Below are 99,307 nucleotides of genomic sequence, written 5' to 3' on the forward strand. Positions count from 1 at the left end.
CGTCGGAACGCCGCCCGGAGCAAGCTCGCTCCCACAGGTTTTGTATCAACCTGACGATTAGAAGCCCCAGCGCAGCAACAACAGCACCAGCACGACCAGGAACACCGTCTCCCCGACCATCAGCAGAATCGGCTTGATCCCGACCGCCGCCAGCTCCTTGAGCCGGGTCTTCATGCCCAGAATGCGCGAAGTTGGAACACTATCCCTGTGGGAGCGAGCTTGCTCGCGATGGCGGTGTGTCAGCCGCCATGAGTGTTGAATGTGAAACCGCTATCGTCGGAACGCCGCCCGGAGCAAGCTCGCTCCCACAGGTTTTGTATCAACCTGACGATTAGAAGCCCCAGCGCAGCAACAACAGCACCAGCACGACCAGGAACACCGTCTCCCCGACCATCAGCAGAATCGGCTTGATCCCGACCGCCGCCAGCTCCTTGAGCCGGGTCTTCATGCCCAGGGCACTGATGGAAATCACCAGGCACCAACGCGACAGTTCGTTGACCGATCCCTGCACCGCAGGCGCTATCCAGCCGGTGCTGTTGATGCAGGCCAGAATCAGAAAGCCGACGGCGAACCACGGCAACAGCGGCGGGCGCTTGCCGGTCGGGTCAGCGCCCTGCATGCGGGTGATCATCGCGGCGGTGACGATCACCGGCAGCAGCATGGCAACGCGCATCAGCTTGACCACCGTGGCCGTGTCGCCGGTCTCGGTCGACATGCTGTAGCCGGCGCCAACCACTTGGGCCACGTCGTGGATCGTGGCGCCGAGGAATACGCCCGCGACTTGCGGCGACAACTCCAGCCAGTTGGCGATCATCGGGTAGACGATCATCGCCAGAGTCGACAGCGCCGACACGCCGATGACGGTGAACAGTGTCGCCCGCTCTTTCTGCGGATGGTTTGGCAGCGCCGCCGCCAGCGCCAGTGCCGCCGAGGCGCCGCAGATGGCCGTCGCGCCGCCGGTGAGCATGCCGAACAGGCGCTGGAAACCCAGGGCCTTGGCCGCAACCACCGAAACACTGATGGTCACCACCACCAGAATCACCACCAGGGCTATCGGCTTCCAGCCCAGCGCCGCCATTTGCTCCAGGGTGATGCGCATGCCCAGCAGCGCCACGCCAATGCGCAACACCGTGCGCGCGGTGAACTCGATGCCGGCCTTGCACGGGCCGTCATCGGCGAGAAAGTTCAGGGCCATGCCCAGCAGCAAGGCAAACAGCATGACCGGCGCACCGTAGTGCTCGGACAGGAACGACGCGGCGGCCGCCACGATCAGACTGACGATAAACCCTGGTGCCAGTTCGCGCGTGCGACTGTGGATACGGGTGAGAGCAATGGCGCTCATGACGCGGACTCCTCGGATGCGATGACGATAAACGCCTGGCCGTCGATGCTCTCGACCGGGTAGTTGGTGACTTTGACCTGGGTGGAATTGAGCATGTAGCCGCTGCGCAAATCGAAGCGCAGGCCATGGGCGCAGCATTGAATCACCCGGCCCTCAAGGCGCCCGCCACACAGCGAGGCGCCCTGATGCGGGCAGCTGTCGTCGATGGCAAACAGCTGCCCGTCGACGTTGAATAACGCCAGGCTTTTGTCTTCGAATTCGAACAGCGCCCGGCCACCGGCCTGTGGGTGTTTGCCGGCTGGTACGGGAATGCGCCGGGTCATGTCGGTTGCCGCTCGCGATCACTTTCTTTCAGTGCCTGGCTCATGGCTGCCAGCAATGTCTCGGCAGGCTGTGCGCCGACCACCGTCATGCGGCGGTCGAACTGAAAACCCGGTACGCCACTGCTCGCTCCGGAAAAGCCTTCAAATGGAGAGGCGTCGCCATTCAGGCAATCGGCCACGGCCCCCACTTCAATGCCGCAGGAGCGGGCAATGGCGAGCAAGATCTCACGGCAACCGAGATCTTCGCCCTTCTGGAAATATGCCGCGAACAGGCGCTCAAGCAAGACGTCACTCTGGACAGCATTGCCCAGCGCACCGACACGCTCGAACAAACGATGAGCGTCTGCGGTGTTGGGCATGGTCGCGATGCGGCTGAAATCGATAGCCAACCCGACTGCCGCCGCAGCCTGCCGGATCTGGGCCTGACGCATGGCCACTGCGTCCGCATCGCCCAGGCGCTTGCGATAGAAATCGGCGAAGGGTTCACCTTGTACCGGCAGCTGCGGCAGCAACTGCACCCCGTGCCACACCGTGGTGATCTGCACATCCGGGTGGCGACTGCGAAACTGCACCTGCGCATGCTCCAGTTGGCGTTTGCCGATCAGGCACCAGGGGCAGATAAAATCGAAAAACACATCAATACGTAAACGACGACTCACAACTTCACCTCTATCCCGGCTGCACTGAAGGGCTCAGGCACGCTCTGACCCTCAAGCCGGGCGATATCTTTTTGGTAATGACACTTGGCATAGAAGAACACCGCTGCCGCCGCGAGGCTGACCAGTGGCACTAATTGGAAAGCGGCATGCAGGCCGATGAGGTCGGACACACGGCCAGTCAGGAACGGCCCCGGTGCCAGCCCCAGCAGGTTATTGGCCAGGGTCAGCGTGGCGAACGCCGTACCGTGGACGGAGTAATGGGTCAGGTTGGCAACCATCGCACCGGCGGGGCCGGTGGTGCCGGTGGCAATCGCCATGCCCAGACAGATCAGCGCCAGTTGCACAGGCCCTGCCGACAATGCGAACGCTGCCGACAGCAGCAGGCAACTGCCCAGGCAAAAACCAATGGCCAGGCTGACCTTGCGCTCCGGCGAGTTCCGACACAGGCGGTCGCTAAGCATGCCGCACAGGATCATCCCCGCGCCGCTGCACAACACGATGATCGCCGCCATGCCACCGGCCTTGTCGGTGGGCATGTCGTAGTAGCGATTGAGGTAGCTGGGAATCCACACCATCACCGTACCGCCGACGAACAACTGCAAGCCGCTGGCGACGTAGGTCGCTACCACCGAACGGCTGGACCACAGCGTGCGCAGCGGACGCTTGACCGCGGCGGCCGTCTTGTTCGCAATCTGCGCGGCACGTTGTGGCGCAATGCGCGCCTCCTTGACGATGAGCGGGTAAAGCACCGCCAGAAACAGGCCAAACAGCGACATGCCGGCGAACGACCAGCGCCAGCCCAGCTTGGCGGCAATCGCACCGCCCAAAGCCATGCCCAACACCGAACCGAACATGCCGCCAGCCATGAAGGCGCTGGCCAGGGTGGCGCGCATGTGTTTGGGGAACACCGAGATCACCACGGCGATGCCCACGCTGCCGTAGGCGGCTTCGCCGACGCCGACCATGAATCGCGCAATGAACATCTGCTGGTAGTCCTGAGCCAACGCGCAACCCAGGGTCGCCACGCTCCACAGAAAAGCCATCAGCGCCAGGCTCTTGACCCGGCCGAAACGGTCCGCCATCAACGACAGGGGAAACGTCAGCAGGCCGACCATCAGGGCAACGATGCCACTGAGCAGACCGAGCTGACCGTCGCTCAACGCCCACTCAGTCTTGAGCAGCGGGAATACCGCGTTCAGCACCTGACGCGACATGTAATCGGAAATCAACAGGCCGAACGTCAAGGCAAAGACGATCCAGGCATATTGGCGCGCAACGCCGACTCCGCCGGAGTCGTCATCGTCAGCGGCGATTGGGTGAAAGGCCATGCAGCCTCCTCAAGAGCTTTGTTTTATTTTTGTTATCAAGCGTGTAACGGTCAGGCGGACGAGAGGTCACGGCCTCTCGTCCCGACCCTCGGTCAGCCGCGTTGCGGCACGCCTTTCTGCCCAGCCTTGCGGTTGGGGGCCATGCCGTTGGCCAACAGGGTTTCTTCGATGGTTTCGTACTGCACGCCGATGCGGTAGATCTCGCGGGCTTCTTTGCCGGTGGCGATTTCACGGCCCAGTTCATGGGCAATGCGCACGGTTTGCCGGATCTGTGCAACCGAGCCGAAACGATCGCCCTTGTGATCAATGATAGTGTCTTCATTGCCCACACGCGGGTGCATGCCCATGGCCATCGACATGGTGTTGAATGGCATGACGTTCTTGAGCAGCGATTCGGAGGTCACAGTAGAACCGTCCGGCGCGCGGTGGAGGAAGTTGAAGAAGTTGAACGGATTCGGACCATCGAAACCGCCGCCGATGCCGATCCAGGTCAGGTTCAACGGACCTTTGTAGACGCCCCTGCGCACCAGACGCTCGAGGGTTTCCAAGGCATGCATGCCGGTCAGCTGGAAGTGTGGCTGGATGCCGTTGTCCATCAGGCGCTTGAGGTGCTCGGCAACCCAGGCCGGGCCAGCCGGTACGGTCATCTCGCTGTAGGCCGCCTGGATCATCGGGTTGGCCAGGGAGGTGCCTTCCAGGTATTCCGGATACAGCAGCTCCATGATGTTCATCTGGGTGGTGTTGATCGCGACCGTGACCTGATCCGGTTTCGGCGTCAGCTCGGCCAGCATGTGGCGAGTGTCGTCGGACAGCCACTTGGCCGCTTCACCGTCGCTTTCCGGAGCGAAGGAAATCGAGCCACCGACCTGGATGATCATGTCTGGCACGGCTTCACGCACACCGGCGATCAACTCGTTGAACTTCGACAGACGCTTGGAACCCTTGCCGTCCAGTTCGCGCACATGCAGGTGCAGCACGGTGGCGCCGGCTTCATAGCAATCGACCGCTTTCTGGACTTGCTCATCCATGGTCAGCGGGATGTCTTCCGGGAAGTCTTCAGGCATCCATTCAGGGCCGTACGGGGCCACGGTGATGACTACCTTTTCCATGTTTTCCGGGTGCAGGGAATCGTCGAAGAATTGCATGGTCTACTCCAGTTCTTATGATTGTCCCGCCCACCCGGGGTCGTGCCGGGCAGACGTGTTTACGAGTGCGAATGCTTTGAGTGCGGATGCAAGTGGCGTTCGATCAGAACGTCTTGTCGCCGATGATCCCGGCGCGATCCATCTTGCGATGGCACGGCGGGTAATCCATGACGGCGTAATGCTGGGTACTGCGGTTGTCCCAGATGGCGATGCTGTTGGGCTTCCAGCGCCAGCGCACCTGATACTCGGGGATGTACGCCTGGCTGATCAGGTAGCGCAGCAACTCGCTTGCGCCGGGGTTGGCGTCCTGGCCGAAGCGCACCCGCTCAGGGGTGTGGTAGTTGCTGATGTGGGTGGTGAAGGCGTTGACGAACAGCACCTTCTCGCCGGTTTCCGGATGGGTGCGCACCACCGGGTGTTCGGCGTCCGGGTACATCGCTTTGAGCGCCAGACGCTTTTCGATCGGCATCGCCGCACCGAAACTCGCTTCGATGCTATGGCGAGCGCGCAGGTCGGCGATCTTGACCTTCACGTCTTCCGGCAAACGCGCGTAAGCCTCGACCATGTTGGCCCACATGGTGTCGCCGCCCACTGGCGGGCACTCCACGCAGCGCAGCACGCAGCCCATCGGCGGCGCCTCGCGCCAGGTGGCGTCGCTGTGCCAGGCGTTTTCGTAGCGGTCCGCCGGCTGGTCCGGTTTCTTGTAGATCTGTACCAGACCCGGATGCTCCGGATCGCTACCGGCCACCGGATGATCCTCCAGCTCGCCGAAGCGTCGGGCGAAGGCCACGTGCTCGGAGCGGGTGATGTCCTGATCGCGCAGGAACACCACGCGGTGCTTGAGTAACTGGGCACGGATCTCGGCAAACAGGCCGTCGTCATGGACTGCGTCGGCCAGGTTGACGCCGATCAGTTCGGCGCCGATGGAGCAGGTCAATTGTTCGACTTTCATGGCTGGCCGCTCCTTAAACGACGAAAATCGAAGAGCCGGTAGTCTTGCGCGATTCAAGGTCGCGATGAGCCTGCACGGCGTCCTGCAACGCGTAGTGCTGGTTGATCTCGATCTTGATCCGGCCGCTGCCGACATGGTCGAACAGTTCGCCAGCCAGGGCGGCTTTTTCCGCAGGGTCGCTGATGTAGTTGGCCAGGGCCGGACGGGTCAGGAACAGCGAGCCTTTCATCGCCAGCATCACCGGGTCGAACGCCGGGATCGGGCCGGACGCAGTACCCACGCAGACCATCAGGCCACGGGGTTTCAACGAATCCAGCGAACCCATGAAGGTGTTCTTGCCGACGCTGTCGAACACCACGTTGACGCCCACGCCGTCGGTCAATTCGCGAACGCGAGCGGCGACGTCTTCATGGCTGTAATTGATCGTATGGTCGCAACCGTGAGCCCGGGCGATTTCCGCCTTTTGCTCGGTCGACACCGTGCCGATCACGTTCAAGCCCAGCAATTTGGCCCACTGCGAAACGATCAGACCGACACCGCCAGCGGCGGCATGCAGCAGAATGCTGTCGCCCGGCTTGAAGTCGTAGATGCGGCGCATCAGATACGAAGACGTCAGGCCACGCATGGTCATCGCGGCGGCGGTCTCGAAGCTGATGGTTTCCGGCAGCTTGATCAGCGGCGCAGCCGGGATCAGGCGCTCGGTGCTGTAGGCACCGAGGGTGTTGAGGAAACCGGTGTAGGTGACGCGATCACCGACCTCGACATTGGTGACCCCTTCACCAACGGCCTGGACTACGCCAGAGGCCTCGACGCCCATGCCGTTGGGCAGTGGAATCGCATAGGTACCGTTACGGAAATAGGTGTCGGCATAGTTCAGGCCAACTGCCACATGACGAAGCCGAACCTGGCCGGGACCGGGTTCGCCGACTTCGACGTCCTCATAACGCAGGACTTCGGGACCACCGGTTTCGTAGAAGCGTACGGCTTTAGCCATTTTTCTTATTCTCCAATCTGCAATATGGGCGTGTTGCATCGAATTGCGTTGATTGGACTGTAGGACGAGGCCTGTCGGGACGCTTCTCATCAGACGACAATGGCTTTTCATTTGGTGACAGGCAGAAACGGGATCACCCTAGCCGGCCCCGCTGCCACCTGCGCTATCATCGCCCGCCACGTCCCAAGAGTCTCGAAGACGGATGTCCGACACGCTGCCACTGCCCGACGATCACCAAGCCCTGCCACCGGTCCTGGCCGGCCCGCTGTTGCGGCGCCTTGAGCCCACACGGCTGGCGCTGTGGCTGGTGGCTTCCCGGGCACTGGCGCTGACCTTGCGCTTACAGGGCGTCGGCGATATCCGTCTCGATGCCGGGCAATGCACGGTGATTGCAGTGGGGGCTCATGCCTATGTGCACTTGATCGATGTGCAACTCGATTGCGCCCTGCCCTGGGACGAGTCGATCGACTATGACCTGCTGATCGATGGCACAGAGAAAGGCATCGCCGACTGGGCGCCGCATTTGCTGTACGGCGATGCCCGATGCCCGAACTTCGTTCTGCGCGCACGGGTCGACCAGTTGCTGCACGGCTCTTGCCGCAAGCCTCATCACCCGGCCGTTGACGGTTTGCTCTGCGTCGACCGGTTGCTGGCGCAAAAGCACGACGCCAAGGATCGCCCGGCACTGCTGATGATGACGGGCGATCAGGTCTACGCCGACGATGTGGCGGGGCCGATGTTGCGGGCGATTCACGCCTTGATCGAGCGTCTGGGCCTGTTCGGGGAACAGCTCGAAGGCGCCGTGGTCAGCGACAGCGCCAGGCTCTACGAGCATCCGGCCAGTTACTACCACCGTGCCGATCTGCTGCCGGCGCTGCAAAGCAATGAAACCCTGCGCGAGCGTTTTTTCGGCGGTGCGCGCAAGCCGATTTTCACCAGCAGCAGTGCCGACAATCACTTGGTGACCTTCGCCGAAGTCATGGCCATGTATTTGCTGGTCTGGTCGCCAACGCCCTGGACCCTGATCACGCCCCAGACACCGACGCTCTCGCCGGAAAGGCTCAAGCGCTACGCCCTTGAACAGACGCGCATCGATGCCTTCAAGGCAGGCCTTGGCAACGTCGCACGGGCCATGGCGCATCTGCCGACGCTGATGATTTTCGATGACCACGACGTCACCGATGACTGGAACCTTAGCGCGCAATGGGAGGAAACGGCCTACGGCCATCCGTTCTCCCGGCGCATCATCGGCAACGCGCTGCTGGCGTACATGTTGTGCCAGGGCTGGGGCAACAATCCGGATGCGTTCGGTGCCCTGCTGGAAAAGGCCGGCGCGTTGAGCGCCAGCACACACGATCACCTCGACAGCACCGTTCAGGATGACTTGATCGATGATCTGCTGAAGTTTCAACACTGGCATTACGTGCTGCCCACCACCCCGGCCGTGGTGGTGATCGACACCCGCACCCGGCGCTGGCGCAGCGAAATGAACCTCAAGCAGCCTTCCGGTTTGCTCGACTGGGAAGCCCTGAGCGAACTGCAACAGGAACTGCTGGACCACCCGAGTGCGATCATCGTTTCGCCGGCGCCGATCTTCGGCGTCAAGCTGATTGAAACCGTGCAGCGGGTATTCAGCTGGTGCGGTTATCCACTGCTGGTGGACGCGGAAAACTGGATGGCCCATCGCGGTGCGGCGCAGGTGATCCTGAACATTTTCCGCCACTCGCGCACACCGGGTAACTACGTGGTGCTGTCGGGGGATGTGCACTATTCCTTCGTCTACGAAGTGCTGATCCGCCATCGCAAGGCCGGGCCGCGCATCTGGCAGATCACCAGCAGCGGCATCAAGAACGATTTCCCCGCCACCCTGCTCGAGTGGTTCGACCGCCTCAATCGTTGGCTGTACTCACCACGCTCACCGCTGAACTGGCTGACCAAGCGGCGACGCATGCGCATCGTGCCGCATGTTCCTGAGCATGCTGAAGCGGGTGAGCGGCTTTGGAACTCGGCGGGGATCGGGCAGGTGTTCTTTAATGACCTGGGGCAGCCGCAGACCATCTATCAGCACAACTCGAACGGCTCGCCGAAGACCCGGATGATTGCGCCGGAAGGAGATGATTGAGGTAAAGAAGACACCACAAAAAACTGTGGGAGCGACGGTGCGGCGAGCAGGCTCGCACACACTGGATTTCTGGCATGTACTCTTTCCAGATCCTGTGGGCCTGCTCGCGAAGAGGCCAGTTAAATATTGGGGGAATCCATCCTGTAACCCGCCCCCGGTGCACCTTCATGGAGTGCCACCTGAATTTTCGAATACAAGGCATTCGCCTCAGCAGTGGTGATTGATCGCGAACAATCACGCAGTACAACACGTAGTAGCACATTCTCCTGCCCCGGCAGCAATCCGAGGCGATCAATGGCCTGCAGAGGCAGTTCTGTGAACGTCCAGCGCCCTTTGATCTGCATTTCCTCGATCCAATCTGAACAATCGCCAGCTGCCTGCAACATCCTTTCAGTCAACACTTCCTCGCTCAGCCCCGGCGTTACCGCTAACGAAATATCACGAGTAATCGAAGGCAACCGAGAGACAGCGCTCCACGGATTCAGATCATGCATCTGTGCCTGTACTCGTACGTTCTGATCACGCAGCAAACGAATATCCGGAATGCCTTTGCGCAGCATGGTCAAGCGATCCAATCCCATTCCCAGCGCCAGTCCTCCATGACGCAAAGGATCGATCTTCAGTCGCTCCAATAATGATTTGGCAATTCGACCGCACTCCAGAACCTCTACAGGGACGCCGTCATTCAACAGATTTACTTCGATCCCGCCCTCAGTGTAGTGATGCGGACTATCACTGTAGATCCAAGGCATATCAGGCACGGCGGATTTGAGGATATCGCCGACCAGGCAAAGCAAATGCTCATGCGTCGACAATTCAGGATCACCGAGCACCCAGATATCCATCTGATGCGGCTGCGCACAATGCCAACGATCCCGGCTATCGCGACGAAAAGTGATACCAGGCGCGGCCAATAATATTGACTGCCCCGGTTGTCGTAGCTTGGCCGCTCGCTGAAGCGCAGAGGGAATTTGGCTAGTGGTTTGCGTCCGTAACAGAGACCACTCGTCAACCCATCGAGTGTGTGCACTTCCAAGCGTAATCTCAGATGGGTCATAACCAAGCAATCCGTAGTTTTCTTCAGCGGAAACAATTCTCGGCCCCGTCTGCACTTGCGCTTGTGGCCAGCCTTTATCCGTTAACCCTTGAAGGACCTCCTTGAGTAATAATCGAATGGCGTGATCGGGTGCAGCGGGCTCTGTTAGATCAGCCAGTAACAAGGCTTGGTGTACGGACGTATCTGTCAGATATTTCTTTGATTCCTGCACTACACAACCCCTTATTAACAATTGAATGTAGACCCCCCGTAAAAAGACCCCCATAGACCAACCTAACGATTTCAGATCGTCCACCACAACCAAATTCGGTGAAACACTAAATTTTCAGAAGAGGACTACAGCCACTGCTTACACAAATAACCAAGAGCTTCTTACAAGACACCTAACGAGCATCATTAATTCTGAAAAAAATTCACATCAACGGCGGTTGCAGGAACTTAGTGCAACACGGTTATTGAATTGCAGAAGGGCCTAGAGGCCTCAAGCTGACTGAGTTTGCTATTGGAGTAAACGACACAATCGCAAATAGCATTGACTACAAAATCAACTCTCAATTAAACGAAGGGATTAATGGCGTTCATATAGCAATTGGGGACGGTTCCTCTGGCTATCACATAGACTTCCTGAGCCCAGCAGTAAAGGTAAGCCCAACTCACAACTGAGCCAACCTGATCGCCCTCACCACAACCATCCACATCACAGCGATGTCTAAAAACTGACACTGTAAAAGGGCTTACAGAAAGGATGAGCAGTGAAGCACGGCAAGTTACCGATGAATCTCAAGGTGCGCAGGCCGGCGGATTCTGGTGTACCTGTAGGCTTGCCCGCGGTAAGACCAGCACATCCAACATCAATGCTGACTGAAGCACCGCTTTCGCGAGCAGGTTCGTACCCACAATTGATCGGAGTCGCTCATGGACCTCACCCGCACCCTGATCATCGGCAACTCCGGTTCCGGCAAGAGCTGGCTGGCGCAGCGGCTGGCCGAGCAACTGCATGTGCCCTGGACCGATCTCGACCGGATTCACTGGCTGTCCGACGAACACAGCATCGCCCGCCCCCGAACCGAAGCATTGGCCATGGCGCGGATTGCGGCCGAACAAGAGCGCTGGGTGATCGAAGGCGTGTATGGCTGGATCGCCAGCGAAATCCTGCCAAGGGCGACTGCGCTGATATGGCTGAGCGTCGGGGACGAGGATTGCGTGGCCAACATTCGACAACGCGAGGCCGGGCGCGATGAGCAGGACCTGTTGCTGATCGCCTTGCTGGAGTGGGCGGGCAGTTATCGCCTGCGGCTGGGGTCAAGTGGGTTTGCGGCGCATCAACGACTGTTCGAGGAGTTTTGCGGTGCGAAAATCCGTCTGCGGGATCGGAAGGAGATCGCGGCGATGGTTCATCACTCGTAAATTTTCGCAGCTGCGGTCGGACAATCCTGATGGATGGCGTGTAGCTCAGAATGGGATTACATCAGTCACGGAAACGTCCTGAGGAACATTCGGCGATACTCGATACAAGCGTGGATGCACTTTCCACGTAACAACCACTCGTAGGTATCGCCTTGCCAACATGTACTCATTTCTGTACGTTCTCTGCATCAAGCGAGGACAATCACATGGAAACCATCAACTACACCAACGCTAGGGCACACCTGGCGCAAACCATGGACCGGGTGAATGAAGATCGCGCCCCGCTACTGGTAACGCGTCAGAAAGGCGAGCCGGTGGTGATGATGTCATTGGCCGAATACAACGCTCTCGAAGAGACGGCCTACCTGCTGCGCTCCCCAGCCAATGCCGAACGCCTGATCAAGTCCATCGCCAACCTGCGAGCGGGCCAAACCAATACCAGGCAACTGATTGAAGAATGAATATCGAGTTCACTCCTGAAGCCTGGGACGATTATCTCTGGTTCCAGCAGAACGATAAGGCAGGGCTCAAACGTATCAATCTGTTGATCAAAGCTATTCAGCGTGAGCCTTTCGACGGTCTGGGAAAACCCGAACCGCTCAAGCATAACTTGAGCGGATTCTGGTCACGCCGGATTACGGCCGAACATCGTCTGGTCTACGCCGTTGAAGACGGCGAAATACGCGTCGTGATGTGCAGATACCATTACTGAGCAGAACTTCATCCCTCTTTCACCACGCCCCTCACCCCCCTGACAATCATCTCCACCTCCCGCTCATCAATGGTCAGCGGCGGTAGCAGGCGAATGGTTTTGCCCCGCGTGACGTTGATCAGCAAACCGTGATCCCGGGCGGCGATCAGGCTCAGGTCGCGGATCGGTTGCTTGAGTTCGATGCCGATCATCAGGCCCTGGCCGCGGATTTGCGAGACGTTCGGGTTGCCCGCCAGTTCTGTACGCAATCTTTCGATCAGGCGTTCCCCCTGAATCCGGGCGTTCTCCAGCAAGCCTTGTTCTTCGACGATATCCAGCACCGTGCATCCGACCCGGCAGGCCAGCGGATTACCGCCGAAGGTGCTGCCGTGGCTGCCCGGCGTGAAGAGTTCGGCCGCCTTGCCACGGGCCAGGCAGGCGCCGATGGGCACGCCGTTGCCCAGGCCTTTGGCCAGGGTCATGACGTCCGGGACGATGCCTTCGTGCTGGAATGCGAACCACCGGCCGGTGCGGCCGATGCCGGTCTGGATTTCATCGAGTATCAACAGCCATGAGCGCCGGTTGCACAGTTCGCGCACGGCCTTGAGATAGCCCGGTGGCGCCAGTTGCACGCCGCTTTCGCCCTGGATCGGCTCCATCAGGATCGCCACGATCCGCGAGCCAAAGGCCTGTTGCACCTTGTCCAGCGCGTCGAGGTCGCCGAACGGCACTTTGACGAAATCCCCCGGCAGCTTGTTGAAACCCAGGCGCACCGCCGGGCCATCGCTGGCCGACAAGGTGCCGAGGGTGCGGCCATGAAACGCGTTCTCCATGACCACCACCAGCGGCTGCTCGATACCCTTGTGCCAGCCATGCAGCCGGGCGATTTTCAGTGCGGTTTCGTTGGCTTCGGCCCCGGAGTTGTTGAAGAACGCGCGGTCCATGCCCGCCAGCCGCGTCAGTTTCTGCGCGAGCCGTTGCTGCCAGTCGATGCTGTAGAGGTTCGAGGTGTGCAGCAGTAACCCAGCCTGTTCAACGATGGCGGCAACGATTTTCGGGTGGGAGTGGCCGACGTTGGTCACCGCCACACCGGCGACCGCATCCAGGTATTCGCGACCGGCCTGATCCCACAGGCGAGTGCCAAGGCCCTTGTTGAAACTCAAGGCCAAGGGTTGGTAAGTGCTCATCAGGCAGGCGGCGGTCATGACATCAAGCTCCAGCAAGGGTCGGTGTTTTTGCAGTATGGTTAGCCACCAGAGCTGGATAAACACTGTAAAACTTCAATCATTTAAAAGCTGAGCTTGATAATGGATCTGTTCCAGGCAATGACCGTCTACGTCAAAGTGGTAGAGACCGGCAGCATGACCGCCGCCGCTTTGCAGTGCGAAATGTCCACGACCATGGTCGGCAATCACCTCAAGGCCCTGGAGCAACGGCTGGGTGTGCGCCTGCTCAACCGCACGACACGGCGCCAGCGGCTGACTGAGTTCGGTGCCGCGTATTACCAGCGCTGCCTGGAAGTGTTGGGACTGGTGGCCGATTCCGAGCGACTGGCCGAGCAGACGCTGGACGAACCGAGCGGCATCTTGCGCATCACCGCACCCTTGACCTTCGGTACCGAGCGTTTGGCGCCGGCACTGAGCGAGTTCAGCCGGCAAAACCCGCGGGTGAAACTCGACGTGGTGCTGACCAACCGGCGCCCGGATCTGCTGGAAAACGGTCTGGATGTGGCGTTTCGCCTCGGCGCGCTGGAACCCTCCAGCCTGATCGCCCGCCCGCTGATCGACTACACCCTGACCATGTGCGCGTCACCGGAATATCTGGCCCGTCGGGGCACTCCGCAAACGCCTGAAGACCTGCGACACCACGACTGCCTGTCCTTTGCCTATCCGGCCGGCGATGACTGGCAATCGGTGCAAAAGGAATGGCGCCTGGCCGGTCCCGATGGCGAAGTCAGCGTGGGGGTCAGCGGGCCGATGCTGATCAACAGTTCGGCCGGACTGCATCAAGCCGCGCGAACCGGCATGGGCATCGTGATGATGCCCGATGCCTTGGTCGAACAGGACCTCAAGGACGGAAAGCTGCTGGCCTTGATGCCCGACTACTGCCCGCCCAGTCGACCGATGCACCTGGTCTATGCCCAGGATCGCCACCGTTTGCCGAAACTGCGGCGTTTCGTCGAATTCGCCGTACAGAGGTGGGGCAAGCACTAGCCGGCCGAACAGGCCATACAGTCGCTGATCGCCATTTACATCCCCGCCTTCACCAGCACCGGCTGCTCCTGATAACGATTCGGGTACAGCTGCTTCAACTGCGCGACCTTCGGCAAATCGTTGATCACGATGTACGGATAGGTCGGATGCTCGGTCAGGAAATCCTGATGTTCTTCCTCCGCCGGGTAGAAACCGTTGAAGGTTTCAAGCTTGGTGACGATCGGCTTGTCGAAGGCATGGGCGGCGTCGAGCTGGGTGATGTAGGCCTGTGCGACCCGCTGCTGCTCAGTGCTTTTGGTAAAGATCGCCGAACGATACTGGGTGCCGCTGTCCGGTCCCTGGCGGTTGAGTTCGGTCGGGTTGTGGGCCACCGAAAAGTAGATCTGCAGCAAGGTGCCGTAGCTGACCTGAGCAGGATCGAACGTGACTTCGACCGACTCCGCATGGCCGGTATTGCCGTTGCTGACGCGCTCGTACTGCGCAGTATTGGCCGCCCCGCCTGCGTAGCCGGAGACGGCATTCTTCACACCTTTGACATGCTGGAACACCCCTTGAACACCCCAGAAACAACCACCGGCGAACACGGCGGTTTCACTATGGGCCTGGGTGGTTTCGTCGAGGGCCGGTGGTGGGATGATCACCGCCTCTTCGGCAGCGCCGAACGAGAAGGCCGAGCATTGGCTGATGATGCCGGCAGCCGCCAGCCCCAACAGGGTACGGCGCCAGGTAAAGAGGGTTTTCATGGGGCGAACTCCTGAAGCGTTGGAAAGTAATCAGCCGAAGGTGAAGGCGTAAGCCGACGCGCCCGGATCAAGAAACTCGATGCTGAAGGTCCGGTCGGTCACGCCGCCGCTCTGGCGCACCAGTTGATACAAGCGCTGGTCGGTCACGGTGCCGCTGCCATCGGGGGCCACGTCCATGCCGTGGTCGTCGCCCGGCGCCTTGCCGTCGATCAGCACCTTGAAGCGCACCGGTTTGCCATCGGCGCCAGGGCCGAGCACCAAATGCAAATCACGGGCGTGGAAGCGATAGACGATGCGGCTGGCCGGTGCGCTGGCGGTGGCCCGCTCCGGGCCGACATGCCACTGGCCGTCCAGGCTCCAGTCGTTGAGGCCCAGTTGCGTCGGCGGGTTGTAGGCCGCCAGCTTGTCCGGCACCAGAGCGGTTTCCGGCACGAAATGCTCGGCACGTTGATAGCCGACGTAGGTTTCCGGCGACTGCACTTCGCTGTTGTCCGGGGCCATTTGCACGCCGTCGGCCTTGGCGTTGATCAGCCCGTCCGACACCTTGGTCGAACCGGCCTCACGCAGCAATTGCTGAATGATCCGCTCCGACTCGTCGTACGCGCCTTCGCCAAAATGGTGATAACGGATGCGTCCCTGGGCGTCGGCAAAATAATGTGCCGGCCAGTATTCGTTGTTGAAAGCGCGCCAGATCTTGAACTCGTTATCGATGGCCACCGGGTAGTTGATGCCCAGGTCCTTCATGGCTTTGGTGACGTTGCTGACGTCGCGCTCGAAGGCAAACTCCGGCGCATGCACACCGATCACCAGCAGGCCCTGATCACGATATTTTTCGGCCCAGGCTTTCACATAGGGCAGCGAACGCAGGCAGTTGATGCAGGAGTAGGTCCAGAAATCCACCAACACGACCTTGCCTTTCAAGGCCTGGGCATCGAGGGGTGGCGAGTTGAGCCATTGCACGGCGCCCTCCAGTGGCGGCAGGTTGCCTTCGACCGGCAAGGTGCCTGGGGATTTCTCGGCCACTTGCACCGCGCCCTCAGAGGTCGTGTTCTGCGCTAGTAGCGCCCCGCTGTTACGCAGCGATTTGCCGGACAGTTTCTCCACCAACGCTTGTTCGATACCGCCGGTAGACGCTGTGGAAAACCGCGCCAGAACCCCCGTATCCAGGCCCAGGGCAATCGCCGCCACACCGGCCAGCATCGCCGCGCCAAGACCGCGACGCACCCATTCGCCCGCGCCAATCGAGCGCTTCATCGCGGTGAAGACTTTGCCGCCCAGAAACAAGGCCAGCGCGAGGGACGTAGCGGCACCGGCGGCATACGCCAGCAGCAAAAAGGTGGTTTGAATGCTGGCGCCTTGCAGCGCTGCACCGGTCAACAGCAAACCGAGGATCGGCCCGGCGCAGGGCGCCCACAACAGGCCGGTGGCCACGCCGATCAGGAGCGAAGCACCGGGACGTGGCCGCGCATCGGCACCCGCCGCCTCCGACAAACGACTGCCCGCCGCCACCAGCGGCCGGGTCAGGCGCTCAGCCAATTGCGGCAGCAACAACGTCAGACCGAACAACGCGACGAACACCAGCGCCAGCCAGCGTCCGTACTGGTTGAGCTGCACCACCCAGCCACCGCCCACCGCCGCCAATGTGGCGACCAGCGCGAACGTCAGCGCCATCCCCACCAGCAGCGGCAATCCACTTTTGACGAAGGGTTGCCCGGTGCGGGCGAAGACAAACGGCAACACCGGCAGAATGCATGGGCTGACAATCGTCAGCACACCACCGAGATAAGCGAGGACCAGCAGCCACATGGCGATTACCTGCAAAAAGTGAGTGGTAGGGAATCACACCGTCTTCGGCACGAATTTCATCGCCAGGCCGTTCATGCAGTAACGCAGGCCGGTGGGTTTCGGGCCGTCGTCGAAGACATGCCCCAGATGCCCGCCGCAACGCCGGCAGTGAACCTCTTCGCGGACCATGCCGAACGCACGGTCCTGGCGGGTCGCCACGGCCTTGTCCAGCGGCGCCCAGAAACTCGGCCAACCGGTGCGGCTGTCGAATTTGGTCGCTGAGGAAAACAGCAGCAACTCGCAACCGGCACAGACGAAAGTGCCATCGCGGTGCTCGTTGTTCAGCGGGCTGCTGTAGGCCCGTTCGGTACCCTCTTCGCGCAAGATGTCGTACTGCTCGTCACTGAGGATGGCGTGCCATTCTTTGTCACTGTGGGTCACTTCGAATGCCTCCGCTGCGCTGGCCTCGCTGATTAATGCGGTGCCTGTGGAAAACTTCGGCAACAAGCCGATCGCCAGGGTTGCCACCCCCAGTCCGCCGCTCACTAGAAGAAATTGCCGTCGTGAAAACATGCTCGTCTCCAAAAAATCCAGGGGTGTTTCATGGAACACAGCCTAGGCTTTGGGTGATCGCCAAATCCTCACGGGAAGTTAAACAATTCGTGATAACTCGGCCCCCGAAAAACCCGCACAATGCCTGTGCAAATGTAGGAGCGAGCCTGCTCGCGATGGAGGCCAACGATGACGCGGGATACCTGACGCCCCGCGGCGTCCTCAGGTTTTTCGCGAGCAAGCTCGCTCCTACAGTGGCATTACGCACAATGCGTCCATTGCGCTGAAGGATTGAGCTGTATGGAACAGACCAAACGCGTCCTGGTGGTCGAGGACGATATGCATATCGCCGACCTGATCTGCCTGCATCTTCGCGATGAGCAGTTCGAGGTGGTGCACAGCGCCGATGGCGATGAAGGCATGCGCCTGCTGCAGCAAGGCAACTGGGACGCACTGGTCCTCGACCTGATGCTGCCCGGTGTCGACGGCCTGGAAATCTGCCGCCGCGCCCGGGCCATGGCCCGCTACACGCCGATCATCATTACCAGCGCGCGCTCCAGCGAAGTACACCGGATTCTCGGCCTGGAACTGGGTGCCGACGACTATCTGGCTAAGCCCTTTTCCATGCTTGAGCTAGTGGCCCGGGTCAAGGCGCTGCTGCGCCGGGTCGATGCCATGGCGCGCAACCTGAAGATGGACGCCGGCAGCCTGCTCACCGACGGCCTGGCCATCGACCCGATCACCCGCGAAGTGTCCCTCGACGGACGGCGCCTGGACCTCACGCCCCGGGAGTTCGACTTGCTGTATTTCTTCGCCCGCCAGCCCGGCAAGGTGTTTTCGCGCATGGACCTGCTCAATGCCGTGTGGGGCTACAGCCACGAAGGCTACGAGCACACGGTCAACACCCACATCAACCGCCTGCGCGCCAAGATCGAGGCCGACCCGGCGCAACCGGTGCGCATCCTCACGGTCTGGGGTCGCGGCTACAAATTCGCCACCGGTGAGGAGCCGCAGCCATGAGGCTGACCCTGACGCAACGCCTGTCCCTGGTGTTCGCCGTGCTGCTGCTGGTGTGCTGCGGCACCTCGGCGTGGTTGCAGGTGCGCTCCAACCAGATGCATGAGCAGGAAGTGGTGCAAGGGCTGTCCCGGGACCTGGCGCAGCACATCGCCAGTGACACGGTGCTGATGGACACCCAGGGCCTGATGCCCAACGCCGTGCGCGACCTGTTCAGCAAACTGATGCAGGTCAACCCCAGCGTCGAGGTGTACCTGCTCGACTCCGCAGGCAAGATTGTCGGCAGCGCCGCGCCCGAAGGCCGGATCCGTCGCGAACAGGTCGACCTGGCGCCGATCCAGCGCTTGCTGCGGGGCGATGCCCTGCCCATCCTCGGCGACGATCCGCGCAGCGTCGATGCGCGCAAGGTGTTCAGCGCTGCACCGCTGAAGGTTGAAGGCAAGCCGGCCGGTTATCTCTACGTGGTGCTGCTCGGTGAAGATCACGACCGCCTGGCCGAGCGCGGTGCGACCAGCGCGGCGCTCAACACAGCGCTGTTGTCCATCGGACTGGTGGCGCTGCTGTGCCTGATCGCCGGTCTCACCGCGTTTGCCCTGATCACCCGGCCGTTGCGCCGCCTGACCGAAACCGTCAGCCAGTTCGACATCGATGGCGTGCCGGTCACACCGGCCCTGCCCGTCGCGGTGGAAAAAGCCGCCAGCCACGATGAAATCGCCGTGCTCGATGCCGCGTTCCGGCAGATGCAGGCACGCCTGGGCGAACAATGGCGCTCGTTGACCCGCCAGGATCAGGAGCGCCGCGAACTGGTGGCGAACATTTCCCACGACTTGCGCACACCGCTGGCCTCGCTGCACGGTTATCTGGAAACCCTGTCGCTCAAGGACACCACGCTGTCCCCTGCCGACCGCCGTCGCTATCTCGGCATCGCGCTGGATCAAAGCCGCAAGGTCGGTGGTCTGGCGCAGTCGCTGCTGGAACTGGTGCGCCTGGAGCATGGCTTCGTGCAGCCGGTGCTGGAGCGCTTCTCCCTGACCGACCTGGCCCAGGACATCTTCCAGAAATTCGAACTCACCGCCGAAGCGCGCAAAGTCGAACTCAAGGCCACGTTCGCGCCGAATGCCTCGGCGGCCTGTGCTGATCTCGGCTTGATCGAGCGGGTGCTGACCAACCTGTTCGACAATGCCCTGCGCCATACCCCGCCGGGGGGCGAGGTCGAACTGGGCCTGCGCCCGCAAGGCTCATTCATCGAAGTCACGGTCAGCGATACCGGCCCCGGCATCGCCCCGGAACTGCGCGAAGGGTTGTTCCTGCGGCCGTTCAATATCGGCGGCGCACGGCGTGATGGCGGGCTGGGGCTGCGGATCGTGCATCGCATCCTGCAATTGCACGGGCGCGAGATTCAGTTGATCGATATGCCGGGGCGCGGTGCGACGTTCCGGTTTTCGTTGCCGATCGATGAGGAAACGGCGACTGCCTTGGCGGTGCGGTCGATGAACCTGAATACACCGCGGCAGGCCTGACAGTCCGAGGCGCCTGCATCGCGAGCAAGCTCGCTCCCACAGGGGTTATGTGTCGATCACAAAATCAGCGACACATCGGATCAATTGTAGGAGCGAGCCTGCTCGCGATGGACGTTAACGATAACGCGTTCATTCTGGATGAACTCGGTGCCCTTGAGACCATCGCGAGCAGGCTCGCTCCTACAGGGGGAGCAAAAAGATGACCAGCCGCCTGTTGATCCGTGACAACGCCGCCCCGGTCCAATAGATTAGGCGACCTGAAAAAGCCCCCGGGCTTTCTCGCCCCTATTCAAGTTCAAAGAAGTAGTGAAATTTCAATGTCCGATTCCAATACCGCTGAATCCGTAGTCACCCTGTCGTCCAAAGCGGAATACGAAAACTCCATCAATCTTTCACAGCACATGCCCCAGGCCAAGACCATCAGCGAGATGGTGCTGGACGCTTTCCAGTCCACCCGCGAAAGCGACCAGATCCGCGAACTACGCGCCGCGATCCGCCAGGCCCACGACAGCTTCGACGATGACAAAGCCTACGAACTGATGGGCGAACTCAAGCAGCTCAAGGACGCCGAAGCCGCCGACATCGCCGCCCTCGAAGACCTGAGCAGCAAATTCCCGATCAGCCGCATCCTGTCCAGCTTCAAGGACGACCCGGCGTTTCAGGAAATCGTCTACGGCCTGGCCCTGAAGGTGCTGAACCAGACGCACCAGGCCATCAGCAACCCGAGCGGCGGCAAGAGCAAAGCCGCCAAGGCCAAGAAAGAAGTCGAAGTGTTCACCATCAGCAAGGACGGCATCAGCGTCACCTTGCCGTTGCGCACCCCGCGCTCGCGCCTGAACGTCGACCGTGAAGCCCTGGAATTCCTCGGTTTCACCTTCGTGGGCGAAGGCGAAGAGGCGGAGCTGGAAAGCGAGACGTTCCTGGACAACAGCGGTGCCGAACAGGCCGTCAACCGCAAGAACATCATCACCGCCCTGCAGCAGCAGACCGCGTTCGACGGCTATAGCATCGCTGCGCAGTAAGGCGACCTCGCCACAAGGTCTTCAGCGACTGACTCAAGAGCCCCGCCATCAGTGCGGGGCTTTTTATTGCCCGTGATTCGGGCAAATCCGCGATTACTCTTCCAGTATCGACGCCAGAACCACACTTCCCTTCACCCATGAGCACCACGGGTCCGCCTGCAGGGAGCGTCAACTCACTTTCCAGCCCAGACCTCGGTGGTGCAACTGCTGAGGTCATCATGAACACGACCCCCTTGTATCGCCAGTTGGCCAACCATTACCTGGACGCTATCCGCAGCGGCATCTTGAAAACCGGTGAACGCCTGCCCTCGATCCGGTTGATGATGGAAAAACACGCCGTAAGCCTGTCGACCGCCGTGCAGGTGTGCCGGGAACTGGAAGACTATGGCGTACTGGAAGCCCGGCCGCGCTCCGGCAACTACATTCGTCAGCCCGACACCGTGCCCAGGCGCGCCCCGATTGCCTTGGCGCCAACGCTGGATACCAGCATCTATGTCGGCATCCATGAACAGGTCTCAGCGGTGCTCAAGGCCAGTCAGCGCGCATCGATCAAGGTCAACTTCGCCAGCGCCTACTGCGCGCCCGAGCTGTATCCGCTGAAAACCTTGCAAGACAACATGATCAAATCACTGCGCTTGGCCCCCTACCTGCTCGGCACCGCGGGCGGCGCCTGCGGCAACAGCGCATTGCGCAACATCCTGGCCCGACGGGCTCTTGCCAGCAGGACCCACCTGGCCCCCGAGCGGATCGTGATCACCAACGGCGCCACCGAAGCGATCAATCTGGCCTTGCGCGCGGTCACCCGCCCCGGCGACACCGTGGCCGTGGAGTCGCCGACGTTCTACGGTCTGCTGCAAATTCTCGAAAGCCTGAACCTGCGGGTGCTGGAAGTCCCGGCCTCAGCCCACACCGGGCTCAATCTGGCGGCCCTGCAACGGCTGCTGCAAGGCCCCGAGCGGATCAAGGCATTGATTGTCATTCCCAACCTGCAAAACCCGCTGGGCAGCATCATGCCCGACGCCAACAAGGCACGGCTGGTGAAACTGTGCGCCGAGCACAACACCGTACTGATCGAAGACGACACCTACGGCGACCTGGTGGACACCGAGCAGCCGTTGTCCACGCTCAAACACTGGGACCGCACCGACAACGTGATCTATTGCGCCTCGCTGAACAAAACCCTCGCCCCGGGCATGCGCCTGGGCTGGATCAGCGCCGGCAAATGGCACGAGCGCGTGGAAATGCTCAAGCATACGCAGTCACGGGGGTGCGAGGCGTTATCACAACTGGCGGCCAGTGAATTCATGCGAACACCGTCTTACGAGCGTTACCTGCGGCGGTTGAGGAAAACCCTGACCCAACATCGTCAACAGATGAGCGAGGCGATTACTCGCTACTTCCCCCTCGGCACCCACGTGACCAATCCCCAGGGCGGCACGTTGTTATGGGTTGAACTGCCTCGCCGGTATTCGTCCATGGCGTTTTTTCATGATGCGTTGAACGTCGGCATCCAGATTTCGCCTGGGGATATCTTTTCCAATGCCAGGCGTTTCGATCACTTTGTGCGCATTGGCTGCGGCGCGCCGTATTCACCGCGGATTGATGAGGCCGTGCAGACCTTGGGCCGCTTGCTCCAACATCAGGGTTAACCGCAATCCTGTGGGAGCGAGCTTGCTCGCGATGGCGGTGTGTCAGACACATCAATGTTGAATGTGCTGCCGTCTTCGCGGGCAAGCCCGCTCCCACAGGTTTGGGGGGTGATCTTCAGAGCGGATTCTGGTGCAGGCAAATGATATGCGGGTCGTCATTCCAGTGCGGGAAACGCTCGGCGATCAACGGGTCGTGACCGGGGATGACGTGGTCTTCGCTGTCGGCCAGGCGATCGATCTCGGTGAAGGCTTCGAGGGTTTGCGCCAGGTCATCGAGAATCGGAAACGGACTGCGCTCACGAATGTTGACCCACAGGTGCGCAGCATCCGAGGCCAGCACAATCCAGCCGCGTCCGGTATTCACCCGCACCACCTGACTGCCCGGCGTATGCCCGCCCACCGGGTGCAGCGTTACGCCGGGCAGTACCTCGACAACACCGCTGTGCAAACGCATCCGCCCTTCGAACAGCGGCGGCAGCGCCGACATCACATCCTCGACCTCGTAGGTTTTGTTCACCGTGCGATGGGCCATTTTCGGCCCGGTGCAGAAACGCAGTTCCGCTTCCTGCAAATGCATGGTCGCCTTCGGGAACAGCCCGAGGTTGCCGGCATGATCCCAATGCAAATGGGTCAGGATCAGGTGTTCGACCTGCGCCGGATCAATGTCCAGTTGTCGCAGGGATTCTTCCGGCAGGCGATACATCTGGCGATTGCGCCGCTGCGCCGTGGCCGGTTGAAAACAGGTGTCGACCACGATCACCTGCTGCTCGTTGCGGATGACCCAGAAGTAGTAGTCCAGTGGCATTGGCACATTCGGATCACCGCAGCAGGCGTCATAGAGAAAGTTCTCTTTGGCGGTGCGCTGAGCATTGGCACCGACGCGGATGGCGAACACTTCGTACACAGGCATGGGCATAGACACCTCCGGATTCAGGCCGCTGCGGTGGTTTTGAGAGTCGGACGGAAGTCGAAATCGATCTGCTCGCTGATACCCAGGTCATGGGCCAATTTATGCAGGCCACTGTAGTCACGCATGATGTTCGCGTTCCTGTTGCTCTCGCGGGTGTCGGCAATGATCAGCGCTGCATCCTCGACCCCAAGCTGCGTCAGAATCGCCTCCCACATCGAGTAGTCCTGGGCGATAAAAGCACTCAGCGCCACCGACAGGTTGCGTGCGAAAAATTCCCGCTGGGCCGGCTGCATGTTCGCGTACATGACCTTCGCCACTTCGGCCAGCACCTTGCTGTGGGCGTACTCGTCACGGTTGTGCAGTTCGGCCACCCGGCGATTTTGCGGCTGGATGGTCTGGTCGTCCGCCAGCAAGTCGAGATAGGCGTTGACGCTGATCTCGGCCACCACCGCAAAAGTGATCGCCGCCAGATCCCGCTGCCATTGCTCGGGCAACTCTGCATGCAAGGCCTTCAGGCGCAGGTAAGTGACGGACGGCGGCAGATCCAGGTCCTGATCCAGCGCCCGCTCCAGTTTGGTCCGCTCGATGGCGCGCAGGTGCATCAGCGTGTGGTAGTGCTCGTCAATCAGGGTCTGTTGCATGGCCTCGCGAAAATGCCAGTCGTCCTTGCCAAGGTACTGATTGGCGATGACGCTCAGCGCCGGATTGACCACATGCTCCTCGGCAGTGACGGTGCGCAGGTTGTAGCCGATCCAGCCCCAGGTCACCACGCTGCTCTTGAGTTCGTCGCTCAAGGCCTGGAATTTCGGATGATGGAAAAACGGCACCATGCATTCCGGGTAATCCGGGCGCGCCGGGTCGAACACTTCTTCGACCTGGCCCCTGTCCGGCGAACACACCGTGGCGCGCTTGGTCCAGGCCTGGTTGAGCCGCACGATCAGTTGATGATCGACCTGGGCGATCTCGATTGCTGTTTGCATGACGCGATACCTGTAAGGCGCGTACCCGCCAAGGGGTACGCCGAAAAAATGAAGGGCGACGGAAAAATCAGGCCAGCCAATAGCGGGTCAGGTGGCGCGCCGGGTCAGTGTAACGACTGCGCGCATGGATCATTCGCCAGTTGTCCCAAATCAGCAGGCATCCGTCGGGAATCAGCACCGGAACGTTGTGCTCGACGAAGTACGCTTCGCCAAGCACGGCAAACCTGGCCAGCGGCGAAGTGCTGTTGGTCACCAGCGATTGCTGCAGGGCTTCCTTGGACGGGTTCACGTCGCCGTAGTGAAACTGGTTGTAGCTGAAGCGGAAAATATCCCCGTCTTCCGTAGGCGTGAGGATGTATTCCTTGACCCGCCGTTGTCCCGGCTCACCCGGTTTGGCGGTGGCGACAAATTCTACCGGTGTGTCATCCAGCCACTCACGCAGTTGCGGTTCGCCGTGTTCTAGGGCGCGGAGAAATTCATAGCCGTCCACCAATCCGGTGTGCCCACCACCGCACGTCGCCTGTTTATGGCAATGCAATGCCAGATAACGCGGTGGCGGCCCGTACACCGGCGCTTCAGTGTGCGGGCCGATGCCGTTCATGCTCTGGGAGTACGGCAAATCTTCGTAACCCGGCTTGCGGGTGATGGGAAAGGCCATCTGGCCGTTGAACTGCGGAATGATCGGACCGAATTCGCACAAGGTGCCTACGACATCATCGGCAAATTCGTCGGGGGTCAGCACTGTCCAGCCTGACGTCGACAGCTCTTCATGACGATGGCCGAGCGAAATGCAAGGTTGAGACGCAACAATCCCTTGGTCTGACATGGTGAGATTCCTGGCGGGTTATCCGGCGTTGACGGTTGATGTGTACGCGGCAATGAAGTCGCGGCAGGTGTCACCCGGTCGATAGCGCTGCGCGTCGATGCTCTGCACCGGGGTGATTTCGGCGGCGGTGCCAGTGAGAAAACATTCATCGAAGTCGCCAAGCTCCGTAGGCAAAATCGTGCGCTCGACGACCTGGTAGTCCAGCACTTTGGCCAATTCAATGACGGTCTGCCGGGTAATGCCATTGAGAAAGCAGTCCGGGGTCGGCGTGTGCAAAGTCCGGCCTTTGACGAAGAACACATTGGCACTGGTGGCTTCGGCAACGTGGCCGCGCCAGTCGAGCATCAGCGCATCGTGGTAACCCGTGTTCTCGGCGTCGTGCTTGCTCAGCGTGGCGATCTGGTAATGCCCGGAGGCCTTGGCCTCGAACGGGCTGCTGCTCGGCGGCGGGCGGCGCCAGCTCGCGGTTTTCAAGCGGATACCGGCCATGCGCGCCGCCGGGTCGAAATAGCTCGGCCACTGCCAGCACGCGATGGCCACGTGCACACGGTTGAAACGCGCCGAGGTGGAAATCATCTCGCTGCCACGCCAGGCCACCGGGCGCAGGTAACCATCGACGACGTTGTTGCGTTGCAGCAACTCATGGCTGGCCGCTTCCAGTTCAGCCAGCTCATAGGGGATGGCAAAGTCCATCCATTGCGCCGAGCGATACAAGCGCTCGCTGTGTTCGCGCAGCTTGAAGATCCTGCCGTTGTAGACTCGTTCGCCTTCATACACGGTGCTCGCGTAATGCAGGCCATGGGTCAACACATGCAACTGCGCCCGGGACCACTCGACGAACTCGCCGTCGAGCCAGATAACGCCCTCGCGCTGATCAAACGGGATACTGCTCATATCCATATCTCCCCATTGTTCATAAATTTTCCTACGCCGTTTCCAGCAACACGGGTATCAATTCCGGCACGGCGGCGAGCTCGGTCTGAAAGAAGAACGCACGCTCGCCGAAGGCCGGTTGCAAGTCGTCGAACCAGGTCACTTGCGGATCGAAGCGCGCGTAGAACGTGCGCAACACCCATTGCGGATTGCGTGCCTGGAGGAACTGCAAGACGAAGACTTTTTCCCCGGCGACGGTCTCGATGCCGTTGATCAACACCTTGCCGTAGAAGGTGCTCATGGACGGCCCGCGCACCGTGCGCGCAAGCCCCGATACCGTGCGGTACGCCGCCTGGAAGATCTCGAAGGCCCGGGCCAGTGGCATCGCGAAGTAGTGGCTGGGGCCGGTGTCACGCTCGACGAACATGTAATACGGCACGGCCCCGAGCCGCACACCTTCGGTCCACAGCGCCGCCCAGTCGGCGGGGTTTTCGTTAATGTGGCGGATCAGCGGCGCCTGCATGCGCACCGTCGCGCCCGTCGAGCGAATACGCTCGACGGCCTGGCGGGCGATGGTCTGGCGGATCTCCACCGGGTGGTTGTAGTGCCCCATGATCGACAGGTTTTTCCCCGCCGCGACGATGCGCTGGAACAGCTCCAGCAGCTCGGGTGCATCCTTGTCGCTGACAAAACGCTGCGGCCAGTACGCCACGGATTTGGTGCCGATGCGGATGTTCTTCAAGTGCGGCAAATCCAGCAGCGGCTCGATGTAACCGGCCAGGGAGCGGGTGTTCATGATCATCGGGTCGCCGCCGGTAATCAGCACGTCAGTCACTTCGGTGTGCACCCGCAGGTAGCTGACCAGCTCCTGGGACTCACGGGCATTGAACTTGAGTTCTTCTTCGCCAATGAACTGCGCCCAGCGGAAACAGAAGGTGCAGTACGCGTGACAGGTCTGACCGGCACCCGGGAAAAACAGCACGGTCTCGCGGTACTTGTGCTGGATGCCCGGCAGAACTTTTCCGTTGAGGGTGACACCGTTGTGGGTCAACTGCCCGGCCGGATGCGGGTTCATGCGCCGCCAGATCGCCTCGATCCGACGCTTGATCGCCGCGTTGTCATCCTGCTCGATCAGGTGTTTAAGCGAGGCATACTCCTCCGCCAGCAACATGTCCTTGTGGGGAAAGGTCATGCGAAAAACCGGATCGTCCGGAATGTTGTTCCAGTCGATCAGCGTGCCCAGCACGTATTCGTTGGTGCGAAACGGCATGACCCGCGCCACCACGGTCATGGCCTCCTGCAACGCCGGCGTCAACTTGTGCCAGTAAGGTGATTCGCGGATGGTGCGTGAGTTATAAGGTTTGTAGCGTTCGTGCTCCGACAGTCCTTGCATGGCCGCGCTCCTGGTGATTGCCCTGGGTGTTGTCAGGCGATGGCCGGCGCTTTGCGCTCTATGTCCATCCACGCCCGGACGCTGTCGCGATCCCACTGGCGCCGCACATACGCCGCGAGCCGCGCCGGCACCGGATCGCCGTTGGCAACCAGTCGGTTGAGCATGATTGCCAGGTCGGTGTCGGCAATGCTCCAGTCACCGAACAGATGCTCGGCGCCCTCTTCCAGCAAATGCTCGGCGACGAAGAACAAGCGCTCGACGGCGACACGGGCATCGGCGCTCAGGGGCAGATCTTTTTTACCGAAGTAGACCAGGTCAAACGGGCGCTCCTTGCGCACCACCAGCAAGTCACTGCGCAACCAGGCCTGCAATTGACGGGCACGGGCACGCTGCTGGATGTCCTGCGGATAGAGTTTTTTAAGCCCTGGGGAGAGCTCATCGAGGTATTCGGCAATCGCCGATGATTCCGACAAGGCAAAACCCTCGTAAACTAACGTTGGGATTTTGCAGGTCAGCGAAAGATCGCGATAACTCGACAGATAGTTTTCGCGTGTTCTTAGATCAACGGTAACAAGTTCAAATGAAAGTTGCTTTTCCTTGAGCGCCACAAAAGCCGACATCGCAAAAGCGCTGACATAATCGGCGCCAACATACAGTTTTAGCTTCCTGTTTTCCATATAACACTCCATTGACCAACTGCAGGAATTGACGTGCATTGGAAGTGATCGTAGTTAGTTGAGTGAATGTTGAATAGATACAGAATTTGTCCGTTTCAATCGATACAGAACGTTGTTTTTCACCGGCAGACACGCAGCCAGAATCCCGGCAAAACTGCTGCAAAAAGGGATCCTGGGGCAGGTCTGAAAAACAAAAAAGGGAGCCCACAAAAGTGGGCTCCCTGGGCAGATACGGCGGGGAATTACGGCTGGGTGGTGATCAGACCGTGGCTGTCGGCAAAATTCGAAAGCAGTGCCATTTGTGGCATGTTGCTCATGTTCAGCATCGCCAGAGGCTCGTGTTTACTGGTGTTGACGAAACCATGCCGGGTCCAGGCTGGCACCAGTAGCACGTCGCCGCTGCTGACGTTAACCCCGTCGGCATCGCCGAGGGTCATCACGCCGCTGCCGCACTGGATAACAAACAGATGCCACCAGGAATGGGCATGACCGTTGAGCGTCACACCGGGGTTCAGCCATTGCATGGCGATCGCCATTCCAGGCGTCACTTCACAGCCTTCAATGCTTTTGTCGTGAGCCAACGCGACAATATCTACGTCGCTGTCTTCAAGGGTTTGACGCATACCCGCCAGTTCAGTGCCCTTCCACACCTTGGGACTTGGCGTTCGATGGTGGAGGCTTTGACGAAAGTCCTTATATGAAAAAAACGCACCTTGAAAGTTATCCATTCGCACGTCCTTTCTTCTTATTTCCCATACTTTAGCGCCAAACCTTAAGTTAACGATTCAGCGCTGTAAAGCTGGGAAACATTTTACAAAACCGATGGGCGCAAGGCGGCAATCATGTCCACTTCTATCGCGGCATTCTTGGGTAACTGGTAAACACCTACGGTGGTGCGGGTATGTTTACCGGCATCGCCCAGCACATGGCTGAACACATCCGAGGCGCCGTTGGCCACTTCGCTCAAATCAACAAAATCCGCCGTGGACTTCACATAGACCGTTACCCGGATCAATGACTTGATCTTGTCCAGCGAACCAATGGCATCGACGATCAAGGCCAGCCCGCGCATCGCACTGATGCTGGCCGCCGCTTGCGCATCGGCCAAGCTGAGGTCCAGGCCGACGCGACCGGGGTAATGGATCTTGCCGTTCATGCGCGGCACCAGACCGCTGATGTACAGCTCATCGTGATGACGGATCAGCGGCGCATAATGCCCGCCTGCGGTGTTTTCGCCGTAGATGTCGTAGCCAAACTCTTTGGCCAGGGCGATGAAGCGTTCATCGCAGGTCATGTGCTGGATCATTGATCGAACCCTCTTAATCAGTAGTGCAAAAAACGGGTGCTTGCAGGCTCAACACACGGCGCGGGTAGCCGGTGCCAGGCAAGTCACCTCAATGCGTGACTCAATCGCCTCGGCCAGACGCAACAGGTCGTTGCTCAGTTGCCCGTAGTGTTCGTTGAACAACACGATGTGGCCGATGAATGAGAAGTTGTCTTTCACTAACGCGCTGACCGAGTCGCCGATTCGCTTGGCGTACTGGCCCTCCACCAGATCGATACGCAATGCGCGGGCCAGGGCCTCGATGTCGGGCGTCGCGCGCAAGATGCCGCCATCCGGCGCCCTGAGCAGGCGAATGCCGCAGAAGCCGCGAGCCACTGGCTCGTGCTGTTCGGTCTTGCCTTCCACCGCCCAGCGCACCCAGCGTTCCCACGGATCGAAATTGACGAAGGCGCGTTTGGCCAGATCCCAGATGTGCATGCCGCCGGGGCGCATGTTGGTTTCCACGGCGCAGGTCAGGTTGTCGCTGCGCAGGAACACTTCGTTGTGCCAGGCACCATTGTCCTGGGATACCAATGCCGACATATGCCGACCGGCTGCCATCAAACGCGCCTGTACCTCAGCCGAAAGCGGTGCGGGGACGACTTGCTGGATCTCTGCGCGGTAGGCGCCTTCGGTGGTGGTTTTTTCAGTCACCCAAGTGCTGCCGGCCACGTAGTCCCAGCTGTATTCGCGGGCGTTCTGCACCAGTGCTTCAAGGACGATGCCGCCTTCGCGGTAGGGCTTCAGTGCGAGCCAGGCGTCATCGCATTCCGAAGGGTGATGGATGACGCGACAGCCTCGGCTCGCGCCTTCGCAGGCCGGTTTGATGAAGGCCTTGCCGCCCAGTTCGACAACGCGTTGGCGCAGTTCCGGCAGGCTTTCGACCCGCGCGGAAAACACCGGTCGGTATTCTCGGGGAGAGGTGCTGGCCGCCGCTTCGAGCCGACGGAAGATCTGCTTGTCCAGGCCCGCCCGCGCTTCGCCTGGGGTAATGCCCGGCAGGCCGAAGTGAGTGGCCAGCGCGGCACCGAGCAGTACGCCGCGATCGGAAAACGGCAGCACGCCGATCAGTTTCCAGCTATCGGCATTCAGGCACCCCACCACCAGTTCAAGGGACGCCGCCACGTCTTTCTCGGCCAGCGAAGTGCTGCAAACGTGATCGGCCACCTGGTCGTCATGGAGCTGAATTTTCTCGACCAGCAGGATGAGCCTGGCGTCGTAGAGCGACTTGCACAGCTCGCGCAGTTTCTGGATGTCGTGAACCCGATTGCCGTTGTAACCGACCACTACTACGCATGAAGTCGTATTCATAATGCCCCCGACCTGCAAAGTGAAAACCGCAACGGCGATGACTCAGTCATGCAACGACGCATTGGATTTACGATTGAGCCAGTACCAGGCCAGGATCCCGCCGGCGCCGATGGCGGCCAGCACCAGCGCGTTGTACGGCGCCGGCACCACCCGCATGATCAACACGGTCAGCCCGGCCCCCACCCCCAGGGACACTTCCTTGACGAACATGTTGTTTTGCTTGACCGAGAAGTAATCGAGGTAGCTGAAGGCGCACTCGGCGATGGACAGCAGCGCCACCCAGACCAGCGCCCCGGCGAGGGTTTCGACGTGGAACGCGGCGGGCGAAGACAGCACGGCAAAGCCGCCGACGATGATCCCGATCACCGCCACGACCTTGAAGCGCCCGGTGCGCTCGATCAGCTTCATCACCGGCACCTGGGCGAACACCACCACGGCGCTGTTGAGGATCAGCATCAAGCCGTACCAGGCCGGCAGCTCGCCGGTCTTGAGCAGGATCGCCTGTGGCAGGATCGAGAACACCCCGAACAGCTTGATACCCATGATGATCCCGGCGATTACCCAGGGCAGTTTGTTGCTCCAGTTGCTGCCAACCTGACTGGCTGGGCGGGCTACCACCGGCTCGGAAGTAAAGGTTGCGCCGAGGGCGATCGGCAGGCACAGCAACACGAAGGCCGCCGCGCCGAGGAAAAACATCGTAGGCGTGAGAAGCGGCGACAGCAGGATCAAACCGGCCACCAGGCTGCCCATGTTCATGGCCACGCGGTTGTAGGCCGCGCCTTCCTTGGTCTGGGCCGCTTCGCTCTTGATCAGGTAACCGGCAATCGCAATGCCGTAGGCAAACAACGCGGCAGCAAACATCACCATGCCTTGATGGCTGGTCAGCGCCAGCAGCACCAGGCCAAGGCCGGCACACAGCAGCGTGACGCTCAGGGAACGTCGGCCAAGCACCAGTAAAGTCAGGGGCAACAGCAACAACAAGGCGCGATACCCAAGGGCCAGGATGCTGTTGGTGGCCGTGTCGAGCCAGACGTTGGCCTTGCCCAGCACCGCGAACAGCGAGACAGCGGTAATGATCCGGATCGTGAATAACCGCAGGTTAATGACCGGTTTAGCCACCGCGACCGTTGTTTCGACACTCATGCAGCACCTCAGGAACCGGGTGAACGCCCGCCGACAAAGGCCGACATTCAGAAAAGTCTGTAAGGGCATGGTAGAGAGAGAGGCTTGTCCTGATCAGGGCAAGTTCGTATAGAATCCAACGAACTTTACTGCCGGAGAGACCAGTAAAATGCAGGTTCAACGTGCAGTCATTGCCGCCATAGAATTCCAGCCCGGCGTGCCGCTGGTGCAGCAGATCGTCGATCAACTGACCCAGGCGATCAGCACGGGTGGCCTGCCCCACGGCGCCAAGCTGCCGCCGATTCGCGAACTCTCCGACTTGATGAACGTGGGCAAATCCACGGTGGTCGATGCCCTGGACCGCATGCGGGCCAAGGGGCTGGTGGTGTCTCGCCAGGGCTCCGGGCATTACGTGCATCGCTCCGAAGCAGCACTGAAAAGTGGCACCGGTCCGGACCTGCAACCTCAGGACACCCTCAGTGTGGTACGCCGCGCACTGCTGCTGGATAACGGCGCGCTGCGCCCCGGCTGCGGTTTTCTGCCGACCTCGTGGCTGCCCGCCGAAGAGTTGCAGAAAGCCGTGCGCAGTACCCTGCGAGCGACGTCATTGCGCATGGGCGAGTACGGCGTGGCCGGCGGTTACCTGCCGTTGCGCCAGGCCTTGCGGGTCAAGCTGGCGACCTTCGGCATCGAAGCGCCGGTGGACCAGATCATCACTACCGCCAACACCATGCAGGCCATCGACCTGCTGATGCGCCTGCTGGTCAAACCCGGCGACACCGTGCTGCTCGACGACCCCTGCTACTTCAACATGCACGCCAACCTGGCGCTACACGGGGCCAAAGTCATTACCATCGCCCGGGATTGCGACGGCATGGACCTCGACGCCTTAGAGCAACTGCTGATCGCCCACAAACCCGTGCTGTACATGACCAACAGCACGCTGCATAACCCCACCGGCCACTCGTTCACCCCGGCCCAGGTTTACCGCTTGCTGGAACTGAGCCACCGCCATGGCTTCCACATCGTCGAAGACGATCTGTACTGCGACATCCAGCAACGCCGCACCCCGCGCCTGGCGGCCAGTGGGTTGGACAACGTGAGTTATGTGTCGGGTTTCTCCAAGACCCTGACCGCCAACAGCCGGGTCAGCTACACCGTACTGTCACCGCAATTGGCGGCACGCATGGTCGCGCTGAAAATGGCCTGCGGCGGGGTGACGTCGGAGCTGGCGGAGCAGATTACGTGCACCATGCTCAGCGATGGCAGCTATGCCAAACATGCGCGGCGCACGGTGGATCGGTTGTATGAATCGAACAGCCGAGTGGCGAGTTGGTTGGCGGAGGCTGGGTGCTCGCTTTCCTCGTTGCCCGGCGAAGGTGTGTTTATCTGGGCGCGGTTGCCGGAGGGCTTGCATGCCGAGAATCTGGCTCGCCAAGGGCTGGAGAACAATATGGTGTTGGCGCCGGGCACCTTGCTGAGCAAAGGGCCGGATGCCAGCCAGTTCCTGCGCTTCAATGTGGCTCACAGTGACAGTTTGCAGGTGCGCGAGCGGTTTTTCCGCTTGCTCGATACACAAAGTAAATAACCGACGCCCCCCAACCCTGTGGGAGCGAGCTTGCTCGCGATGAGGCCGTCACATTCAAAATTGATGCTGCCTGACACGCCGCCATCGCGAGCAAGCTCGCTCCCACAGGGGCCCGCGTCATGCTCGATATCAGCGATGACGCTAGTCCAATGTGGGAGCGGGCTTGCTCGCGAAGAGGCCGTCACATCCAGCATCAATATTGCCTGACCCACCGCCTTCGCGAGCAAGCCCGCTCCCACAGGGATTGCGGTGCCCAATGAGATCCCCGGCCACCAGATCGCTACGATTGCCGACCTCATCCTTGCCAGCTAACTTCGCCCGGTCGCTGCCAATTCAGCGACCGGGCCTGATAACCCGGGTAAGATGCCACGCAGCTGCGCCCCACGATGGTTGGCGTTTTTCTACGCCTGAGTATTCGTGTTATGGCGGCTGTGTGTGGGAGACCTTCGGGTCTGCCGGGTCCTGCATCTCCGGTTTATCAGCCTGCGCACAGCTGCCACCCATTCGCCTGATAACGAACGGGACAGCTTCACTTATGCAGGAGTTACAAATGAACACTATCGATCCGTCTGCTACACCAGTCATACCCTTCCACCTCCAGCCCAACAGGAGGTGAAGCCCAATGACCAATCCCCAAGACCTCAAAACCATCGGCCTCACCCCCTTCTCCTACCACGCCAACGAACCCCTGTTCCGCATCAATGCCGGCGTCCCGGTAACCGAAGCCCTCTACCACGCCTCCGACCTGCTCCACCTCGCGAAACTGCTCGCCTCAGACGCCGCCATGGTTCGCGACTCCGACCGACACGCCTGGGCATCACATTTTTTGCAGGACATGAGCAAGGCAATCATCGATGACGTGGTGAAGGTGCTCGATGCACCGTGTAACAACCGCGCGTAAATGAAAAAGCCCCACCGTTCTCTCGAAAGGAGGGGCTTTTGCGCTGCAAGCCGTTTCAACTTTTGGGCCAAACGATGCAGCCTATTCGCTGCAACCAAAGCTCAGGAAAACATGGCGCGCTGCTCAGCTTCGTAATGCCGGGTCTGAAAAGGCATGAGGGTTTGGGCTTTTAGGCCGAGGCCCTCACTCAACCCCCAAGAGACAGCAAGTTCATCACGGCGTCGACGCAGTGGCGTGACGGCTTGTAGCATCACGGCTTGCACGCAAGTCGAATGTGCAAAAAGCTCGAGGACATTGAGAGTTTCCGACACCCGGAGATCGGATAAGCAAGTAAATCGAGTGAATCGCTCGAGCAGATAGCCAGCACGCCGAACCTCCACTTCGTCAGAATGACGATTCAAAAAAACGCTTATCTCGCTTTCAAGATTTGAATCCGAGTACCAGACAGCTTTGGCGGCGCTCACCAAGGCAGCGTCATCCGCTTGATTCAAAGGTCTTTTTACCAGCGTGTCCAAGGCGGATGAGAGGACGTGGCCGCTATGGGGCTTCGTCATCTGTGCTCTCCAGATAATCATGCAAAATATTCGTGAGGACGGAGATTGGTGACTCCTTGTTGCCAACATATACATCAATCGCCTGCAATGCCAGTCGACGAAACTCGGTAGTCAGGATGAAACCAGCCCTGAGAAGTGCCTTGATATCACCAATGTCCTGATCGGTCGCTCTGCCCAGCTTGGAAATGGCAATGTCGACAGGTGCCGCGATATGAACGTACAGCGGGGACTCAACCGGGAACTCTGTAAAGGGAAGGCTCCGTTCCCAATAGTCCTCATGAATTGGGCCAAAACTGGTGTTGTATTGCAGGTCGTAGTTCAGCTCCATCAAGCGACCGGATCGCTCATCAACAAACTGTTCGGGTATCTCTGCGAGCATGGTTTGCAGGTGTAAACCTTCGGGAACATGAGCCTCATAAATCTCGGCATCGACGTCGGTGGAAACGCGATGATGGGTATAAAGGTGAACAGCGCAGCCACCGAACAGAATAATTTTGACCGCCCCTGGTCCTGCGTTCTCAAGCTCCAGTTCCGCTTCGACAGATTTGAACATCGAAATCAAAGCTTGCCCCAACGCTGTATTCGTATTAACACGCGGGGTGATTACCTCTGGCAGTTCCATCGTAGATCCTCTGGGATGCTTGTAATAACGGCATCCCGAGGCTAGATAGGCAACTTCCGACCCTCAACCTGAAAAACTCGTGGGAAAGCTCAGGCAAATCCGTAGGCATTTTTGCCGGTCAGGTCGCCCTATCGTAAGCGAGCTTGGTCGCGATGGCGGCAACGGACGAAACACAGGAGATGGAAACCCAATGACAAATCCCCCCAAGACCTCGGAACCATCCGCCTTACCCCATTTATTGGGTCTGACCGCGCATTTTTTCTTAAGTGGGCCAAGAAAATCTTAATAATTTGGGATTTTCTCAATTTTTTCTTAAGCGGACAGATATCGAATTCGCCTGTTAGTCCGCGTCGCGGCCATCGCGAGCAGGCTCACTCCTACAGAGATCGGTGTGCACTCAATCCAATGTAGGAGTGAGCCTGCTCGCGATGGCGGCAACACGGTCCACCAGAATCACCCCCAACAAAAAGCCCCGCTCTTCTCTCGAAGGCGGGGCTTTTCTTTAAAGCATGTCCGACGCTTACGGCGCGTACGTCAACAGCAACTCGCTCGGCACTTTGAAGTCCAGGGACATCATCACGCTCAACGCGGTAATGGTGAAGATCGAGAACACGAACAGCTTGCGTGCCCAGACCGTGTCATCCACTGCCTTGTAGCCGGTCCAGGCCATGTACAGCCAGTACATGCCCATGGCCGCGGCGACGGCGAGGTAGCTCATGCCGGCGTAGCCGCTGAAGGTCAGCATCAAGGTCGCCACGAGGAAGGCCAGGATGTAGAGCAGGATGTGCTTCTTGGCCACCTGGATGCCGCGCTTCACAGGCAGCACCGGAATCGATGCGGCCAGGTAATCGTTGAAGCGGAAGATCGCGATGGCGTAGGAATGCGGCATCTGCCACAGGCTGAACATCACCAGCAGGGTCAGCGCGGCCATGTCGAAGGTGTTGCTGACTGCGACGTAGCCAATCACCGGCGGCATGGCGCCCGACAGACTGCCCACCAGCGTGCCGTGAACCGACTTGCGCTTGAGGTACAGGCTGTAGAAGCCGACGTAGATGACGAAGCCGATGACTGCGAACAGCGCGGCCAACGGGTTGGCCACCTTGTACAACAGGGCAACGCCGGCGACACCCAGGACGGTCGCATAGATCAGGGCCAGTTTCAGGGAGATCAAGCCCTGGACCAGCACCCGGTTCTTGGTGCGTTCCATCTTCAGGTCGATGTCGCGGTCGATGCAGTTGTTGAACACGCAACCGGAGGCAACCACCAGAGACGTGCCGATCATGGCGGCCAGGAAAATGGCCAGATCGACATGCCCTTTGGAGGCCAGGAAAAATCCGCCTGCCACAGAAAGCACGTTACCGAAAATGATCCCCGGTTTGGTGATTTGGATAAAGTGCTTAAGGGACATGCGGATCTACCTCACTTCGCCATCATGAACGTGTGGATGCTGAACATGATCCACAGCGACAAGCCAACCAGCAGGACAATCACGATCGCGGCAAAGACAAACGCAATCACGTTGTTACGCTGCGCGGCCGAACGGTCCAGGTGCAGGAAGTACACCAGGTGCACCAGCACCTGGATGACTGCGAACGCGACGACGATCATCAGGGTGATCGACTTCGGCAGCGTCGGGTACATCACCAGACCGAACGGAATCAGGGTCAGGATCACCGACAGGATGAAACCGATGCCGTAGGACTTGACGCTGCCGTGACYGGCGTCGTGGCTGTCATGGCCATTTTGGGAATGAGCTGCGTTAGCCATTTACATAGTCCCCATCAGATAAACAACGGTGAATACGCAGATCCACACGACGTCCAGGAAGTGCCAGAACAGGCTCAGGCAGCTCAGACGGGTCTTGTTGGTCGCCGTCAGGCCGTTTTTCTGCACCTGATACATCATGATCGCCATCCAGATCAGACCGCTGGTCACGTGCAGACCGTGGGTGCCGACCAGGGTGAAGAACCCGGACAGGAAGCCGGAACGGCTAGGGCCGTAGCCCTCGGAGATCAGCATGTGGAACTCGTTGATCTCCATGCCGATGAAGCCGGCACCGAACACGAAGGTCATGGCCAGCCAGCCCAGGACCTGCTTCTTGTTACCCCGGAAGAACGCCAGCATGGCGAAGCCGTAGGTGATCGAACTGAACAGCAGCAGAGCGGTTTCGCCCAGTACGTATGGCAGTTCGAAGATGTCGTGGCCCGACGGGCCACCCGCTACGTTGTTAACCAGTACCGCGTACGCCGCGAAGATCGACGCAAACAGAATGCAGTCGGTCATCAGGTAGAGCCAGAAACCGAATACGGTCATCTCGCCCGAGTCGTGGTGATGGTCATCATGCCCATGTCCATCGACATGGGTGTGTCCAGCATTGGTCACTAAGTTCGACATGGTTTAAGCCTGTTCCAACGAGGTTTCAACACGGGTGGCGGTGGCCGGGATTTTCCCTGCCGCTACCAGACGCTTGTGCTGCTCGGCTTCGATGCGCTCGATCACGTCGACCGGCACCATATAGCCTTGATCATCACGGGCCGCGTGGATCACGAAGTAGATCACGGTGCCGGCCAGGCCAGCGATTGCCAGCCACCAGATGTGCCAGATCATCGCGAAACCGAACACGGTCAACAGAGCACCCATGACCACACCGGTCGCGGTGTTGTTTGGCATGTGGATCGGTTCGTACCTGGCCGGGGCCTTGTACGCGGTGCCGTTTTCCTTGGCTTCGGTGAACGGGTCGACAACGTCGGCTTTTGGCAGCACGGCGAAGTTGTAGAACGGAGGTGGCGACGAGGTCGACCATTCCAGGGTGTGTGCATTCCACGGATCGCCGTGTTCGCACATGTTTTCCGGTTTGTTGCGGTCACGCACGCTGACGTACAGCTGGATCAGCTGGCAAGCGATACCTACGGCGATCATCACCGCACCGAACATGGCAACGTACAGGTACGGCACCCACTCAGGGTTGGTGGTGGCGTTCAGACGACGGGTCATGCCCATGAAGCCCAGTGCATAGAGCGGCATGAACGCGACGAAGAAGCCGGAGATCCAGAACCAGAATGCTGCCTTGCCCCAACCTTCGTGCAGCTTGAAGCCGAACGCTTTAGGGAAGTAGAAACCGAAACCGGCGATGTAACCGAAGACCGCACCGCCGATGATCACGTTATGGAAGTGCGCGATCACGAACAGGCTGTTGTGCAGAACGAAGTCAGCACCCGGGATGGCCAGCAGTACGCCGGTCATGCCGCCGATGGCGAAGGTCACCATGAAGCCCAGGGTCCACAGCACCTGGCTGGTGAAACGCAGACGGCCCTGGTAGATGGTGAACAGCCAGTTGAACAGCTTCACACCCGTCGGGATGGAAATCAGCATCGTCGCCAGACCGAAGAAGGCGTTGACGCTGGCACCCGAACCCATGGTGAAGAAGTGGTGCAGCCAAACCATGAAGCCCAGGATCGAGATTGCGCCCGATGCGTAGACCATCGAGTGGTGGCCGAACAGTTTCTTGCCGGTGAAGGTCGAGATGACTTCGGAGAAGATACCGAACGCTGGCAGGATCAGGATGTACACCTCAGGGTGACCCCACGCCCAGAACAGGTTCACGTACATCATCGGATTGCCACCAAGTTCATTGGTGAAAATGTGGAAATCCATGTAACGGTCAAGCGTCAGCAGTGCCAGGGTAGCGGTCAGGATCGGGAACGAAGCCACGATCAGGACGTTGGCCCAGGTGCAGGTCCAGGTGAAGATCGGCATGTCCATCAGCTTCATGCCAGGGGTACGCATTTTCAGCACGGTGGCCAGGAAGTTGACCCCCGTCAGCGTTGTCCCCAGGCCCGATAGCTGTAGCGCCCAGATGTAGTAGTCCATCCCCACGCCAGGGCTGTATTGCAGGCCCGACAGCGGCGGATAGGCAACCCAGCCGGTCTTGGCGAATTCGCCGACGCCCAGGGACAGGTTGATCAGCACCACGCCGGAAACCAGCAGCCAGAAGCTCAGGGAGTTCAGGAACGGGTAGGCAACGTCACGCGCGCCGATCTGCAGCGGCACTGCAAGGTTCATCAGGCCGGTGAAGAATGGCATCGCCATGAAGATGATCATGATCACACCGTGAGCGGTGAAGATCTGGTCATAGTGTTCAGGTGGCAGGTAGCCAGGCGAACCCTCGGTGGCCATGGCCAGCTGGGTACGCATCATGATGGCGTCGGCAAAGCCGCGCAGCAGCATGACCATGGCGACGATGATGTACATCACGCCGATTTTCTTGTGGTCGACCGACGTCAGCCACTCGGTCCACAGGTAGGTCCACTTCTTGAAGTAGGTGATTGCAGCGAACAGCGCCAGACCACCGAGCGCGATCATGGAGATGGTAATCATCACGATCGGTTCGTGGAACGGGATCGCTTCCCAACTTAATTTACCAAACATCGTTTACTCCTCTGCCCCGGCAGCTGAATGCGAACTCATGTCCATCCCTTCCATTTGGGCCACTTCTTTCTCTGCTTTCTCGTGCTTGACCTTAGGACCCGGTTTCATGCCTTCGTACTTGTCGACGATGGCCTGGAACATGCCTGGGGTAACCGAGGAGTAGAGCTCGACTGGGTTGTTCTGGCTTGGCTTGGAAAGGGCTGCGTATTCAGCTTGTTCAAGCTGTTTAGGTGCCTTTTTGACTTCACTTACCCAGGCGTCGAAATCTTCCTGGGAAGTTGCGATCGCTTTGAATTTCATACCGGTGAAACCCGCGCCGCTGTAGTTGGCGGAGATACCGTCCATTTCAGCGTTCTCGTTGGCGATCAGGTGCAGCTTGGTCTGCATGCCCGCCATTGCGTAGATCTGGCCACCCAGAGCTGGGATGAAGAACGAGTTCATCACGGCGTCGGAAGTGATCTTGAAGTTGACTGGGGTGTGCGCCGGGAACACGATCTTGTTGACCGTGGCGATGCCTTGTTCCGGGTAGATGAACAGCCACTTCCAGTCCAGCGCGACCACTTCGATGGTCACAGGCTTGACGTCGGATTCCAGCGGCTTGTACGGATCCAGTGCGTGGGTCGACTTGTAGGTGACGTAACCCAGGGCAATGATGATCAGCACTGGAACAGCCCACACCGCAATCTCGATCTTGGTGGAGTGGTTCCATTTCGGGGTGTAGGTGGCGTTGGTGTTGGACGCGCGGTATTTCCAGGCGAACAGGAAGGTCATGACGATGACCGGCACCACGACCAACAGCATCAGCAGCGTTGCGGTGATGATCAGGTTTCGCTCGTCCAGACCAACCTGGCCCTTGGGATTGAGCAAGGTCATGTTGCAGCCTGACAGCAACAACGTGCCGATCAGCGGCAATAAGCCTAGTAGTCTGGGGTACCTGTTTTTACTCATCTCACGACCTCTAAAGCAGCTTGCGCAATGCAGTTGGGTTTTGATCGCCAACACTTCACCCTGCCAAGGGTTGGCATTTTTCTTGGATTGAATAAGGGCATGCCCGTCGTGCGTCAGACGCTGTACGACAAATCCCGGGCCTGCGGTGAGTTCTTATTCGAATTCGTGGTCAAAGGCCTTGTTACAGACCAATTCCATTTGGTGCGGGTAGTTGGAGGCTCCGACACCTGGGCATCGCATGAAGCCACCAGACCTCTCGACACCCTGTTTCTGCTCACGTCTGGTTAAGATTTGAGCAGTGCCGGGGATTCAGTGCGGGCGATTGTAGATATGTAACGTTGTATAAACCATGTCTCATCCCGAAATAATTTTTATCCGAACCGGCAACAATCATTAACCGTTTTCGCAAAAGTGGCGCATCTTATCGAAATTAATTCTCAACAAAAACACCACAATAAGTAGGTCTTCCACCCACAGTTCAGACAGTATCGGCCCCCTCTTCACTGCCCTTTACCTTGCCCGGAGCCCGATATGACGGGGGCTTCGGCCATTCGCCAGACCCTGTTAAAACTGCCTGCTCGCGTTCGCAATGGAAAAAACCGCAAGCCTGCAAAACAGCCCAATTTCGTTACGTTTCCATGTACCAATCCGGCCTCTTCGAACGCCCTGCGACACTGACTCTGTGACAACATGTCGCACATGTGTCGCACCCTTGGCTGTCGCACATCACGGTCTTTTTACCCGGCCTCTGAAATGCGCTGAGCAAGACAAAAAAGCCCCGGTCCTCTCTTCAAGGACCGGGGCTTTTTTGTCCGACAATTCCTGCCGACAGATGACCTCAGCGCAGCGCTTTGCGGTTACGCGACGTGAGCAAAGGCACCAGCACCACAATCAGCACGAAGGCGACCAACGCCCACTGTGCCAACGACAGACCGAGGATCGGCGGGTATGGCGTGGAGCAGAAACCATCGACCTGGAAACCCAGCGGAAAGATCTTCGCCAGCGGCAAGTCATCCACAATCGGTTGCAGCACATCGATGCCGCAACTGACCGCCGGATAGAACTGCGTATAGACGTGATGCCCGGCAACGCCGACGCCTGCCAGTGCGCAGATCACCACCAGGGTTTCGAACACCGTGATGCTGCGACGGGCGCGCATGGCGGCGCCGATGAAGGCGAAGATCGCGATCAGCAGCAACGCATAACGCTGCAGGATGCACAGCGGGCAAGGGGCCTCGCCCAGAACAATTTGCATGTACAGCGCGCCGCCGATCAGCGCCAGGCAAATGATGCCCAACAACACCAGGTAGCGCCGTTCACGCCCCAACCGCATGGATTCATCGCTCATCGCGTTTCCCTTGAAAATTTCGATTGCCCGCCAGTCTACACGCTGGCCTGATCTTTGAGAGCTGGCGCGTAGCAAGGGGGATGTCGCAGGGAATAGACGACAGGACGGTTAAGGAGGGATTAACTTTTAACCAGAAAGATCAAAAGATCGCAGCCTCCGGCAGCTCCTACATCGGAATGGATTGCATCCTGTAGGAGCTGCCGAAGGCTGCGATCTTTATTAGGGGTTACTCCAGTGCCGCAGCCGGCCCGAAGAACTCGTAACGGCTTTGCTTCTCCGGCACGCCCAGGGCTTTGAGGTGACGCTTGATGGACGCCATGAAACCTTTCGGCCCCAGGAAGTAAACATCCAGGTCACGCTGCTCCGGCAGCCATGCATGCAACTGCTGCTGGCTCAACAAACCGACCTTGTGCGCCGCCGGGCTCACGCCGTCATCTTCGGCGTAGCAGTAGAAGCGCTTGAGCTGCGGGTGACGCTCGGCCAGGCCATCGATCCAGTCGCGGAAGGCATGGACGCTGCCGTTGCGCGCGCAGTGGATGAAATGCACCGGCCGCTGAGTTTCCAGCGCAGCTTCGAGCATCGCCAGGGTCGGGGTAATGCCGACGCCGCCGCTGATCAGCACCAGAGGTTTGTCGCTGGCGGTCAGGGTGAACTCGCCCGATGGCGGGAACAACTGGATGCTGGCGCCGACATGCAACTGGTCATGCAAGTAGTTGGAAGCGCGGCCACCGGCTTCACGCTTGACGCTGATGCGGTACTGGCCTTTGTTCGCCAGCGCTGACAGCGAGTAGTTACGACGGATCTCTTCACCGTCGAGGATCAGTTTCATGCCGATGTACTGGCCGGGTTCTGCCTCCAGGATCGGGCCTTTGTCTGCAGGTTCAAAGTAGAACGAGGTGATCTCGGTGCTCTCCTCGACCTTGCCGGCCACGATGAATTCCCGCGCCCCGCGCCAGCCGCCCGGTGCCTGTTCCTTCTGGTCGTAGATGCTGGTTTCGGCACCGATCAGGATGTCCGCCAGTTGCCCGTAGGCCGCACCCCAGGCCGCGATCACTTCCGGGGTGGCGATCTCTTCGCCCAATACTTCGGCAATGGCCCGCAGCAGGCAGCTGCCGACAATCGGGTAGTGCTCCGGCAGAATCTGCAGGGCCACGTGCTTGTTGATGATCTTGGCCACCAGGTCGCCCAACTGGTCGAGTTGGTCGATATGGCGCGCATACATCAATACGCCGTTGGCCAGGGCTCGCGGCTGATCACCACTGGCCTGGTGGGCCTGGTTGAACAGTGGGCGGACTTCCGGGTATTCGGAGAGCATCATGCGGTAGAAGTGTGTGATCAGCGCTTCACCACCGCTTTCGAGCAGTGGCACGGTGGATTTGACGATGGCACGATCTTGAACGCTCAGCATAAAGTGACTCCTGGTCTTCTTGGATTGCTAACGGATTACCCTATGCCTATCAGTTTCCATGCCAACTACTTAGTCTTTATAAATCAATAAGTTAATAACTTAATAGTCATTTAGACACTGCCTGACTTATAGTCATACCGACTACACGGAGTCACTATGACTGCAAAACCCCTGCTCACCGCCCTGCTGCCCCTGGTCTCCGACCTGTCCCGCGAACTGCCCGAGGGCGAGCGTTATCGCCGCCTGCTGGAAGCCATGCGCGCCCTGCTGCCATGCGACGCCGCCGCTCTGCTGCGTCTCGACGGTGAATGGCTGGTGCCGCTGGCGGTCGACGGCTTGAGTACCGATACCCTCGGTCGGCGCTTCAAGGTCAGCGAGCACCCGCGTTTCCAAGCGCTGCTCAGCGGCCCAGGCCCGACCCGTTTCGCTGCCGACAGCGACTTGCCTGACCCCTATGACGGCCTGGTCGATGGCCTGGATGATCATCTGGAAGTTCATGACTGCATGGGTTGCCCGTTATTCATCGACGAGCGCCCATGGGGCCTGCTGACCCTCGACGCCCTCGATCCGGAGCGCTTCGAACCGATCGAGCTGGATGCCCTGCAAGCCTTCGCCAGCCTCGCGGCCGCCACAGTCAACGCCGCCGAGCGCATCGAGCGCTTGAACAACCGGGTCGAAGACGAGCATCAGCGCGCCGAGGTCTACCGCCAGGCCAGCGGCCAGCAGACTCGCGAGATGATCGGCCAAAGCAAGGCCCACAAGCGTCTGGCCGAAGAAATCAGTCTGGTGGGCGGCAGCGACCTGACCGTGTTGATCACCGGCGAAACCGGGGTCGGCAAGGAGTTGGTGGCCCAGGCCATCCATGCCGCCTCGCCCCGCTCCGACAAACCGATCATCAGCCTCAACTGCGCCGCGTTGCCCGACACACTGGTGGAAAGCGAATTGTTCGGCCATGTCCGCGGTGCTTTTACCGGTGCGCTGAACGACCGCCGTGGCAAGTTCGAACTGGCCAACGGCGGCACGCTGTTTCTCGATGAAGTCGGTGAGTTGTCGCTGACCGTGCAGGCCAAGTTGCTGCGCGTGTTGCAGAGCGGTCAACTGCAGCGACTGGGCTCGGACAAGGAGCATCAGGTCGACGTGCGCCTGATCGCGGCGACCAACCGCGACCTCGCCGAAGAAGTGCGCAGCGGCCGTTACCGCGCCGACTTCTACCATCGCCTCAGCGTTTATCCGCTGCTGGTGCCGGCCCTGCGCGATCGCGGACGCGATGTGCTGCTGCTCAGCGGTTACTTCCTGGAGCAGAACCGCTCGCGCATGGGCCTCAACAGTCTGCGCCTGAACAGCGACGCCCAGGCCGCGCTATTGGCCTACGACTGGCCCGGCAACGTGCGCGAGCTTGAACACTTGATCGGCCGCAGCGCCTTGAAAGCCTTGGGCAACTGCAAGGAACGGCCGAAGATTCTCAGCTTGAGCGCAGCCGACCTGGACTTGCCCAATGCCAGCGTTGAAACCGCTGCCGAGCAACCCGTCGCCGCCATCACGCAAGCGGTCACCGGCGACTTGCGCGAGGCCACCGAGCATTATCAGCGTCAATTGATCGGTGCCTGCCTGGAGCGGCATAACAACAACTGGGCAAGCGCGGCCCGTGAGTTAGGCCTGGATCGGGCGAACCTGGGGCGGATGGCTAAAAGGTTGGGGATGAAGTGATGGCCCCATCGTCGGAACGCCGCCCGGAGCAAGCTCGCTCCCACAGGATGTGTGAACGACGACGATCTAATGTGGGAGCGAGCTTGCTCGCGATGGCGTCCTACTGTTCACCGCAATTGTTAAAGCCTGCCCCAAACAAGTCGATAACCCGGCATCGAAGTCATTGGCGATCCCGGGATTGCCCGTCACCTTTTTCCAGAGAAGGTTCCTATGTCCTCCACCAAAGCCCGCGCAGACTCACTTTCGCTTCTGCTGTTTACCTTGCGCAGCGGCAAGCTGATGGCGATCAACCTGCTCAAGGTCAGTGAAATCATTCCCTGCCCGCCGCTGACCAAACTGCCGGAGTCGCACCCCCACGTCAAAGGCATCGCCAGCCTGCGCGGTGCCTCGCTGTCGGTGATCGACCTCAGCCGTGCCATTGGCGAACGTCCGCTGGAAGACCCGAACGGCGGCTGCCTGATCGTCACCGACGTCAGCCGCTCCAAGCAGGGCCTGCACGTGCAGGCCGTGAGCAAGATCGTCCATTGCCTGACCACCGACATCCGCCCGCCGCCCTTCGGCTCCGGTGGTTCGCGCGCCTACATCACCGGCGTGACGTCGGTCGATGGCACCCTGGTGCAAGTGCTGGACATCGAAAAAGTCATCCACGGCATCGCCCCGGCACAAATCGAAATGGCGCCGACCGAGCTGAGCATGGAAGACGCCGAACTGCTCGGCAACGCGCGCATCCTGGTGGTCGATGACAGCCAGGTGGCCTTGCAGCAATCGGTGCACACCCTGCGCAACCTCGGCCTGCAATGCCGTACGGCCCGCAGCGCCAAGGAAGCCATCGATTGCCTGCTGGACCTGCAAGGCACCGCACAACAGATCAACCTGATCGTCTCGGACATCGAAATGTCGGAGATGGACGGCTACGCCTTCACCCGTACCCTGCGGGAAACTCCGGATTTCGCGCATCTTTATGTACTGCTGCACACCTCGCTGGACAGTGCGATGAACGCCGAGAAAGCACGACTGGCGGGGGCGAACGCGGTACTGACCAAATTCTCTTCACCGGAATTGACCCAGTGCCTGATCACCGCGGCCAAGGCTGTCGCCGAACAGGGTTATTGAGTGTTGACCGAAGATTACTGCTGGCTGATGCGACGCGACCTCTCTGTCGTCGTGCCGCCCCCCGATTGGCCAGCCGGCCTGCAACTGGGCGAATACCGCCCCGAACTGGGCGCCGCCGTGCATCGGCTGATGGAGCTCGGTTATCTCGACGGCGCTGGGCGTGTAGCCGCGCTGGACATGTGGCAACGGCAGTTCGAAACCGATCCGGAATATGACCCGGCCCTGTGCTTCATTGCCCAGGATGCCGAAGGTGTGGTGGGTGTGTGTCAGTGCTGGACCAGTGCCTACATCAAGAACCTGGTGGTGCATCCGCGGTTTCAGGGCCGTGGATTGGGGCGTGCCTTGCTGTTGCAAGCGTTCAAGGTATTCCAGCAGCGGCGTGAAGGCTTCGTGGACCTGAAGGTTCTGGAAGACAACCTTCGGGCGCGGCGCTTGTATGAAAGCGTCGGGATGCGCGCAGTCCGCAGGGAGCCGGTTCCTCTCTGACATGCCGCCTTCGCTGGCAAGCCAGCTCCTACAGTGACCGAGCCGATCACAAAACATGTGTAGGGCGCGATTCCTGTAGGAGCGGGCTTGCTCCGGCCGGCGAGGCCAACTGAGTGGCGCATAATTTGCTTCGATAGCGGCTTTTGTGGCGGCATTCTGTCGCCGTTTCATGCCCTGTAATGCGAATGAACACTCAATGAATACAAGGTTTTCCTGCGTAGGCTGCGGCAAATGCTGCAACGGCCACCATGTGCCCCTGACCCTGAGCGAAGCCCGGATGTGGGCAGCCGACGGTGCTCAGGTGATCGTGCTGGTGGAAGCGTTTCTGGACAACGGCCTGGGCCTGCCAGTGCAACAACGGGAGCACACCGTACGCCGTTCGGCGGCGGTGCGCAGCGGCGAATCCGACGCGTACGTGGCCATCACCTTCGCCGCCTACAATGTCGGCCCCTGCCGGAATCTTGACGAAGACAACCGCTGCCGCATCTACGAACGCCGGCCGTTGGTGTGTCGCATCTATCCGATGGAAATCAATCCGCACATTCCCCTGAACCCCACCGCCAAGGAGTGCCCGCCAGAGTCCTGGGAAACAGGGCCAGAGCTGATTGTCGGTGGCAAACTGGTCGACCGGGAGTTATCGGAATTGATCCAGCGTTCCCGTCAGGCGGATCGCGACGAAATTCACACCAAGGATGCGATTTGCGCACAGCTGGGCATCCGCACGACGGCCCTGAAGGGCGACGGGTTTACCGCATATCTTCCGGATATGGCGGAGTTCGCCAGAATCATCGACGAACTGACCGGGCAAATGTTGCCGGAGTGGGGCAGCGAGTGGCTGTTTCATGTGTCGGGGGACGATATCGCCGGGCAGATTGTTGCGGCCGGGGCGAAAGTGGCGGCGGATGCGCCGACGAACTTTGCGTTCATTTCGTTGCGCACGGCTTGAGAGGTCAGGTGCGCAGCTTCGCGAGCTGCGCACGCGCCTTCAGACAGGTAAAGATTTAAAGCGTCGTGACCGCCAGACACTCCACTTCCACCCCTGCGTCCAGTACAAGCTTGCCAGCAAATGTCGTACGAGCGGGTAACCGATCCGCCGGAAAGTAGCTGCGATAAACAGCATTCATGGCAGCAAAGTCCTTCATGTCGGAAAGAATAACTGTGCATTTGGCCACCTGCGCCAGAGACGACCCATGATGCTGCAGTGCGTTGCGCAGATTGGCCATGGCCTGTTCCATTTGCGGCCCTATACCACCTTTCACCAACTCCCCTGCCTCCGTCATTCCGATTACGCCAGAGAGGTAAAGTGTCTGACCAACCTGAACCGCATTGGAAAATGGCATGCCTTCTTCGTTTGGAAAGTACCGAGGAAACTCGAGAGCCGGCGTCGGCAAGTAGCGCTGGGTAATTGCTTGCAGCTGACCATTTTGTTTCAACCGCTCAAGAGCAGCATTCAGGTTATTGCGCAGCAGGGTGTCGTTTTTGCGAACCGCCATGGCCACGCCGCTGCCCAGCATGGGATCGCTAATCGCCGGGCCGGCGAAGTCAAAACCTTGCCCCTGCGGTTTACTCAATAGCGCGTAGGTAATTTCGATCGAGTCTTGCAAAGTCGCATCCAGCTCTCCCGCCAGCAGGCTGGCGATCAATTGATCATTGAGGTTGAAGCTGCGTACTGTTACCCCCGCCTGCGCCCAACGCGCCTTGGCGAACGCCTCGCGACTGGTACCGGCCAGCACGCCGACACGCTTGCCCCGGAGCGATTGAGCATCGGGTTGCAGATTCGCCCCCTTGGGAGCCACCAGCCTGCTGCTCAGGGGATACAGGTTTTCGGTGAAATCGACACGCTCGCGACGCAACGATGTGGCTGTCATCGGCATGATTGCGTCGAAACGACCGCCTTCGAGCGCATCGATGTTGGTGGCGTAATCCTGGTCAACCCAGACACAGCGGGACTTGAGTTCGGCACACAGCGCATTGCCCAACTCGATATTGAGCCCTTCCAGTTCGCCATTCGCGTTACGGAATTCAAACGGCGGTACAAGCGGCTCGACACCGAAACGGATCTGTGGATCGACGACAGCTGTAGTACAACCCGCGGCCAGAGCCACTATCAGGGGTGCAGAAAAAAACTTAAGCAGACGCATGAGAAAACCTTCATCAAGATTCATGGAAATGAATCCTCGACGAATGGCCTTCGAGATTCCCAGAGGGCGAATCGCCAACCGGTGTAGGAACGCTCTGACTTACAGCAAGGAATACGGGCGACCTGAAAATGCCTGAACCTTAACGCTTACCCATCGATCGACGAGTTCCCGGCGGCGCCATGCCCGGTGTCTTGGTGTGGCCGTTCTTGGCGCCGTTCTTGTACCACGGCTGGTTGGAGCCCTTGGCGGCCGCCAGTTCGCCCGGTTTGAACGGGAACTTGAAGGCCGGGATTTCGGCTTTGGTTTCGCTGTCGGCGCTGGAGTCGACGCTGTCTGGCAGCTCTGCCTGCACGTCGCTCAGGGCGTCGGCGACCGGCGGTTGTTTCGGGGAAGTCATGAAAGCTCCGGGTGGTGCATGAAGTGTCGGGCCCGGTGAACGAGCCGCATGCCACAGTATAAGAAGTGCGGCAGTATAACTGGATGGAGCACCGCAAGCTGCAAGCTTGCATTGACCGCCTGACGACTCGCACAAATCCCGCGAAGAATGTTAGCGTGCTCATCATTCTTCACCGCCCGACGAGCCCGCCTCCCATGAAAAAGACTGTCCTGGCCTTCAGCCGCGTCACCCCGGAAATGGTCGAACGCCTGCAACAAGACTTCGATGTCATCGTGCCGAATCCGAAAAACGGCGACATCAACGCCCAATTCAACGAAGCCCTGCCCCACGCCCACGGCCTGATCGGCGTGGGTCGCAAACTCGGCCGCGCCCAGTTGGAAAACGCCGCCAGGCTGGAAGTGGTGTCCAGCGTCTCGGTGGGCTACGACAACTATGACCTGGCCTACTTCAACGAACGCGGGATCATGCTGACCAACACGCCGGATGTGCTCACCGAAAGCACCGCTGACCTGGCGTTTGCTCTGTTGATGAGCAGCGCGCGTCGCGTCGCCGAACTGGATGCCTGGACCAAGGCCGGGCAATGGCAGGCCACTGTCGGTGCGCAGCTGTTCGGTTGTGATGTGCATGGCAAGACGCTGGGCATCGTCGGCATGGGCAACATCGGTGCCGCCATCGCCCGGCGTGGCCGCCTGGGGTTCAACATGCCGGTCATCTACAGCGGTAACAGCCGCAAGACCGAACTGGAACAGGAACTCGGCGCGCAGTACCGCAGCCTCGATCAATTGCTGGCCGAAGCTGATTTCGTCTGCCTGGTGGTGCCGCTCAGCGAGAAAACCAAACACTTGATCAGCCATCGTGAACTGGCACTGATGAAGCCAAGTGCCATTCTGGTGAACATTTCCCGTGGTCCGGTGGTGGATGAACCGGCGCTGATCGAAGCGCTGCAAAACAACCGCATTCGGGGTGCAGGGCTGGACGTGTACGAAAAAGAACCACTGGCCGAGTCGCCACTGTTCCAGCTGAAAAATGCCGTGACCTTGCCGCACATCGGCTCGGCCACCCATGAGACCCGCGATGCCATGGCCAACCGTGCCCTGGCCAACTTGCGCAGTGCCCTGCTGGGCGAGCGACCGCAGGACCTGGTCAACCCGCAAGTCTGGAAGGGTTAACGCAAATCGGGCAGACGTTACAAGCGCCTGCCCGTTTGAAAAAAAGTCACTTTCAAGTTATTAAACAACTCTCTGAATACACACCCTGCAATTCAGTCAGCAGCCGAACAACAAAACCACGAGATAGACTCTCCTTGTTTACCCTGGCACTACGGGATCAGCAACGGAGATCACCCATTTGAACTCACTCACAACAAATCAAGTCATTCGACTCAGCAAAGCCAAACTGATGTTATTTACTAGCCTCTTTGGATTGCTGATGCTATACAACAATTTCACGGATTACTCGACCAACTATGAATACATCAGCCATATCCTGAGCATGGACACTACCAATGATCAAAGCAAATACAGACACAGGGCTATTACTTCCGCCATACTTCACCACCGCATTTACTGGCTGATCATTACACTTGAGGTGGTCTACACCCTATGTTGCCTGCTCGGAACCTATTGCCTTTACAAAAACATCAACGCCAGCCCCGAACAATTTCACGAAGCTAAAAAACCTGCAATCATCGGATTATTGATTGCCCTTTTTCTTTATTACGTCGGTTTTCAAACAGTCGGTACCGAATGGTTCAATATGGATGAGTCGAAAACCTGGAACTACAATTACAGGGCTGGACACATTGTTGATTTCATCTTTCCGTTACTGATATACATCGCGATAAAAATCGAGCACTGAGTCACTCAGCACTCGACGCCCCCTCAAGCCAGCTTGCCGTTGCCCAGCACTTGCGGCGTTTTGGGTTTGCGAAACACCAGTACGTTCCCCGACATCACCAACACCAGCCCCAACAGCGCCGGCACCGTCCATTGATAGCCCTCGGCGAACGCTGACACGTTGAGCGCCACCACCGGAAACAGCACCGTGCAGTACGCCGCCCGCTCAGGCCCCATGCGGCCGACCAGCGTCAGGTAGGCGGTGAAACCGATCACCGATCCCGGAATCACCAGGTACAGCAGTGACCCGATGTAACGCGTGCTCATTTCCATGTCGAAGGGAATGCCCTTGACCATACACCACACCGAGAGCATCGCCGCCCCGTAAGCCATGCCCCAGGCATTGGTGGTCAGCGGTTTGAGCCCGGCCTTCTGTTGCAGGCTCGAGAGCATGTTGCCCGCCGAGAAACACAAGGTGCCGCACAGGGCCAGACCGAGACCGAGCAGGGTTTCCGGGCTGGCGGTATGCCCGGCCAATTCAGGCCAGAACAACAGGCCCAGCCCAAGCAGGCCCAGCGCGCCACCCATCAGCACATTGCGGGCGATTTTCTGACCGAAGAACACCCGCGCGTTGAGGGCATTCCACAGGGTGGCGGTGGAAAACACCACAGCCACCAGACCGCTGGGGATCCACTGGCTCGCAGTGAGGAAGCACATGAAGTTGACGCAGAACAGGCACAAGCCCTGAGCCAGGCAAATCAAATGCCCGCGACGGTTCATCACTTGCAGGCGTCGGCTGAGCAGCAAGATCACGAACAGCACCAGCGCGGCGAGGCCGAAGCGATAGACGATCGACACAGGAATGGCCACCACACCCAGTTGCCATTTCAAGGCAATCCAGGTGGTGCCCCAGATCAGCACGGTCAACAGGTACAAAGAAAGGTTCATGGCAAAGGCTCCTCGATAGGCGCCCAGTGTCCGGCGCCACGCCTGGGCGCACTTGCATAAACTTGCGCTTTTGTCTGGCGACAGGCTGGCAGGCACGCGTCTACGGAGTAGGATGCAGGGCGTTGGATGCAGGTGTTAGAGAGCAACGATCATGGCTGTACTGGATACCCTACAAGTCTTTCAAGCCCTCAACCGCTCGCCGAATGCTCGCCTCGAGCACAGCGCCGAGCTCGGGGACGGCTTGTCTGCAGCTTTGTGGAGCAATCACCACGACGCCCAGGAATACGAAGCACCCAGCCACCATACGCTGTCCTGTTACATTGCTGGCGGCACCGGTACCTTCCGCCGCGATCAGCCCGCAACCAAGGGCGGCCCGGACAAACTGTGCATCCTGCCGGCCGGTCACCAGTCAGGCTGGGTGATCAACGGCGACATTCGTCTGGCGCACCTGTATTTCAGCCCCGAACAATTTGCCCTCGGCTGTGTCACCCTGCTCGATCGCGAGCCACGGGAAATGCAACTGCGCGAACAGACCTTTCTCGATGATCCGCAGCAGGCGCTGCGCTTTCGACAGTTGATCACCCTGAACTGGGACGAGCCGGGCGAGCGCCTGCTCACCAGCAGCCTGGCTCACGAACTGCTCAGCCATGCCCTGCTCAGCCAGGTCAATGCCCGGCAAGACCTGCGCCTTAAAGGTGGGTTGGCCGCGCATCAGCGTCGACATCTGGTGGAGTACATCGACAGCCATCTGGACGAGGCCATCAGTCTCGGCCAGTTGGCGGCGTTGTGCGCGTTGTCGGAATACCACTTCGCGCGGATGTTCCGCGAAAGCTTCGGCTTGCCACCCCACCAGTATGTGCTGGCACGACGCCTGAACCGGGCGCAGGAGTTGCTGCGCACGACCTTGCAGCCACTGGGGGAGATTGCGCTGGCCTGCGGATTTTCCAGTGCCAGCCATTTCACCAACCGGTTTCGCCAGGCCCTCGGTGGAACGCCCGGCGAATATCGCCAGGCGTTTTTGCGCTAGGCGCGGGATTTTCGACGTCCTTCAGGCCGCCATCGCGAGCAGGCCCGCTCCCACAGGGAGAAACAGTCGTCAGAACTCCAAGGTGCTCGACAACGTCACCTGCCGCGAGTCACCCATCGACACAAAGAACCGACTCGCCGCCGAGGTGTAGTAAGTACGGTCAAACAGGTTCTTCACGTTGAGCTGGAACTTGACCTTCTGCCCTTCGACCTTTGTGTCGTAGGTGGCGAACGCATCGGCCACGGTGTAGCTCGGCAGGTCGAAATCGTTCACCGCATTGCCCGCGCGCCCCCCCACATAACGCGCCCCGGCGCCGACCCGCAGTTGGTCGCCGCCGACGATGGTGCCGAAGTCATAGACGGCCGACAGCGAGCCGCTGTTCTTTGCCACGTTTTGCAGTTGATTGCCCTTGTAAACAGGGTCTTCGGTGACTTCGGCATCGGTGTAGGCGTAGCTGCCGATCATGCTCCAGCGATCCGTCAGCTGACCGCTCAAGTCCACTTCCAGGCCACGGGAACGCACTTCGCCGGCGGCACTGTAAATCGTGGTCGGGCCTTCGGCGTTGGCCACCAGCACGTTGCGTTTCTTGATGTCGAACAGCGCGATGTTGCCAGTGACGCGGCCCGGCAGATCGAGCTTGGCACCCAGCTCCCAGGACTTGGCTTCTTCCGGCGCGATGCCGCCGTCAAGCACGGTGCTGCTGCCGCTCAATGGCGCGATGGTCGAGTTGGGTTTGAACGACTCGGTGTAGCTGCCATAAAACGACAAGGCATCGGTGTATTTGTATACCAGGCCCGCGCGCGGCACCCATTTCTGCCCGTTACTGTCGGTGTTGGCGTGGAACGGTACGCCTTTGCCGGCGTATTGGTCGTACGCCTGGAAGCGCGCGCCGGCCACCAGAATCCATTGGTCGTTGAGGTGGATGGAATCCTGCAGGAACACCGAATCGCTACGCAGTTCATCGGTCTGCGCGCTGTCGGCCGCACTGACAGTGGTGCCCGGCACTTCCTGGCCATAGATCGGGTTCACGTAGCTGAACTGGGTGCGGCTTTTCTGGCGGATCAGGTCTTCGCGGAAAATCTTGCGGTACTCGTCATCGACGCCGAACAGCAGGTCATGCTGCATGCCGAACACATCCACGTTGCCTTCGAGGCTGGCGGTGGTGAAGCGGTCGGTGCTGATCGCATTCCGGGTGCCGTCCATGCTGCGGGTCAGGGTGCCCTTATTGGTGTCGATTGCAGTCACGCGCACCTGGCTGGCGTCGTAGGTTTCGCGGTTCCAGCTGTAGCCGAAATGGGCCTTCCAGTTGTCGTTGAGCTCGTGATCGGCCTCGAAGTGATAGAGGTCCGAACGCCCTTCCATGTTGTTGAACGGCTCGTCGAGACGCTCGTTGCGCGAGATGTCCAGCGGATGGTTGGTCCGTGGATCGATCAGCGTGCCTCGGTCAAACGGCGTGAGGAATTCGCGGTGCTCATAGGAGAACAGCAACTTGGTGCTTTCACCGTACCAGGCCAGCGACGGCGCGATCAGGCTCTCACGATGTACACCGAAGTTGCGCCAGTAATCTTCGTCTTCGTAGTCGAGCACCATGCGGTACGCCAGCCCAGAGTCGCCCAGGGCACCGGTGCTGTCGAGACCGCCGCCGCTGCCATTCTTGCCGTCGCCATAGCTCGAGCCGCGCACGGTCAAGCCGTTGTACTGCTCAAGCTCGGGCTTCTTGCTGACCATGTTGACCACGCCGCCCGGATCCTGGATGCCGTAGAGCAACGAGGCCGGGCCCTTGAGTACTTCGACCCGGTCGACGCTGGCGTTGAGACCACGACCCTGCACGATCGGCATGCCGTCTCGCATGATCGAGCCGTTACGGTTGTCGCCAAAGCCGCGGACCATCACCGAGTCCTGGGTGCTGCCAAGGGTGTTGGCCTGGGTGATGCCGCTGACATTGGCCAGGGCGTCATCGAGATTGCGCGGAGCCTGGTCGCGAATGACCTGGGCCGGGACGACATTGACGGTCTGCGGGATTTCCTGAATCGGGGCCGAGGAGCGCATCACCGAAGAGGTCGGTGGCGGCTGGTAACTCATGGACTCATCCATCACCGAGGTAATGGTGGTAGCGCCCAGGCTCAACGCACCTTCGGTCGGCCGTGGTTCCAGTGCAATGGTGTGCCCATCGGTGCGGCGGAACGTCAATCCCGAACCGGTGAGCAGACGTTGCAGGGCCTGTTCGGCACTCATCTGGCCATTGATGGCCGGCGCATTGAGGCCGTACGGCGCTTCATCGGTGTAGACGACACTGATGCCGGTCACCCGGCTGAAATCACTCAAGGCTTGGGGCAGCGGTTTGGCGGTCAGGGAAAAACTGAACTGCGCGAGTTGCTGGCTGTTGCCAGCCTCAGCGGCCAGCACCACGCTCAGCGGCAACAACGCCAATGCCGAAAAGCTCAACGCAGACACACCCAACCATTGTTTGACCGACCCCGATTTTGCCCTGGACTTCATGACTCATGACCTGTGTAGAACCGCAACGGATGCGAATGACTCGCAGTTTCAGTCACTACACGAATGGCAATCGGGTTTACCTCATCACAATTTGAAAATATTTTTACTTGAGTGATTGGGTGTCTGATCTGCCGCCATCGCGAGCAAGCTCGCTCCCACAGGGTTATGTGTTGCCCCAATATTGTGACCGACTCAATACCTGTGGGAGCGAGCTTGCTCGCGATGGGGCCGATCGATTCAACGCAAAATAATCAGATGCCCCAACACCTGATGCTGCTCAAACCCCAACACCCCCTGCAACGAACTCAACACCGCCTGCGGGTTCCTGCTCGGAAAGCTGCCACTGACCCGGCGCGCCGCCAGTTCATCGTTAAGCAACACGATCCGCCCAGGGTAATAGCGCGCCAAATCCTGCACCACATCGGCCAACGTCGCCTTGTAGTAATTGAGCCAGCCCTGGCGCCATGCCAACTGCGCTTCGCTGTCCACCGCGTGGAGTTTTTCCGCCGAGCCTTCGCCGTAGGCCACTTGCTGGCCAGCGGTAAGAATTTGCTGTTCGGCGTTCTGCTCCGCCGTCACGCCAACCCGCCCTGACAGCACCGTGACCTGCGCACCGTGGGGCTGCAAACGGACTTCGAACTGCGTGCCCAAGACCCGCGTCTGGCCTTTCTCGGCGTCCACCACAAACGGCTCGCCGGTGTGGGTGACACTGAAAAAACCGGCGCCGCGACGCAGTTGTACATGTCGCTCACCGCGACTGAAATCCACGGCGATGGCGCTGTCGGCATCCAGAGTCACCTGTGACTGATCGGCCAGGGTAACTGTGCGAATTTCCCCCGGTGCCGAGACGTAATCCGCCCCCAGGTCATCAATCCAGCGCATCGGCTGCCAGCCTGTGCCGAGACTGATCATCAACAGTAGACACGCGGCCATCGCCAGCGCACCCGACCAACGTCCGACCGTGCTGCGCCGCGAGCGTTTGATGGCATTGAGATAGCCTTGCATGGCAAAAGCGTCTTCATCGGCCAGCGTGCGCGCCGGCCCTTCGCTCAACTCCCACAAGACCTGCGCCTGGGCATACGCCTGCGCATGAGCGGTATCGGCTCGCAACCACTGGCTGAACGCCGCCTGATCACCACTGCCAGGCTGGTCATGCAACAGGCTCAGCCAGGCCAGCGCGGCCTGCTCCTGAGCGGGCGTCGGGGTGACGCGTTCGAAGTGGTTCACGGTGCTTTCCCTGGCGTTCGTGTTTCAGGCTCCCGAAGGCTGGCCTTGCAGGCTTCGAGGGCGCGCATCATATGTTTTTCCACGGCACTTTGGGACAAACCCATGGCCTTGGCGATCTCGGCGTATTTACGGCCGTGAATGCGATTGAGCAAAAAGATCTGCCGCGTGCGCTGCGGTAATGCGCGCAACGCCGCTTCGACGTGGCGCAAATCGTTGCCCGCCTCCAGCGCCGCTTGCGGTCCGCAGCCGTGGCTGTCCGGTGGTTCCACCATCAAGCCTTCACTGGCCCGGACCCGCGTGCCTTCACTGCGCAAATGGTCGATGGCGATATTGCCGGCGCAGCGCAGCAGATACGTGCCGAGCTCCTCGACCTGCACCAGCGGCCGCCGCCAGAAACGCAGGAACAAGTCCTGCACCAGGTCAGCCGCCGTCGCCCGGCAACCGACGCGCCGACTCACCAGTGCCTCCATTTGTGAACGCTGGGAGAGAAACACCTGGAGAAACTGCGCACGGTCGCCACGCTGTTCGTCGCGTTCGATATCGTGGGGGTCTGGGGGCAGAGTGATCATCGTTCATGTTCCGACCTGAAAACCGGGGAGGCCACGACAGCGTCAGGGGGCCGGCAAGGTTGCAATATTAATGATAAATATTCTCATATGCAAAAGGATCGGGTGCAGCCCTCTATTACGCCCATTGGCTGCACCGCAAACTCGGCCGTCCCGATAGCCCAGTCCAATGGCCATGGAATCCAAAAGCCACCCAAACGAAAACGGGCCTGCAATGCAGGCCCGTTCTAATGGGTAGGTAAAAAGTGAATCAGGTGTCAGCCGTTAAGCGCCGCCTGTTCGTTTTCCAGAAACTCTTCTTCCAGCAGCTGGTCGGCATGGGCGCCACTCTCGATGGGCACCACATTGGCTCGTTTGCCGCGTAATTTGCCGAACATATGCTCCAGCGCATGTTCAAGTTTGGTAGCTGCTCCGTCGATCGCCTGCTCCATGGTGGAGGCTTTATGGGTGACGGAAACCGGTTGATGGCCTTTTGGCCGCGCCTCCAGTTGGCAGCGCATGTCATGGGGACCCGGCTTGTCGCCGTTCTCGTCCCGCAGGTGAACCTCGACGCGTGTCAGGTCCTCTTCGTAGCGTTCGAGCGTGCTCTCAATGGTCGTACGTACCCACTCCTCCAGTCGTTTACTGCCTTGAATATGGTTATCGCTATTGACTTGGATTTGCATAGTTCATCCCTTATTTCAGCTAGCTCGCGAGAGGCCGGTCAGCTAAGCCCTTGGGCGTCATCACCGTGACCTCTTGCTTACACAATCGGTCTGTACGCTGAACAATTCAACCCCCTAAAAAAGATAAATTTTCAATCGCAAAAAAAGCCGGACAACCGGTAAAAGCGCTGTTAAGGTCGGGAGTTGGGTCGCCCTGCTCTTACGTAATAATTGCTCACATTTGCCGCTCCCCCAACGGGTGCAAACTGCGAAAAGCGCCCGCCTCCTCCACCAACCAATCGTGCACCGCGCGCACACCCGGATGGCTCAATGCCCCTGGTGCGTAAAGCAGCATGTAGCGCTTGTGATTGGGCACCGCCAGGCCGAACGGCACGATCAACGCCCCACGCTCCAGCTCATCGTTGAGCAGTGTCCGTCGGGCAATCGCCACCCCCATCCCGGCGATGGCCGCTTCGATCGTCAGGTGATTGCGATTGAACGTATGCCCGCGTCGCACATCCGCCCCCTCGAAACCGATGGCGTTGAGGTAAAACTCCCATTCCGCGTACTCATAGCTGCCGCGCCAGGCGGTGATGTCGTGCAGCAAGGGAAAGTGCATCAGGTCTGCCGGACCGTGCAGCGGCGGACGACCGCGCAACAGGCTCGGTGCACACACAGGAAAAATCTGCTCATCGAGCAAGGCTGTGGATAACAGGCCCGGGTAGCTGCCGTCGTTCAGGTCGATCGCCAGGTCGAAGTCGCCTTCATGCAACGGCACGCTGCTGTCCTCGGCCACCAGGCGCAACTGAATATCCGGAAAACGCTGCTGCAAACGCGGCAGACGCGGCGTCAGCCATTTGCTCAGGAACGACGGAATCGAACGTACCCGCAGAATCCCGCTGATCATGCCCGCATCCAGTCGCCGCAATTCCGCGTCGATGCTGCCAAATGCCTCGTTGACGGTAATGGCCAGACGCTGGCCCTCAGCGCTCAACTCCACTCCGCGGGCGCGGCGGTGAAACAGACGAAAACCCAGGCGTTCTTCCAGCTGACGAATCTGCTGGCTGACCGCCCCCGGTGTGATGTGCAGCTCTTCGGCGCAGCGGGTGAACGACAAGTGCCGCGCGGCACAGGCAAACACGTTCAACCAGACATATGTCTGGGCGTGCAATTGACGACTCATCGTTTAGTCCTGCTAAAGGATGTCTTAGGAATTTTCGTTGGTCACGCAGGATCGTGACAGGCAGTATCGCCCAAATTGCGCTTGTCCTACAGAAATGGCAGCGATTACCCTTCCATTGCATGTAAAGGCTTTAGCATGGCTATCAGTGTTTTCGATCTATTCAAAGTCGGCATCGGCCCGTCCAGCTCCCATACCGTCGGTCCGATGCGCGCTGCCGCAACCTTTGCCCAAGCGCTGGTCGATCACGGTTTTCTGGCTGACGTGCGACGCGTGGAAATTCGCCTCTATGGTTCTCTGTCAGCGACCGGCGTCGGCCACGCAACGGACCGCGCCTGCGTCATGGGCCTGATGGGCGAATGGCCCGACCGCATCGACCCCACCACCATCGACAGCCGCATTCACACCCTGCGCGAAACCGGCAAATTGTGCCTGGCAGGCGTTGCGGACATTGCCTTCGACTGGCAACGCGATCTCCTGCTGCTAAACGAGAGCCTGCCCTACCACCCCAACGCCATGTCCCTGGCAGCCTTCGGTGAAACCGGCGAACTGTTCGAGCAGACCTATTACTCGGTGGGCGGCGGTTTCATCATCGAAGCGGCCGAAGCCGAATCCGGGGTCGCACTGGCCGGCGATGTGGTGCTGCCTTACGATTTCTCCAGCGCCGCCGAACTGCTCAAGCTGTGCAACGAGCACGGCCTGCGGGTGAGCGAACTGATGATGGCCAACGAACGGGCGTGGCGTGGTGATGCCGAGATTCGCCAGGGCCTGTTGCATATCTGGTCGGTGATGCGCGAATGCGTCGAGCAGGGCTTGCGTCACGAAGGCATCTTGCCCGGCGGTCTGAATGTTCCACGTCGAGCGGCGAAACTGCATCGCAGCCTGCAGGAAATCGGCAAGCCGAATGTCATTACGTCCACTTTGTCGGCAATGGAATGGGTCAACCTGTATGCCCTTGCCGTGAACGAAGAAAACGCAGCCGGCGGGCGCATGGTCACGGCACCGACCAACGGCGCGGCGGGGATCATTCCCGCGGTGCTGCACTACTACATGAAATTCAATGCCGATGCGTCTGACGATGACGTGGTCGCGTTCTTCCTGGGCGCAGCGGCCGTCGGCATCCTGTGCAAGAAAAACGCTTCGATCTCCGGGGCCGAAGTCGGCTGCCAGGGTGAAGTCGGCTCCGCCTGCGCCATGGCCGCCGCCGGCCTGGCAGAGGTGCTTGGCGCCACCCCGGAGCAGCTGGAAAACGCCGCCGAAATCGGCCTGGAACACAACCTCGGCCTCACCTGCGACCCGGTTGGCGGACTGGTACAAGTGCCGTGCATCGAGCGCAATGCGATCGCCGCAGTGAAAGCCATCAACGCCACGCAAATGGCCCTGCGTGGCGACGGCCAGCACTTCATTTCCCTGGACCGGGTGATTCGCACCATGCGCGACACCGGCGCCGACATGCACGACAAGTACAAAGAGACGTCACGGGGCGGACTGGCAGTGAACTGGGTGGAATGTTGACCGTTTTGGTTGCACACCGAGGTTTATTGCCCTGAAACGTGCAGAAAACGCGGCCCCTGTAGGAGCGAGCTTGCTCGCGAAAAACCCTCAGGCGCCGCAAACCATCTGGTTTGACGCGTTATCGTTCACGACCATCGCGAGCAGGCTCGCTCCTACAGAACGTTTTTTTGTCCGACAATTTTGTCGGCATGCCCCTTGCTACATCCTGGTTGGAACAATGATGGCGAGATGGCCGGTGGTCAGGCATTGCGAACCAACCCGATCACGGCCGGTCAACAACTGCACGTTCAATCAGGCGGTGACACATCATGGACAACCCTTTCCAGCTCATTACCGATGCCTTTGCAGCGGATTACCAGATCAACCTGAGCATTCAGGGCCTGGATGGCAGCATCATGCTGACCCTGTCCAACAGTGGACGCGTAGTCGCAAAGCGCATGATCAGTGCCGAACAACGCAATGACCCCGAGCGCCTGAAACGACTGGTGCAAAGCATTCAGTTCGGCATTGCCATCGAGCAGGGCCACAGTGCCGTGGCCATCCTCGAATCCATGACCGATGGCGGCATGCACAGCCTGCCGCCACCAGCCAAAGGCCGGCCCCGACCCGCCATGGGGCTTTAAAGCTCGCCCTTTTCTACTTCGGAATGCTCACTGGAGCCCGCACCTGTTTTGCGGTGCGGGTTCTCAATCTTCACCGAAGGAAACTGCGACGAAGCATAACGCACCACCAGAATCGCAAACGCCAGCAGCAGAATCCCGCCGCACAGGTAGATGATCCCAAGGTCCGGCGGGTTGTGGTGCGAAACGTTGGAAATCAGCAGCCGCGTCAGCGCGGTGATCGCCACGTAGATCAGGAAGCGCACCGGCATGTGATTGGTCTTGAAGTAAATCCCGACCATCGCTCCCAGTTCCAGATAGATGAACAGCAGCAAGATGTCATCGATCTTGATGTGCCCCTCTTCGATCATCCCGAGGAATTCCATCACCGCCGCCCACGCGGTCACCGCACCAATGGCGAACAGCGCCAGGTAGTGGAAGGTTTCGACGAACAGATTGCCCAGGGACTCGGCCAGTCCATGCACGTTCTGCCGCAGTTTTTCGGCCCAGTTGATTTTCACGATGATGCTTCCTTAGGTCGGCTCGACCGGATGATGCGGGTTGGACGTGACGGTTTTTCTGCATGCAGAAAAAAGGCCAGCCCATGATGGCGAGCCGCTCTGGATCGCGCGCCGTGGCGTTTGGTCGCACCCGTACTGCGCCTCACCTGACAAATCTCGAATCCGGTCTACATTGAAAAGCCACTATCCAAAAGACAGGGTTTCGCTTATCCTTTAGCTGTATATAGATACAGTAGTCGAAATCGACAACCAATGTGAAGGCATGTGAGGTGGTGAATGGCCGTCGAAGTGGTATACCGCAGCAGCCGAGATCTGGAGCGCTTGTTCATGGATAAAGCCGAAGCTGACCGTCATGACAAAATGCTCGAACTGGCCGAATTGCTGGCTGAAGTGTTGCAAAAAGCCGTTCCGTCCCTGACCGAGCAGCAAGTGGAAGAAGCCGGGATCTACATGGCGAAGAATCGCGACGTGTTCGCCAAGGCGTTCAAGAGCCAGCCGGACGCCCTGTCCGAATTGCTCAGCGCACCGGTTGAAGTCGCAGAACCTGTCGCAGCGCTCGAGGTCGTTGAAGCCGCTGAGCCGATCGCCCCGGCCAAGCCTGCCAAGGCCCCCAAAGCCGCCAAGTAAGCAACGCGCAAATTGAACAGGCCCTGAGTCGAATGGCTCAGGGCCTTTTTCATGCCTGTGGAAAACTCATCCCTGACTCACCGGTACAACACTTTCTCCGCCAGTTCGTCCGCCACCCGGGCCGGTGAGCGTTTTTCCGCTTGGGCGTGGGCGAACACTTCAGTCAGGCGCGAACTGATTTTCGACAGGTGCGCGGTGATGGTTCCCAGTTCTTCGCCCCGATGTTTGAGCGAAACATAGATCAAACCGCCGGCATTGATCACGTAGTCCGGCGCATACAGGATGCCCCGCCGTTCCAACTGATCGGCGACGTCCAGATGGGTCAGTTGGTTGTTCGCCGAACCGGCCACTGCCGAGCAGCGCAGTTGCGTCACGCTGTGGCTGTTCAGCACTCCGCCCAAACCGCACGGCGCAAGAATATCGCAAGGCGTGCTGAGCAGTGCGTCGTTGGCGATGGGGTGAGCCCCGAGTTGCTCCATCGCCAGTTGCACCTTGCCGTGATCGATATCGCTGACCAGCAGTTCGGCCCCGGCGGCGTGCAACTGTTCTGCCAGGGCATAACCGACGTTGCCCAGGCCTTGAATGGCGACGCGCAGGCCTTCGAGGTTATCGCTGCCCAGTCGCGCCATTGCAGTGGCGCGAATACCGGTGAATACACCCATCGCCGCGTGCGGCGCGGGGTCGCCCGCCGAGGTGGTGCTGGTGACGTGTTGGGTCTGTTGGGCAATGCAATCCATGTCCGCCACTGAGGTGCCACTGTCGATGGCCGTGATGTAGCGCCCGTCGAGCTGATTGATACAGCGCCCGAAGGCTTCGAACAGCGCGGCGCGGTTGGCCACGTGAACGGGGCGGATGATCACCGCCACGCCGCCGCCCTGAGCCAGGCCGGCCAGTGCCGCCTTGTAACTCATGCCTTGGGCAAGGCGCACCGCATCCTCGACCGCAGACTCGTCGCTGGGATAGGCAAGGTAACGACAGCCGCCCAGGGCAGGCCCCAAGCGGCTGTTATGAATGGCAATGACCGCCTTCAACCCGGTGACCGAGTCAACGCTCAGATGCAGCGATTCAAGGCGGGTGCTTTGCATGAGAGCGAACATCGTAAGGCTCCCGAATCACTTCTTGTAGTCGCCAGTATAGGCTTGCGCCCAAAAATTGCAGAAGCGCACCGGAATAAGCACGGCCACGATGCAAGCTTTAGGAAATAACCTGCATTCGACCTTGTACGGCACTGGACGAACGCCGGAGAGGGGGCTAAAACGAGGCATTGCCCGGAGATTTTGATGACCCCGCGCCAATCGTTCTTCGCCTGCCTGCAACGTTCACCGCCCGCGCTGTTCGAGGCGGCACTGTGGATTGCGGTCGAGCACGACAGCGAAGTGGAGCCGCAAGCACTGCTGGCCGATTTCCAGGAGTTGCAGCAACGGGTCAGCGGCGGCTTGCCGATGCTGCCGGTCAGTGAACTGGCCCAGCCGCTGCTGCGGCGCCTGAATGACCTTGGCTTCGCCCAGGACGATTTCACGCCGTTGCGCCCGCAAGTGGCACTGCTGAACAAGGTACTGGAACGCCGAAGAGGGCAACCCTTGACGCTGGCGCTGATAGCACTGGAGTTGGCCAGGGGCCTGGAGATTCCCCTGGTCGGGGTCAACTTTCCCGGGCATTTCCTGCTGCGAGTGCCGGGCGCCGATCATTTGCTCGATCCCTGCGGCGGCCGTCGCCTTTATCCCAACGATTGTCGGGAGTTGTTGCACCGCCAGTACGGCCCGAACATCAAGCTCAGCGCCGAGCACCTGGAAACCGCCGAGCCGGTACAGATGCTGCAACGGCTGTCGCGCAACCTGCGCCAGTTGTACCTGTCCCACGACGATTTCATCAATGCCTTGATCGACGCCGAGCGTGTCCTGGAACTGGGCAACGCCAGCGCCGCCGACTATCTGGCCCGGGCCAGCTTGTACCAACGACTGGACTGCCCGAACGCCGAGCGTTTTGACCTGGAGCACGCACTGCTGCTCAGCGACGATCCGATCCAGCGGATTCGCCTGACGGAACGGTTAGGGCATTTGCCGCCGAACGCCATCGTTCATTAAAAGCAAAAGATCCTGCTTCTGACTTAAGGCGTATCTGGCTGATTCGCCGGATGCGCCTTGATGAACGCCGGGTGTGTCGCCGCCAATGCCGCCACTCGCCGGATTCGCGGGTAAGCTTCAAGAGAAACATTGAACCGCTCGGCCGCGTACAGTTGCGGGATCAAGTAGACATCCGCCAACCCGGGTTCGGTGCCGAAACAGTAACCCTCATCACCGATCAACTGCTCCACCGTCGCCAACCCTTGGCCGATCCAGTGGCCGATCCACTCCACCACCTGCGGTTCGTCGTGGCCCGACTGGCGCAGCCGATTGAGCACGCTGACGTTGTGCAGCGGGTGCACATCGCAGCCGATCACTGCCGCCACGCCGCGCTCGTGAGCACGGGCAGCCAGGTCTTTGGACAGCAGGGGCACCTGTGGATAACGCTCCTCCAGGTACTCGATGATCGCGGGAGACTGGATCAGCAATTCGCCTTCATCGGTGCGCAAGGCCGGCACACGGCCCTGCGGGTTGATGCCCAGATAAGGCGGCTGCCGATGCTCGCCACCCTGCGGTGCGATCAGGTTGACTGGCAAGGATTGATAATCCAGACCCTTGAGCGCCAACGCGATACGCACCCGGTACGACGAAGTCGAACGGTAGTAGGTATAGAGTTCCATGCCCTGCTCCTGTCAGCGCGCCGGCAGCACTTTGCCGCGGCATTCGCCGAAGCCAATGGACGCGAACCCGTCGCGGCGGCAACGTCCGCGCAGGATGATTTCGTCGCCGTCCTCGAGGAATTTACGCACCTCGCCCGAGGCCAGTTCGACCGGCTTTTTACCGCCCTCGGTAATTTCCAGCAGGCTGCCGAACTGACCGCTCTGCGGTCCCGACAACGTGCCCGAGCCGAACAAGTCCCCAGCCTGCAATTGGCAACCATTGACGCTGTGGTGCGCGACCATTTGTGCCACGGTCCAGTACATGTGCCCGGTGTTGCTCAGGGTCAGGCGATGGGCTGGCAGGTTCTGCTCGCGCATGGCCTCGGTGAGCAGCAACACTTCCAGTTCGATGTCGAACGCACCAGCGGCCTGATCGCGCTTGTCGAGCAGGTACGGCAGCGGCTGCGGATCGCCTTGCGGACGCGCAGGCTGGGCACGACGGAACGGCTCCAGTGCTTCGGCGGTGACCACCCACGGCGAGATGCTGGTGATGAAGCTTTTCGACAGGAACGGCCCCAGCGGCTGGTATTCCCAGGCCTGGATGTCCCGTGCCGACCAGTCATTGAGCAGGCAGAAACCGGCGATGTGATTGGCGGCGTCGCCAATGGCAATCGAGTCGCCCATGTCGTTGCCCTGGCCGATCCAGATGCCCAGCTCCAGTTCGTAGTCCAGGCGCGCACAAGGGCCAAACGTCGGTTCGCTCTGACCGGCCGGCAACGTCTGGCCTTTCGGGCGGCGGACGTCAGTACCGGATGGGCGAATGGTCGACGCACGACCGTGGTAGCCGATTGGCACGTACTTGTAGTTCGGCAGCAGCGGGTTGTCGGGACGGAACAGTTTGCCGACGTTCTGCGCGTGCTCGATGCCGACGTAGAAATCGGTGTAATCGTTGATTTTCGCCGGCAGGTGCATCTCGCAATCCACCGCCAGCGGCAGCAGTTTTGCGCCCTGGGCTTCGATCTTGCCGTGCAGGGTGCTGCCTTCGGCGAACAGTTCCAGCAAGCGTTCACGCAGGGCCACACGGGCCTCGCGGCCCAGTTCGAAGAACGCATTCAACTGGCCGCAACAAGTAGCCTCGACCGCAGCCTTCGCGGCGCCATCGAACAACCCGACTTCAAGGGCCGCTTGCAGATCAAAGATATGCTCGCCAATGGCCACGCCACTGCGCGGTGCCGAGCCATTGAGGCTGAACACGCCCAGCGGCAGGTTTTGCAGGGGGAAGTCCGCGTGGCCGTTGGCGGACGCAACCCAGCTGCGAGTGATGGAAGTCTGCGTCATGGGTTATCTCCGGGTCGGGTCGAAAGTGGCGGGCAGCGTAGCCCAGCAGGCGTCGTAGGTATTTTGCAGTTGTGGGCAATCGAGGGCGAAACGGCTTGGGCGCAACACTTGGCTGGTTTCGAACATGAACGCCATGGTGTTGTCGATTTTCGCCGGCTTGAGGTCAGCGTTGATCGCTTTGGTGCAAGTCTCACCGTCGGGACCGTGGGCGCTCATGCAGCTGTGCAACGAAGCACCGCCGGGTACAAAACCTTCAGCCTTGGCGTCGTATTCGCCCTGGATCAAACCCATGAATTCGTTCATCAGGTTGCGATGGAACCACGGCGGGCGGAAGGTTTTCTCGGCCACCATCCAGCGCGGCGGGAAGATCACGAAGTCGAGGTTGGCCAGGCCGTGGACGCTGGTTGGCGAGGTCAATACCGTGAAGATCGACGGATCAGGGTGATCGAAACTGACGGTGCCGATGGTGTTGAAACGGCGCAGGTCATATTTGTACGGCACGTTATTACCGTGCCAGGCAACCACGTTGAGCGGCGAATGATCAAGCTCGCACGCCCACAACTGGCCGAGGAATTTCTGCACCAGCGTGGTCGGTTGTTGCAGGTTTTCGTAGGCCGCCACCGGGGTCAGGAAGTCCCGCGGATTGGCCAGGCCATTGCTGCCAATCGGCCCCAGGTCCGGCAGACGCAGCGGCGCGCCATGGTTTTCGGCGACATAACCGCGGGCTTGCGGGTCAAGCAGTTCGATGCGGAATTTAAGGCCGCGTGGCAGTACGGCAATTTCCAGCGGTTCCAGTTCAAGCACGCCGAGTTCGGTGGCAATGCGCAGGCGCCCCAGTTCAGGCACCAGCAACATCTCGCCGTCGGCGTTGAAGAACACACGCTCCATGGAACGGTTGGCGCGGTAGTTGTAGATGCTGATCCCGGCCGGTTTTTCCGCGCCCGAGTTGGCCGCCATGCTCACCAGACCGTCGATGAAATCGGTCGGCTCGGCAGGAATCTCCAACGGGTTCCAGCGCAGGCGATTGGGGGTCACGTCACCCAGCGGACCGCCGGCCAGTTGCCGGTCAAGTTTGACGAATGCCGGGTGATTGGCCGACGGCTGGATGCGGTACATCCAGGTGCGCCGCGCCTCGCTGCGCGGCATGGTGAACGCCGTGCCGGAGAACAGTTCGGTGTAGAGGCCGTACGGGGCTTTTTGCGGGGAGTTCTGGCCGGCGGGCAGTGCGCCGGGCAACGCTTCGCTGCTGAATTCGTTGCCGAAGCCTGACAGGTAGGCCAGCGCTGGCGTCGTTGAATCGGGGTTCATGGAGCCTCCTGAACAGGGAGTCGGCAATGCCGGTCACCCTTTGGAAGAGTTACTGGCCAGCCTCGGTTATTTTTATCGTAATTAGATTACGCATAACGTAATTTGATTGGTATTGACCGTCAAGCTATAAAGACGCCCATTCGTTACAGGATCAAACCGCCACCATGGAAAAACCTACCAGCGACAGCAACGGCAAACAGAAAGTCCGCTCGGCTGAGGTTGGCACCGACATCCTCAAGGCTCTGGCCGAGTTGTCGCCCTCGACTTCGCTGTCGCGCCTGGCTGAACACGTGCAGATGCCGGCGAGCAAGGTTCACCGCTATTTGCAGGCCTTGATCGCCAGCGGTTTTGCCGAACAGAACGCCGCCACCAACCATTACGGCCTGGGCCGCGAAGCCTTGCGCGTAGGGTTGGCGGCACTCAACAGTATGGACGTGCTGAAAGTTGCCGCCCTGCCCTTGTCCGAGTTGCGTGACGACTTGAACGAAACCTGTTTTCTGGCGGTATGGGGTAACCAGGGCGCGACCGTGGTGCATATCGAACCGGCGGTGCGTGCGGTGACGGTGGTGACACAACTGGGCTCGGTGTTGCCATTGCTCAGTTCTTCGACGGGACTGGTATTTGGCGCCTACCTGCCCAGGCGTGAAACCGTGGACCTGCGCGATCAGGAGTTGCAGAGCAGCGCCACCCACAGCTTGGCGGATGATCAGGCGTACACGACGATGTGCGAACAGATCCGCCAACGGGGCCTGCATCATGTGCATGGATTGTTGATGCCCGGTGTGGATGCCTTGTCGGCGCCGGTATTCAACGCCATGGGCAAGATTGCGGCAGTACTGACCGTGGTCGGGCCGACCTCGCTGTTCCATGCCGATGAAAACGGTCCCGCGGCGCAGCGTTTGCTGTCTGCCACACGAGCAGTGAGTTGGCGCATGGGTTATCAGCCAGACGCATTGACAACCTGAACGCAACGGCGCTGATCAGACGGGCAGGATCAGCCCCAGCTTCTTGCCCATCGCCACGGCTTGCGTCCGACGCTCAACCCCCAATTTGCTGTGGATTCTCCGGGCGTGGGTTTTCACCGTATGCAAGGAGATGAACAGTCGCTCGGCAATTTGCTGATTGGAACTGCCTTGGGCAATGAGACCCAGCACCTCAATCTCCCGGGTACTCAGCGGGCTGACATCGGCGAGCATGGCCGTCACCGACTCTTCCCCGCGCAAACGGCTGAGCAAGTTCGGCTGGCGCAGCCCCAGTTCACGCAACGCCTGTTGCCCATTACAACGCTTCACCAGCGCCAGGCCCGCCTCCAAAGCCGCCCTGGCCAGACTGGGCTCCGCGGTCAGGTCCGCCACTTCGCTGATCGCCAAATGCAATTCCGTTTCCAGCGCCAGCATGGCATGCCGTTGCGCGTGATCGAGCAACTCCTGCAGCCGATCCAGCGGCTTTTGCGTCTGTTGCAAATGCATCTGCGCCAACACCAATTGGTACTCGATACGGGCAATCAGTTGAAGCGTGGCCGGTGGCGCCTGGCGTGCACGAGGCCCGCGATAGTGACGCAAGACACGGGTCAGCGCTTCACAGGCCAACTCCGGTCGCCCTTGCTGCAACCAGAAATGACTGCTGATTTGCAGCAGCACCCCGCGATACACCGTATCGGGAATCTGGCGCTGCTGCATCACGCGTTCGGCTTCGCGCAAACGATCAAACGCAAGGGCGTAATCGCGCTGATTGGCGGCCATCTGCGCTTGCCCGAGAAAGCCATACAGCGCGTGCTTGTCCTGGCTTTGCAGGCAGTCCTCCAGGCCGGACTGGAAGAAACCGGCGGCCAACTCATCTTGTCCCTGACAGAGGGCCAACCGCCCTCGCCGCAGGGCAATTCGCCCCAATAACGGCGTCGGTCGATCAGCCTGTCGGGACAACAGGTCAAAAACTTCAGCCAACAAGCTCTCGGCACGTCGGGGCGCACCGCGCATCTCCAGCAACTGCGCGTGATCGAGTTCAAGCAGCCCTTCGAACAATAGCGAGCCTTGGGCGCGCGCCAGACACAGCGCCTCACGATTGAACGTCTGCGCCGCATCGAGTTCGGCGTTGAGCAAGGCCTGCTGGGTCAGACCCGACAGGCACAACAATCGCACCGGCCAGGCATCGACGCTCAACTCGGCCAGCGCATCGAGAAAGTGCGCACGGGCCGCCTCCATGCGGCCTTGCAAATGCAGCAACCAGCCCTGTTGCGCCTGCCAGCGTGCCAGCAGTTGCCGTTGCAGTTTTTGCGTAGGCTGTGGGGCAAATCGAGCCAGTTGCTCAATGCACACGGCAGCATGATCGAAGCGCCCGGCAAACAACAACGCCGCAGTAACCAGTCCCACCAATTGCGGTGTAACAAGGGTCAGCTCAGCCTGTTGACGCTCGTGTAGATTCAACAACAGACAAGCATTTTCACGCCGGAACAAATGCTCGAAGCTGAAGTGCTGCAACAGGCTGACCGCCACTTCGAACTCCTGCGCCAACAGAGCCTGCTCGAACGCACCTTGCCAGTCTTCTTCGGTGCTGAACCATTGGCACGCGCGGCGATGCCAGGATCGCCCGGCCGGGGTCGGCTCTTCACGCATCGCCCGGGCCAATGGCTCGAAGATCCGCAACCACTCGACGGAGTCCTCCCTGGGTTCAATGAAGCAGCCCATTTCCTGCAACGCGTGCAGCCACTGTGCGCCCTCACCCGTACCGAAAAGATGCTCGCACAGGCTGGCGTTGAAGCGTGGCAGATGAACCAACACCTGCCAGACTTCAACCAACTCCGGCGGCAAGGTGTTGAACAACTCATGCTGCAGATAATCGAGCAGCGTCGCCGAACGCCCCTGTTCACCAGACCACGGACAACCATTGAGCAACGCGATCCGCACGCCAGCGCACCAGCCACCGCTGCGCTCAACTACCCTTTTGGCGGTTTGTGCCGCGAGGGTCGGCTCGACATGACCGAGCAACTGCCCGACCTCGGCCTCGGTAAACGCCAGCGTCCGGCCTTCGCACTCGTACAACTCATCATCCAGCAGCAGCCGCGGCCAATTGCAGGATGGTCGTCGACGGGAGCTCAGCCACCAGGTCAGCGCCGGGCTGGCGACGGCCAACAGGCGATCGAGCATCCGGTCGAGTTCCGGATTGGGTGCGCGGCAGTAATCATCCAGAAACAGCCAGGTCGGCGCCTGTAATCGGGCCAGATGCGCCAGCAGCCCGGGCTCATCCGCCGAGGGCAGACCCAGCGCTTGCGTCAGGCGCAACAGAAAATCGGCTGCACTCAACGACGCCCCCGCCAGCGGCAGCCAACAGACCCGAGAGTGCTCCGGCGCCCGCAGCAGGCATTCGGTGAGCAACGCGCTCTTGCCACTACCGGCCGGCGCGCAAAGTAACTTCACCCGCGCAGTCGAGACCAGCATGGGCTCGATCAGCCGCTCGCGGGACAGATGATGGGACGACAGTCGGGGCAGGAAACCGGGGCGGTCCAGACAGTGCGTCATTGCAGTCATAGTGATGCGCCTTTTTTATAATTCTGGCGCCACCCTAGTCCCCTCCCGAGCGCTTGTTGAAGAAGTATTCAACACACTGATCAACCCCTATAAAAAAGGTGACCGCGAAGTCACCCTTTTGTTTAAGAGTCTGTAGGAAACCTACCGAACCCCCGTACTACGCAAGGCTGCTGGCGTGTAGTCCCCCGCTTTTGCATCGATGTTGAATTCGAAGCTGCGCTTCTCTTCGTTCTTCATTCCCAGGGCGATATAGCGGCCGGCAATCAGGTCATACAGCGCTTCGACGGTGTAGGTCGGCACCTGGTGATCGTAGTAGAACTGGGCATGCCCTTCGGCGACGCGCCAAAGCTGGCCACGCCCGTCGTAGTGGTCGGCCAGCGCCACTTGCCAGCTGTCTTCATCGATGTACATGTGGCGTTTGGCGTACACGTGGCGCTCGCTCGGCTTGACCGTGGCGACGACTTCCCAGACCCGGTGCAACTCATAGCGAGTCAGGTCCTGATTGATGTGCCCGGCCTTGATCACATCGGTGTATTTGAGGTCTGGCGAGTCGAGCTTGTAGCTGTTGTAGGGGATGTACATCTCCTTCTTGCCGATCAGTTTCCAGTCGTAGCGATCCGGTGCGCCGGAAAACATATCGAAGTTATCGGTAGTGCGCAGGCCGTCGGATGAGGTGCCGACGCCGTCATAAGCGACCTGTGGCGCACGCCGTACCCGGCGCTGTCCAGCGTTGTAGATCCAGGCCTTGCGCGGCTCCTTGACCTGGTCGAGGGTCTCGTGGACCAGCAACACGTTGCCCGCCAGCCGCGCCGGTGCGGTCACTTCCTGCTTGAAGTAGTTGAGGACGTTATCGTCGCTGCCCGGTTTCAAATCACCGAGCAACGACGGCACGGCGACCTCGTCCTTGAAGCGGATCACGGTGAAATCGCCATTGGACTGCGGTGTCGCCTGGGTGATGGTGCGGCGCAGATTGCCGCCGTGGTAACGCGTGACGTGGTTCCAGATCACTTCCACGCCATTCTTCGGAATCGGGAACGCGTAGTAGCGATTACCGGTGAAGTTCGCCAGACCGTTACCGTCATTGATCGGTGTTACGTTCAGAGCGCTGCGTTTGGCCGACTCATAGATTTCCGCCGGTAACGCCACGGTGCGGTGGCTGGGATAGACCGGAATCTTGTAAGTCTCTGGATAGCGCTTGAACATCGCGATCTGGCCGTCGGAGAGCTTGTCCTTGTACTTGTCGACGGTCGCCGCGGTGATCACGAACAACGGCTTTTCGTTGGCGAACGGGTCAGCCAGGAAACCTTTGCTGTCCACCGCACCAGCGTTTTTCGGGATGCCGCCGGTCCAGGCCGGAATCGAGCCATCGGCATTACCGGCCTTCTCGGCACCGAGTGGGGTCAGGCTGGTGCCGAGCTTGTTGGCTTCTTCCGGCGACACCGCGGCCATCACGTTGGCAGCCAGCAGACTCAGGGCCAGAACGGTGCCCAATTGCAGAATCATCTTGCGCATTGAATTCATCCTTTTCAGCCAGATCAGAAGTTCACACCAAAGCTCAACGCCACGAAGTCACGGTCAGTGAGGACGTTGTAGTCCCCGCCGAAAAAGTCGGTGTAACTGAGGCTCGCGGTATAGGTGTTGCGATAGTCCGCGTCGACACCGAGGCTGATGGCCTTGGCGCCTTCGTTGAACAGACCGTTGGGGCCAAAGCCGGAAACGTCGTGGGACCACGAGAGGTTGGGTCTGAAATTGATCCCGGCGATCAGGTTGTTGTAATCGAGAATGGCCCGGGCGCGATAACCCCACGACGTCGAGGTCACGAAGCCGCCGGTATCACCGCCGAAACCATACTGACCAAACACCGAGTCGCGGCCGTAGCGCAGTTTGGTGCGCGGCTCCAGGCCGCCGACCCGAACCACCGCCGCCTCGCCCACCAGGGTCAGGCGATCCGCACCCGCGACCTGATCGATGAAATGCGTCAGGGTGCTCTGGACCTGCGTCACCTCCTTGCGGCGGTAGCCTTTGTTGTCGGCCCCCGGTGTAGTGGCGATGGGCGATGCCGCACCACCTGCAATCGGATTGAGCATGGCCAGGGTCAGGTCATTGGTGTTGACCTGCACCGGGAGGTTGGGGCGGTAGCTGATTTCGCCGCTCCACGCGGTGCCGGTGGATAACGTGGTGGAGAAGCTCGCGCCGTAGAGGCGGATGTCCTCCGGGTATTCGAGGTAATACTGGCCACGACCGAGCATCACACTTTGGGCCAGGCCCGAACCGCTGCCGGGCGCGATGCGGTTGGCGGCGGCAACGATCCCCGGAAGGCTTGCCAGCGTACCGGGGCCAGCGGTGGTGGTCCCGACATTCGGTGAGCGGCTGTGGTAGTTCATGAAGTACAGGCCGTACTCGGTGTCGTCCCCCAGCCAGCGCAATGCCGTCCCCCACTGTCCGGAGTCCCGGGCATCGCGGTCGCCACCACGGGGAACGATCACCCCCTCCTTGCTGACTTCGAAGCCCTGGCCAAAGGCAGCAGCAATCGGCTGCAGCGGTGCAATGGCCGGGTTGGCGACGGTGTAACCCTTGTTGCAACCATCGGCCACCACATCGACGCCGAAGAAGGTGCCGCAGTTATCGACAACCGTCTGGTCCCACTCCAGTTGATAGAAGCCTTCGACCGTCAATTTGTCCGTCAGCCCCTGGGAGGCAAACAGCATGTTGACCGGAATCAGGCCTTCCTTGATCTCTGCCCCCGGTCGACGGAACGCGGACACGTCGACCGGGTTGATGCTGTTGATCGAGTTGCCGATGAAAGTACTTTCGCCCCAACTGACCACCTGCTTGCCGGCGCGGACCGTGCCCGGCAAATCGGCGAGGGAGTAGTTGTGATAGACGAAAGCGTCGAGGATTTGTCCGCCTGAAGACTTGGCGCCCTCTTTGCGATTGTGATCGCTGATGTCCTTGAATGGCCGGCTCTCATCTTTCAGTTCGAAGTCGTACCAGTACTTGCCACGCACAAACGCACCGGTGTCGCCGTACTTCAGTTCGAGGTCGTGAATCCCCTTGAAGATTTTCGAGAAGGTTTCACCCTTCTTGAAATTCAATCGCCCGTCGTCGCCGGTCGAAGACTGGCCGGAACCGCCGTTGACGGTGCCCACCAGGGCGTTATCCGCATCACGCACGCCCCAACTCGCGCCGACCGACAGCGAGGAATCGAACGTCCCCTCGATTTCCCCAATGTTGAACGAAATGGCCTGTGCCTGGGCACAGCAGCCCAATGCAACCGCAGCCGCCAGCGCCTGTGGTGTGAAGATGGCGCGCATTGTTGTTTTTGTCATGCGTCTTCCCCGGTGAGTGACAGAAGGCCTCACCCTACTGCCGGGCACCGGGGTCGATAAGCGCACCAAGGAGGTATTCGTGGTGTACCTCTAAAGGATGACCGGCACAGGGTCATCACCCAGAGGACGAGCAGCCGAATCCTGACTGTTGCCGGGGTTGCAACAGTGCATGTCCGTAATTGGTATTTTTCCTACGACACCAAGGGCTTATTCTTGCCTGGCTGTCACGGTAAACCACCGCAGGCACGATGTACCCGCCTGTGCCGTGATGAAAGATTTCAGATGAATTGAGGATTCGGTTCATCGCCCCGCGTTCACTGACGTTGATTTGTAGCTCCTGATCCAACGTCTTACCTTGGCCGCTGCGTTTGCAGCGGCCTTTTTTATGGGCGATGTTTTTTGATGAGTAACGGCTGCCCGTCAGTCCCCCCTGAGCATCCAGAAAAAACTTAGCGCGCCTACATTTTTTTCAGAAAGCGCCTACAGCCAAAGGTAAACACCAAAAGCACTCGAGCCATTAAGTTGAACAACAAGTCGGCGCACGATTTTTATTTTCGTCCGGCTTCAAACTTACTTATTGCGAGTGCAACCATGAAATCCATCAACTACAACCAGTATCGCTCAATCCGAAGCTTCAACAGTCGAATACACTTTCTGATTCTTCACTACACGGCCGCTAACTTTTCAAGTTCTGTCAGTGCCCTGACCGGCCCGTATGTCAGCGCGCACTATCTGATTCCAGATATCACTGACCCCAGTTACCTGAGCGCCGGTCATACCGGGCAGGAAGTTTTCAACCTGGTGGATGAAAACCATCGCGCTTGGCACGCGGGCGTCAGTCAGTGGGGCAACCGCAGCAATTTGAATGACACGTCCATCGGCATTGAAGTCGTCAACCTGGCGACTGACAACAACGGCGAATTCACCTTTCCGCCGTATCACCCCGAGCAGATCGCTGCGATTGAACAACTGGCCCTGAACATCCTCAAGCGCTACCCGGATATCACGCCGACGAAGGTTTTGGGCCACTCCGATGTTTCGATCGGCCGCAAGAGTGACCCGGGGCCGATGTTTCCCTGGCAAGCGCTGTACTTGAAAGGCGTCGGAGCCTGGTTCGATGCAACCACTAGGGACGAGTATCTGCGCCAATACACCACATCGGGCGTACCAGCCCGAAGCGAATTGCTTGGGCTGTTCAAAACCTATGGATACGATGTTTCGGGCGCGTCAACGGAAGGCGGTTTTAAACAGTTGGTGCGGGCATTCCAGATGCATTTTCGCCCGGAAAACTTCGACGGAAAAATGGACGTGCAAACAGCCGCCAATCTGAAGGCACTGGTAGTCAAATACTTTCCCGGCTGATCGGTAACAAACGGCTCCCAGCCGACAAATGCAACAACCGGCAAGGTCAATCAATGTGACCTTGCCGGCAGTATCAGAGCGTATATCTCTGCAAATTCCCCATCATTTCCTTCAACGCTTCGATGTTGTCCTTCGGATGCGCCGCGCCTTCGAAGTCGCAAATCTGCTGCCAGTGCGCCGCCACGTCTTCCGGGGAGAAACCCGTCCGAGGATCGAACCCGGCACCGAGGCTGCGCTCCCAGCGGACCTTGCCCATCCAGCCGCCGCCGACTTCAAACAGTCCGGAGGTTTCCTGGCAGTCCTCGCTGGCCAGGTACACCACCAGCGGGCTGACCAGTTCCGGCTTGAGCTGTTCGAAGACTTGCGGCGGGATCAGGCCTTCGGTCATGCGCGTGCCGCCAGTGGGGGCGATGGCGTTGACCAGGATGTTGTTCTTGCGGCCTTCGATGGCCAGGGTGCGGGTCAGGCCATAGAGACCGAGCTTGGCCATGCCGTAGTTGGACTGGCCGAAGTTGCCATAGATGCCCGAGGTCGACGCGGTGAAAATCACCCGGCCGTAGTTCTGCTCGCGCATGTGCGGCCAGGCGGCGCGGGTGACTTTGTAGGCACCTTCGACGTGGACGCGGTAAACCAGGTCCCAGTCGGCGTCATCCATTTTGTGGAAGGTCTTGTCACGCAGGATCCCGGCATTGTTGACCACTACGTCGACTCGACCGAAGACGTCCAGAGCGTGCTGGACCAGTTTGTCACCGTCAGTGACCGAGTCGTGGTTGGCCTCGGCGATGCCACCAGCCTCGCGAATGTCCGCCACCACGCGGTCGGCGGCCGAGGCGTTGGCGCCCTCACCCTGGGCCGAGCCGCCAAGATCGTTGACCAGCACCCTGGCGCCCTGTTTGGCGAACAGCAGTGCATGCGCCCGTCCCAGGCCGCCACCGGCTCCGGTGATGATCACGACTTTATCTTCGAAGCGCACAGACTCATTCATGGGGGACTCCAGCAGGCCAGGGGACAATGAGTCCGAGTTTCAGGCACTGCGCAGCGGGTCACAATGAACAAGGGGGAGGCTGAATGGTGGGCGATAAGGCTGGGGGATGATGATCGCGTCGGACAGGATGACGCGCCCCCTGTGGCGAGGGAGCTTGCTCCCTCGCCACAGAAGCAGAACAGGTTCAACGCTACGAATCAGGAACACGCCACCTTGCGCGACGGCAAGAGCAGTTGATCGCGAAACGCCAGGTAGTGCTTGAGCACCTCGCAGGGCGCCTCGATCTGTGGGTAGTGGCCAATGTCGGGCAACACCACCGTGTCCGCCTTCGGGATCAGTTCCCGGTAACGCTCGACCATGTGCACGCCGGAGATCGGATCGACCCCGCCGTCGATCACTCGCAGCGGCACTTCACCGCGTTGCATCGCGCTCACCCAGCGGTTGCGCCAGACGCGTCGCTCCGGGATGTAGGCGATCAATTTGTGCATGATCCGTGGCCCGCGCTGGCTTTCGACCAGGCTCCAGAAGTCATCCATCTGGCTTTCACTGGGACGGGTTTGCGGACCGAAAATCTGCCGGAAGCTTCTCACCAGGCCATCACGGCTGAAGGCACGGCCAATGATCCAGCCCAAAGGGCTGAGCAAGAGTTTTTGCATCAATACCGGGCGATGGGTTTCCGGAAACAACCCGCCATTGAGAAACACGCAACTGGCCAGCTCCACCCGCGACTCGTAATGCCGGGCCAGCAGTTCCTGGGCCACGCTGTCGCCGTAATCGTGGGCAAACAGGTGCACCGGCTGTTCGACATTCAGGTGTTCAAGCAGTGCCTGTTGCAGATCCGCTTGCTCCAGCAGGCTGTATTCGTGATTCGCAGGTTTAGCTGAATCGCCGAAGCCCAGCATGTCGCAAGCGATCACGCGAAACCGCTGGGTCAAAGGCTGCCACAGGTAATGCCAGTCCCAACTGGCGGACGGAAAGCCGTGAATGAGCAACAGTGGCTCACCCTGCCCTGCTGTCCAGTAACGGATGCTCTGGTCACGAAAGATGAACGTCTGGCTGCGCTTGCGCCAGACACACAGAGGGATCTCGGCGAGTTCCATCAGAGTTTATAGCCCGGGTCCAGTTTATCGAGTTTGCGCAGCAGCGCCGGCCACGCCAGCGCTCCGCCCATGCCTTGAGCACTTCTGGTGACACCCGCGATCATGGCTTTGGCGCCGGCCAGAATCCGCGGTTCGATGGCGATCAGTTCAGCGGCACCGTTTTGCGCCATGACCTGAATGTCGCAGGCACGCTGAAAGGTGAACATCATCAGGAACGTATCGGCGATGGTGCTGCCGCAGGTCAGCAGACCGTGGTTATGCAGCATCAGGAAATTGTTTTCACCGAGGTCGGCCTGCAGCCGCACTTTCTCTTCATGGTTGAGCGCCACGCCTTCGTAGGCGTGGTAGGCCAGGCTGGAAAGCACGAACAACGACTGTTGGCTGATCGGCAAAACGCCCTGCTTCTGTGCCGACACCGCCACCCCTGAAGCGGTGTGGGTGTGGAGCACGCAGACGACATCGTGACGAACTTCATGCACGGCGCTGTGGATGGTGTATCCCGCCGGATTGATCTCGTAAGGACTGTCCATCAGCTTGTTGCCGGCCTGATCCACCTTGACCAGGCTCGACGCGGTAATTTCATGAAACATCAACCCGAACGGGTTGATCAGGAAATCTTCGGTGCCAGGCACCTTGGCGGAGATATGGGTGAAGATCAGGTCATCCCAGCCGTGTTGAGCGACCAGGCGATAACAAGCCGCCAGGTCGACGCGGGTCTGCCACTCGGCAGCACTGACCTGGTGTTTGACTCTGTGTGGCGATTGGACAGGAGCGACAGTCACGGCAAGGAACCTCGGTGTTTTTATGATGGAGTGTTTCCTATGTTTACCGAGTCTAGTCACCCCTTGAGGTTCGTGTACTTGCATTCGCAGCCAGCTTTGTGGCCCTGCGAGTCAGTCGCCCAGCCACCCTGGATCCATGTCAAACGACCGGCGCCAGCGATGGTCTGACAGGCAGTTTTTTACCGTACTGTCAGAACCCTGACTGGCAAGGATGCCGGGGCAACGATCAGGCGCGCAGTGCGTTGATCAGGTCCGCCAGCCAGGGCTCGGCGTCCGTCTCGGGGGTCACGCTCTCGCTGGCATCCAGCCGCAGCATTGGCAGTACTTCGCGAATGCCCAGCTCTCCGAACAATTCGCGCATCTGCTCGCCGCCGCCACAAAAAGTATCGCCATAACTCGCATCACCCAATCCGATCACCGCGCCCGGCAAACCGCGCCAGGCCGCTGGCAACTGGTCGCGAATGGTCGAATACAGCGGTTGCAGGTTGTCCGGCAGCTCACCCATGCCGGTGGTCGAGGTCACCGCCAGAAAGGCTTCGGGGCCGAACGCCTGGAGATCGGCGAGGGTCGCACGCGGGTTGTGAAAGGTTTCGAAACCGGCGGCTTTCAACAGGCTGGCGGCGTGGCGGGCAACTTCTTCGGCCGTGCCGTACACCGAGCCGGAAATGATGGCGACTTTCATCAATCTGATCCTGAATCCGAGTAAAAGACCCGGATATTAACAGCACGGTCGTGATTGTTCTTTTAGAATGCAATCGACAATCAATCAGGAAAGGATCCTCCGATGATTAATGCGCAACTGCTGCAAATGGCTATCAACACCTCCAACGACGGTATCGTGATTGCGGAAAAGGAAGGCGATCAGGACAAAATCCTCATTTACGTCAACCCCGCGTTCGAACGCCTGACGGGGTACTCCAGCGAAGAAATCCTCTATCAGGATTGCCGCTTCCTGCAGTCGGGAGACCGCGACCAGGAAGCCCTGCCGTTGATTCGCGACGCCTTGAACCGTGAAGGATCCTGCCGGGAAATACTGCGCAACTACCGCAAGGACGGCACACCGTTCTGGAACGAGCTGTCCCTTTCAACGGTGAAAAATCCAGCGGACGGGCAAACCTACTTTGTCGGCGTGCAGAAAGATGTCACCGCGCAGGTCAAGACACAACAGCGCGTGACACAGCTTGAAGCGCAGTTGGCTGAACTCCAGGCCGAACTGACGGCGCTCAAGGCGACGAACGGCAAAAACCAAATCAAGAATTAATGGTCAGTAACTACAATCACCGCTGACTTTGTAACTATATCTTTTGAGCTGGCCATGCAACGCGACGCACTCCTGACCCAGGATGAGCTGGATTTCATCCAGAGCATGCAACACAACCCGCAACTCAATGTGCGGGACGCGACGTCGAGCCTGCTCGTCAACGGGGGATCGCAAATTCGTGACCTGCTCACCCGCCTGGCGGCCCATGAGCAGGTGACCATTCAAGCCACCTTCGAAAACCAGCAAATGACCTTCCCCCTGCACCTGGTGGAAGACGAGTTCCATGCGCTACACCTGCGCCTCGGCGTGCCGAGCATCTATGAAGACGGACCGATGGTCCGGCCTTGGCGCCTGGTACTGGACGAACCGGTAGCACTGGAAAACGCCAAGGGTCAAACAGGCACCCTCTGGGTGCACGAAGTGTCGTGCAAAGGGGTTTTGCTGGAGGTTCGCAACAAGACCAAGCCGCCGAAGCATTTCGCCTTGTGGTTCAGCCCGTCAGGCTATGAGCGGATTGCCTTGCGTGGCACTTTCGAGAAAGAAAACGAACAGGGCTTCTATGCCTATCAACTGAGCCAGAGCGATACGGACGAAACCGAGCGCCTGCGCCAGTTCATCCTGCAACAACATCGGTTGACTCATCCCGCGCTGCACCTCTGAACCTCAAGTATCCAGACTACCCGCCAGGAACTGCTTCAGACGCTGGCTCATGACCTCCCCTTCATTGCCCAGGCATCCGATCGATGACCCGGCCAGGCTCTCCTGTACCAGATCGCAAGCATCACCGGCCAACAACAATCGGCACTCCAGACTCATGGCCAGGCGATTCAAGCGCCGCGGCAACTCGGGAGCCGGCACATGATTGGAAAACAACACCAGCGCCAAGGGCTTGACCCTTTCACACGTCAGCACCAGCTCATCGAACGGCTGACCAATGTTCAGCACGCGAACGGCCGCTGGCCCGGCACTCAGAAACAGGGCAGCGACCAACAGTTCCAGCTCGCGGCAATGGCCAACCAAGGCACAGATGACCACCCGAGGCGGCTGTTTGTCTCGCAGCAACAACAGACGCTGCACCACCCGGGAACGCAAAAATCCATCCAGGAACAGCCACTCGCTGGTCCCGCCGAACTGGTCCTGTCGTTGCAACAATTGCTTCCAGACAGGGATCAGAATGTCCTGAAACACCACCGGCAGGGCGTGACTGGAAAAGATTTGCCCGTAGACCTGCTCCAGCCGAATGTCGTCAAACCCGTTGACCGCAGCAAGAACCTGCTGCTGCCACTGTGCATAATCGGCTTCCACGAGGTTGTTGGGGATAATGTGCGACAACGCCTGGAGCGGCTGGGTTTTGGCCAGGATCCTGCCGATCTTGCTGACGACTACACCGCGCTCGACCCAGCCGAGGACGTCGCGAACCCGTTCGATATCGGTCAGCGAATACAGGCGATGCCCACTTTCGGTGCGCATTGGAACAATCAGGCCATAACGTCGCTCCCAGGCTCGAAGCGTGACCGGATTGACGCCTGTCAGGCGCGCCACCTCGCGAATCGGATAGAGCTGTTCCTGTTCAAGGGAGACAGCCCGCGGTACACCTGAAACTACGTCAGTGAGGACAGGCATCTAGGATTGTATGTCCATGTGCAGGTGGGATCCCATTTAACTCCTCTGCCCCACAACGATTCAAGTTCATAATCGAAAAAAATCGCTCAAAGACGAAACCGGCAGAATGAGGAATAATCCTTGCTTGTTTCAAGCCGCAGCCCACTACCCCGGCGCTGCGCCTGGCGAAGTTCCTATCCGGAGCGACGCAAATGTCTACGGAGATGCACAATGTCTACCCCTCCCGTCACGCTGATGGTTGCGCGCCGCGTTGCCAATGGACGTTATCAAGACCTGATCGCCTGGCTGCGCGAAGGCGAACAACTGGCCACCGACTTTCCTGGCTACCTTGGCTCCGGAGTACTCGCACCGCCGCCCGGTGATGACGAATGCCAGATTATCTTCCGCTTCGCCGACGAGCAGACCCTGCATGCCTGGGAGTATTCCGCTTCGCGCAGCGCCTGGCTCGGACGCGGCAGCGAGTTGTTCGCCCACCCGACAGAACATCGGGTCAGCGGCATCGAGGGCTGGTTCGGTGCCGTCGGTCAACGCCCGCCGCGCTGGAAACAGGCCGTGGCAATCTGGTTGGCGTTCTTTCCGGTTTCCCTGCTGTTCAACTTTGCGCTGGGGTCGCTGCTGAGTGAGATGGCGCTGCTGCTCCGCATGTTCATCAGCACCCTGTGCCTGACGCCGTTGATGGTGTATTTCTTCATTCCACTGTCGACCCGTTTGCTGGCCAATTGGCTGAACAGCACGCCCGTACGCCGCTTGCCCGCCGCCCCCTCCACCCAAAACCACTGATATTGCGCACAATAGGTAGAGCGCTCCCGTCGCTGGTATAGTTTTGTTCTCACCGCGACGCGAGCCGTTCATGACTTTTTCTGCAGCCCCCATCCTCATTACCGGAGCCGGCCAGCGTGTCGGCCTGCATTGCGCCCGGCGACTGCTGGAAGATGGCCAGCGCGTGATTTTCAGCTACCGCAGCGAACGACCCGGCGTACAAGCGCTGCGCGATCTGGGGGCCACGGCGGTGTTCGCGGACTTCGCCAGCGAGGCCGGGATCCTCGCCTTCATCAGCGAACTGAAAACCCACACCGACTGTTTACGGGCGATTGTCCACAACGCCTCCGAATGGCTGGCCGAAACGCCGGACACCGACGCTGCAGCGTTCACCCGCATGTTCAGCGTGCACATGCTGGCGCCCTACCTGATCAACCTGCATTGCGCCGACCTGCTGCAACGCTCAAGCCCCGCAGACATCGTGCACATCAGCGATGACGTGACCCGCAAGGGCAGTAGCAGGCACATCGGCTATTGCGCCAGCAAAGCCGGGCTCGACAGCCTGACCCTGTCCTTCGCCGCCAGGTACGCGCCGGCCATCAAGGTCAACGGGATCGCGCCAGCCCTGCTACTGTTCAACCCTGAGGACGACGCGGCCTACCGCGCCAAGGTGCTGGCCAAGTCCGCGCTGGGCATCGAACCCGGCTGTGAAGTGATCTACCAGAGCCTGCGCTATCTGCTCGACAACCCTTATGTCACCGGCACCACCCTGACCGTCAACGGCGGAAGGCACATCAAATAAGTGTCCCGCGAGGATTTTCCATGACGTTATCGCTGCCCCAGAATTATCGAGAGATCCTCATCGGTCTCGGTGAAAACCCCAACCGCGAAGGTTTGCTCGATACGCCGATGCGCGCGGCCAAAGCCATGCAGTACCTTTGCCATGGTTACGAGCAAAGTGTCGAAGAGATCGTCAATGGCGCGCTGTTCGCCTCCGACAACGATGAAATGGTCATCGTCGACAACATCGAGCTGTACTCGCTTTGCGAACACCACATGCTGCCCTTCATCGGCAAGGCGCATGTGGCTTATATTCCAACCGGCAAAGTGCTGGGCCTGTCGAAGATCGCACGGCTGGTGGACATGTTCGCCCGGCGCCTGCAAATCCAGGAAAACCTCACCCGGCAAATCGCCGACGCCGTGCAACAGGTGACCGGCGCGGCAGGCGTCGCGGTGGTCATCGAGGCACAGCACATGTGCATGATGATGCGCGGCGTCGAGAAACAGAATTCGACCATGAACACCTCGGTGATGCTCGGCGCCTTCCGCGAATCGAGCAACACCCGCCAGGAGTTCCTGCAATTGATTGGACGGAGCAAGTAGCAATGCCACAACTTCAGCCAGGCATGGCACGCATCCGGGTCAAAGACCTGTGCCTGCGTACCTTCATCGGCATCAACGAGGATGAAATCCTCAACAAGCAGGATGTGCTGATCAACCTCACCATCCTGTACGCAGCCCAGGAAGCGGTGCGGGACAACGACATCGATCACGCGCTGAACTACCGGACCATTACCAAGGCGATCATTGCCCATGTGGAAGGCAACCGCTTTGCGCTGCTCGAACGCCTGACCCAGGAAATTCTCGACCTGGTGATGGCTAACGCATCGGTGCTCTACGCCGAGGTCGAGGTCGACAAGCCCCACGCGCTGCGATTTGCCGAGTCGGTGTCGATTACGCTGGCAGCGAGCCGCTAGCTTCAAGCCACAAGCGCCAGGCTGTAAACTTGCAGCCACCGCCATCCAACTTGCAGCTTCAAGCGTGCCGCTTGAAGCTGTCTCGCAGAGACCGCCATGACCGATCAACAACGCCTGGAACTCGAAGCCGCCGCCTTTCGCCGGCTGGTGGCCCACCTCGACAGCCGTAAGGATGTGCAAAACATCGACCTGATGAACCTCTCGGGCTTCTGCCGCAACTGCCTGTCCAAGTGGTACAAGGCGGCGGCTGACGAACGCCAGATCGAGGTCAGCCTCGATGAAGCCCGCGAAGTGGTTTACGGCATGCCGTACGCCGAGTGGAAAGCCCAATTTCAGCAAGAAGCCAACGCCGAACAACAGGCGGCGTTCGCCAAAGGAAAACCCAATGAGTGATTTGAACACCCTGCGCGCCAGCCTCAACAGCGGCGAACACGCCTTCGCCGATACTCTGGCGTTCATTGCTGCCGGTTACGACTACCAGCCTCAGGCTTTCAACAATGGTGGCGTGGAAAACGCGGCCGGGCAGAACGAAGGCTCGTGCAAGACCCTGGGTCTGGCGTTGCTCGAAGGCTTGAGCGATGAAGAAGCCCTGCTGGCTTTCGGCGAGCATTACCGTTCGGTTGTTGCCACGCCGGAAGGCAGCGATCACGGCAACATCCGCGCGTTGATGGCCCATGGTCTGGCTGGCGTGAAATTCACCCAACAGCCACTGACCCGCCGCTGATTCAAATTGTAGGAGCGAGCCTGCTCGCGATGAACCTGAGAGCGCTGCGGGGCATCAGGCACCCAGTGTTATCGTTCACGACCATCGCGAGCAGGCTCGCTCCTACAGACGATCGACAGCACATCCCGACTTTTAAGATTGACCCGGCCACTTTATTTCGTTTGCCCCCTACCACCGCTCACGGCTTAGATAAAAAGAAGTCCTCCTTCTTCCGAGCCGGTCATTCATGCGCAGCGAAACCATCAGCCAGTCGATCAACATCGTTCACCCTGTCACGCTCAGCCACGGCAAAAACGCCGAGGTCTGGGACACCGATGGCAAACGCTACATCGACTTTGTCGGCGGCATCGGCGTGTTGAACCTCGGCCATTGCCATCCGCGTATCGTCGAAGCCATCCGCGAACAAGCCACCCGACTGACCCATTACGCGTTCAATGCAGCGCCCCATGCGCCTTACCTCGAACTGATGGATCGCCTCAGTGCGTTCATGCCGGTGGGTTACCCGGTCAGCGGCATGCTTACCAACAGCGGCGCGGAAGCGGCGGAAAACGCCCTGAAGATCGTCCGTGGCGCCACCGGCCGTAGCGCAGTCATCGCCTTCGACGGCGCGTTTCACGGCCGCACACTGGCCACCCTCAACCTCAATGGCAAAGTCGCGCCCTACAAACAGAAAGTCGGCGTGCTGCCGGGCCCGGTGTATCACCTGCCCTTCCCCAGCCAGGATAACGGCGTCAGCTGCAGCGAAGCCCTTAAAGCCATGGAGCGCCTGTTCAGCGTTGAGATCGATGTCGAAGACGTCGCCTGCTTTATCGTCGAACCGGTGCAGGGCGAAGCGGGCTTCCTGGCCATGGACGTCGAATTCGCCCAGGCGCTGCGCAAGTTCTGCGACGACAAGGGCATTGTGCTGATCGCCGATGAAATCCAGTCCGGCTTCGGTCGTACCGGCCAACGCTTTGCATTTTCGCGACTGGGTATCGAGCCTGACTTGATCCTGCTCGGCAAAAGCATCGCCGGCGGCGTGCCGCTGGGAGCGGTGGTCGGGCGCAAGTCGCTGCTGGACAACTTGCCCAAGGGCGGACTCGGTGGCACTTACTCCGGCAACCCCATAGCCTGCGCTGCGGCATTGGCAACCCTGGACGAAATGACCGATGCCAACCTGCATGCCTGGGGCACACAGCAGGAAGAAGCGATTGTCGGCCGCCATGCAACCTGGCGCGCGAACAACCTGACGCCGTACCTGGGACGCCTGACCGGCGTCGGCGCCATGCGTGGCATCGAGTTGATCAACGCCGATGGCTCGCCCGCACCGGCCCAATTGACCCAACTGCTGGCCCTGGCGCGGGACGCGGGCCTGCTGTTGATGCCCAGCGGCAAATCGCGGAACATCATTCGCTTGCTGGCCCCGTTGACCATCGAGGCAACGGTGCTGGAGGAAGGGCTCGACATCCTTGAGGCGTGCCTGGCCAAACTGGCCTAAGCATATCTCCCCTGTAGGAGCGCATTTGTGTTGCCCATAAAAAACCGGCCGAAGCCGGTTTTTTCATTTCAACGAAAGCAGAATCAAGCGTTCTGCAGATTGTCGAGGTAACGCTCGGCATCCAGTGCCGCCATGCAACCGGCGCCAGCGGAGGTGATGGCCTGACGGTACACGTGGTCAGCCACGTCACCGGCGGCGAAGATGCCTTCGAGGCTGGTGGCGGTGGCGTTGCCGTCACGGCCGCCCTGCACAACAAGGTAGCCGTCTTTCAGGGTCAACTGGCCTTCGAACAGCGAAGTGTTTGGCGTGTGGCCGATGGCGATGAACACGCCGTCGACTTTCACTTCGTCGAAGCTGCCGTCGTTGTTCTTCAGGCGCGCACCGGTCACACCCATGTTGTCGCCCAGCACTTCGTCCAGGGTCGCGTTCAGCTTCAGCTCGATCTTGCCTTCGGCAACACGGGCATTCAGCTTGTCGATCAGGATCTTCTCGGCGCGGAAAGTTTCGCGACGGTGGATCAGGGTCACCTTGCTGGCGATGTTGGCCAGGTACAGGGCCTCTTCAACAGCGGTGTTGCCGCCGCCGACCACAGCCACAGGTTTGTTGCGGTAGAAGAAACCGTCGCAGGTCGCGCAGGCCGAAACGCCCTTGCCCATGAACGTTTCTTCCGATGGCAGGCCCAGGTAACGAGCGCTGGCGCCGGTGGCGATGATCAGGGCGTCGCAGGTGTAAGTCGCGCTGTCGCCGGTCAGGGTGTACGGCTTGGCGGCGAAGTCCACGGCATTGATGTGATCGAAAACGATCTCGGTTTCGAAACGCTCGGCGTGCTCGCGCATCCGCTCCATCAGCGCCGGGCCGGTCAGGCCGTGGACGTCGCCCGGCCAGTTGTCGACTTCGGTGGTGGTGGTCAGTTGACCGCCAGCCTGCATGCCGGTGATCAGCAGTGGCTTGAGGTTGGCACGGGCGGCATAGACCGCGGCGCTGTAACCGGCAGGGCCGGAACCGAGAATAATCACTCGCGAATGACGGACTTCAGACATGACCTGCTCCTGTTGACCGGCCCGGAACACCTGGCGCGGAACGCCGGATTGCCGGCTGGAATAAAAAAGAACGGTTGAAAGCACTTGGGGAAGGCTTGAACCCGACCGTCCTGTAAAAAGATTGGGTGCAGCGTATCGAGGGGGCGAAGATTAAGGAAATACGGATTAACAATCCAGCTCATAGGTGGTCTCTATGCCATCTGACCGACGATATCGACGTCTTTGTTACAGTGAATGTCGATACCACTGCCGCGCTTTCGCACATGAAGCAAAGCCGGTAAGGTCGGCGCGTTTTCCCTTTGCTCGGAGCACATCATGCCTGCCCCCGTTCTGTCCGGCCCGCAATACCTGCGCGAAGGCCTCAAGCTGGTGCTGAGCCCCAGCCTGCGTTTGTTCGTGTTGTTGCCGCTGGCGATCAACCTGGTGCTGTTCGTCGGATTGATCTACCTGGCCGGCCATCAATTCAGCTTGTGGGTCGATACGCTGATGCCGTCCCTGCCCGACTGGCTGAGTTTTCTCAGCTACATCCTCTGGCCGCTGTTCGTGGTGCTCGTCGTGCTGATGGTGTTCTTCACCTTCACCATGCTCGCCAACGTCATTGCCGCGCCATTCAACGGCTTCCTGGCGGAGAAAGTCGAGGTGGTGGTGCGCGGCACCGACGACTTCCCGACCTTCAGCTGGGGCGAACTGATTGCGATGATCCCGCGCACCCTGGCCCGGGAAATGCGCAAGCTCGGCTACTTCCTGCCCCGGGCTATCGGGCTGTTCATCCTCTCGTTCATCCCGGTGGTGAACATCATCGCCGCGCCGCTGTGGTTGTTGTTCGGGGTGTGGATGATGGCGATCCAGTACATCGACTACCCGGCGGACAACCACAAACTGGGCTGGAACGAAATGCTCGCCTGGCTGCGACAGAAGCGCTGGCAAAGCATGAGCTTCGGCGGCATCGTCTACCTGGTGCTGCTGATCCCGGTGGTCAACATCCTGATGATGCCGGCCGCCGTGGCCGGGGCAACGCTGTTCTGGGTGCGTGAGCGCGGCGCGGAAAACCTGGTGGCGCAGCGCTGAGCCATCAGCTCCGGTACCGCAGTCACAAATCCATCATCCAGACGTCACACTGACGACATGCCCCCAGCCGACACTGGGGTCATGACGACAGCTCTGCATATCACCCTGATCACCGAAACCTTCCCTCCGGAAATCAACGGCGTGGCCAATACCCTGGGGCACTTGTGCGACGGTTTGCGCGCACGCGGGCATCAGGTGGAACTGGTGCGACCGCGTCAGGGCTGCGACCAACAGCTGGGCAGCGACGATGAACTGCTGCTATGCCGCGGCTGGCCGCTACCGGGTTATCCCGGCCTGCAATGGGGTCAGTCGTCGATGCACAAGCTGCTGCGGCGCTGGACGCGTCATCGCCCGGATGTGCTCTACATCGCCACCGAGGGCCCGCTGGGCCTCTCTGCATTGCGTGCGGCACGGCGACTGGGGATTTCCGTGGTCAGCGGTTTTCACACCAATTTCCAGCAATACTCCAACCAGTACGGGCTTGGTTTGCTCACGCGCCTGCTGACTCACTACCTGCGCTGGTTCCACAACCGCTCGACCATGACCCTGGTGCCCAGCGTCAGTCAGCGCATGGAACTGGAGCGGCGTCATTTCGAACGACTGGCGTTGCTGTCCCGAGGGGTCGACAGCGAATTGTTTCACCCGGCCAAACGCTTGAATGCCCTGCGCGAGCAATGGGGACTGGCCGAGGCAGACATCGCCGTCATTCATGTCGGACGCCTGGCCCCGGAAAAAAACCTCGGCCTGCTCAAGCGTACCTTCAATACCCTCAAGGCGAGTTATCCCCAGCGCATCCTGAAACTGATCGTTGTCGGCGATGGCCCGCAGCGCCAGGAACTGGAAAACGAAATCCCCGAGGCGATTTTCTGTGGTACCCAACGGGGTGAAGCCCTGGCGTGTCACTACGCTTCGGGCGACGTGTTTTTGTTTCCGAGCCTGACCGAAACCTTTGGCAATGTAGTGCTTGAAGCACTTGCCTCGGGGCTCGGCGTGGTGGCCTACGACCAGGCGGCAGCCGCCCAGCATATTCGTCATGGCTACAACGGTGTGTTGGCGATGCCGGGGGATGAAGAAGCGTTCTGCGATGCAGCGGCATGGTTGCTGGAGGAAAGGGAAGCCTTGCGCAATGTGCGGCTCAATGCGCGCCAGCATGCCAGTCGCCAGGGTTGGGCGACGATCATCGAGCAGTTCGAGGGACAGTTGCGCGGGGCGTGTGCCGGGGAGATGGTGGTGCCGAATGCACCGACTGTTCCCTGAATCTTCGGTGATTTGAAGTCCGCCATCGCGGGCAAGCCCGCTCCCACAGTGTTCTTGGTTTACACATAATTTGTGATCGCCGCAGAACCTGTGGGAGCGAGCTTGCTCGCGATAGCGTCAGTCCAGACGCCGCTTAAACCAGCGTCATCAACGCCTCACGGCTGAACGGCAGAATGTCCTCTTCACGGCCGTCGCGCACTTTCTGTGCCCAGTCCGGGTCCACCAGCAACGCACGACCGACCGCCACCAGGTCGAACTCATCGTTGTTCAGGCGCTCCAGCAGTTTTTCCAGACTGGCCGGTTGCGCAACCTTGTCGGTGTTGACCATGAACTGCAGGAACTCGCCATCCAGGCCGACGCTGCCTACGGTGATGGTCGGCTTGCCGGTGAGTTGACGGGTCCAGCCGGCCAGATTCAACTCGGAACCGTCGAACTCCGGCTCCCAGAAACGGCGGGTCGAGCAGTGGAAAATATCCACGCCCGCATCCGCCAGCGGCTTGAGAAACTCGCCCAAGGCTTCCGGGGTTTGCACCAGGCGTGCGGTGTAGTCCTGCTGCTTCCACTGGGAGAAACGGAAGATGATCGGGAAACCTTCACCGACTGCGGCACGCACGGCCTGAATCAATTCAATGGCGAAGCGCGAACGGTTGGCCAGGCTGCCGCCGTACTCGTCGGTACGCTGGTTGCTGCCTTCCCAGAAGAACTGGTCGATCAAGTAACCGTGGGCACCGTGGATTTCCACGCCGTCCATGCCGATGCTCTGGGCATCCTTGGCGGCCTGGGCGAACGCGGCGATCACGTCCTGGATGTCTTGCTTGGTCATGCCGTGCACCACGACCTGACCTTCCTTCACTTTTTCCGACGTTCCATAACCCGGCACGCTGGCGTCCGGCTCGGTGCCGATACGACGTACGCTGCCCACATGCCACAACTGTGGAACGATCTTGCCGCCTTCGGCGTGAACGGCATCGACGACTTTCTTCCAGCCGGCCAGGGCCGCTTCACCGTAGAAATGCGGAACGTTCGGGTAGCCGTTGGACGCCTTGTGACCGACGGTGGTGCCTTCGGTGACGATCAGGCCGACGCCCGCTGCGGCGCGGCGACGGTAGTATTCGATCACTTTGGAATCAGGCACGCCGCCCGGGGAAAAGGAGCGGGTCATCGGCGCCATGACGACGCGGGTCGGCAGTTGGAGGGTGCCGAGGTGGAACGGTTTGAACAGGGCTTTGACGGGCATGGGACGCTCCACGGAAGAATGACTTTATGACGGCGATAATATGGAGAGTCCAACGCATTGAACAGCATTATTGATTGCAGTGATTAAGGATCAAAAGATAGGGAATATTGTAGGAGCGAGCTCGCTCGCGATGGACTGGAGAACGCCGCGCCGTATCAGGCTTGCAGCGTTATCGTTGACGACCATCGCGAGCAAGCTCGCTCCTACAGGGGGGGGATCAGCTCAGCGCTTTTTCGATCGCATGAACGATGGTCGGATCATCCGGCGCCGTTCGCGGCGAGAACCGCGCCAGCACGCGGCCGTCCTTGCCCAGCAGGAACTTCTCGAAGTTCCAGGTGATGTCGCCGGGAAATTCCGCACCCTCGCCCGCCAGCAAGCGGTACAACTGATGACGGTCATGCCCGTTGACTTCCAGCTTGCTGGACAACGGGAAGGTCACGCCATAGTTGAGGCTGCAGAAATCCTTGATCTGCTGCTCGGTCCCCGGTTCCTGCCCGGCAAACTGGTTGCACGGCAAGCCCAACACGCTGAAGCCTTTGGCCTTGTATTGCTGGTAGAGGTTTTCCAGCGCCGCGTACTGCGGGGTCAAGCCGCATTTGGAGGCGACGTTGACCACCAGCACGACTTGGCCTTTGAAAGGCGCCAGAGGTAGCTCCTGACCATCCAGGGCTGTCAATTTAAGGTCGTGAAAAGCACTCATGGCGTACTCCAGATTCCCGTGTTCTTCTTGAAACAGTCACTTTGCGGTGTCGTCAGAGACAGCCGCATACTAAAAAGGCGCCCACAAGGCGCCTCTCCAGTTATCTGAGCTTAGCGCAGAAATCAGTGGTGATGGCCACCTTCGCCATGGACGTGGCCATGAGCGATTTCTTCCTGGCTGGCATCACGGATGGCAACGATCTTGACCTGGAAATTCAGGCGCTGACCGGCCAACGGGTGGTTGCCGTCAACGGTGACGTCGTCGCCGTCCAGATCACGGATGGTCACGATCTGCATCTGGCCGTCCGGTGCGGAAGCGTGGAACTGCATGCCCACTTCCAGCTCATCGACGCCTTCGAACATGCTGCGGCTCAGGGTGCTGACCAGTTCGGCAGCGTACTCGCCGTAAGCGTCTTCCGGTTCAACGGCTACGGTCAGTTCGTCGCCGACCGCTTTGCCTTCCAGAGCCTTTTCCAGGCCCGGGATGATGTTGCCTGCGCCTTGCAGGTAGACCAGCGGCGCGCCGCCGGCGGAGCTGTCGATGACCTCACCAGCGTCGTTGGTCAGGGTATAGTCGATGGAGACAGCCTTATTGGCGGCGATCAGCATGGGGCGAGACCTTTTGCATAAGAAGATTGAAAGGCCAAGTTTAGCGAAGCAATCGTCCGAAAGCGAACACAACACGGACAGACGGGACTCGACGATCACAGGCTTCCACCAGGACGAGGACGGACACTGGGTGGCCGAGCTTTCCTGCGGCCACACCCAACACCTGCGGCACCAGCCACCATGGCAATCGCGCGCCTGGGTCATGGACCCTGCGCAGCGCCAGGAAAAAATAGGCCAACCCTTTGATTGTGGTTGGTGCGCACAAGGCTCGGTTAGCGATAACCTTGGCGACTGAATTTCGGTAGATCGCCAGTTATAGGCGTTCACCTTTGCCATGCACCTCCAGAGAATCCGCATGCAAACTTTTTTTATCGCGCCCACCGATTTTGGTGTGGGTCTGACCTCCATCAGCCTCGGGCTGGTGCGTACTCTTGAGCGCGCCGGCCTCAAGGTCGGCTTTTTCAAACCGATTGCCCAGCCGCATCCGGGCGACACGGGCCCGGAACGTTCCACCGAACTGGTGGCGCGTACCCACGGCTTGAAACCACCCCAGCCCTTGGGCCTGGCCCATGTCGAGCGCATGCTCGGCGACGGTCAGCTCGATGAGTTGCTCGAAGAAATCATCGTCCTTTATCAGCAGGCGGCCATCGGCAAGGACGTGCTGATCGTCGAAGGCATGGTGCCGACCCGCAGCGCCAGTTATGCCGCGCGGGTCAACCTGCATCTGGCCAAGAGCCTCGACGCCGAGGTGATCCTGGTCTCGGCACCGGAAAACGAAGTGCTGACCGAGCTCTCCGGTCGCGTCGAGTTGCAGGCGCAATTGTTCGGCGGCCCGAAAGACCCGAAAGTCCTTGGTGTGATCCTCAACAAGGTCAAGACCGAGGAAAGCATGGAGGCCTTCGCCACGCGCCTGAAGGAACATTCGCCGTTGCTGCGCAGTGGGGATTTCCGTCTGCTCGGCTGCATTCCGTTCCAGCCGGAACTGAACGCCCCGCGCACCCGCGACGTCGCCGACCTGATGGGCGCGCAAGTGCTCAACGCCGGTGATTACGAAACCCGGCGCATGACCAAGATCATCATTTGCGCCCGCACCATGCGCAACACCGTGGAGTTGCTCAAGCCCGGCGTGCTGGTGGTAACCCCCGGCGACCGCGATGACATCATCCTCGCCGTCAGCCTCGCGGCCTTGAACGGCGTACCGCTGGCCGGCCTGCTGCTGACCAGCGACACCCTGCCCGACCCACGCATCATGGACCTGTGCCGCGGCGCCCTGCAGGCCGGGTTGCCGGTGCTGTCGGTGAGTACCGGCTCCTACGACACCGCCAACCTGCTCAATGGCCTGAACAAGGAAATTCCCATCGATGACCGCGAGCGCGCCGAAATCATCACCGATTTCATCGCCAGCCACCTCGATGCCAACTGGTTGCATCAGCGTTGCGGTACGCCGCGGGAGATGCGCCTGTCGCCAGCAGTTTTCCGCTATCAATTGATCCAGCGCGCCCAGGCGGCCAACAAGCGCATCGTGTTGCCCGAAGGCAGCGAGCCGTTTACCGTACAGGCTGCCGCGATCTGCCAGGCCCGTGGCATCGCTCGCTGTGTGTTGCTGGCCAAGCCCGAAGACGTGCAGGCCGTCGCCCGCGCCCAGGGCATCGAACTGCCGCCAGGCCTGGAAATCATTGATCCGGACTTGATCCGCGAACGTTATGTCGAGCCAATGGTCGCGCTGCGCAAAAGCAAAAGCCTCAACGCGCCGATGGCCGAGCAACAACTGGAAGACACTGTGGTGATCGGCACCATGATGCTGGCCCTGGATGAAGTCGACGGCCTCGTGTCGGGCGTGATCAACACCACCGCCAACACCATCCGCCCGGCCCTGCAACTGATTAAAACCGCGCCTGGCTGCACCCTGGTGTCGTCGGTGTTCTTCATGCTGTTTCCGGAAGAGGTGCTGGTTTATGGCGACTGCGTGATGAACCCGCACCCAAGTGCCAGCGAACTGGCCGAGATCGCCCTGCAAAGCGCTGACTCGGCCGCCGCCTTCGGCATCACGCCACGGGTAGCGATGATCAGCTACTCCAGCGGTGAATCCGCCAGCGGCGAAGAAGTCGAGAAGGTCCGCGAGGCGACCCTGCTCGCCCACGAACAACAGCACTCGCTGCTGATCGACGGCCCCTTGCAATACGACGCCGCCGCCAACGAAGACGTCGCCCGGCAACTGGCGCCGAACAGTCAGGTCGCCGGTCGCGCCACGGTATTCGTGTTTCCCGACCTGAACACCGGCAACACCACGCACAAAGCCGTGCAGCGCAGCGCCGACTGCGTCAGCCTCGGGCCAATGCTGCAAGGCCTGCGCAAACCGGTGAACGATTTGCCGCGCGGCGCGCAGGTCGATGACATCGTCTACACAATCGCGTTGACCGCGATCCAGGCAGCCAACCGACCTATGGATGTGTAAATGCTGGATTTTCTACCTGCTGCGTTGCGGGGCGTGATCGCCTCGCTGCTGTTGGCGCTGAACACGATTTTGCTCTGCTCGTTTCTGTTCTGCGTGGCGTTGGTCAAGGTATTGCCGTTCGCCTTCACCCAGCGCCTCGCGGGCTGGCTGATGAGCCATACCCACGAAGCCTGGATCAGCATCAACAAAGGCTGGATGAATCTGGTGCGCCGCACGCGCTGGCACATCAGCGGCCTGCAAGGCCTCGACTATCAGCACTCGTACCTGATCACCAGCAACCACCAGAGCTGGGTCGACATTCTGGTGCTGCAATACGTGCTCAACCGGCGCATTCAGCCGCTGAAATTCTTTCTCAAGCAGGCGCTGATCTGGGTCCCGGTGATCGGCCTGGCCTGGTGGGCGCTGGGCTTTCCGTTCATGAAGCGCTACTCCAAGGCTTATCTGGAGAAGCATCCGGAGAAGAAAGGCAAGGACCTGGAAACCACGCGCAAGACCTGCGCGAAATTCCGCGACAACCCGGTGGGCATTTTCAACTTCGTCGAGGGCACGCGCTTCACCGAGGGTAAGCATGCCCAGCAGCAGTCACCCTTCAAGTACCTGCTCAAGCCCAAGGCCGGAGGCATTGCCTTCGTGCTGGATGCGATGGGTGAGCAGCTGGAGTCGATCGTCAACGTGACCATCCACTACCCCGCCGGGCGCCCGGGTTTCTGGGACTTGCTGTGCGGGAATGTGGCGGACGTGGTGGTGCACTTTGAAGAGCTGAAAATTCCGCCACAATTCATTGGCAAGAACTATGACCAGGATGGTGAGTACCGCCTGCAATTTCAGGGCTGGATCAACCAGTTGTGGCAGAGCAAGAATGCGTTGCTGGAGCAGATGCATCGGGAGTATCCAAAGCACCACTGAACCCCTGTGGGAGCGAGCTTGCTCGCGATTGCGGGCTGATATTCAGCATTGATGTCGACTGACACACCGCWATCGCGAGCAAGCTCGCTCCCACAGGTTTAGTGTTTGCCTTGACTGAACACCAGACACAAAAAAACCCGCCGTTGATCACTCATTGGCGGGTTTTTCATTTGCGGCTAAGGCTTAGATCGCACCACGCTCACGCAGCAGACCCAGCACTTGCTTGACGCTTTCCTCCAGCGACACGGACTGGGTGTCGATCACCAGGTCGGCATCCAGCGGCACGTCGTACGGGAAGGACTCGCCCGGGATGTTATCCCCGGCCGCTGCGTACAAACCTTGCGGATCACGCTCGGCGCAGACTGTCGGCGAAGCCTGGACATAGACCGTCAGCAGACGCTCCTTGCCGATCAGTTCACGGGCCTGCTCACGACCTTCGGCACTCGGCGCAACGAACGCTGCCAGGGTCAGCAGACCGGCTTCGTTGAACTGACGCGCGACGTGCGCGGCACGACGCCAGTTCTCGGTACGCCCGGCGCGGTCCTGTGGCAGACCTTTGTTCAGGTCGTGACGCAGGTTCTGGCCATCGAGCACGAACACTGCACGGCCCAGGTCGAACAGCTTGCGTTCAACCGCGTAGGCCAGCGTGCTTTTGCCCGCACCGGACAAGCCGCTGAACAACACGGTGGCCGGTTGCTGGCCGAAGCGCTGGGCGCGTTCTTCGGTGGCGACGTGCGCGAGTTTGCCGTGATGCGTGCTACTGCCGTGCGCCACTGGTTGAGCGATGATCATGCCGGCGGCGACGGTGCCATTGGTCAAACGATCGATGACGATGAACGAACCGGTGGTGCGGTTGCTCGCGTAACCGTCCAGCGCGATGGCTGCATCGAGGCTGATCTTGACCCGACCGATCTCGTTCAGCTGCAAGGCACTGGCAGGGCCTTCTTCCAGGGTGTTCACGTCAACGCGGTTGACAATGCTGGTGATCGAACCCGGCACGTACGTCGTAGCGCGCTTGATGTCGTATTTCTTGCCCGGCAGCATCGGCTCTTCGGCCATCCACACCAGCATGGCATCGAAGCCGTCAGTCACTTGCGGCTGGTTGTCGGCATGCACCAGCAAGTCGCCGCGGGAGATATCGATCTCGTCTTCCATGGTCAGCGTCACCGCTTGACCCGGACCTGCATGCTCCAGCTCACCTTCGAAGGTGACGATGGATTTCACGCGACTGCTCTTGCCCGACGGCAGCACCACGACTTCGTCGCCCTTGTGCACGACGCCACTGGCCAGGGTGCCGGCGAAACCACGGAAGTTCAGGTTCGGACGGTTGACGTACTGCACCGGGAAACGCAGGTCGGTGTAGTTGCGGTCGCTGGCGATTTCGACGGTTTCGAGGATTTCCATCAGCGACTGGCCGGTGTACCACGGCGAGCGCTCGGACTTGTTCACTACGTTGTCGCCCTTGAGCGCCGACATCGGTACGAACGCCATGGTGGTCGGCTTGAACGCGATGCCTTCGGCGAACTTCAGGTAATCGGCCTTGATCGACTCGAACACGTTTTCGTCGAAGCCGTTGAGGTCCATCTTGTTGATGGCGACAACGATGTGCTTGATGCCCAGCAACGAGGCAATGAAGCTGTGGCGACGGGTCTGGGTTTGCACGCCGTAACGGGCGTCGACCAGGATGATCGCCAGGTCACAGGTGGATGCACCGGTGGCCATGTTGCGGGTGTACTGCTCATGGCCGGGAGTATCGGCGATGATGAATTTGCGTTTGGCGGTGGAGAAATAGCGGTAGGCGACATCAATGGTGATGCCTTGCTCACGCTCGGCCTGCAAGCCGTCGACCAGCAACGCCAGGTCGATATCTTCACCGGTGGTGCCGACTTTTTTCGAGTCGCGGGTGATGGCTTCCAGATGATCTTCGTAGATCATTTTGGAGTCGTRCAGCAGRCGSCCGATCAGGGTGCTCTTGCCGTCATCGACGTTGCCACAGGTAAGAAAGCGCAGCATTTCCTTGCGTTCGTGCTGGCCCAGATAGGCGAGGATGTCCTCGCTGATCAAATCAGATGCGTGCGACATGACAACCCCTTAGAAATAACCCTGACGTTTCTTTTCTTCCATCGAGCCTGCGCCATCGTGATCGATGACCCGGCCCTGGCGTTCGGAAGTTCGCGTCAGGAGCATTTCCTGAATGATGTCGGTCAGGCTGGTGGCCTCGGACTCGACCGCACCGGTCAACGGGTAGTCACCCAGTGTGCGGAAACGGACCTTCTTCTTGACGATGCGCGCCTTGTCTTCATCGCTCAGGTGATTGAGCAGGCGTTCGTCGTCGATCATGATCCAGGTGCCATTCATCTCGATGACGTCGCGCTCGGCGGCGAAATACAGCGGCACGATCGGGATGCCTTCGAGGTAGATGTACTGCCAGATGTCCAGTTCGGTCCAGTTCGACAACGGGAACACGCGGATCGATTCGCCCTTGTTGACCTTGCCGTTGTAGACGTTCCACAGCTCGGGACGCTGGTTTTTCGGGTCCCAGCGGTGCTTGGTATCGCGGAAGGAATACACGCGCTCTTTGGCACGGGACTTCTCTTCGTCACGACGGGCACCACCGAAAGCAGCATCGAAACCGTACTTGTCGAGGGCCTGCTTGAGGCCTTCGGTTTTCATGATATCGGTGTGCTTGGCACTGCCGTGGGTCAGCGGGTTGATGCCCTGCGCAACACCCTCGGGATTCACGTGCACCAGCAGGTCAAGGCCCAGTTCTTCGACCATGCGGTCGCGGAACGCGTACATTTCCTTGAACTTCCACTGGGTGTCGACGTGCATCACCGSGAACGGCAGTTTGCCCGGGAAGAATGCCTTGCGCGCAAGGTGCAGCATCACGGCGGAGTCTTTACCGACGGAGTACAGCATCACCGGGTTATCGAACTCGGCGGCGACCTCGCGGATGATGTGGATGCTTTCGGCCTCCAGCTGTTTCAGATGCGTCAGTTTGTCGACCATGGCTACTCACGAAAACGATCTTATGGACGGCCAGCGGGCCGTGTTCGAGCGGGGAATCCTAGCACAGCGACCTCTTCTAATCAGGACGCCAACTAGATCGAAAGAGCATATGAATATGCCTGCCTGTTTGGGCTTTGGAACTGCGAACTCTTCCTTGTAGGAGCTGCCGGAGGCTGCGATCTTTTGATTTTGATTTTTAAGATCAAAAGA

General features: G+C 59.9%; 96 protein-coding genes and 3 pseudogenes. 40 read left to right on the top strand and 59 right to left on the bottom strand.

The annotated features are described in order from the left end of the window. Nucleotides 1-57 precede the first annotated feature (57 nt). The 8 genes and pseudogenes from AC1DXW_RS10720 to AC1DXW_RS10755 all read right to left on the bottom strand — a co-directional run. Nucleotides 58-180 (bottom strand): annotated as a pseudogene (locus AC1DXW_RS10720) (putative sulfate exporter family transporter); the annotation flags it as partial. 151 nt (nt 181-331) lie between these two features. Beyond that, nucleotides 332-1,342, bottom strand: a complete 1,011-nt coding sequence (locus tag AC1DXW_RS10725) for a YeiH family protein (protein WP_477760000.1) — start codon at nt 1,340-1,342, stop codon at nt 332-334. After that, nucleotides 1,339-1,665: a Rieske (2Fe-2S) protein gene (locus AC1DXW_RS10730; RefSeq protein ID WP_477753530.1), complete on the bottom strand. Its 327-nt coding sequence runs from the start codon at nt 1,663-1,665 to the stop codon at nt 1,339-1,341. The genes AC1DXW_RS10725 and AC1DXW_RS10730 overlap by 4 nt, the downstream gene beginning before the upstream one ends. Continuing rightward, nucleotides 1,662-2,324, bottom strand: coding sequence for a DsbA family oxidoreductase (locus AC1DXW_RS10735; protein WP_477753531.1), 663 nt, complete (start codon nt 2,322-2,324; stop codon nt 1,662-1,664). Before AC1DXW_RS10735 ends, AC1DXW_RS10730 begins: the two co-directional genes overlap by 4 nt. Further along, complete coding sequence (locus tag AC1DXW_RS10740; RefSeq protein WP_477753532.1) at nt 2,321-3,652, bottom strand: MFS transporter; 1,332 nt, start codon at nt 3,650-3,652, stop codon at nt 2,321-2,323. The genes AC1DXW_RS10735 and AC1DXW_RS10740 overlap by 4 nt, the downstream gene beginning before the upstream one ends. A 92-nt stretch (nt 3,653-3,744) precedes the next feature. Beyond that, nucleotides 3,745-4,797 carry a beta-keto acid cleavage family enzyme gene (locus AC1DXW_RS10745; protein WP_477753533.1) on the bottom strand — a complete coding sequence of 351 codons (1,053 nt, stop codon included), beginning with the start codon at nt 4,795-4,797 and terminating at the stop codon, nt 3,745-3,747. A 103-nt stretch (nt 4,798-4,900) separates the two neighbouring features. Then, complete coding sequence (locus AC1DXW_RS10750) at nt 4,901-5,749, bottom strand: TauD/TfdA dioxygenase family protein (RefSeq protein WP_477753534.1); 849 nt, start codon at nt 5,747-5,749, stop codon at nt 4,901-4,903. Nucleotides 5,750-5,762: 13 nt separating this feature from the next. Beyond that, a complete protein-coding gene (locus tag AC1DXW_RS10755) occupies nt 5,763-6,743 on the bottom strand; it encodes a quinone oxidoreductase family protein (RefSeq protein ID WP_218429410.1) in 981 nt (326 codons plus the stop codon). Between the two features lie 202 nt (nt 6,744-6,945). Between AC1DXW_RS10755 and AC1DXW_RS10760 the strand changes: the two genes are divergently transcribed. Continuing rightward, entirely contained in the window at nt 6,946-8,865 is a 1,920-nt protein-coding gene (locus tag AC1DXW_RS10760) for an alkaline phosphatase D family protein (RefSeq protein ID WP_477753535.1), read from the top strand. Between the two features lie 119 nt (nt 8,866-8,984). Here the strand turns inward: AC1DXW_RS10760 and srmL are convergent, their stop codons facing one another. Further along, complete coding sequence (srmL, locus tag AC1DXW_RS10765) at nt 8,985-10,133, bottom strand: PheS-related mystery ligase SrmL (protein WP_477753536.1); 1,149 nt, start codon at nt 10,131-10,133, stop codon at nt 8,985-8,987. A 248-nt stretch (nt 10,134-10,381) separates the two neighbouring features. On the opposite strand from srmL, the pseudogene AC1DXW_RS10770 reads away from it, so the two are divergent. The 4 genes and pseudogenes from AC1DXW_RS10770 to AC1DXW_RS10785 all read left to right on the top strand — a co-directional run. Then, a pseudogene (locus tag AC1DXW_RS10770) lies at nt 10,382-10,585 on the top strand (CgnE/CgnB domain-containing protein); the annotation flags it as partial. 252 nt (nt 10,586-10,837) lie between these two features. Next, the gene (locus tag AC1DXW_RS10775; protein WP_477753537.1) at nt 10,838-11,329 is read left to right on the top strand and encodes a P-loop NTPase family protein; all 492 of its coding nucleotides are present in this window, start codon (nt 10,838-10,840) and stop codon (nt 11,327-11,329) included. A gap of 206 nt (nt 11,330-11,535) precedes the next feature. After that, nucleotides 11,536-11,790, top strand: a complete 255-nt coding sequence (locus AC1DXW_RS10780; RefSeq protein WP_477753538.1) for a type II toxin-antitoxin system prevent-host-death family antitoxin — start codon at nt 11,536-11,538, stop codon at nt 11,788-11,790. After that, a complete protein-coding gene (locus AC1DXW_RS10785) occupies nt 11,787-12,041 on the top strand; it encodes a Txe/YoeB family addiction module toxin (protein ID WP_015093589.1) in 255 nt (84 codons plus the stop codon). The genes AC1DXW_RS10780 and AC1DXW_RS10785 overlap by 4 nt, the downstream gene beginning before the upstream one ends. Nucleotides 12,042-12,049: 8 nt before the next feature. On the opposite strand, the gene AC1DXW_RS10790 is transcribed toward AC1DXW_RS10785, so the two are convergent. Then, nucleotides 12,050-13,225: an acetylornithine/succinylornithine family transaminase gene (locus AC1DXW_RS10790; RefSeq protein WP_477753539.1), complete on the bottom strand. Its 1,176-nt coding sequence runs from the start codon at nt 13,223-13,225 to the stop codon at nt 12,050-12,052. Between the two features lie 102 nt (nt 13,226-13,327). Here AC1DXW_RS10790 and AC1DXW_RS10795 point away from each other — a divergent pair, with 102 nt between their 5' ends. Further along, on the top strand, nt 13,328-14,233 hold the full coding sequence (locus tag AC1DXW_RS10795; RefSeq protein WP_477753540.1) for a LysR family transcriptional regulator: 906 nt from the start codon (nt 13,328-13,330) through the stop codon (nt 14,231-14,233). Between the two features lie 35 nt (nt 14,234-14,268). Here the strand turns inward: AC1DXW_RS10795 and msrA are convergent, their stop codons facing one another. From msrA to msrB, 3 genes are read right to left on the bottom strand one after another with little or no spacing between them, the layout of a single operon-like run. Further along, nucleotides 14,269-14,976 (bottom strand): peptide-methionine (S)-S-oxide reductase MsrA, encoded by a 708-nt coding sequence (gene msrA, locus AC1DXW_RS10800; protein ID WP_477753541.1) that lies wholly within the window; start codon nt 14,974-14,976, stop codon nt 14,269-14,271. Between the two features lie 30 nt (nt 14,977-15,006). Further along, on the bottom strand, nt 15,007-16,782 hold the full coding sequence (locus AC1DXW_RS10805; RefSeq protein WP_477753542.1) for a cytochrome c biogenesis protein DipZ: 1,776 nt from the start codon (nt 16,780-16,782) through the stop codon (nt 15,007-15,009). Between the two features lie 33 nt (nt 16,783-16,815). Next, nucleotides 16,816-17,334, bottom strand: a complete 519-nt coding sequence (gene msrB / locus AC1DXW_RS10810; protein ID WP_477753543.1) for a peptide-methionine (R)-S-oxide reductase MsrB — start codon at nt 17,332-17,334, stop codon at nt 16,816-16,818. A 279-nt stretch (nt 17,335-17,613) separates the two neighbouring features. Here msrB and AC1DXW_RS10815 point away from each other — a divergent pair, with 279 nt between their 5' ends. The 4 genes from AC1DXW_RS10815 to AC1DXW_RS10830 all read left to right on the top strand — a co-directional run bounded on the left by AC1DXW_RS10815 (nt 17,614) and on the right by AC1DXW_RS10830 (nt 22,521). After that, entirely contained in the window at nt 17,614-18,333 is a 720-nt protein-coding gene (locus AC1DXW_RS10815; RefSeq protein ID WP_008000098.1) for a response regulator transcription factor, read from the top strand. After that, nucleotides 18,330-19,850: a sensor histidine kinase gene (locus AC1DXW_RS10820; protein ID WP_477753544.1), complete on the top strand. Its 1,521-nt coding sequence runs from the start codon at nt 18,330-18,332 to the stop codon at nt 19,848-19,850. Before AC1DXW_RS10815 ends, AC1DXW_RS10820 begins: the two co-directional genes overlap by 4 nt. A 317-nt stretch (nt 19,851-20,167) precedes the next feature. Continuing rightward, on the top strand, nt 20,168-20,872 hold the full coding sequence (locus AC1DXW_RS10825; RefSeq protein WP_477753545.1) for a hypothetical protein: 705 nt from the start codon (nt 20,168-20,170) through the stop codon (nt 20,870-20,872). 218 nt (nt 20,873-21,090) lie between these two features. Further along, nucleotides 21,091-22,521, top strand: coding sequence for an aminotransferase-like domain-containing protein (locus tag AC1DXW_RS10830; RefSeq protein ID WP_477760001.1), 1,431 nt, complete (start codon nt 21,091-21,093; stop codon nt 22,519-22,521). A gap of 115 nt (nt 22,522-22,636) precedes the next feature. On the opposite strand, the gene AC1DXW_RS10835 is transcribed toward AC1DXW_RS10830, so the two are convergent. The 10 genes from AC1DXW_RS10835 to AC1DXW_RS10880 all read right to left on the bottom strand — a co-directional run bounded on the left by AC1DXW_RS10835 (nt 22,637) and on the right by AC1DXW_RS10880 (nt 31,958). Continuing rightward, the gene (locus AC1DXW_RS10835) at nt 22,637-23,437 is read right to left on the bottom strand and encodes an N-acyl homoserine lactonase family protein (RefSeq protein WP_477753547.1); all 801 of its coding nucleotides are present in this window, start codon (nt 23,435-23,437) and stop codon (nt 22,637-22,639) included. Between the two features lie 14 nt (nt 23,438-23,451). Then, nucleotides 23,452-24,411 (bottom strand): diiron oxygenase, encoded by a 960-nt coding sequence (locus AC1DXW_RS10840; RefSeq protein ID WP_477753548.1) that lies wholly within the window; start codon nt 24,409-24,411, stop codon nt 23,452-23,454. A gap of 67 nt (nt 24,412-24,478) precedes the next feature. After that, nucleotides 24,479-25,237, bottom strand: a complete 759-nt coding sequence (locus AC1DXW_RS10845; RefSeq protein ID WP_477753549.1) for a TauD/TfdA family dioxygenase — start codon at nt 25,235-25,237, stop codon at nt 24,479-24,481. 18 nt (nt 25,238-25,255) lie between these two features. Continuing rightward, the gene (locus AC1DXW_RS10850) at nt 25,256-26,131 is read right to left on the bottom strand and encodes a branched-chain amino acid aminotransferase (protein WP_477753550.1); all 876 of its coding nucleotides are present in this window, start codon (nt 26,129-26,131) and stop codon (nt 25,256-25,258) included. A 31-nt stretch (nt 26,132-26,162) separates the two neighbouring features. Next, complete coding sequence (locus tag AC1DXW_RS10855; protein WP_477753551.1) at nt 26,163-27,503, bottom strand: KamA family radical SAM protein; 1,341 nt, start codon at nt 27,501-27,503, stop codon at nt 26,163-26,165. 32 nt (nt 27,504-27,535) lie between these two features. After that, entirely contained in the window at nt 27,536-28,180 is a 645-nt protein-coding gene (yfcF, locus tag AC1DXW_RS10860) for a glutathione transferase (RefSeq protein WP_477753552.1), read from the bottom strand. Between the two features lie 242 nt (nt 28,181-28,422). Next, nucleotides 28,423-28,908: a cupin domain-containing protein gene (locus AC1DXW_RS10865; protein WP_477753553.1), complete on the bottom strand. Its 486-nt coding sequence runs from the start codon at nt 28,906-28,908 to the stop codon at nt 28,423-28,425. A gap of 83 nt (nt 28,909-28,991) precedes the next feature. Beyond that, nucleotides 28,992-29,486, bottom strand: coding sequence for a RidA family protein (locus AC1DXW_RS10870; RefSeq protein ID WP_150727357.1), 495 nt, complete (start codon nt 29,484-29,486; stop codon nt 28,992-28,994). A 48-nt stretch (nt 29,487-29,534) separates the two neighbouring features. Continuing rightward, nucleotides 29,535-30,815, bottom strand: a complete 1,281-nt coding sequence (locus AC1DXW_RS10875; RefSeq protein WP_477753554.1) for an ATP-grasp domain-containing protein — start codon at nt 30,813-30,815, stop codon at nt 29,535-29,537. A gap of 42 nt (nt 30,816-30,857) precedes the next feature. Next, entirely contained in the window at nt 30,858-31,958 is a 1,101-nt protein-coding gene (locus AC1DXW_RS10880) for a hypothetical protein (protein WP_477753555.1), read from the bottom strand. A 148-nt stretch (nt 31,959-32,106) separates the two neighbouring features. Between AC1DXW_RS10880 and AC1DXW_RS10885 the strand changes: the two genes are divergently transcribed. Then, entirely contained in the window at nt 32,107-33,525 is a 1,419-nt protein-coding gene (locus AC1DXW_RS10885; protein ID WP_477753556.1) for an aminotransferase-like domain-containing protein, read from the top strand. Nucleotides 33,526-34,147: 622 nt separating this feature from the next. Then, complete coding sequence (locus AC1DXW_RS10890) at nt 34,148-34,426, top strand: DUF3077 domain-containing protein (RefSeq protein WP_477755608.1); 279 nt, start codon at nt 34,148-34,150, stop codon at nt 34,424-34,426. Between the two features lie 101 nt (nt 34,427-34,527). Here the strand turns inward: AC1DXW_RS10890 and AC1DXW_RS10895 are convergent, their stop codons facing one another. The 7 genes from AC1DXW_RS10895 to cyoA form a co-directional block, all read right to left on the bottom strand. Then, a complete protein-coding gene (locus tag AC1DXW_RS10895; protein ID WP_477755607.1) occupies nt 34,528-34,980 on the bottom strand; it encodes a hypothetical protein in 453 nt (150 codons plus the stop codon). Then, on the bottom strand, nt 34,964-35,602 hold the full coding sequence (locus tag AC1DXW_RS10900) for a DUF6036 family nucleotidyltransferase (RefSeq protein ID WP_477755606.1): 639 nt from the start codon (nt 35,600-35,602) through the stop codon (nt 34,964-34,966). The genes AC1DXW_RS10895 and AC1DXW_RS10900 overlap by 17 nt, the downstream gene beginning before the upstream one ends. A 520-nt stretch (nt 35,603-36,122) precedes the next feature. After that, on the bottom strand, nt 36,123-37,010 hold the full coding sequence (cyoE, locus tag AC1DXW_RS10905; protein ID WP_477755605.1) for a heme o synthase: 888 nt from the start codon (nt 37,008-37,010) through the stop codon (nt 36,123-36,125). Between the two features lie 11 nt (nt 37,011-37,021). Beyond that, complete coding sequence (cyoD, locus tag AC1DXW_RS10910; RefSeq protein WP_477760002.1) at nt 37,022-37,369, bottom strand: cytochrome o ubiquinol oxidase subunit IV; 348 nt, start codon at nt 37,367-37,369, stop codon at nt 37,022-37,024. Continuing rightward, the gene (locus tag AC1DXW_RS10915; protein ID WP_046040171.1) at nt 37,370-37,996 is read right to left on the bottom strand and encodes a cytochrome o ubiquinol oxidase subunit III; all 627 of its coding nucleotides are present in this window, start codon (nt 37,994-37,996) and stop codon (nt 37,370-37,372) included. A gap of 3 nt (nt 37,997-37,999) precedes the next feature. Further along, a complete protein-coding gene (gene cyoB, locus AC1DXW_RS10920; protein ID WP_477760003.1) occupies nt 38,000-40,030 on the bottom strand; it encodes a cytochrome o ubiquinol oxidase subunit I in 2,031 nt (676 codons plus the stop codon). Nucleotides 40,031-40,033: 3 nt separating this feature from the next. After that, a complete protein-coding gene (gene cyoA, locus AC1DXW_RS10925; protein ID WP_115948065.1) occupies nt 40,034-40,978 on the bottom strand; it encodes a ubiquinol oxidase subunit II in 945 nt (314 codons plus the stop codon). A 27-nt stretch (nt 40,979-41,005) separates the two neighbouring features. On the opposite strand from cyoA, the gene AC1DXW_RS10930 reads away from it, so the two are divergent. Then, entirely contained in the window at nt 41,006-41,266 is a 261-nt protein-coding gene (locus tag AC1DXW_RS10930) for a hypothetical protein (protein WP_218480045.1), read from the top strand. A gap of 550 nt (nt 41,267-41,816) precedes the next feature. On the opposite strand, the gene AC1DXW_RS10935 is transcribed toward AC1DXW_RS10930, so the two are convergent. Both AC1DXW_RS10935 and hmpA read right to left on the bottom strand, forming a co-directional pair. Further along, complete coding sequence (locus AC1DXW_RS10935) at nt 41,817-42,326, bottom strand: disulfide bond formation protein B (protein ID WP_477755603.1); 510 nt, start codon at nt 42,324-42,326, stop codon at nt 41,817-41,819. Between the two features lie 226 nt (nt 42,327-42,552). Further along, a complete protein-coding gene (hmpA, locus tag AC1DXW_RS10940) occupies nt 42,553-43,734 on the bottom strand; it encodes an NO-inducible flavohemoprotein (RefSeq protein WP_477760004.1) in 1,182 nt (393 codons plus the stop codon). 156 nt (nt 43,735-43,890) lie between these two features. On the opposite strand from hmpA, the gene norR reads away from it, so the two are divergent. The 4 genes from norR (at nt 43,891) to AC1DXW_RS10960 (ending at nt 47,986) form a co-directional block, all read left to right on the top strand. Continuing rightward, complete coding sequence (norR, locus tag AC1DXW_RS10945) at nt 43,891-45,441, top strand: nitric oxide reductase transcriptional regulator NorR (RefSeq protein WP_477752919.1); 1,551 nt, start codon at nt 43,891-43,893, stop codon at nt 45,439-45,441. A gap of 210 nt (nt 45,442-45,651) precedes the next feature. After that, nucleotides 45,652-46,554 carry a chemotaxis protein CheW gene (locus AC1DXW_RS10950; RefSeq protein WP_477752920.1) on the top strand — a complete coding sequence of 301 codons (903 nt, stop codon included), beginning with the start codon at nt 45,652-45,654 and terminating at the stop codon, nt 46,552-46,554. Nucleotides 46,555-46,581: 27 nt separating this feature from the next. Next, nucleotides 46,582-47,040 carry a GNAT family N-acetyltransferase gene (locus tag AC1DXW_RS10955; RefSeq protein WP_477752955.1) on the top strand — a complete coding sequence of 153 codons (459 nt, stop codon included), beginning with the start codon at nt 46,582-46,584 and terminating at the stop codon, nt 47,038-47,040. Nucleotides 47,041-47,236: 196 nt separating this feature from the next. Next, nucleotides 47,237-47,986, top strand: coding sequence for a YkgJ family cysteine cluster protein (locus AC1DXW_RS10960; RefSeq protein ID WP_477752921.1), 750 nt, complete (start codon nt 47,237-47,239; stop codon nt 47,984-47,986). 55 nt (nt 47,987-48,041) lie between these two features. On the opposite strand, the gene AC1DXW_RS10965 is transcribed toward AC1DXW_RS10960, so the two are convergent. Both AC1DXW_RS10965 and AC1DXW_RS10970 read right to left on the bottom strand, forming a co-directional pair. After that, the gene (locus tag AC1DXW_RS10965) at nt 48,042-49,181 is read right to left on the bottom strand and encodes a transporter substrate-binding domain-containing protein (protein ID WP_477752956.1); all 1,140 of its coding nucleotides are present in this window, start codon (nt 49,179-49,181) and stop codon (nt 48,042-48,044) included. A 139-nt stretch (nt 49,182-49,320) separates the two neighbouring features. Then, nucleotides 49,321-49,578, bottom strand: a complete 258-nt coding sequence (locus AC1DXW_RS10970) for a hypothetical protein (RefSeq protein ID WP_103394221.1) — start codon at nt 49,576-49,578, stop codon at nt 49,321-49,323. Between the two features lie 194 nt (nt 49,579-49,772). On the opposite strand from AC1DXW_RS10970, the gene AC1DXW_RS10975 reads away from it, so the two are divergent. After that, a complete protein-coding gene (locus AC1DXW_RS10975) occupies nt 49,773-50,747 on the top strand; it encodes a 2-hydroxyacid dehydrogenase (RefSeq protein WP_477752923.1) in 975 nt (324 codons plus the stop codon). A gap of 178 nt (nt 50,748-50,925) precedes the next feature. Then, nucleotides 50,926-51,435, top strand: a complete 510-nt coding sequence (locus tag AC1DXW_RS10980) for a DUF2165 family protein (RefSeq protein WP_477752924.1) — start codon at nt 50,926-50,928, stop codon at nt 51,433-51,435. Nucleotides 51,436-51,458: 23 nt separating this feature from the next. Here the strand turns inward: AC1DXW_RS10980 and AC1DXW_RS10985 are convergent, their stop codons facing one another. Continuing rightward, nucleotides 51,459-52,361, bottom strand: coding sequence for a DMT family transporter (locus AC1DXW_RS10985; protein ID WP_477752925.1), 903 nt, complete (start codon nt 52,359-52,361; stop codon nt 51,459-51,461). A gap of 151 nt (nt 52,362-52,512) precedes the next feature. Between AC1DXW_RS10985 and AC1DXW_RS10990 the strand changes: the two genes are divergently transcribed. Next, entirely contained in the window at nt 52,513-53,388 is an 876-nt protein-coding gene (locus AC1DXW_RS10990; protein ID WP_477752926.1) for a helix-turn-helix domain-containing protein, read from the top strand. Nucleotides 53,389-53,457: 69 nt separating this feature from the next. On the opposite strand, the gene AC1DXW_RS10995 is transcribed toward AC1DXW_RS10990, so the two are convergent. From AC1DXW_RS10995 to AC1DXW_RS11015, 5 genes are all read right to left on the bottom strand, one after another. Next, nucleotides 53,458-55,887 (bottom strand): TonB-dependent siderophore receptor, encoded by a 2,430-nt coding sequence (locus AC1DXW_RS10995; protein WP_477752927.1) that lies wholly within the window; start codon nt 55,885-55,887, stop codon nt 53,458-53,460. Nucleotides 55,888-56,124: 237 nt separating this feature from the next. Further along, the gene (locus AC1DXW_RS11000) at nt 56,125-57,114 is read right to left on the bottom strand and encodes a FecR family protein (protein WP_477752928.1); all 990 of its coding nucleotides are present in this window, start codon (nt 57,112-57,114) and stop codon (nt 56,125-56,127) included. Continuing rightward, nucleotides 57,111-57,683 carry an RNA polymerase sigma factor gene (locus tag AC1DXW_RS11005; RefSeq protein ID WP_477752929.1) on the bottom strand — a complete coding sequence of 191 codons (573 nt, stop codon included), beginning with the start codon at nt 57,681-57,683 and terminating at the stop codon, nt 57,111-57,113. Before AC1DXW_RS11005 ends, AC1DXW_RS11000 begins: the two co-directional genes overlap by 4 nt. 254 nt (nt 57,684-57,937) lie before the next feature. Then, the gene (locus AC1DXW_RS11010) at nt 57,938-58,345 is read right to left on the bottom strand and encodes an HPF/RaiA family ribosome-associated protein (RefSeq protein ID WP_007970346.1); all 408 of its coding nucleotides are present in this window, start codon (nt 58,343-58,345) and stop codon (nt 57,938-57,940) included. A gap of 214 nt (nt 58,346-58,559) precedes the next feature. After that, complete coding sequence (locus AC1DXW_RS11015) at nt 58,560-59,507, bottom strand: LysR substrate-binding domain-containing protein (RefSeq protein WP_008046773.1); 948 nt, start codon at nt 59,505-59,507, stop codon at nt 58,560-58,562. A gap of 135 nt (nt 59,508-59,642) precedes the next feature. Between AC1DXW_RS11015 and AC1DXW_RS11020 the strand changes: the two genes are divergently transcribed. Next, nucleotides 59,643-61,019, top strand: coding sequence for an L-serine ammonia-lyase (locus AC1DXW_RS11020; RefSeq protein WP_477752930.1), 1,377 nt, complete (start codon nt 59,643-59,645; stop codon nt 61,017-61,019). A gap of 308 nt (nt 61,020-61,327) precedes the next feature. Then, the gene (locus AC1DXW_RS11025; RefSeq protein ID WP_477752931.1) at nt 61,328-61,642 is read left to right on the top strand and encodes a DUF3509 domain-containing protein; all 315 of its coding nucleotides are present in this window, start codon (nt 61,328-61,330) and stop codon (nt 61,640-61,642) included. On the opposite strand, the gene AC1DXW_RS11030 is transcribed toward AC1DXW_RS11025, so the two are convergent. Then, entirely contained in the window at nt 61,639-62,139 is a 501-nt protein-coding gene (locus tag AC1DXW_RS11030) for a phosphate-starvation-inducible protein PsiE (RefSeq protein ID WP_477752932.1), read from the bottom strand. The genes AC1DXW_RS11025 and AC1DXW_RS11030 overlap by 4 nt on opposite strands. A 276-nt stretch (nt 62,140-62,415) precedes the next feature. Between AC1DXW_RS11030 and AC1DXW_RS11035 the strand changes: the two are divergent. Then, nucleotides 62,416-62,655: pseudogene (locus AC1DXW_RS11035) on the top strand (YebG family protein); the annotation flags it as partial. A gap of 188 nt (nt 62,656-62,843) precedes the next feature. Here the strand turns inward: AC1DXW_RS11035 and AC1DXW_RS11040 are convergent. Beyond that, nucleotides 62,844-63,863, bottom strand: coding sequence for a Glu/Leu/Phe/Val dehydrogenase family protein (locus AC1DXW_RS11040; protein ID WP_477760005.1), 1,020 nt, complete (start codon nt 63,861-63,863; stop codon nt 62,844-62,846). A gap of 183 nt (nt 63,864-64,046) precedes the next feature. Between AC1DXW_RS11040 and AC1DXW_RS11045 the strand changes: the two genes are divergently transcribed. Beyond that, nucleotides 64,047-64,850, top strand: coding sequence for a SirB1 family protein (locus AC1DXW_RS11045; RefSeq protein WP_477752934.1), 804 nt, complete (start codon nt 64,047-64,049; stop codon nt 64,848-64,850). A 23-nt stretch (nt 64,851-64,873) separates the two neighbouring features. Here the strand turns inward: AC1DXW_RS11045 and maiA are convergent, their stop codons facing one another. From maiA to hmgA, 3 genes are read right to left on the bottom strand one after another with little or no spacing between them, the layout of a single operon-like run. Next, nucleotides 64,874-65,509 (bottom strand): maleylacetoacetate isomerase, encoded by a 636-nt coding sequence (gene maiA / locus AC1DXW_RS11050; protein ID WP_477752935.1) that lies wholly within the window; start codon nt 65,507-65,509, stop codon nt 64,874-64,876. Nucleotides 65,510-65,521: 12 nt separating this feature from the next. Beyond that, nucleotides 65,522-66,826, bottom strand: coding sequence for a fumarylacetoacetase (gene fahA / locus AC1DXW_RS11055; protein WP_477752936.1), 1,305 nt, complete (start codon nt 66,824-66,826; stop codon nt 65,522-65,524). Between the two features lie 3 nt (nt 66,827-66,829). Further along, on the bottom strand, nt 66,830-68,134 hold the full coding sequence (hmgA, locus tag AC1DXW_RS11060) for a homogentisate 1,2-dioxygenase (RefSeq protein ID WP_477760006.1): 1,305 nt from the start codon (nt 68,132-68,134) through the stop codon (nt 66,830-66,832). Nucleotides 68,135-68,298: 164 nt separating this feature from the next. Between hmgA and AC1DXW_RS11065 the strand changes: the two genes are divergently transcribed. Continuing rightward, nucleotides 68,299-69,099, top strand: a complete 801-nt coding sequence (locus AC1DXW_RS11065; protein WP_477752938.1) for an IclR family transcriptional regulator — start codon at nt 68,299-68,301, stop codon at nt 69,097-69,099. Between the two features lie 15 nt (nt 69,100-69,114). Here the strand turns inward: AC1DXW_RS11065 and AC1DXW_RS11070 are convergent, their stop codons facing one another. From AC1DXW_RS11070 to AC1DXW_RS11080, 3 genes are all read right to left on the bottom strand, one after another. Further along, nucleotides 69,115-71,658: a LuxR C-terminal-related transcriptional regulator gene (locus tag AC1DXW_RS11070; RefSeq protein WP_477752939.1), complete on the bottom strand. Its 2,544-nt coding sequence runs from the start codon at nt 71,656-71,658 to the stop codon at nt 69,115-69,117. Nucleotides 71,659-71,799: 141 nt separating this feature from the next. Beyond that, a complete protein-coding gene (locus tag AC1DXW_RS11075) occupies nt 71,800-73,170 on the bottom strand; it encodes a DUF1329 domain-containing protein (protein ID WP_477752940.1) in 1,371 nt (456 codons plus the stop codon). A gap of 23 nt (nt 73,171-73,193) precedes the next feature. Then, on the bottom strand, nt 73,194-74,987 hold the full coding sequence (locus AC1DXW_RS11080) for a DUF1302 domain-containing protein (RefSeq protein ID WP_477752941.1): 1,794 nt from the start codon (nt 74,985-74,987) through the stop codon (nt 73,194-73,196). 591 nt (nt 74,988-75,578) lie between these two features. Here AC1DXW_RS11080 and AC1DXW_RS11085 point away from each other — a divergent pair. Continuing rightward, a complete protein-coding gene (locus AC1DXW_RS11085; protein ID WP_477752942.1) occupies nt 75,579-76,349 on the top strand; it encodes an N-acetylmuramoyl-L-alanine amidase in 771 nt (256 codons plus the stop codon). Nucleotides 76,350-76,422: 73 nt separating this feature from the next. Here the strand turns inward: AC1DXW_RS11085 and AC1DXW_RS11090 are convergent, their stop codons facing one another. From AC1DXW_RS11090 to AC1DXW_RS11105, 4 genes are all read right to left on the bottom strand, one after another. Further along, on the bottom strand, nt 76,423-77,334 hold the full coding sequence (locus AC1DXW_RS11090; RefSeq protein WP_477752943.1) for an SDR family oxidoreductase: 912 nt from the start codon (nt 77,332-77,334) through the stop codon (nt 76,423-76,425). A gap of 197 nt (nt 77,335-77,531) precedes the next feature. After that, complete coding sequence (locus tag AC1DXW_RS11095) at nt 77,532-78,434, bottom strand: alpha/beta fold hydrolase (protein ID WP_477752944.1); 903 nt, start codon at nt 78,432-78,434, stop codon at nt 77,532-77,534. Further along, complete coding sequence (locus AC1DXW_RS11100) at nt 78,434-79,216, bottom strand: class II aldolase/adducin family protein (protein WP_477752945.1); 783 nt, start codon at nt 79,214-79,216, stop codon at nt 78,434-78,436. The genes AC1DXW_RS11095 and AC1DXW_RS11100 overlap by 1 nt, the downstream gene beginning before the upstream one ends. Nucleotides 79,217-79,442: 226 nt before the next feature. After that, entirely contained in the window at nt 79,443-79,898 is a 456-nt protein-coding gene (locus AC1DXW_RS11105) for a flavodoxin (protein WP_477752946.1), read from the bottom strand. A gap of 102 nt (nt 79,899-80,000) precedes the next feature. Between AC1DXW_RS11105 and AC1DXW_RS11110 the strand changes: the two genes are divergently transcribed. Beyond that, a complete protein-coding gene (locus AC1DXW_RS11110) occupies nt 80,001-80,477 on the top strand; it encodes a PAS domain S-box protein (RefSeq protein ID WP_477752947.1) in 477 nt (158 codons plus the stop codon). A gap of 54 nt (nt 80,478-80,531) precedes the next feature. Further along, nucleotides 80,532-81,137: a hypothetical protein gene (locus tag AC1DXW_RS11115; RefSeq protein WP_477752948.1), complete on the top strand. Its 606-nt coding sequence runs from the start codon at nt 80,532-80,534 to the stop codon at nt 81,135-81,137. Between the two features lie 3 nt (nt 81,138-81,140). Here AC1DXW_RS11115 and AC1DXW_RS11120 read toward each other — a convergent pair whose 3' ends face one another. Continuing rightward, a complete protein-coding gene (locus AC1DXW_RS11120) occupies nt 81,141-82,100 on the bottom strand; it encodes a MerR family transcriptional regulator (RefSeq protein WP_477752949.1) in 960 nt (319 codons plus the stop codon). Between the two features lie 210 nt (nt 82,101-82,310). Between AC1DXW_RS11120 and AC1DXW_RS11125 the strand changes: the two genes are divergently transcribed. The 7 genes from AC1DXW_RS11125 to AC1DXW_RS11155 all read left to right on the top strand — a co-directional run bounded on the left by AC1DXW_RS11125 (nt 82,311) and on the right by AC1DXW_RS11155 (nt 86,817). Then, on the top strand, nt 82,311-82,880 hold the full coding sequence (locus AC1DXW_RS11125; RefSeq protein ID WP_477752950.1) for an antibiotic biosynthesis monooxygenase: 570 nt from the start codon (nt 82,311-82,313) through the stop codon (nt 82,878-82,880). 70 nt (nt 82,881-82,950) lie between these two features. Next, entirely contained in the window at nt 82,951-83,661 is a 711-nt protein-coding gene (gene folM / locus AC1DXW_RS11130) for a dihydromonapterin reductase (RefSeq protein ID WP_477752951.1), read from the top strand. Nucleotides 83,662-83,681: 20 nt separating this feature from the next. Continuing rightward, nucleotides 83,682-84,242 (top strand): GTP cyclohydrolase I FolE, encoded by a 561-nt coding sequence (gene folE / locus AC1DXW_RS11135; RefSeq protein ID WP_477752952.1) that lies wholly within the window; start codon nt 83,682-83,684, stop codon nt 84,240-84,242. Between the two features lie 2 nt (nt 84,243-84,244). Next, nucleotides 84,245-84,616, top strand: coding sequence for a dihydroneopterin triphosphate 2'-epimerase (folX, locus tag AC1DXW_RS11140; RefSeq protein WP_007970304.1), 372 nt, complete (start codon nt 84,245-84,247; stop codon nt 84,614-84,616). Nucleotides 84,617-84,712: 96 nt separating this feature from the next. Then, nucleotides 84,713-85,009 carry a DUF1244 domain-containing protein gene (locus AC1DXW_RS11145; RefSeq protein ID WP_218429330.1) on the top strand — a complete coding sequence of 99 codons (297 nt, stop codon included), beginning with the start codon at nt 84,713-84,715 and terminating at the stop codon, nt 85,007-85,009. Next, nucleotides 85,002-85,340 (top strand): HopJ type III effector protein, encoded by a 339-nt coding sequence (locus AC1DXW_RS11150; RefSeq protein ID WP_429488460.1) that lies wholly within the window; start codon nt 85,002-85,004, stop codon nt 85,338-85,340. The genes AC1DXW_RS11145 and AC1DXW_RS11150 overlap by 8 nt, the downstream gene beginning before the upstream one ends. 226 nt (nt 85,341-85,566) lie before the next feature. Then, complete coding sequence (locus AC1DXW_RS11155; protein WP_477752954.1) at nt 85,567-86,817, top strand: 2-aminoadipate transaminase; 1,251 nt, start codon at nt 85,567-85,569, stop codon at nt 86,815-86,817. An 83-nt stretch (nt 86,818-86,900) separates the two neighbouring features. On the opposite strand, the gene trxB is transcribed toward AC1DXW_RS11155, so the two are convergent. Further along, complete coding sequence (gene trxB, locus AC1DXW_RS11160; protein WP_057716403.1) at nt 86,901-87,857, bottom strand: thioredoxin-disulfide reductase; 957 nt, start codon at nt 87,855-87,857, stop codon at nt 86,901-86,903. Nucleotides 87,858-88,172: 315 nt separating this feature from the next. Here trxB and cysZ point away from each other — a divergent pair, with 315 nt between their 5' ends. Beyond that, nucleotides 88,173-88,925 carry a sulfate transporter CysZ gene (cysZ, locus tag AC1DXW_RS11165; RefSeq protein WP_477760007.1) on the top strand — a complete coding sequence of 251 codons (753 nt, stop codon included), beginning with the start codon at nt 88,173-88,175 and terminating at the stop codon, nt 88,923-88,925. A gap of 57 nt (nt 88,926-88,982) precedes the next feature. Continuing rightward, nucleotides 88,983-90,182: a glycosyltransferase family 4 protein gene (locus AC1DXW_RS11170; protein ID WP_477755367.1), complete on the top strand. Its 1,200-nt coding sequence runs from the start codon at nt 88,983-88,985 to the stop codon at nt 90,180-90,182. 133 nt (nt 90,183-90,315) lie between these two features. Here AC1DXW_RS11170 and AC1DXW_RS11175 read toward each other — a convergent pair whose 3' ends face one another. The 3 genes from AC1DXW_RS11175 to AC1DXW_RS11185 form a co-directional block, all read right to left on the bottom strand. Continuing rightward, on the bottom strand, nt 90,316-91,419 hold the full coding sequence (locus AC1DXW_RS11175) for an NADH:flavin oxidoreductase (protein WP_477755366.1): 1,104 nt from the start codon (nt 91,417-91,419) through the stop codon (nt 90,316-90,318). A gap of 217 nt (nt 91,420-91,636) precedes the next feature. Further along, nucleotides 91,637-92,119 (bottom strand): glutathione peroxidase, encoded by a 483-nt coding sequence (locus AC1DXW_RS11180; protein WP_108218223.1) that lies wholly within the window; start codon nt 92,117-92,119, stop codon nt 91,637-91,639. A gap of 122 nt (nt 92,120-92,241) precedes the next feature. Beyond that, nucleotides 92,242-92,727, bottom strand: a complete 486-nt coding sequence (locus AC1DXW_RS11185) for an FKBP-type peptidyl-prolyl cis-trans isomerase (RefSeq protein ID WP_007942189.1) — start codon at nt 92,725-92,727, stop codon at nt 92,242-92,244. Between AC1DXW_RS11185 and AC1DXW_RS11190 the strand changes: the two genes are divergently transcribed. From AC1DXW_RS11190 to AC1DXW_RS11200, 3 genes are read left to right on the top strand one after another with little or no spacing between them, the layout of a single operon-like run. Next, nucleotides 92,696-93,022 (top strand): DUF3565 domain-containing protein, encoded by a 327-nt coding sequence (locus AC1DXW_RS11190; RefSeq protein ID WP_477755365.1) that lies wholly within the window; start codon nt 92,696-92,698, stop codon nt 93,020-93,022. The genes AC1DXW_RS11185 and AC1DXW_RS11190 overlap by 32 nt on opposite strands. A 60-nt stretch (nt 93,023-93,082) precedes the next feature. Beyond that, nucleotides 93,083-95,182 carry a phosphate acetyltransferase gene (pta, locus tag AC1DXW_RS11195; RefSeq protein ID WP_477755364.1) on the top strand — a complete coding sequence of 700 codons (2,100 nt, stop codon included), beginning with the start codon at nt 93,083-93,085 and terminating at the stop codon, nt 95,180-95,182. After that, complete coding sequence (locus AC1DXW_RS11200; RefSeq protein ID WP_477760008.1) at nt 95,183-96,088, top strand: acyltransferase; 906 nt, start codon at nt 95,183-95,185, stop codon at nt 96,086-96,088. A 183-nt stretch (nt 96,089-96,271) separates the two neighbouring features. On the opposite strand, the gene cysN is transcribed toward AC1DXW_RS11200, so the two are convergent. Next, complete coding sequence (gene cysN, locus AC1DXW_RS11205) at nt 96,272-98,170, bottom strand: sulfate adenylyltransferase subunit CysN (protein ID WP_477760009.1); 1,899 nt, start codon at nt 98,168-98,170, stop codon at nt 96,272-96,274. 9 nt (nt 98,171-98,179) lie between these two features. Continuing rightward, nucleotides 98,180-99,097: a sulfate adenylyltransferase subunit CysD gene (cysD, locus tag AC1DXW_RS11210; protein ID WP_477760010.1), complete on the bottom strand. Its 918-nt coding sequence runs from the start codon at nt 99,095-99,097 to the stop codon at nt 98,180-98,182. Between the last annotated feature and the right edge of the window lie 210 nt (nt 99,098-99,307).

The organism is Pseudomonas sp. P4_C4 (assembly GCF_056402055.1).

What these genes read in the sequence shown, in the direction of transcription:
- AC1DXW_RS10865 (WP_477753553.1), bottom strand. Translation starts at nt 28,908, where the DNA reads ATGGATAACTTTCAAGGTGCGTTTTTTTCATATAAGGACTTTCGTCAA.
- AC1DXW_RS10935 (WP_477755603.1), bottom strand. Translation starts at nt 42,326, where the DNA reads ATGAGCGATGAATCCATGCGGTTGGGGCGTGAACGGCGCTACCTGGTG.
- cyoA (WP_115948065.1), bottom strand. Translation starts at nt 40,978, where the DNA reads ATGAGTAAAAACAGGTACCCCAGACTACTAGGCTTATTGCCGCTGATC.
- AC1DXW_RS11105 (WP_477752946.1), bottom strand. Translation starts at nt 79,898, where the DNA reads ATGAAAGTCGCCATCATTTCCGGCTCGGTGTACGGCACGGCCGAAGAA.
- AC1DXW_RS10805 (WP_477753542.1), bottom strand. Translation starts at nt 16,782, where the DNA reads ATGTGGCTGCTGGTCCTCGCTTATCTCGGTGGTGTGCTGACGATTGTC.
- AC1DXW_RS10830 (WP_477760001.1), top strand. Translation starts at nt 21,091, where the DNA reads ATGAACACGACCCCCTTGTATCGCCAGTTGGCCAACCATTACCTGGAC.
- AC1DXW_RS10725 (WP_477760000.1), bottom strand. Translation starts at nt 1,342, where the DNA reads ATGAGCGCCATTGCTCTCACCCGTATCCACAGTCGCACGCGCGAACTG.
- AC1DXW_RS10850 (WP_477753550.1), bottom strand. Translation starts at nt 26,131, where the DNA reads ATGAGCAGTATCCCGTTTGATCAGCGCGAGGGCGTTATCTGGCTCGAC.
- AC1DXW_RS10890 (WP_477755608.1), top strand. Translation starts at nt 34,148, where the DNA reads ATGACCAATCCCCAAGACCTCAAAACCATCGGCCTCACCCCCTTCTCC.
- AC1DXW_RS11155 (WP_477752954.1), top strand. Translation starts at nt 85,567, where the DNA reads ATGCGCAGCGAAACCATCAGCCAGTCGATCAACATCGTTCACCCTGTC.
- AC1DXW_RS10730 (WP_477753530.1), bottom strand. Translation starts at nt 1,665, where the DNA reads ATGACCCGGCGCATTCCCGTACCAGCCGGCAAACACCCACAGGCCGGT.
- AC1DXW_RS11095 (WP_477752944.1), bottom strand. Translation starts at nt 78,434, where the DNA reads ATGGAACTCGCCGAGATCCCTCTGTGTGTCTGGCGCAAGCGCAGCCAG.
- AC1DXW_RS10820 (WP_477753544.1), top strand. Translation starts at nt 18,330, where the DNA reads ATGAGGCTGACCCTGACGCAACGCCTGTCCCTGGTGTTCGCCGTGCTG.
- AC1DXW_RS10845 (WP_477753549.1), bottom strand. Translation starts at nt 25,237, where the DNA reads ATGTCAGACCAAGGGATTGTTGCGTCTCAACCTTGCATTTCGCTCGGC.
- AC1DXW_RS10915 (WP_046040171.1), bottom strand. Translation starts at nt 37,996, where the DNA reads ATGTCGAACTTAGTGACCAATGCTGGACACACCCATGTCGATGGACAT.
- AC1DXW_RS10790 (WP_477753539.1), bottom strand. Translation starts at nt 13,225, where the DNA reads ATGACCGCCGCCTGCCTGATGAGCACTTACCAACCCTTGGCCTTGAGT.
- folE (WP_477752952.1), top strand. Translation starts at nt 83,682, where the DNA reads ATGACGTTATCGCTGCCCCAGAATTATCGAGAGATCCTCATCGGTCTC.
- AC1DXW_RS11020 (WP_477752930.1), top strand. Translation starts at nt 59,643, where the DNA reads ATGGCTATCAGTGTTTTCGATCTATTCAAAGTCGGCATCGGCCCGTCC.
- AC1DXW_RS10815 (WP_008000098.1), top strand. Translation starts at nt 17,614, where the DNA reads ATGGAACAGACCAAACGCGTCCTGGTGGTCGAGGACGATATGCATATC.
- AC1DXW_RS10950 (WP_477752920.1), top strand. Translation starts at nt 45,652, where the DNA reads ATGTCCTCCACCAAAGCCCGCGCAGACTCACTTTCGCTTCTGCTGTTT.
- AC1DXW_RS11150 (WP_429488460.1), top strand. Translation starts at nt 85,002, where the DNA reads ATGAGTGATTTGAACACCCTGCGCGCCAGCCTCAACAGCGGCGAACAC.
- AC1DXW_RS11175 (WP_477755366.1), bottom strand. Translation starts at nt 91,419, where the DNA reads ATGCCCGTCAAAGCCCTGTTCAAACCGTTCCACCTCGGCACCCTCCAA.
- AC1DXW_RS10755 (WP_218429410.1), bottom strand. Translation starts at nt 6,743, where the DNA reads ATGGCTAAAGCCGTACGCTTCTACGAAACCGGTGGTCCCGAAGTCCTG.
- AC1DXW_RS10875 (WP_477753554.1), bottom strand. Translation starts at nt 30,815, where the DNA reads ATGAATACGACTTCATGCGTAGTAGTGGTCGGTTACAACGGCAATCGG.
- AC1DXW_RS10895 (WP_477755607.1), bottom strand. Translation starts at nt 34,980, where the DNA reads ATGACGAAGCCCCATAGCGGCCACGTCCTCTCATCCGCCTTGGACACG.
- pta (WP_477755364.1), top strand. Translation starts at nt 93,083, where the DNA reads ATGCAAACTTTTTTTATCGCGCCCACCGATTTTGGTGTGGGTCTGACC.
- AC1DXW_RS11090 (WP_477752943.1), bottom strand. Translation starts at nt 77,334, where the DNA reads ATGAATGAGTCTGTGCGCTTCGAAGATAAAGTCGTGATCATCACCGGA.
- AC1DXW_RS11065 (WP_477752938.1), top strand. Translation starts at nt 68,299, where the DNA reads ATGGAAAAACCTACCAGCGACAGCAACGGCAAACAGAAAGTCCGCTCG.
- AC1DXW_RS10835 (WP_477753547.1), bottom strand. Translation starts at nt 23,437, where the DNA reads ATGCCCATGCCTGTGTACGAAGTGTTCGCCATCCGCGTCGGTGCCAAT.
- AC1DXW_RS10870 (WP_150727357.1), bottom strand. Translation starts at nt 29,486, where the DNA reads ATGATCCAGCACATGACCTGCGATGAACGCTTCATCGCCCTGGCCAAA.
- AC1DXW_RS10825 (WP_477753545.1), top strand. Translation starts at nt 20,168, where the DNA reads ATGTCCGATTCCAATACCGCTGAATCCGTAGTCACCCTGTCGTCCAAA.
- AC1DXW_RS11080 (WP_477752941.1), bottom strand. Translation starts at nt 74,987, where the DNA reads ATGACAAAAACAACAATGCGCGCCATCTTCACACCACAGGCGCTGGCG.
- AC1DXW_RS10740 (WP_477753532.1), bottom strand. Translation starts at nt 3,652, where the DNA reads ATGGCCTTTCACCCAATCGCCGCTGACGATGACGACTCCGGCGGAGTC.
- AC1DXW_RS10955 (WP_477752955.1), top strand. Translation starts at nt 46,582, where the DNA reads ATGCGACGCGACCTCTCTGTCGTCGTGCCGCCCCCCGATTGGCCAGCC.
- AC1DXW_RS11075 (WP_477752940.1), bottom strand. Translation starts at nt 73,170, where the DNA reads ATGCGCAAGATGATTCTGCAATTGGGCACCGTTCTGGCCCTGAGTCTG.
- AC1DXW_RS11070 (WP_477752939.1), bottom strand. Translation starts at nt 71,658, where the DNA reads ATGACTGCAATGACGCACTGTCTGGACCGCCCCGGTTTCCTGCCCCGA.
- AC1DXW_RS11085 (WP_477752942.1), top strand. Translation starts at nt 75,579, where the DNA reads ATGAAATCCATCAACTACAACCAGTATCGCTCAATCCGAAGCTTCAAC.
- AC1DXW_RS11170 (WP_477755367.1), top strand. Translation starts at nt 88,983, where the DNA reads ATGCCCCCAGCCGACACTGGGGTCATGACGACAGCTCTGCATATCACC.
- AC1DXW_RS10900 (WP_477755606.1), bottom strand. Translation starts at nt 35,602, where the DNA reads ATGGAACTGCCAGAGGTAATCACCCCGCGTGTTAATACGAATACAGCG.
- folX (WP_007970304.1), top strand. Translation starts at nt 84,245, where the DNA reads ATGCCACAACTTCAGCCAGGCATGGCACGCATCCGGGTCAAAGACCTG.
- AC1DXW_RS10995 (WP_477752927.1), bottom strand. Translation starts at nt 55,887, where the DNA reads ATGAAGTCCAGGGCAAAATCGGGGTCGGTCAAACAATGGTTGGGTGTG.
- AC1DXW_RS11145 (WP_218429330.1), top strand. Translation starts at nt 84,713, where the DNA reads ATGACCGATCAACAACGCCTGGAACTCGAAGCCGCCGCCTTTCGCCGG.
- AC1DXW_RS10880 (WP_477753555.1), bottom strand. Translation starts at nt 31,958, where the DNA reads ATGAGTGTCGAAACAACGGTCGCGGTGGCTAAACCGGTCATTAACCTG.
- AC1DXW_RS11040 (WP_477760005.1), bottom strand. Translation starts at nt 63,863, where the DNA reads ATGTTCGCTCTCATGCAAAGCACCCGCCTTGAATCGCTGCATCTGAGC.
- AC1DXW_RS10795 (WP_477753540.1), top strand. Translation starts at nt 13,328, where the DNA reads ATGGATCTGTTCCAGGCAATGACCGTCTACGTCAAAGTGGTAGAGACC.
- AC1DXW_RS10885 (WP_477753556.1), top strand. Translation starts at nt 32,107, where the DNA reads ATGCAGGTTCAACGTGCAGTCATTGCCGCCATAGAATTCCAGCCCGGC.
- AC1DXW_RS11005 (WP_477752929.1), bottom strand. Translation starts at nt 57,683, where the DNA reads ATGATCACTCTGCCCCCAGACCCCCACGATATCGAACGCGACGAACAG.
- AC1DXW_RS11115 (WP_477752948.1), top strand. Translation starts at nt 80,532, where the DNA reads ATGCAACGCGACGCACTCCTGACCCAGGATGAGCTGGATTTCATCCAG.
- AC1DXW_RS11125 (WP_477752950.1), top strand. Translation starts at nt 82,311, where the DNA reads ATGTCTACCCCTCCCGTCACGCTGATGGTTGCGCGCCGCGTTGCCAAT.
- AC1DXW_RS10750 (WP_477753534.1), bottom strand. Translation starts at nt 5,749, where the DNA reads ATGAAAGTCGAACAATTGACCTGCTCCATCGGCGCCGAACTGATCGGC.
- AC1DXW_RS11110 (WP_477752947.1), top strand. Translation starts at nt 80,001, where the DNA reads ATGATTAATGCGCAACTGCTGCAAATGGCTATCAACACCTCCAACGAC.
- AC1DXW_RS10930 (WP_218480045.1), top strand. Translation starts at nt 41,006, where the DNA reads ATGCAGTTGGGTTTTGATCGCCAACACTTCACCCTGCCAAGGGTTGGC.
- AC1DXW_RS10840 (WP_477753548.1), bottom strand. Translation starts at nt 24,411, where the DNA reads ATGCAAACAGCAATCGAGATCGCCCAGGTCGATCATCAACTGATCGTG.
- AC1DXW_RS11190 (WP_477755365.1), top strand. Translation starts at nt 92,696, where the DNA reads ATGGAGACAGCCTTATTGGCGGCGATCAGCATGGGGCGAGACCTTTTG.
- fahA (WP_477752936.1), bottom strand. Translation starts at nt 66,826, where the DNA reads ATGACGCAGACTTCCATCACTCGCAGCTGGGTTGCGTCCGCCAACGGC.
- AC1DXW_RS10975 (WP_477752923.1), top strand. Translation starts at nt 49,773, where the DNA reads ATGAAAAAGACTGTCCTGGCCTTCAGCCGCGTCACCCCGGAAATGGTC.
- AC1DXW_RS10760 (WP_477753535.1), top strand. Translation starts at nt 6,946, where the DNA reads ATGTCCGACACGCTGCCACTGCCCGACGATCACCAAGCCCTGCCACCG.
- folM (WP_477752951.1), top strand. Translation starts at nt 82,951, where the DNA reads ATGACTTTTTCTGCAGCCCCCATCCTCATTACCGGAGCCGGCCAGCGT.
- cyoE (WP_477755605.1), bottom strand. Translation starts at nt 37,010, where the DNA reads ATGTCCCTTAAGCACTTTATCCAAATCACCAAACCGGGGATCATTTTC.
- AC1DXW_RS10985 (WP_477752925.1), bottom strand. Translation starts at nt 52,361, where the DNA reads ATGAACCTTTCTTTGTACCTGTTGACCGTGCTGATCTGGGGCACCACC.
- AC1DXW_RS10785 (WP_015093589.1), top strand. Translation starts at nt 11,787, where the DNA reads ATGAATATCGAGTTCACTCCTGAAGCCTGGGACGATTATCTCTGGTTC.
- AC1DXW_RS10965 (WP_477752956.1), bottom strand. Translation starts at nt 49,181, where the DNA reads ATGCGTCTGCTTAAGTTTTTTTCTGCACCCCTGATAGTGGCTCTGGCC.
- AC1DXW_RS10960 (WP_477752921.1), top strand. Translation starts at nt 47,237, where the DNA reads ATGAATACAAGGTTTTCCTGCGTAGGCTGCGGCAAATGCTGCAACGGC.
- AC1DXW_RS11010 (WP_007970346.1), bottom strand. Translation starts at nt 58,345, where the DNA reads ATGCAAATCCAAGTCAATAGCGATAACCATATTCAAGGCAGTAAACGA.
- norR (WP_477752919.1), top strand. Translation starts at nt 43,891, where the DNA reads ATGACTGCAAAACCCCTGCTCACCGCCCTGCTGCCCCTGGTCTCCGAC.
- msrA (WP_477753541.1), bottom strand. Translation starts at nt 14,976, where the DNA reads ATGAAAACCCTCTTTACCTGGCGCCGTACCCTGTTGGGGCTGGCGGCT.
- yfcF (WP_477753552.1), bottom strand. Translation starts at nt 28,180, where the DNA reads ATGGAAAACAGGAAGCTAAAACTGTATGTTGGCGCCGATTATGTCAGC.
- AC1DXW_RS11180 (WP_108218223.1), bottom strand. Translation starts at nt 92,119, where the DNA reads ATGAGTGCTTTTCACGACCTTAAATTGACAGCCCTGGATGGTCAGGAG.
- AC1DXW_RS10990 (WP_477752926.1), top strand. Translation starts at nt 52,513, where the DNA reads ATGGCTGTACTGGATACCCTACAAGTCTTTCAAGCCCTCAACCGCTCG.
- msrB (WP_477753543.1), bottom strand. Translation starts at nt 17,334, where the DNA reads ATGTTTTCACGACGGCAATTTCTTCTAGTGAGCGGCGGACTGGGGGTG.
- cyoB (WP_477760003.1), bottom strand. Translation starts at nt 40,030, where the DNA reads ATGTTTGGTAAATTAAGTTGGGAAGCGATCCCGTTCCACGAACCGATC.
- AC1DXW_RS10780 (WP_477753538.1), top strand. Translation starts at nt 11,536, where the DNA reads ATGGAAACCATCAACTACACCAACGCTAGGGCACACCTGGCGCAAACC.
- AC1DXW_RS11185 (WP_007942189.1), bottom strand. Translation starts at nt 92,727, where the DNA reads ATGCTGATCGCCGCCAATAAGGCTGTCTCCATCGACTATACCCTGACC.
- AC1DXW_RS10745 (WP_477753533.1), bottom strand. Translation starts at nt 4,797, where the DNA reads ATGCAATTCTTCGACGATTCCCTGCACCCGGAAAACATGGAAAAGGTA.
- AC1DXW_RS10855 (WP_477753551.1), bottom strand. Translation starts at nt 27,503, where the DNA reads ATGCAAGGACTGTCGGAGCACGAACGCTACAAACCTTATAACTCACGC.
- trxB (WP_057716403.1), bottom strand. Translation starts at nt 87,857, where the DNA reads ATGTCTGAAGTCCGTCATTCGCGAGTGATTATTCTCGGTTCCGGCCCT.
- AC1DXW_RS11015 (WP_008046773.1), bottom strand. Translation starts at nt 59,507, where the DNA reads ATGAGTCGTCAATTGCACGCCCAGACATATGTCTGGTTGAACGTGTTT.
- AC1DXW_RS11200 (WP_477760008.1), top strand. Translation starts at nt 95,183, where the DNA reads ATGCTGGATTTTCTACCTGCTGCGTTGCGGGGCGTGATCGCCTCGCTG.
- hmgA (WP_477760006.1), bottom strand. Translation starts at nt 68,134, where the DNA reads ATGAACCCCGATTCAACGACGCCAGCGCTGGCCTACCTGTCAGGCTTC.
- AC1DXW_RS10970 (WP_103394221.1), bottom strand. Translation starts at nt 49,578, where the DNA reads ATGACTTCCCCGAAACAACCGCCGGTCGCCGACGCCCTGAGCGACGTG.
- AC1DXW_RS10775 (WP_477753537.1), top strand. Translation starts at nt 10,838, where the DNA reads ATGGACCTCACCCGCACCCTGATCATCGGCAACTCCGGTTCCGGCAAG.
- cysZ (WP_477760007.1), top strand. Translation starts at nt 88,173, where the DNA reads ATGCCTGCCCCCGTTCTGTCCGGCCCGCAATACCTGCGCGAAGGCCTC.
- maiA (WP_477752935.1), bottom strand. Translation starts at nt 65,509, where the DNA reads ATGGAACTCTATACCTACTACCGTTCGACTTCGTCGTACCGGGTGCGT.
- AC1DXW_RS11025 (WP_477752931.1), top strand. Translation starts at nt 61,328, where the DNA reads ATGGACAACCCTTTCCAGCTCATTACCGATGCCTTTGCAGCGGATTAC.
- AC1DXW_RS11045 (WP_477752934.1), top strand. Translation starts at nt 64,047, where the DNA reads ATGACCCCGCGCCAATCGTTCTTCGCCTGCCTGCAACGTTCACCGCCC.
- AC1DXW_RS11120 (WP_477752949.1), bottom strand. Translation starts at nt 82,100, where the DNA reads ATGCCTGTCCTCACTGACGTAGTTTCAGGTGTACCGCGGGCTGTCTCC.
- hmpA (WP_477760004.1), bottom strand. Translation starts at nt 43,734, where the DNA reads ATGCTGAGCGTTCAAGATCGTGCCATCGTCAAATCCACCGTGCCACTG.